This is a genomic window from Sphingomonas sp. PAMC26645 (assembly GCF_004795835.1).
In the GTDB taxonomy this organism is placed as follows: Bacteria; Pseudomonadota; Alphaproteobacteria; order Sphingomonadales; family Sphingomonadaceae; genus Sphingomonas.
In genome coordinates this window covers 3,985,542-4,100,884 of the sequence record NZ_CP039249.1, presented here as the reverse complement: position 1 = coordinate 4,100,884, position 115,343 = coordinate 3,985,542, and the positions used below count along the sequence as shown (strand labels likewise).

Below are 115,343 nucleotides of genomic sequence, written 5' to 3'. Positions count from 1 at the left end.
AATTCAAACTAGCGAGACATTCAACAAGTCTAACTTTTACACTCCAGTGTGTAGATATTCCATATAGTTGACACCGCTGGTAACGCTGGAATGCCACGTCGGGGCGACATGGTGTGTATTGGTCGGACTGGCTGCTTTTGATGTATGCGGAATGTCCGCATCTATGGCAAGACTGGTGGATAGCGGCCCGTCTGCTTTCGGGCCGGTACCTTCGATAAACTGCCGTTCGTTCACATGATCAGGGAGAGAGCGAGTCGGCTGATTTCTGGTAGGTTGCGGAGCGGGCGCTTCGAGTTGCGATGTCAGATAAGCAGAGGCTTATCTATGCTGCGGAGCGGTGAATTCAAACTCCTGTTGCTGGTGGAGGGCGGACTGGTCGGGTCGAGGCGGTTGGCCACCGAAGTGGAAACCCATTCACGCTACGTATTAGGATCGAACGCCTACAGTCTATAATTCTGGAATAAGGCTCGTCAGCAAGGCTGACAGGTGAACAGTCGTTCAGATCTCCTTGAATACCTATCTGAAGCAGTGCCGTACCGGATTCGCAAGATACTGACCGACAATAGATGCGCTTCGACATGATCTGCGAGGCGAATGACATCGAGCACAGGCTTGCTAGGCCGAACCCCTCGTGGACCACCAACGCTCAGGTGGAGCGGATGAACCGCACCAGTAAGTGGGTGACCGTCATGCTGCGTTACGAGACCCACCAGCAGTTGAGGGTGCACCTCAAAGGCTTCATGGCAGCATACTCTGCCCGTTGACCAAGACGTCCAGTGGCCTCACGTCTTACGAATACATCTCCAAAAACTAGACGCCAGAGACGGGTAGATTCAGCGTCGATCCGATTCACATGATGCCGGTACTACACACCTACCTTCAGATTGGGATTGTCACACGGAGTCCGTTCATTGTTTCGCGGAAGGGTATCTGGCAAGACAATCGGGAGGTTACTGTGCGGCCATCTAGCTCGTCCAGAAGAGCTTCTTCATCATCAGTTACCTGGGGCAATTGCCCTATTTGTGCCGGATCGACGATGATGTGACAGGTGCCACACGACAAACTGCCGCCGCAGAGCGCAAGCAGTTCGTCAACGCCGCCCTCGCGAATAACTTCCATTACGGATAGTCCGGCGGTGGCCGCCAACGTTCGGGTCTTTCCTTCGCGCGTCGTTACAATCAGATCGGCCATGTCTTATCCCAAGGGTAAGCGTACTGCACCGCGAGCCGAGAGCTGGCGGGATAGATACGGTTGTCAGAAAAACGTTCGTGGCTGACGTTCGTGGGCCAATCGACGGAGTTCAGCGACCACGCGCTTATCGGACGATGCGCAAGCGGTCGCTAGATCGAATCCTAGGACACACAAAACGGGGCGTGCCTGGGTGGTAATCAATAGTGGAACCTGAACTCCACGCCGACGCGCCTGGGCGTGAGTACACCGCGGGAATAATAGCGTTCGACTACGTCGCTGCGGACCTGATTGTAGGACGAAATGTCGTTGCTGATCGCCGTCACCGCATATTTGTCGAAGATGTTGTCCGCGAACAGTCCCACTTCGAATGGCTTGGTGACGTAGGTCAGCGAGGCGCTGTGCGTCACATAGCCCGGGATCGCCTCGCCATTGCCGCGCAGGCCTACGCGCGAATAGATTTCGCCGCGGTAGATGGTTGCCCAATTCGCCTCGATCTTCCTGCCGTCGCCGAGCGGATAGCTATAGAGGAGCTGTGCGCTCCCTGAGTTTCTGGCAGACCCCGGCAGCCTGTCCCCCGAAAGCGCGTCGTCGCGAACGCCTTGGCTGGCCACCAGCCCGACGACACCCTGAGTCAGATGCGCATCGACATAGGAATAAGTGCCCGTCAGCGCGAGGTTCGGGGTGATCTTGACCGTGCCTTGGAAATCGAACCCCTGCGACACCGCCTCGGCGCCGTTCACGGTGATTCCGATCGCGCCGTTGAGCGTCTGGCTGGGCACCTGCACGCCCGACCATTTGACGTGGTAGCCGTCGAGGGTCAGCAACAGTCGCTTGTCGAACAGGCTGGCGCGAACACCCAGTTCTGCGTTGCGCGTGCGATCGGGACCGTAGCCCACCTCGTTGGGTAGCGCGCACAGCACCTGCCCACCCGCGGCGGCCCTCGCCAGATCCTCGGGCGTGCAGGCGATGACCTGGTTGACGCCGCCGACGCGGTAGCCCGTCGAATAGGTGGCATAGGCGAGCAAATTGTCGCTGAACTTGTACGAGGTGTTGGCCTTCCAGACGATGCCGTCCTTGCCGGTAGAGCCGGGCTTGAACCGGTTCGCGTTGATCGTCGTGGACGGAAACGCGCCAATGCCCACGCCAATCAGCGGCAGCGCCGATCCGCCGACGATCGTCGCGTCATACTTGAAGTAGCGGATGCCGCCCGTGACCTGCCACGCGTCGGTCAGATGAAGCGACGCCTCGCCGTAGATCGCCTTTTCGACGTTCTTGCTGTTGAGCTTCGAGACATATTCGAGGTCGTCGGGCCGCCCGGCGCCGGCAAAGTCTGAGAAGCCCGGCGTGTATTCATGCCGGTCGCTCGCATATTTCAGACGGTTGTAGAAGCCGCCGATCACCCAGCTCAGCGGTCCGCCATGCGTGGAGACGAGGCGCACCTCCTGATTGAGCTGCTTATACTTCCGTTCGTTGTTGGCATAGGACGAGAATGCGGGGAACGCCTCGTAGCCGTAGTCGAGATCAAGCAGCAGATCGGTGTTGTCGTCGACACTGCTGATGTGCTGCTTGGTGTAGGCGGTGGTGCTGACGAGCTGGGCGATGCTGCCCAGGTTAATGTTGAACTCGGCGGAGAACAGGTCGGCACTGCGATCGACTGGCTCGAGGTACCGGAACGGTGCCTCATAGTTGCCGGTCCCCAACACGCCGGCGCCATTCGCTTGGCGCCCGCCGGTCTTGGTCGTCTGGTGCGCGTAGGTCAGGTACGCCTTGATGTTGGGGTTGTACTCGAGCAGCAGTTGGTTGCGCGTGGTGAAGGTGTGCTCGTAGTTCACATCCTCCTTGCGCTTGAAGTTTGCGGAATAGTCGGCGGTGGTGCCGAGCGAGCCGGTCGAGGTGGCCGTCGCGCGACCCGGCTGCGGATCCGAGACGCCCGGCTGCTGCAGCAGGTAATTGTAATCCATGAAGCCGGCATTGTCGTAATAGCCGGTCGACGTGCGGAACGCGATGTGATCCTTGACGATCGGCAGGTTGATCGCGACGTCGCCAACCCCGCCGAACTCATCCGAATGCGACTGCGCATAGCCGCGGCCATGGACGTCTATGGAGAAGCGGTCGGTTTCCGGGCGATTGGGAATGTAGCGCACCGCGCCGGCGAGGGTGCCGAGGCCGTAGAGCGTACCCTGCGGTCCTTGTAGGACCTCGACCCGGTTGACGTCGATCAGCTTGAAATCGAGATAGAGCGGGACTTCGCCGAGATACACGCCGACTGAATTCCCGGCGTTGGCGCCGAGCACGCTGGTATCACCCGACGCGATACCGCGGAGAATGATGCCGCCGGTCGATGCCGGCCCGGTATCCGCCACAGTGACGCCGGGGACGAAGGAGGCAAGCGAACGAACATCGTCGAGCCGCAGCGATTCGATCGCCTCGGCGGATACAGCGCTGATGTTGATCGGCGCGTCCTGCAGCGTCGTTCGCCGCCGGCTGCCGGTCACGATGATCTCGTTCGTGTCGGAGGCGACGGTTGTTTCCGAGGCAGGCGTTGCGGGGGCGTTTTGCTGTTCCTGTGCCATCGCGGGCGCTGCGGTCACGCTAACCAGCGCGGTCGCGCACAATAAACCTGCGCGCGAGAATCGTCCTGCCATTTAAGCCCCCTTGGTACGTAAAACGCTATCGCCTCTCCATGTTCTTCCTGTCGGCGTCGGCGTCGGCGCCTCGCTCGGGGCCAATCGCTTATGAGCAGAGTGTGGATATTATCGGCGGACCAACATGGGGCGTTTGACGTAAGCCGGTCGCGCATCCGGACCGGGGTGCTGCAACGACCTACGTCAAACGGCGCATGCCCGGCGGAAACGCGGCGCGGTATCCCGTCGCCATGGTTCGTCACGCCACCTCGCGCGCAATACGCATGGCGCTCAGCCTGGTTTGCGCGCTGACCATGATCGCGCCGGCGCACGCGGAGCGGCAGACGCGGGCTCGACTGGTATCCTGCGGCGAGAACAGCTGCCTGCGGCTGTCAGGATATCGGGCGCTAGCGACCATGGTGGTGAGGATCGGGGACCATGATCTTTCGGTCGAGGGCGACCGTGCATGGCAGGCGACGGTTCCGCTAAATATCGCGCGCGCGTGGCCAATCGCCCGCAATTATGCGCTGCGCGTGGCCTTTGTCGATCCCGACGCGGGGACGGAGAGGGTTGAAACGGTCATGCTGCCGCCGGGGTCGCTTGGCGCTCGCACCCAAATCGCCTCGCTCATCGTCAGCGCGCGCTGACGCCGGCAAACCTGTCCTTCGTCGCGCGCTTGTGATCACACCCGGTCGGCCCTACATTATCGTCACCTGATCGCCGGAGAGCGATGGGCCCGCGAACGCAGGAGATGATGATGAAGATTGGCTTGGCGGCATGTGCCGCACTCGTGATGGCGACGCCTTCCATTGCCGCACCTGGCGGAAATCCCTTCTCGGCCGACAGCGCCGTCTTGAACCTCAGCGGGATCGACCTCGCGAGCGTCGACGGACAGCAGCGTCTCGCGATCCGGATGGACAACGTTGCGAACGCGGTGTGTGGCGAAGGGCTGAGCTCGATCCATCTGGCGCTTGGCGCACAGGCGCGTGGCTGCCGTGCGGACGTGATCGCTGATATGCGGAGCCGCATTGCAACGGCAACAGCGTCGCGGGATGTCTCGCGTCGGACGCAGTTAGCGTCGCGCTGACCAGGTGAGCGGAGCGCGCCGGGGTATCTGTGCCCCGTTGTCGCTCCGTTAAATAGCGTATGGCCGCCGCGAGCCCGGCGCTTACGGTTCGGGCATGAAGCCAACTATCCTGATGTGTGGTACCCGCAACTCAGTTTTGCCGGTGACTGCGCTTGTCTTCGTTGTGGCGCTGTCGGTTGCGGCGGTGCCGAACAGCGTAGGGCCGGGTTTCGCACGCTGGATCGATGGTACGACTTCGACCGAGCCCGAGACTCAGACGCAGCGGATCGATGACGATAGTTTCGTCATTCGCCAGTCGGTAAAAACCAATTTCGAGGCACCTTTCCTCTATCTGCTGTTCGGCACCGATCGCGCGCTGCTGATCGACAGCGGTGCGGGTGGGCTGAAGATCCGCCCGACGGTCGACCGTGTGATCGCCGAATGGCGGAGGCGTCACCGCAATCGCCCGATCCGACTGGTCGTCGCGCATTCGCATGGGCATGGCGATCATCATGATGGCGACGACGAGTTTCGCGATCGGCCGGATACCGAAATGGTCGGGCTCCAGCCCCAGCAGGTTGCTGCCTTTTTCGGTATCCGCGATTGGCCGAACACGATCGGCCGCTACGACCTCGGGCATCGCGTGCTCGATATCGTGCCGACCCCGGGACACGAGCCTGCGCACATCATGATCTATGACGCACGTACCCGGCTGATCTTCTCGGGCGACATGCTGTATCCCGGCAGGCTCTATGTCCCACGCGATCGGTTCGACGTGTTTCGCGCAAGCGCGGTTCGGCTGGCGGGTTTTGCCCGGACTCATCCGGTCCGAGCGCTGTTGGGTGCGCATATCGAGATGACGACGACGCCGGCGAAGGATTACCCGATGGAAGCTCCTGCCCATCCGTCCGAGCACGGCCTCGCGCTGCCACCGTCGGCGATCAACGAACTGGAGAAGGCTACCGCCGAGGCGAAGTCACCGCCAGGGATTGATCGCCACCCCGATTTCATCGTCTATCCGGTCGCACCCAAGCCCGCCTGAGTACGGGACCCGCATCGTAGCACGCGACCGGGCGCGGGCTCAGTTCCCGATCGTTTTGGGTTTGCGCCACCACGACATCGTGTGTGCGTCGTGAGCGGTGGTCCAAACGCCAGCGCGCGTATAGCGGAGCGCGCCGCTACCGGCAGGTGCGCCCATCCGCGCGGTGATCGCGAGCGACGTGGGATCGATCACCACGAACGTCTGCCCCGCGGTGGTGCGCAGCCACACCTTGCCCCCGCCGGTGTCGATGTCGCCGTATTTCAGCGTCTCGTCCACCTTGACGCGGCCCGTCACCGCAGCGGTCACCGGATCGATCCGGGCGACGGTGCCGTCCCCCTGTTCCTGGACCCATATCGACCCTTCGCCTGCCGCCAGGAAGCCGGGCTCGCGCCCCAACGGTGTCGTTGCGACGACGCTATTGGTGGCGGGGTCGATCTTCTGCAGGCTTTGCTGCGTGCCGCTGACCGCCCAGAGCGATCCCATGCCGAAAGTCAGGTAATAGCTGTCGGGGTTGGTCGAGATCGATGCGATAACGGCGTTGGTGGCGGGATCGACGCGCGCGATCACACCCTTGGCGTCGCTCGCCACCCAGATCGAGCCCGCGCCGGCGACGACGTTGAGTTCGCCTTTTGGATTGGCGATCCCGGTTGCGATGACGGCGGTGATCTTCGCGGTCTTCAGGTCGATACGGGACAGCGTGAAGTCCTTGCAGTCCGCGACCCAGAGCGACTTGAACGCAATCGTCATCGCGCCGCACGGATGGGCCATCGGCACTTCGGCGCGCTTGCCCTTACGCGACCAGCGCTCGACGCGGCCGCTGTTGGTGGCCCATACCGTCTTGCCGTCGACCGCGAGAAAGTCCGCGAAGCCGGGCACGGCGATGACCTGCTCGCGCGGTTCGGCGGCTGATGCGGGCGTGAATGCCGTGCCGATGCCGAACATCGCGGCGGCCCATGTCGTTGCCACTGTCTTTTTCAATCCGTGTCGCCCCTTATTCGTTCGATAATGCCGATCACGCTGCCGCTTCTGTGTCGGGCTCAGGCTGCCGCGTCTTGATCCTGTCGATCAGCGGGCGTGCCGGAAACAGGAACTGTTCCGGGATCGTCAGCCGTCGGCGCTCGTCCTGGCCCACCAGTTCGGCTTCGCCGCTGCGGTACGTGCCGAAGATGCGATCGAGCAGGATCAGCGAATTGCCGTAATTGCAGCGCGTGTCCTCGTAGGTCACCGAATGGTGAAGGCTGTGATTCTGGATCGTGGTGAACGCGAACGCGTACCAGCGTGGTGGGTCGAACCGCGTGTTGGCGTGCGCGAAGGTCGAGACCACCGCGAGGATGTTGAACGCACAGAAGATCGCGGCCTGCGGAAGATCGAGCAACGCGATCACGCTGAGGCTGATCAGGAACAGCTCGATCGGATTGCCGACCGCGCCCTTCATCGCGTTGAGCTGCGTCAGGTGATGATGCGGCGCATGCGTCGACCAGAAGAACGACTGGTTGTGCATCAGGCGGTGCAGCCAATATTGGCCGAACTCGATCAGCACGACGACCAGTGCGACCTGCACCACGAACGGCAGGTGCATCGCCCATGGCGTCGCGATGCCGAACGCGCGTTTGGCAGCCATCATCGGCTCGTCGGCGAAGGTCTTCGTCGCCCAAGCGATCACCGTGTAGCTGAGCACGACGTAGAAGACGTCCGTGAAGAACTCGCGCCTCGTCAGGCGCCAGCTCGAATGCCGCTCGTTGACCCATTCGAGCGCCTGGATCAGCGCGGTCGTCGTCAGCGTCGCGACCACGATCGACCAGGGGTTGGCGATCCAGTCCGCCGGGCCGAACGCCCAGAACAGCAGGACGGCCGCGACCATCACCGGCTGCACGTAGCTCAGAAGCAGTTTCTGCATCATAGGCACCTGATTGGGTCGGCGGTGAATGCGACCGCGCTGCGACGTGACGTTAGGATGGGACGGCTTGCGTCGCAGGTGTGCGAATGACGTACGCCGGCGGCTAGTCGACGGTGATCCCGTGGCGTTCCAGGAAGTCGCGTGCAGGCGCCAGCGCATCGGCGTGGAGGCGCCAGCGATCGATCGAGTCCCGGTAGAGCGGCCGGCGGACCTGCGCGGCGCTAGGTGTCGAGACCGGCGCGGCGTTGGTATGGAAATCGAGGCAGGAATCCGACCAGTCGAGTCCGCAATGCGCGAGCAGGCGGGCGGTCTGCTCGCGCTGGTTGTCGACGAGCGTCTCGTACTGGAGTTCGAACACGCGGCCGGGCAGCGCCTCGCGCCACAGCGCCATCATGCAGTCGAAGCGTTGGTAATAGGCGGCGATGTCGAGCAGGTCGTAGCTATAGTCGTAATAGCGCGATCCGACCGCGAACAGGTTGCGGAAGTTGGCGATGATCGTGTCCATCGGGTTGCGGCGGAGGCAGACGATCGTCGCGTTGGGCAGGGCGCGGGCGATGATGCCGACATACAGGAAATTGCCCGGGAATTTGTCGATGACATGCGGTTTCGTACCGGAAGCGTGGGACGCGGCGCGAGCGATATAGTCTCGACCGATCGCGCCGAGGTCTGCGCTGGCGGCGGCGCGGATCGTCTCGGGATCGAGCACGGTTCGGCTGCGCGTTCCCGCCGCGGCTTTTACCGCGAGCGGCATCGCCTGGAGTTCGCCGGCGCTCTCGACGTCTGGGTGCGACGACAGGATGCGGTCGACCAGCGTTGTGCCCGTGCGCGGCATGCCGACGATGAAAAACGGCGATGCGGGTGATGGGTTCGCGACCCGGGCCTTCGCGATCGTCGGCCAGCACGCCTCGACCGCATCGAAATTGGCGGCATCGTCGGCGAAGCGATACGGCATGGTTGCGCGATGCTCGACATTGGTCTCGGCGAGGATGGTGAACGCGGCGTGCGGATCGGCGAGGTCGTCGATCTCCTTGGCGAGCGCGTAACCGAGCAGCAGGCGGTCCCGCGGTGTCCGCGTAGCCTCTCGTACGGTCGAGAGCCGGTCGATATGGTTGCGATCCGGTGTCTGGCGGCGCAACCCGGCCAGCAGATGGTGCGCGCGGGCGTCCTCCGGGGCCAAGGCGAGCAGGCCTTCCAGCGCCTGTTCCGCTTCGTCCTGCCGCCCGAGGAAGCTCAGCGCGGCGGCCTGGTTGTAGCGGAACGCGGTGTTGGCAGGCGCTCGTCGCACGGCTTCGGCGAAGTGGGGAAGCGAGGCGGCGTGATCGCCCAGCCGTGCGTACACGCAGCCCATCGTGTCGCGCCCGAGCGCGTCGGTCGGCGGTGACAGCTCGGCGGCGGCGAGCGACGATGCGGCGTCCGCATCCCGCCGCACGAGCGTGTAGAGACGTGCGAGTTGCGCCTGATATTCGCCGCACCCGTCGAGCGTGACGGCCGTTTCGATCAGGTCTATCGCGATGCGCACCTTGCCGAGCGCGGCCGTGCTGATCCCGGCGAGGAAATTCGCCTCGGCTGCATCCGGCGCTTCCGTGCGCCAGCGGGTCGCAGCGGCAAGCGCGCCCTCGTTGTCGCCACGTGCGAGCGCCGCCCGGATAGCGGAGGCGCGGGTGGCCGTGTCTGCGGTTCGATCCATGCGCCCTCGACTTAGCGCGTCAGCGTGGTGACGGCGATCGCGGTCGCCGACGCACGGTTTTCTACGCCCATCTTCTCGAAGATCTGCTCGAGATGCTTGTTCACGGTGCGCGGACTGATCTCCAAGATTTCGCTGACCTCGCGGTTCTGCTTGCCGCGGCTGATCCAGAGCAGGACTTCGGCCTCGCGCGAGGTGAGCCCGTGCTGGGCGGCGAGCATGGCCTGCTCCTCCCCTTCGTGGCGTTCGGTCAGGCGGAACACCCACTGGTCCGCGGCGGTGTTGCGCAGCAGGCCGGCTTCCAGCGTGCGATCGCCGGCTGCCACGGTGACGCGCGCTCCCGGCATCGGAGGGCTAGCCTGCAACACGCGCAGCGCCGCCAGGAAAGGCATGGGCAGCCCACCGGATGCGCAGGACCAGCCGGGAAACAGTCGTTCTAGCATCGCGCTCGCTGCCGGGGTGAGCCATTGCGGCTCGCCCGCGCCATCGACTGCCAGCGCCGGCCGGCCGCTCATGTCGAGTGCCAGCTGGCTGCCATGCGCGACGCGCGCCGTTGCCAAGTGCACCCGGATGCGCGCCAGCAGCTCCTCGATCACGATCGGCTTGCTGACGAAGTCGATGCCGCCAGCGTTGAGCCCGCGGACGACATGCTCCGTCTCGGTCAACCCGGTCATGAAAATGATCGGCAGATGCTGAAACGCCGGAATGGCCTTGATGCGCAGCGTCGTCTCGAACCCATCGAGATTGGGCATCACCGCGTCCATCAGGATCAGGTCGGGTGTGATATTCTTCAACAGCGCGAGCGCGGCGAGACCGTCGATCGCGATCAGGACGGTCATCCCGGCGCTCTCGATCGTCGTGGTCAGGAACCGCAACGCCTCGGGCGTGTCGTCGACGACGAGGATGACCGGCCGTGCCGCCTCTGCGGGTTCAACGCGCATCGTCGAGCGTCTTCTGGAACGAGGCGAGATCGAGGTCGATCAGCTGGCGCCTGAGCACGGCAACAAAGGGGGCGGCGGTCGGTATCGTCTGCTCGAACATATCGAGCGCGTTTTCCAACCCGCGGAGGTGACCGATCCTCGCGAGGTCGCGCAGGCGATCGAGGAAGGGCAGGGCCGCTGCGGGCAGGGGGGCCAATGCTGCAGGGGTCTCGGGTATGTCGGGTGCCGCAGCTTCGTCCCAGCGCAGATCGAGCTGCGTGCCGATAAGCGAGATCAGCGCGTCGAGTTCGACCGGCTTCGTCACGAACGCATCGTGGTTGCTGCGGTCCTCCCCACCGATATTGAGTTCATGGACGTCGGCGGACACCATCACGATCCGCAGCGCTGTGCCGTGCGTGGCGCGCAGCCGAGCAGCGACATCCCACCCGCTCATCCCGGGCATCTGGATGTCGAGCAAGACGATATCGGCAGGCGTGCGCTCGGCAAGCAGAAGCCCGTCCGTTCCATTCGCTGCGGTATGCACCGCGAAACCCAGCGCGGCGAGCAGCGACTGGAGGATGGCACGCTGCGCGGGATCGTCGTCTATCACCAAGACGGTCCTCGGCGGTCCCGCATAGCCGGTGATCCTCGCCCCCTGCACGGGCGCGCGCGATGCGACCATCGGGGCGGGCAGCATGATGCGGAAGCGGAAACTGCTTCCGACGCCCGGCGTGCTTTCCACCGCGATGTCGCCGCCGAGCACGCTGGCCAGCACGCGTGTGATGGCGAGCCCCAGCCCGATGCCCGGCTGACTTTGCGCTTCCGCCGAGTTGCCGCGCTCGAACGGTTCGAACACCCGGTCGAGATCGGTCACGGCAATCCCGATGCCGGTATCGCGAACCTCGATATCGGCGACTTGGCTGCGATAGCGGACCGTGACGGCGACGCTACCCGATTGCGTGTACTTGATCGCGTTGGAGACGAGGTTGATGAGAATCTGGCGCAGGCGCTTCTCGTCCGCCTTCACTTGCGCTGGCAGCCGATCGTCGACGTCGAGCGTCAGCGCCAGGCCCTTGGCGGCCGCTTGCATCCGAAACATGTCGACGATGTGGTCGAACAGCCCGCGGATGTCGATCAGGTCCGAGCGGATCGTCAGGACGCCGCTCTCGATCCGCGAGATTTCGAGCAGCCCTTCGACGAGGTTGGTGACATGCTCGGCGGAGCGACGGATGATCGTCCCGACTTCTGCGCCCGACAGCGTGTCGTCGCGTTCCAGCAGCTGCGCATAGCCGTAGATGACGTTGAGGGGCGAACGGATCTCATGGCTGACCGCGACGAGGTAGCGGGTCTTCGCCTCGTTGGCGGCCTCGGCCGAGAGCTTGGCGCGCTCAAGCTCGGCCAGAGTCGCCGCATGGGATGCGTTCGCCGCGGTCATGACCCGCCTGGACGCGGCAGCGTGGCGATATAGGCGCGCCAGCCGCCGAGCGCGGTGATGTCCTCCGCGCCGACGATCGCGCGCGGCTCGGCGACGAAGCCCTTGACGGTCGATCCGTCGGCGAGCGTCACCGAGCCGATCGCAAGAGGCGCCAGGACCTCCACGACGAAGCTGCCGAATGCGGCAACGTCGAGCTCGTAAACTTCCACCGCGATCGCGGCGCCGTCCTCTTCGCCGACGTGGATCAGCGCAGGCTTGGGCGGTGTGGAATTGGCCATCGCGTACAGTCGATAGGTTGGCGCGGTGGTGGTGGCACTGATCAGCCGCGCCTCGCGGGATGTCAGCTGCCAGTGGAGCGGCATGCCTTCGAGATGCGCGCCGACGACGGCGAGTTTCACGGTTTCCATACTATCCTCGATGTTCAGGGGCGGGGGTGGGGGAAGCGCGGCGGCGGCGAGATAGGCCTCGCCGGCGTCGAGCAGGCCCTGGTCGGTCCAGGCGGATGCGATCAGCGTGATGCCGAAGCCGGTGCCGTTGTCGCGCCAGCCAGCGGGAATGGCGAGCGCGGCCATGTCGAGCAGGTTGACGAAATTGGTGTAGAGACCGAGGTTGCTGTTAAGCGCGATCGGTGCCGCACGCATCTCGGCGATCCGGTAGATCGTCGGCGTGGTCGGCAGCGCGAGCAGGTCGATATCCTGCCACATCGCGTCCGCGATCCGCTGAAGCGCGGCGAGCCGATACTGACCCTCGAAGACGTCTACGCCGCTGACGGAACGTCCGGATTCCATGATCGTGCGCACGGTCGGGTCGATCGCTTCGGGGCGTGTATCCAACAGAGGCAGGGCTGCGGCGGTGCGTTCCGCCACCCAGGGGCCGCCGTAGAGCAGCATCGCCGCCTCGCGCAGGGGCGCCATGTCCACCTCGACCAGTTCGGCGCCCTCCGCGGCGAGTGTCGCCAGTGCCTGTTCGTACAGGCGGGCGGCGGTGGAGTCGCCGAGGAAGATACGCTGGTCGGGCGCTGGTACGCCGATACGGCGCGTGGCGACGGGACGGTCCTCGCGTGGGCGGGAATAGGTGTCGGTGCGGTCGAAGCCGGTGACTACCTCGTCGACCGCGCGCGCGTCGGTGATGGTGTGAGCCAGCACGGTGATGCAGTCGAGCGTGCGACACGCCGGCACCAGCCCGGTGGTGCTCCAGCGGCCTTTGGTAGGCTTCATGCCGATCAGGCCGTTGAACGCGGCGGGGACGCGACCCGATCCGGCGGTGTCGGTGCCGAGCGCGAACGCTACCAGTCCGGCCGCGACCGCCACTGCCGAGCCGGAACTCGATCCGCCACTGACATAGGCGCGGTTGAATACGCATGCGGGTGCGCCGTAGGGGCTGCGGGTGCCGTTAAGGCCGGTCGCGAACTGGTCGAGGTTGGTCTTGCCCATCGGAATCGCGCCGGCCGCGATCAGGCGTTCGACCACCTCGGCCGAGACCGTCGGCGTGTAGGCGAAGTCGGGGCAGGCGGCGGTGGTCGGTACGCCCGCCAAGTCGATATTGTCCTTGATCGCGAACGGCACCCCGGCAAGCGGCAGTACTTCCCCCGCGGCGATCCGTGCGTCGACGCGGCGTGCGTACTCCAGGACATCGTCATCGACGATGCGCGTGATCCACACCGCGGGCTGGATCGCCGCATAGGCGTCGATACGTGCCAGCGCGGCTCGGGCGACGCTGACCGCATCGGTACGCCCAGACGTAACCGCGGCGGCGATATCACCGACCTGGAAGGCGACGTCCATCACGCGACTTCCACCGCGAGCATCGCCCCGCCGGGCGATAGCGGTTGTCGCTCCTGGACGTAGATGCGGCGTATCGTACCCGTGACGGGGCTGATCACGGGGGATTCCATCTTCATCGCCTCGATGATGCCGATCGTGTCGCCTTCCGTCACTTCCGCCCCTACGGCGACCAGTAGCTTCCACAGGCTGCCGCCGAACGGTGCCTCCACCAGTTCGCAGCCTTCGGGTACGTCGATCTCGGCAGTCGCTGCGCCAGCGTCCGCTTCCTCGGTCAGCGCAGCGACGCGGTCGAACTCGCCGTTGCGTTCCCAGTCGGCACGTTCCTCGGCGAAGGCCGCCTGACGCTGCATCTGGAATGCGGCGATTGACGAGGCGTTGTCGGCAAGGAAGGCGCGATATTCGGAGAGGCGGAACACCTCCTCCTCGATCCGAATGGCGCGCCGGCCGAGCGGGAAGTCGCGGCGCCACTCGGTGAGTTCCTCGTGGCTGACCGGGAAGAAGCGGATGCGGTCGAAGAAGCGCAGCAGCCACGGCTTGCCGTCACGAAACGCGTCGGTCTGGCGCCAGGCGTTCCACACCTGGATGGTGCGGCCGAACAGTTGGTATCCGCCGGGACCTTCCATGCCGTAGATGCACATGTAGGCGCCGCCGATGCCGACCACGTTGGGCGGCGTCCAGGTGCGCGCGGGGTTGTATTTGGTGGTGACGAGGCGGTGGCGCGGGTCGATCGGCGTGGCCACCGGTGCGCCGAGATAGACGTCGCCGAGGCCCATCACGAGATACTCGGCATCGAACACGATCCGCTGCACGTCGTCGATGCTGTCGAGCCCGTTCACGCGGCGGATGAACTCGATGTTGTCCGGGCACCACGGCGCATCGTCGCGCACCGATTCCATGTATTTGTCGATCGTCTGGTAGATCGCCGGGTCTTTCCACGACAGCGGCAGGTAGATCACGCGCGACGGGATTTCGAAATCGTCGAGGCCACCGAGCCGCTCCTCGGCCGCGGCGAGCGCATCGAGCAGCGACGCCTGCGAAAGCTGCCGGCTGTCGTAGTGGATCTGCAGCGAACGGATGCCCGGGGTCACGTCAATGATGCCGAGAAGCGCGGCCTTTTCGACTTCGAGCATCAACGCGTGAACGCGGAGCCGTAGTTCGAGATCGAGCATGATCGGGCCGTATTCGACCAGCAGGTTGCGATCGCCCTGCTGACGATAGGTGACGGCGGGGCGTACGCCTTGTGCCTCGATCGCGCGCAGGATCGGCGAGCCGAGCGCGTTGTCGGACTCCGCTGGTTCAGCCGTCGGAGCCGATAGCGTAGCGACGAGTTGGTCCTGCGCCTGCTCGGCCGCGACCGCTGTCGCATTGTCGATCGGTGCGAAGCGGACACTGTCGCCCGGGGCGAGCTGCCCGACCTTCCACAGATCCGCCTGAGCCACGACGAACGGACAGACGAAGCCACCGAGCGAGGGACCGTCGGGACCGAGGATGATCGGCATGTCGCCGGTGAAGTCGACAGCGCCGATCGCATAGGCATTGTCGTGGATGTTCGACGGGTGAAGCCCGGCCTCGCCGCCGTCCTTGCGTGCCCAGTGCGGCTTGGGCCCGAGCAGGCGGACGCCGGTGCGGTTGGAATTGTAGTGCACCTTCCAAGCCGTGCTGCGCAGCATCGCGATGTCGTCGGGGGTGAAAAAATCGGGGGCGCCGTGCGGGCCGTAGAGGACGGCAAGCGTCCATTCGCGGGTGATCACCGGTCGGTCGGCAAACGCTAGCGTTGCGGCGGGTGCGCTGGGCAGTTCGGTTCGGGCAAGATGCAGAGTGTCGCCGGTCATCACCGCGCGCCCGGCATGGCCGCCGAACTCGCCTAGCGTGAAGGCGCTGCGGCTGCCGAGGAACAGCGGCACGTCGAGTCCACCGGCGATCGCGATATAGCCGCGCATGCCGCCACCCGCGACGCGCCCGATCTTGAGGATCTGGCCGGCCGCAATGTCGATCGGCTCGTAGGAGGACACTGGCGTGCCATCGACGACTGCACCGAAATCGGCGCCGGTCAGGCAGATCCGGGTGGCGACGTTGAAGAGCAGCGTCGGCCCGGCGGCGGTGATCTCGAGCCCTGCCGTGTCTTCCGCGTTGCCGAGCAGCCGGTTGCCAAGGCGAAACGCGAGTGCGTCCATCGGCCCAGAGGGCGGTACGCCCACATCCCACAGGCCTAGCCGGCCGGGGTAATCCTGGACCGTGGTGGACGCGCCGCCCGCCAGCACGCGGATCGACCGTGGTGTGTAGGCGATGTCAGCAAGCGCGCGGGTCGAGACCTCTCCGCTAGTGAACACCGGCGAGCGCACGACGGTACGCAGCCAGTCGAGATTGGTCTCGATCCCGGCGATTGACGTGGCGTCGAGCGCGTCCTGCATTGCCTGCACCGCGGCGTCGCGGGTGGGTGCGGTGACGATCAGCTTGGCGAGCATCGGATCGTACCAGCTCGAAACCTCGGTGCCGGCGGCGATCCAGCTGTCGACGCGCGGACCTTCGGGGAACGAGACACCGACCAGCCGGCCCGAGCTGGGTCGGTAATCCTGCGCGGGATCCTCGGCATAGAGGCGGACCTGAATCGACGCGCCGACGGGCTTCGCCTCGAAACCGTCAAGGAAGGCAAAGTCGCCGGCGGCGCCACGCACCATCCATTCGACCAGATCGACACCGGTGACCTGTTCTGTGATGCCGTGCTCCACCTGAAGCCGGGTGTTGACCTCGAGGAAGAAGAAGTCGTCGCGTTCGGCGTCGTAGAGGAACTCGACCGTTCCCGCGGACCGGTAATCGGCGGCGGTGGTGAGGCGGACGGCGGCGTCGATCAGCGCCTGACGCGTGGCGGCGGGGAGCAGGGGGGCGGGGGTTTCCTCGACGACCTTCTGGTTGCGCCGCTGGAGCGAGCAATCGCGCTCGCCGAAGGCGACGACATTACCGGCGCCGTCGCCGAAAACCTGGACCTCGATATGCCGTGCCCGCGCGACATAGCGCTCTAGGAATACGCCGCCGTCGCCGAAATTGCCTGCGCCGAGGCGGGCTACGGTGGCGAAGCCCTCGCGGATATCGGCCTCGTCGGTGCAGACCTTCATGCCGATGCCTCCACCGCCCGCGGTCGCCTTGAGGATGACTGGGTAGCCGATCCCCGCTGCCGCCTTGACCGCGGCGGCTTCGTCCTGGAGCAGGTCGGTGCCGGGTGCGAGCGGCACGCCCTGCGCGGCGGCGAGATCGCGCGCGGTGTGTTTCAGGCCGAAGGCACGGATGTTGTCGGGGGTCGGACCGATGAACGCGATGCCGCGCGCGGCGCATGCCTCGGCGAAGGCGGTGTTCTCGGACAGGAAGCCATAACCGGGATGGATCGCTTCGGCGCCGGTCGCCTCGGCCGCGGCGAGGATCGCTTCGACATTGAGGTAGCTCTCTGCCGCTGGCGGTGGACCGATGCGGACCGCCTCGTCGGCCTGAGCAACGTGCGCGGACCCGGCATCGGCGTCGCTGAACACCGCGACCGAACCGACGCCCATCGCCTTCAACGTGCGGATGATGCGGCAGGCGATCGCGCCGCGATTGGCGATCAGGACCTTTTTGAGCATCACGCCGAAACCTGCATGCGCACAGGCGTCGGGTTGAAGCCGTTGCAGGGATTGTTGACCTGGGGGCAGTTGGACACGACCACGATGACGTCCATGTCGGCGCGCAGGTCGACGGTCAGCCCGGGCGCGGAAATGCCGTCGACGATGCCGAGCGTGCCGTCAGCCTCGACCGGCACGTTCATGAAAAAGTTGATGTTCGACACCATGTCGCGCTTGCCGCGGCCGGCGCGGATATTGGCGTCGAGGAAATTGTCGACGCAGCTATGCTGGGCCTTGGTATGGTGGCCGTAGCGCAAGGTGTTGGACTCGCACGAGCAGGCGCCGCCGATCGTGTCGTGATAGGCGACGCTGGTCCCGGTGATGGTCATCATCGCGCGACCTTCGTTCGACAACAGTACCGCGCCCTCGCGCAGGAACAGGTTGCGCTGCGCCGCGATCGTGTCCTGCGCGCTGTATCGCTCGGAATCGTCGGCGGCGGCATACATCAGGAAATCGACCGCCTGATTGCCTTCGAGATCGACGATGCGCAGCGTTTCACCAGCGGCGACGCGGTGCATCCACGGTGCGCGGGCGGGGACGATTTGGTCGTGGCGGATGGTACCGGGGAGGGGGGCAATGGTCATATCGGTCCTTCAGCGCGCGTACAAATCTTCGGTGTTGAGAAAGGCGCGGAGCCCCTCGGGCGCCGCGGAGCGTACAGGGTCGTCCTCGGCGGCCGGTTCGCCACGCCACGCCGTCGCGCGCAGCGGGGTCACCGTGAAATCTGCGCGGGTGTCGAGCACGTGCGGGCAGTTGGCGAGCACGACGATCAGGTCCATTTCCGCGCGCAGGACGAGCGTCCGGCCGGGCGGGAAGGGACCTATCTCGGGCAGGGTGGCGCCGTCCTCGGCGATCCGGACGCCCTTGAACCAGTTGATGCAGGGGTGGACGTCCTTTCGACCGAGCCCGTGCCTGGCGACACCCAGCATGAAGCGGTCGCGCGCGTTCGGATGCGCGCCGTAATTCTTGCCGTCGCCGTAAGCGCGCGCGTTGGACGCCTCGTTCGATGCGCCGCAAAACGCGTCGTGCGTGCCGGCGTCATCCTCGAGGATGGTCATCATCACCCGGCCCATGTCCGACAGCAGCAGCCGACCCGCACCGAGATAGCCGTTCCACTGCACCTTGAGCGTGTCGGCGACGTTCAGCCGTTCGGTCGGCGTTTCGGCGTTGAAGACCAGCATCGAGGCGCAGGCGTCGCCGGCGACGTCGATCAGCCGCAGGCGTGTGCCGCGGGCGATCCGGCGCGACGTATAGCCTGCAGGCGCGATCGTCTCTTCCCAGACGGTTTCGCCGGGGGCGTCGGCGGCAACGGCGGGGAGGGTGGGCATGGCCTCCACCCGGGTCCCCGTCATCGCGCGAGCGTGATCGCGGGCGCCGTACGGATCGGCGGTGGTGGTCGTCATGCGAAGGGTCTCCGTAAAAGATCGGGCCGTGGAAGATCGCCGCCACCAATCGCGTCGACGAGCGCCTGTGGCGGCAGGGTCTTGCGATCGAGCGGCAGGTCGTAGGTGGTGGTGGCGCCGAAGCGGTGCGGCGCGTGCGGATCGTGGCGACGCTTGTCGAAGGCGAGCACGCGCGTACCAAGCTTGAACGCCTCGCCGATGTCGTGCGTCACCATCACGATAGTCAGCCCGCGCTCCTGCCAGAGCCGGGTAATGAGCGCGTGCATGTCGAGCCGGATGCCGGGGTCGAGCGCGCCGAACGGCTCGTCGAGCAGCAGAATGCGGGGATGCTTGATCAGCGCCTGCGCGATCGCCAGCCTCTGCTGCATGCCGCCCGACATCTGCGCGGGATAGACATCGAGGCTGTGTTCGAGACCGACCGCGGCGAGCATCTCGACCGCGGTGTCGCGCGCCGCGCGCCGCTGCGCACCGAACAGGCGCGCGGCGAAGGGCGCCTGCGCACATTCGAGCCCGAACATCACGTTGCGCAGCGCGGTGAGGTGCGGGAACACCGAATAGCGCTGGAACACGACGCCGCGATCGGGCCCGCATTCCGCGCGCATCGGCTTGCCATCGAGCACCACTTCGCCGCGGGTCGGCGCTTCCTGGCCGAGGATCAGGCGGAGGAAGGTGCTCTTGCCGGCACCCGACGGGCCGACCACCGCGACGAAGCTGCGCTCGGCGATCTCGAGCGAGACGCGTTCGAGCACGATCTTGTCGCCATATTCGACCCAAATGTTGCGCATCTCGAGCAGCGGACTCATCGTCCCGCTCCGTGCGCCCATGGAAAGCCGCGGCGGCTGACGAACAGCAGCAGCGCATCCGCCGCGATCGCGAGCAGAGAGATCCAGGCGACGTAGGGCAGGATGATGTCCATCGCGAAATAGCGCCGGACCAGGAAGATGCGGTAGCCGAGCCCGACATCGGAGGCGACGGCCTCGGACGCGATCAGGAACACCCAGGCTGGGCCCATTGACAACCGCAGCGCCTCGATCAGGCGCGGCATCAACTGCGGCAGCGCGACGCGTATCGCGAGCTGCCAGCTATTGGCGCCCAGCGTCTGCGCCTTGACCGATTGCTCGACTGGCAGGGTCGCGACGAAGTTCGTCAGGTCGCGCGTCATGAACGGTGCGATGCCGATCGCGATCAGCGCGATCTTCGAGGCTTCGTCGAGCCCGAGCACGATGAACAGGATCGGCAGCACCGCGACCGGCGGGATGACCGCGATCACCGCGACCGTCGGGCCGAGCACAGCACGCGCTAGCGGCATGACGCCGAGCAGCAGGCCGAGGACCAGCGCGCTCACGGTCGCGATGGCGAGGCCGATGGCGAGGCGATAGAGGCTGGCCAGCGTGTCGGCGACGAGAATGACGCGATCGGTCGAGGGATCGCGATCGGTGGTGAACCCGCGAATGGCCTGCGCCATCGCCTCGAAGGTCGGCAGCACCTTATCCGCGGGGTTCTCAAGGTGGCGCGCCTCGGAGGCGAGCAGGTAGACGAACAGCAGCGCCACGATCGGCAGCGCGCCCAGCACAAGCTGCGTCCCGCGGCCGAGGCGGATATCGACAAGCCGCGTCAACGGCGATGCCTTGCGTCGGTCCGGTTGCGCCGGTCGATCGTCTTGCTGGAATGTTGTGGCAATACGCTCATCTCATCCCCGGATTTCATGCATGCCGACGGCACGGCGCGAGATCCGTCGGAACGGCTGTCCCGACGTCGCTCTTCTGTTCAGTCGACGCGAGGCTACAGCTTGCCGTCCGCCGCCAGCTTCATGAAGCTCGGATCGAACCGCAGCTTCACGTTCTTGGTGTCGCCGAGCGTCTTGCCGCCGGCGAAAGTAATGCCGATCGTGTCGACGGACTTCGCGCTCGGACCGAACAGGCCGTGTGCGAAGCTGAACTGCCGGACCCGGTCGGTCACGGTGATCAGGTCCGGGTTTTCCGCATAGGCGACCGCGTCCTGCGCCTTCGCGTACAGGTGCGTCGTTTTGAGCTGTTCGTCGAAACTCGCCTCGGTCGTGCCCGCGGCCTTGGCCATGGTCGCCCGCGCGGCGCGGCCTGCGGCGTCGTCGCGGGTCATGATCGCCATCGTCTCGTACCAGATGCCGGCCAGCGCCTTGCCGAGGTTCGGATTGGCCTTCAGCGTCGCGGTGCTGACGTTGAGCGTGTCGAGGATTTCGTTGGGAATCTTCGAGCTGTCGAACACCTGCGTCGCGCCCGGCGTCGCGCGGATCGTCGACAGCTGCGGGTTCCAGGTCACGACCGCGTTCACGGTAGGCGAGGCGAACGCCCCGACGATGTCGGCGTCGCCGGTGTTCACCGTCTTCACGTCGGCGAGCTTCATGCCGCTCAGTTCCAGCCCGCGCGCGAGCAGGAAATGCGACACGGACAGTTCGACGAGCTTGACCGAGCGCCCCTTGATGTCGGCCATCGTCCGGCCGTTCTTGAGCACCACGCCGTCATTGCCGTCGGAATAATCGCCGATCAGCAACACCGTGGTGTCCTTGCCGCCCGCCGCCGGAATGGTCAGTGCATCCATCGTCGTGCAGACCACGCCGTCGAGCTTGCCGGCGGCGTATTGGTTGACCGATTCGACATAGTCGTTGACCTGCACCATCCGGATCTCGATGCCGTATTTTTCGGCCCATTTCTCCACGATGCCGGACTGTTGCGCGTAGGCCCAGGGCATCCACCCGGTGTAGATCGACCAGCCGATCGTAAAGTCCTTCTTCACGACGCCTGCGCCAGTCGCGGATCCCGACGGCTTGCTGCCGCAACCGCCTAGCGCGAGCAGTACAGCGACGGCTGCGACACCATTCAGCCACGGTCGAGACACCATCAAGCACACCCCTTTACCATCCGATGATGCCAGCGCGCCGTTGTCCTTCGGTATGACCGGGAACAAGCACGGCGTATGCCGGCATCACCTCTTTGGCGACGTTGGCCTGCCGGAGATCATCGATGAAGAGGCAAAATAATGATGAAAGGCATAGATGAAATCTATCCCCTGCGTTGCGCCCTATGCCTTCGGGTGACTTCGTCCAAAAACAACTGTGTGGCAGTATCGCGTGATGGCTCGGCCCGCGCGAGTAGGAAGATGTCGTAGGCGGGCTCCGCATCGGCGTACAGCAGCGGCCATAAGCGTCCCTTCGCGACCGCGTCCGCAGCGGCGAGCACGGGCAGGAATCCGATGCCGACGCCAAGGCTGATCAGTCGGGCCGCCTCGTTGATGTCCTCCGCATGACCGTTCGCCTTCGTGCCAAGACGGTAGCGACGGCGCAGGCGGGTGATGGTGTCGAGTTCGTCCTCTCCCGTCAGGACGAAGCCTTCGTCCTTCAGTTCGCCCAGCCGCTCGACGCGGTGTCCGAACAGGGGGTGGCTGCGCGCGCAGTAGAGTTGCTGGCGTTCGACGAACAGCGGTTCGTAGACCAGGCTGCTCCGCGCGTTGCTGTCGTAACCGACGCCGATCTCTGCCTCGCCATGCTCCAGCGCGTCGAGCACCGCGCGCCAGGGCGAGACGCGAATCTCGATATGGATGTTGGGATTGCGGCGGTGGAAGCTGGCGATCGCTTCGTCGAACTCGGTGGAGGTGACCGCGGAAATCAGCTGGATGCGGACGATGCCTTCGACCCGCTTGGTTGCCTGCGCGACCTGATGCGGCACCATCCTTGCCGCCTCGAGCATCTCTTCGCAGATGCCGAGCAGGGCGGTGCCGGCGGCCGTCATCTCGACCCCGGACGAGGAGCGGTTCAGCAGCTGTTCGCCGACCTGTTCTTCCAGCCGTTTGAGCGCGGCGCTGATGCTCGGCTGCTGCTTGTTCAGTTTTCGGGCGGCCGCACCGATCCCGCCGGCACGAACGATCTCGACGAAGGTCCGCAGCAGGTTCCAGTCGACCCGACTGGCGAACGTCTTGTCAGGCAGGAACGGGCTATCGACCAAACACATGGCTCCAGGATCTTGGAGCGCATCTTTAGCCGCGCGACGTTCATACGCAACGTGCGCCCGGAATTCATGAGGGAGCATGGGGAACCGGGTCGATCGTCGCTAGCTATGCGCCCAGCAGGCGTCGTCGGAACAGCGCCTTGATCCGCCGATCTTCCAGAACCCGCCCGACGGCATAGAGTGCTGCGAACATGCCCGCAAAAACATAGGCGGGCGTCGGCGACGGCTTCTTATCGTCCTCGTCCTTCTTGCTCTTCTTCTTGGGTGGGTCGGGCTCGGGAGCGCCCAGAGCCTTGTCGATCGGGTTCAGCACCACGGGCGGTTTCTTGACCTCGGGTTTCTTGCCCTTGGCCTCGGTCCTTGCCTGCTCGAACTTGCCGAGGACGATCGTCGCCTGCGCGAACGCAAGAAACAGCAGCGGCGCGAGGAAGCAGAACAGCAACGCCCGACTGGCCAGCCGGTATCGCAACACCAGCCCGGCGGCACCCGGTTCGATCCGCAGGACGCCGCCGTCGAATACCGCCATCTTGTCCTGTGCAGGCTGGCCTTGCTTGCGAAACGTCAGCGAGTTGCCTGTCCGGTCGCGCGTTGTACCGGTCTGCTGGAACAGCGGGTCGAGCCGGTCGAAGGCGTCGTCAGCAGAGTCTCCCGGCACGAGCGCGAGACTCCCCTCGACGTGCCAGATCCCGTCGATGAAGCGCCGATAGACGGAGTATCCCAGCGATGCGCGCGGGGACGTTAAGTCGAGCGCCGTGGCTCGGTCTGCGGTGGTTGCGGCTGCGGTCATTCTGCGGGGACCATCGGGGCCGGCGCCATCGCGCCCATCGACCGCCGACCGAACCGTTCCTTGGCCGACTTCCACCCTTCCGTGAACGTGTAGGTCATCGTCTCGCGGACCGACATCGGGCGACCGCCTTCCATCCCGAGCAGTTCTGCCTCGCCGTCGACGCACGTCCCGAACACGCGGTCGATGATCACCCATGTGTTGGAATAATTGCTGCGGCTCGCCTCATAGTCTTGCGAATGATGTACGCTGTGATGCTCGGTGGTGTTGAACAGGAAGCGCCACCAGCGCGGCGAGTTGAAGCGGACGTTGATGTGCTGGTAGGTGCCGACCGCTAGGCCGAAAGCCCCTGCGAGCAGGGCGGCGCGCGGCACGAAATCGAAGAACCCGCCGATGCCGAGCCCGATCAGGAACAGCTCGACCGGATTGCCGACCGCGCCCTTGTTGACGTTGAGCTGGGTGATGTAGTGATGCGGCGCGTGCGCCAGCCACAGCGGATGCCAGTTGTGCATCCCGCGGTGCATCCAATATTGCCCGAAATCGAACACCAGCGAGATCATCAGCGCCTGCATCAGCAAGGGCAGGCCGGTGAACCAGGCGAACTTTTCCCAGTCGAACGAGTGCTGGATCGCCTCGATCATCGCACCATCGCCGATATAGCTGTCGATCATGCGGACGACGGTAAAGCCGATCCCGACATAGAAGAGATCGGTAGTCAGTTCCTTCCAGGTCAGTCGCCAACTCTCATGCCGCGGCGCCAGCCATTCGAGGCCCAGCAACAGCACTTTGAAGCCGATGCCGATGCCGATCGCGGTAGATGCCTTGGCGATCGAATTGGGCGCGTAGAACCAGAAGGCTATCAGCGCGAACAGCATCGTCGGCTGGAACCAGGTGAAGAAGATCTGCTTTACCGGGCCGCCCTCGACCTTGGGAATGTTTTCCCACCCCACGATGACCGGCGCCTGTGCTCCGATCACTCTATTGCCGACACGAACTCCGCTCATACTTACCCCGCGATGCCACGCTTCTAAGAGAGAGATGCCTGAAAACGGGGGGCGGCGTCATACGTCATCGAACGTATGTAGCTCCATTTGGCGCAAGCAAAAAAGGGAGCGAGGGTTGCTCCCGGATCGCTCACTAGTGAATAGCGGAAAGCGGGTTGTCGATTAAGGCACGAGGGCTATGTACGCAGACGTCGTTCGTATGGCTAGGTTGAGGCCTGAACGTATGCCGTTTGGTGGAGAGCGGCCGGTCCGCTTTCGAGCGCTGAGGCGACGGAAGCGGACGTTTGTTCATCAGCTCGCGACGGCAGCTAGGCGCCCAATAGCGGTCGTTCTGAACGTCTCATGCAAGGCCCAAGAACCGCCACTAGCGCAAGCCGCCACAGGTCCAGCGCGTCGAGTATGGGGAAAGGCGCAAGCATCATATAGGACTTGGTATAGTGGCGGGTGTGATGTTGGTTTGTAGGGGAGGTATCTGGTGGCTCGATACGAGGATGCAGTCAGACTCGAAGAACTGGTCATGACCGTGTTGGGCAACGGCGAGGCCGATTCCGGCGACGAGGCTGAATACAACGAGCTCATCCAGCGGCTGGTGACGGAGAATGACGAGGAGGTCGCCTCAAAGGCTGGCGCATTGCGGCTGCCGAAGTCTCTGAAGCTACTCGCTGCCGAGACCAGGGCGAGGCGCGACAATCTGCTGACCACCACCGGATTTGCCGATGGGATGAGGCGGATCAAGGAGATTTTGCGAGCACGGCTTGATCGGCACGTCCCTCCGCATGATCACTCGATCGCCGAACCGCCTATCCCGGGGCGATCGGTGCGGTCCTCAACTTGGACTGGGGCATCGACGCCCGCCGAGCGCGTTAAAGCCGTGCGCACACTGATCCCCGTGGCACGGGAAGCGGTCGAGCAACTTATATTGTCATTGCAGCTTGGCCAGCACAATGGCGGGCCGCCGTTGCATGACCATCAAGATGCTCTGGCAGCGCTGAAGAGCCTCCATTCGGCGCTCGGGAAACTTCTTCAAGCCGCCGATGACGGCAGACTTGACCGTCAGTATCATGGCGGTTTGGTTGATGAAGCAGTGCGATACTCCAAACGGATGATGGATTCACTGCGACACGATCCGCTTCCCTACGCCACGGCAGCAACTGTTCTTGCGATCATGTGCGCTTGCGGCTTCCCCACAGCAGGGGCATTCCTCGCGGACGTGACATTCAATATCCGGCGTTCGCCGCACAGGTAGATGCTCGCTGGGGCCGGGAAGGCTTGTCTCTTCGAACCCAAAGGGTCGACCGGCGGTATGCTCGACGGAACGCGGTCAGTCGCTACAGTCGAAGACCGGCTAGGATTAGCATGAAAGGTCATGCCCGGCTTTGCCTGCACCTACAAGCGTGACCCTCCGCCATGGGGTCGAGAGCCGCACACCGCTATACGCCGCTGGCTGCCGGCCCGCTTCGAGCTGCAGATGCTGGAAAGCGGACTTCACCGGATATCGGCATACAAAAGTCCGGAGTAGGGCCGCTACGCCAGAGCGAAACGTTAGGCGCGTGCTGCCAAGATGTCGCGCGGGATGTTCATTCCGACCTCCGCAGCCGGCGCGGCACCCTGGCCACGATTTGCGGCATCCGATCTTGAGCATGCGGCACTCGCTCGGGATGGGCGGAAACACGCGTAGTGAAATTCGCCCTGGCCCGATCGACGCTCATAACAAGCTCTCCCAAAGCGGAGCAGGCGGCAGGCAGACTTCGGCCCTGTCCCCGGCCACGGGACTGTCCGCCGTCGTTGCTCCGTCTGTCGGCACGCCGACGGGCACGGCATGGTCGCGAACTCGTGCTAAACATCGCCATGTACGCACCGTCGGAGCGCGCCTTCGGCTCGAACCTGGACGCGGCGCATCGCATCGCGCCGACCCTCGCTTCCGTCGCGAAGAGCCGTTATGTTCAGCCTGTGTGGGATGGGTTGACTAAGAGAATTGGGAATCTGGCAGCGCTCGGCGTAGCCTTAGCAAGTGCGCCGGCGCGCGCGGCTTCATTCGGCCCTTTTAATCAAATGTCGCTTCTGGGGGGCGCAGTTGCATTGGCTCTTGTGGCCCTCGCGCTCATCGTTTTCCTGTCCTGGCGGTCAAATAATGAGCGCCGGCAGCTACTCGATCAGGTGCGTCATCTCGAGGCACAAGCAGAAGGCGCGCGCGACGTAGCTTTAGCGGCTTGGGGCCGCGCGAACTTGGAAGACATCGACGAGGAACTCGAGAGCGGTGGCGACGAAGGCGATGTTGATTTCAAGGCCGCGCCGCCTCGCAGTCCGCTCTGGGTCCCCGACCCCCTTGTCGAGGCGTGCGCCCGAGGGGGGACGATTCTGTTTATGGGTGGCTCCTCTCTTGCGCGTGATGGGGCGCCGAGTCGCGAGCAGTTCCTCATTCGCGCCTCCTATACCGTTCCCGATGCGCTACTATCGGATGCTGGGGCGCCTGAGCTCCGCGCAAGCCTCAAGCGCCTTCTGCAAAGGTCCGACTTGGACGCGGCGACTGAGCTGCTCGAGCAACGCGTGGGGCGCGAGGTTCTTCTTTCGATAGCGCACGATTTGTATGCCGACACCCGTCCGACCGCAGACTTACGGCGACTTTGTCGCGACGTCGAAATCCAGGGATTCGTGTCTCTAGCCTTCGACTCGGCGGCGGTGGAGGCGGTAGGCGGCGTCAACACGCGTGTGCTCACTGCGCGTTCCAGTGCCGACTTCGAGCAATTGATGACCGAGCCGGGCCGATTCCTGCTCCAGTTGGCGGGAGCTCTCGAGCAGCCCGGCACGGTACGGCTCACGTTCACAGAACTCAAAACCAGCCTAGCGGAAGCGCCCGATCTGCGTTCTACCCTTTTGTCGATGTTTGCGGCGCGGACGCTGCTGTTCGTCGGGCTATCGACAAACGAGATTGAGGCGCTTTGGGACGCGGTCGGAATGTTCGGACCGGCCGCGCAGACCCACTTCGCTTTGATACACGACGATCCTGACTTCGACCTGATGGCCGAGCGATTCCGCTCGCGGTACAATACCGAACTGATCGAGATCGCGGACCGGGAAGCGTTTGCGAAATTTACTAGCAGACTGTCGGATGCTGTTGGCGCTCGCCAACGTGCGTTGACGTATGCGCCTGCCAGCGAGCCGGCGCGCGTCAGCCTCCTTCGGCGCGTCTCACTCCAGAATATCGGCCCCTTTGACGAGGCCGTTGTTGAGCTATCGCCATCGTGGACAGTCATCCTCGGAAACAATGGCGCCGGAAAGTCGACGATCTTGCGCGCAATCGCGCTCGTCCTCGCGGGCACCGACCGCGAGGCACAGACCTATGCCCGCACGCTGCTGAGACGCGGCCAGAAGTTCGGCATTGTCGAGCTGGAAATCGACGCGATACCGCAGCCGGTTACCTACCGCGTTGAGATCAGCGTCGAGCGAGAGCGAGTGAACCTCAAGTCAGGAGTGTCGCCGCTCCAGGCAGGCGCACTCGCGGCTTTCGGCTTCACCGCGATCCGCGGCGTGGATATGCCGATGATGATGGAGCCGAAGGCGCCCACGGGAGATGTTCTGCCGCGGGTTAGCGACGTCCTCCCGCTCCTACACGGCGCGTTTGACGCTCGCGTCCAGGACCTCAAGGCATGGATTCGGCAGACCTATGCCGTGCAACAGGACGCCTCAGCGACCGCTCGCGACAAGCAGCGCGCGAGTCGGAAGCTCAGCAGCTTCTTCAAAGTTATCGACGAAATGGCGCCCGGATTCGATCTGCGCTTTTCACGTTGTGATGAAAACGGCGAGATCCTGCTGATGACGTCTGATGGCGAGCTTCCGATGTCGTACGTCAGTCAGGGGATGACCTCGATGATCGGCTGGCTCGGCACCTTGATCCAGCGACTCTACGAGATCGGTGAAGCCGATCCCGACCCCTTGCAGCGAAGTGCGCTGGTCCTGGTCGATGAGATCGACAGCCATCTGCACCCGGAGTGGCAGCAGCTTCTCGCACCCACGTTGCGGACGAACTTTCCCAATCTGCAGGTCGTTGCCACCACCCATTCGGCATTGATGGTCGGGAGCTTGGAAAAGGGCGAGGCCGTCAAGGTATCACGGGTCGGCCGAGAGCTCACGATCGAGCAGCTAGAGCGCTCGTACAAGGGCTACCGCGTCGACCAGATCTTGACCGATCCACCGTTCGACATGGCCTCGACGCGCGACCGGAACTGGGAAGCGTTGCGCGAGGAGTATGCCGAGCTGCTCGGCATGTCTGAGCGCACGCCCGACCAGGACGCGCGATATCTGGAGCTGAACGCTTCTGGACGATGTACCGCCGCCTTACGAAAATCGCCAGGAGCGCATCGCGTTCGAAGGCGCCAGGCGGCGTGTGTATGCCGAATTCGACGAGGCCGCCAGGTCCGAGGAGCAAGTGGGAAACCTCCGATGATCAAGGTCCCCTTCGATCCCGCGAAGCTCACTGGCGAACAGCGCATATGGTGGGAGGCTTGGTCTGCTCGCGCGGCAAAAAAGATGGCCGACTATATGTCGAAACGGGCTGCGGGCGAAGCGTGCGAGCTCGACGACAGGATTTGGTCCGACCTGAAGGCCTGGCTACTCAAGAACGTTTTCCACGAGAAATGCGCGTACTGCGAAGTGCATGTCACGGCGAGCGGCTTCGGCGACGCCGAACATTACCGCCCCAAAGGCAATGTGACCGTGAGCGCTGGCGCGACGAAGCAACCCGTTGCGCTTGCAGATGGGAAGCCGCACGACGGCTATTACTGGTTGGCCTATGACTGGCGCAACTTGCTGCCTGCCTGCACGCGCTGCAACAACGCCAAATCAGATTTGTTCGAAGTAGAGGGTGCCCATGTCGCGGATCCCTCACATGACACTCCGGGACTGAACGCGGCCGAGCGGCCTTTCCTGCTCTACCCGTACGAAGATGATCCCTCCAAACACCTGCGGTTCGGGAAGAACGGAGTAGTCGCAGCGATTGACGGCAGCCCGCGCGGCAAAGCCACCATCCGAATTCTCGGTCTCGACCGGCGCGAACTCACCGAGGAGCGCTGGCGTGAGCAAGCCCGGGCACTTGAGGCGCTGGAAGGCCGGGTCGGCCAATTGATGAGCGACGAAAACGCGCTCGCCACGCGCGCACCGGACTATATGGGCCCCAAGGCGCCCTTTTCGCGCGCCATCCATGACTGGTTCGTGGAGCGAGCGCGCCTCGTGTCTGCGCGCGCGATCGCCGCTGCCAAAGCCGCCACCGAGCGAGGCGACTCGCGATAGGGCACTTGAGCGACGGCTCCCCTTTGCCCGCGTCGAATGTCCCCGATTCTGTCACGCATGGTCATCTGATCCTCTCCAAGCCCGGCCAGACGAGCACGTCTAGACATCCGATCGCCACGAGGGTGAGGACCAGCCCCGCGATCACGACAATCAGGCCGACCCCAACGAGACGCACGCCCGCACGGATCGGTCGCCAGACGGGGCGCCAAGGTGCTGGGCGCCGGCGTTGCGGCTCCTCGGCGAAGGTTTCAGGAGGACGACGCAGGAAGCGATCCCACAAGCCCCCGTCTGCAAGGTTCGCCTCGAGCTCGGCCATGTCGAAGCAGCTCGAGTGCCGGTAATTGGAGTCCAGCACGTTGATTGCAGCGACGTCGCTGAAGCCATGGCGCGCACCCGGGCCGGTCCCTGGGATGAAGAATTGCGCAAAGGGAACCGCGCAATCCCTGCCTCCGCAATGGTTGAAGATCGCCTCGATACGGCCCTGCGCAATTCGCTGTGACCAGTTATAGTCGGGTCGCACGACGCTGCCTGCTGCAATGACCCGACCGAACCGAAGGTCGTCGAATTCAGTGAGCGCAAGAAGCTGAACGAACAGCTGGCTCCCGAAGCTATGAATGACGATGTCGGGCGGCTCGGGAATCCTGCTAGCCTTGGCGTGGACCATCGCCGCGCGGATGGTGGTGCCAAGCCGCCGCGCCAGCGCGCGGTGGCGCCAGCGGACGAGGACGCTGAAGCGGATCAGCCCATATTTATAGACTAGAACGGGAGCGCTGTACTTGAGCTTGGTGGCGATGCGCCAGCTGAATTCCTGCTGCCACGGACCATGGGTATTGAACCCGTGAACCGCGATTAGCCAGGCGATGTCGCGCGTTCTGCGAACCTCCAGCCGATAAACGGTGCGGTGAACGACGCCCCCGTTATCGGCGAAGGCTTCGTCGCAGACGGGGCATTGCTCGCCAGCCGCAGCTTCCGCATCGAGCGGCTCCCCGCAATTGGGACAGGAGGCGATCTTCCGCGCCTCGGCGAGGCCGGCGGCCGCTGCAGCTTCGAGGAACTGTCGTGTCTTGGCTTCGTCAAACCCGAGCGCAGTGGCGAATAACGGCGGGTCGAGCTCGCTAGTCGTCCCGCTTGCGATACGCGCGAGCAGGGTATCGACCGCGACGTTGCCGAAGGCCGCCCTAAGCTCAGCCTCGCTCATGCATTAGACCAGATCACGCCGAGCACCTGGTAGACGTCCTCGCGCTTGCACTGCACCCAGATCCGTACGCGGCTTTCAAGGCCATAGCCCTGCACCTTCACGTTGCGGCTGAGACCCGGATGCTGATCAGGCATGAAATTGAACATTCCATCGGTGCCCGCGAAGCTCTTGTCATCGACGCCGCGCCGAGCCTCCCGTAGGGCCTGGACATCCGCAATGCCCCCCTCGCTCAACGTCGCGACGACATCGACATGCCCTCCGTCGGTCATCATGCGCGTCGATTGGACGACTGTGTCCTGCTTGAGGGTCATGGCCTTGAATGCCTCGCTCAGCGGAATCCGCACAGGATCGTTCTCGTAAATTCCGATGTGCTTGAGATCGTTCCGCACCAAGGTATGCACCTCCCCGTGCGTTTCGCCTTCGATGGGTAATTGAATCATCACCGAGCAATAGGGGTCCGCGAACCGCCAGGCGAAGCGCACCACGGCACGATCGAAGCGCTGCCGATAGGCATTATATTTGTAGAGCTCTCCATCGTCGTCGACCTGTTGGAAGTCCTTTGATGGCGCACGCTCCCAGCCGTCTGTTCCTTTGTGCCAGGCAAGGGATAGATGATCCGCAGCGAGTAAAACGCCGCTGAGCTCGAGCTCCGCCGGGAAGGCATAGCTGATCGCGGTTCCAACCAATTCGGCGTAGTCCGATCCTGCCAGCTTGCCCCCAATTTCTCCGACCGGGATCTTCGGCGGTTCGAAAAGGTAGATATGCTGGTTCCCCCAACCCTCGACTTCCGAGAGCCACTCCTCGATCATCGGTCGAGTCAGAGTGCCGGCGTCAATGGCGGCAAGAAGATTCTTTGAAAAATCCGCCTTGTTGGTGCCGATCTGAACCTTGTGCTTCCGCAGCAGCTCTTTGATAAACTCGTTGCCCTGAGTTAGAACGACGGAGCGAACCGCCTTCTTCAGTTGAGTCTTCTCACGCTTATCTTTTCCCGCTTCTGGCATCCTGCGTATCCCTCCCCAGAGATATTGAAGGCATCGTGGCGCGCAGACGAGTTTTTGTCACGGTTCGGAAAAGTTGTTTTTCGAGGTTCATCCTAGAAATCTGCCTATCTGCTTGCGGCCCACTTCCAGCCGTTCGGCGCGCCAACGCTAGGAAGGCAGCTATTGGCGGTCAACGGACTAGCAGCTTCTGGCATGACAACCTGATTAAGCGGTCACTAGTTGAACTGCCATCGGACCGCTCGGTCTTGGCGCGCTCGCAGCCGCGTGACAGAAGTCGGCATGACCAGCCGACCCAGGTATTCGTTCGAGAAGTTCACCCTCGATACGCTTCCCTGCCAGCGCACGGGTCGGCACTGACTCCGGCAGGACGATCCGCTACGATGGCGCGATGGAATTCCTCGCGCAGCAGATCAATCCGCCAGCATTCTGGGAGACGTTCGAGGAACTGTGCCGGGCGCTATTCGCGGCAATCTGGAACGATCCGCTGGCGCAGCGCCATGGCCGAGGCGGTCAGGTGCAGCATGGCGTCGACATCCACGGTGCGCGGCCCGACTGCCCCGGTGAGACGCTCGGCGTCCAGTGCAAGGGCAAGGATCGGAATTTCGGCAAGAAGGCGACAACGCGCGAATTCGATGCTGAGCTCGCCAAGGCGGAGGGCTTCGTGCCGACCCTGTCGGGCTGGACCTTTGCAACGACCTTTGCCGACGACGCCAAGCTCCAGGCGCATGCGCTGGCGGTGTCACGGCAGCGCATCGCCGCCGGGAAATTCCCGGTGAATGCGCTCGGCTGGAACAGTCTGGTGTCGCAGCTGGCCCAGCACCCGGCAATTATCGAGCAATTCTATCCCGGGCTTGGCGTCCAGCTGCCTCAATTGATGGCGGCGCTCGCGGCGTTGCCCGACCGGGTGATCGGCGCGCTCGGAACAGCGCCCCCGGACCAAGCCCAGGAAGCGTGGATCGATGAGCGCTTCGATCAGGCGCGCGATCTTGGCCCGGCGCTGCTCGGGCGGCCGCTCGGGGCTGCCGATGTCAGCGCCTGTCCCGAATTGCCCCAGGTCGACCGGCTGTGGCGCGAACTCGAAGCAGGGTTCAGCGCGCGGCTGGTAGCGACGGCGGGTGCCGGCAAGTCGGTGTGCGCATTGCAGTTGGCAAAGCGCGCCCATGACAAGGGCTGGCGGGTGCTGCGGCTCAAGGATTCCGCGGTTGGTGCCCTCGCGCTTGCACCCGGCGACCAGCCGACCCTGCACATCATCGACGATGCCCATCTGACGGACCCACAATTGCTGCGCCGTGCCGAGGAAGCTGCCGGCGCGACGCAGTGGCTATTGAGCGCCCACACGATCGCGGACGACAAGGCACCGCTCCCCGGCGCGATCCGCATCGATCCCGCACAGGCCGTGGCAGTCATCGCCGCCGGGCTGCGTGCCGATCTCCCGGCGACGGCGCGCATCGTCAAGCGTATCGACGACCGGATCGGAGATGCCATCGGCGACGAGGCGATCGAGGACCGGCTGGCTGCCGCCGCGACGGCGCAGCGGCCGTGGCAATTCTGCTTCATCCTCGGCGGCGGTTGGCGTCGGGCACAGCAATCGGCGGAGGACGCGCGCGCCGCCGATGCGGACCTGGTTCTCGCCGCGGCCGCGATCCGCCAGCTGGCGACACGCGATGCCCGCGCCCAGCCAGACGATCTGACGGGATTGTTCGATGCTGGCAGCATTGCCCCCCAGCAGCGGCTCCAGGCGACGACCTGGCTGATCGAGCGGCGCCTGTTGCTGGCGGAGGACGATCTCCGCTGCCCGCATCAGCGGCTGGCCACCGTCCTGATCGCGCGGGTGCTGGAGGGACAAACCAAGGAAGGGCGTGCCGCGATCGGCGCGATGGTCGATCACGTCATTGCGGCAGGCACCTATCCGCTCTCGGGCATCTCGGCGCTTCTCACCGAGCTGCGCATGATGGGCAATTTCCCGACGCGCTGGACGCACCTCGTCGATCGATCGCGGCTGCCCGCGCTGATCGCGCGCTGTTGGGGTGCCGAGAGCCCGGAGGCGCGGCGCAGCGCCGCTTGGCTCTTGTCCGAGCTGCAAAGCTATGTCGACGATTGGGCGGCGACGATCTCGCAAGGCTATGCGCAGGTCGCAGCAGACTGGTTCAGCGCGCCGCTGCCCGGCACCGGCTATGGTATCGGCCATCTGATCGGACAGATTGGCATGAAGGACGCGGCACTGGCACAGGGCGTCATCGCGCTGGCCGATCCGGTGCGAGTCGCGGCGGCGGTCAGCCAGGGCGATGCGGTGTTGGCCTGCGAGTCGGCAGGCATGGTCTCGTCCTGCATGCGCCATCGTCCCGATAGCTGGCGGACACGCTATCTCGCGGCGATCGACCGCGACGCGTGCCTCGCGACGATGCGGAGCTGGCCGCGCGACCATTATCTCTCCGCCGCCGGGAGCTTTTGCGAGCTGTTCACCTGGGACGACGAAGCATTCGGGCTCGACCTCATCGAAGCGTTGCTCCCCGCGATCGGCGAGGAGGTGCGCGTCCGGCCCTTCCACAGCTTTCACGAGCTCCATGACATGGTTTGGCACGCGCTGCGAATGTCGGACACGCTCGGCATCTATGCCGGCAAGAAGGGGCCGACCGCGCGGATGCGGGCCGTGGCGGCACAGCTGGCGGCGTGTTGGACGCCGGAGGAGCTGGCCGCGCAGGTCTCCGCGATCAACCGCCGCGACTTCCAGACCGCGGCGTGGCTGCTCGGCTTCATCGGCGAGGTCTCCAAACGCCAGTTCGAGGCAACCGTCGCCCATATCGACTGGGCGCGGATCGACCGGACGATCGGCGATGCTTGGGGCGCGATGTACCATGAAGTCGCAATATTCCTGCAGGTTGCCTTCCATGCCGCGTCGGCCAAGGCATCGATCCGGGCGATGATCGCCGCACATCTTGATGAGATGGAGCCGTTGTCGGTGCGCCTGGCGATGCTGGCGCCTAAGACCGCCGCGCGTCAGGTCATCGCCGGAAAGACAGTCGGTCTCGCTAGCCATGGCCATTTCCACTGGCGGATGAGCGCGGCGGTTGTCGCCCAGCTCGTCAACCCCCACCCCGACCTGCTCGAGCCGATGATCGCACCGCATGTCGCGGCCGCGAGCGCACAGCTTGGGCGCAAGACCCAGCCCTTTTTCGACAAGCCGCTGCTGTTCCTGCGGCTCGCCCGGCAAATGGCCCCTGTCGGCTTCGAGCGGATCATGGCGGGGATCAATCCCGACGGGGCCGAGGCCGGCTGGACGGCGGCGCTTCAGGGTGCGGATGCCAGGCAGCATGCATTGACCGGCGACCGCCGTCAGAGGCGCGCTGACCGCGAGAGCGCCGCCTGGCTGGTCGAGGGGGCGCTCGAACGCGACGATGCGCTTGGCGAGGTCGCGCGGCGGGTTCGCGCGCGCTTTCCGCAGCGGTCGCTGCCGCCCGCGAAGCTGCTCCAGCCGTTCACCTAGACATCAGATACTCTGGCGCGCGACGCCCTCGAGCTCGGCGATCTCAGCCAGCAGATAACCGATATAGCTGCGGGTCAGGTTTCGGGAGGGCGCCGTGCGAAAGTGAACAGCCAAATTTGGGCGCGAAGCAGCCCATGCGAGGTCGAGATGAACGAGCGTCCGCTTTTGGGAAGCTCGGAGGTCGACCTAAATGGCCGAGTGTGGGTCGTCGCTTGACCTGCCTCGTTTAAGCATGATCTTACGCCGGGGCAAAGCGAACGGAGTTTCCATGTCGGATGCACAGGCGTACCTCATTGGCGGTGAAAGCGATGGAGACGGCATAGACGAACGTGTTTTCAAGCTCCGACGTCAGTATGGACGCGGCAGATGGGAGGACTACGAGCACATCGACCTAGGTGCCGGCTTCCCATTCGTACTTCGTGCAGCAACCAACCCGCTCAACCGAGATGAAGTCATCGCGCGGCTTCAAGCTCTCGGCCTTGCTCCACCTATAACCGGGTAACGTTACATACTTTGTGCGATCGGCTCTCGTATCTGTAAGATGAATGATCGTCCGGGGTCGGGGAGTGCCTAAGGCGGGCTCAACGTCCACAACTAGGTCGGTCGTCGAATACAAGCAGCTATCTTGCACTTGCCCTTGCAATAGCGGCGCGATAGCGGGTGACGAGGCGATTACACTGCGCGACATCAAAGTTGAGTTCAATGTCGTTTAACGCATCGTCGAACGACTTCAGATAATAATCCCGAGTGCGCGGGCTATCGGATTTACCAAACTCCGCGACCAACGCGTCCGAGCGCGCCTTGCCGATCCGCTTCCGGCACGCGCCCGCCACCATCATCATGTCACCCCGGGCCTGGATCGCCGGAGTCTGCCAACTTGCCAGCCCCCCAGCTTCCAACATGCCGTCGGCTGTATCTGTGGCAGCGCGATCAAGATCGAAACCGGACGGCGCGGTGATGACCTGCAAGAAGATGGGGTCCCGAGTAGCAACAAGACAGGTTTGCCCATAGCTGCGCAGGATCGATCCGATTTGGCGAAGCTGGGCGTCGGTCTTCGCGTTAGCCGACGCCGTCTCGAGGTCCACCTTGAGGACGTTTGATTGTCGCTGGATCGAAGCTAGCTTCAGCCGCTCGATCGCCGCCGGAGCGAGTAACTACGCCGACGTCTCAGTTGCGAACGCACCCTCGACTTTATCGGGCAAAGCGGGATCGACCATCATTCCGAGTTTGCGGCAAATCGGCGCCGTGACCACGAACCGTGAGACCTCGTCGATCCGGTCTTGCTGCGCTTGGCTCTGCGCGAATGCAGGCGTAGCCGCGGTAACAATAGCGAGTGCTGCGAGGCTGATCCTCAGTTTCATTCGACTGTCCCGCCTCCTACGACACCAGCGTTGGCCGCTGGACTTTGTTCAGACCTACGCGCCTCGCGGCGATGGCGAAAGCCGCGTCGAGACATGAAGGAATATTTGACGTCGGGGGGCAGAAGTCCTCACGAAAGGCCGAATATGGGTCTCTCATCGGTAGTTCGGCCGCGGCAGTTCACGCCCAAAATGCGTCGTTCGCGGGTCGCCCTTTCAACGACAGATTCTGCTAAAACATGCCGCTTGAACGGCGTGTAATCGTCTGGAAGCATGCGCCCCAAATACGGTCGTTCCGGTGGTCGGTGAATCATTCTGAATGCTGTTATCGATAAAGTTTAGCGGCTGGCGAGATCGATCCAATTTGAAGCTATTATTGCTCTGGATAGACAACCTCTTACGGCGCTATCCTACCTCCACGGGGGGGACATGGCGCTTTCATTCTACGAGGCAAAACAACGGCTTCTATCTGGCCTGCCGGTCACTTGGCCGAAGTTCGGCAACCATAAGGCAGGATCAGTGCACCTCGCCTCCGCTGGCGGGAGGCGCCTATTTCACTTCCTGCTCACCTGCGAGCAATCCAAAGTGGCCGACGCGCACGAAAGCCTCTTCGACGATCTGATTGCGGCTTGGGAGCTTGAGACCTTCGATCCTGCGACCGAGACGGAACAGAGCGGGACGGCAACGAATGCCGGCCCTTGGCGCCTGGCCCGAATTGAAACTAGCGGCTTCGGCGGATTGAATCAGGTCGGGGGTCCCTCCTTTTCCGTACCGTTCGACGGGGCAAACTGGTGTCTCGAGGGTCAGAACGGATCGGGCAAGACGTCGCTGGCCAGCGCGATCATCTGGGCGATGACCGGTTATCGTTGCCGCGACCAAGATGGGCTGCATCTCGAGACCGGAGTCCGAACTCCGGTGGAGAATGATGCTGGCTCCGCGATCGGGAACTGGCCCTCCATTGTGTCCTATCCGACCAGCGCGATCGCGTTGGCCGGCGCTGCCGAGACCTGGGTCCGACTGACCTTCCACGATCCGGCCGGCAACACCGCCCATGCATACCGCAGACTGCTGGCCGCGCCGGGCATCCAGCCCGTGATCGAGGTGGACATTTCGGCCGACCTCTTGATGGCGCCTCAGCTGCTGGAGGTCGGACTCCTAATGCCGGCTCGCCTTTCCCGTATCGGCTTTGGCGAGCGCAGCCAGTCGATCTACGATGCGGTCAAACTCCTAACCGGGCTCGATCAGCTCGCCGCCATCGCCGATGGCGCGGCCAACTTCACCCATCGGTCCAAGCGCTTTCTCAAATATACTCTGGACAAGGGGGGCGACACCATCGCGGCGCGCCTCGAAGCCGCTCTTGAACGCGCGTCTCAAACAGCGGTCGCGATCGACCTCAACCTGAAGGTCGCGGGCAAGCGCGAGGACACGGGCTACGCCCAGGAGCTCCGCGACGTCGCGAAGACAGCATCGGACCAAGCGGCTGCACACCTCGCCGTGCTGACCTCGGAGATTGCATCGACACTCGAAACGGCAAACGCGGACGATCGCGGCAAGATCAGAGCTGCGGTCAACTCAGCGCGCGCGATCTTGGGCGACAGTTCCAAAGGCATCGATGTTTTCTCGGCCTGGAAGGCGCTCGCAAATGCTCCGGCAGACACGCAGTTTCAGGCGCTGCCAAGTCTGCTTACCGAGGCAAAGGCCCGGGTCGCCGAAGCGATGCTTTGGGACAAGCGACAGGCTAAAGATCAAAAGCTACGGTTGAAGGCGCTGGCGTCCCGCTTCTACGAACCGGCGTCGCATACTCACGAGATCGCCGATTGCCCTTTGTGCGAGGGAAAGCTGACCGGCGAGAAGCGCGTTGCGCTCGCCGACGAGCTTGCCGCCTTGAAGCAGGCGGCGTCGGTCGCAGAGCGAAGACTGGCCGACGTTTGTACCGAGCTCGAGAAGTCGATCCGCGATTCCGTGCCGCCGGCCGTCGACGCCCATTTCGACACCTTGTCGGCGATGCAGCCGCGTGATGCCTTTTCGGAGGCTGCCAAGCAGGTGTTCGTCCAAGGGGCGCCATTCTCGACTGTCCTTACCGGCGTAGCGGCATTCGCGTCAGATGCGGTCGACGGCATAACGCAGAAGCTGCCCGCCTTCGTGCACACAATGACGTTGCCTGATTCGACCTCGCCGTCAGTGGCATCCGGGCTGCTGGACTATATCGCCAAGGTAGAGCGTGTGATGGCGCTGGCTGAATGGTGGCAGACACATCGGCCCCAGTTCGTCTCCGGCTGGCGCGAGATGGCGGGCAGCGCGGCCGAGGAAGGAACCTACCCGGCCGATTCTATCGAGGGCAGGATTCAGGGACTGGAAGCGGCCTTGGAGCGCGCTGCCCCGCTCGATCAACTCGCCAAGGACCTGGGAACGGCCGCGAAGGAAGCTGATCTGTGGCTTCCGATCCACGAGCAGCAACGCATTCGGGAAGGGATAGCCACGGCGCTGATGCCTCTGAAGGATCTACGTCTGCTCGTCGCCGCGCAGACTGCAGGATCGATCTCGGCGCTTTCCGAGCGGATGAAAGCAATCCTGGGGCGGATCCATTTCAAGGAGCGACTGTCGTTCGAGGATGCAGTCCTGGCGAAAAAAGGGGTCCTCATCGCCGGCAGCTTTGATCCCGGTGTGCGTGTCGACGCGTCCGTGGTCGCCAACAGCTCTTGGTTGCGCGCGATCCTTTGGGCCTTCGTGCTCGCTGTGCGCGAGCAAGCCATCATCGACGCTGGCGCCAATCCATTTCCTTTGATGCTGCTGGACGATCCTCAGGTCACGTTCGATCCGCGCAACAAACGCAAATGGGCCGAGGAGATCGCCAGGCTGGGCAAGGCAGATCCGATCGACATCGCGGGCGCGCAGCTCCTCATGATCACCCATGAGCGCCAGTTTTTTCAGATGCTGGTCAACTCGGAAAAACTGCCCGGCCAGCAGGGCCTGGTGGTGCGCCTCTGCAACGCTTCCAAGGTGGCGACGATCATATTCGGGGACTCTCTCGCCAGCGCTTTCGCCGACGCACAGGCCTCGAACGACGACCAGAAGGGACATGCCTATGTCCAGAAGGTCCGCATCTATCTGGAAGATCTGCTAAAGATCATGCTTCGTGCCGAGGATCCGGACATCGTCAACAAGACCTTGGACGATCTCGCCACGCTGATGAAGGCGCGGCGTACTGCGAGCGTGCCGCCATTCACCAACCCGTCCTTTGGCAAGCTGCTCGAATATATCGCAGGCGGCGGTGGCGGTAAGGCGATGCAGCATATCAACGAGGCACATCATCATTTCGACGGCACGATCGGTGTCGCGCAGGCGATCGACGTCAGGAAGTTCTGGGAAGAGAGGGTCGAATCAAGGCTTCACACCTGCTTCAAGATCTTTGCTGAATTCGAGGCCCATGTGGGCGAGCCACGCTTGTTCGCCTGGATGGACAATGTGGTGGAGTTCCCGACCACTGATCCCGCTGACCTCAAAGCCGTGCCGCTTTTCTATACCGGCATCGCCGCGGCGGCGAGGACCGATGGGCGCGCGGGTGACGGCCTGATCACGATGGCGGACTTGCCGGAAGCTCAGCAGGTTACGCTGTACAACCACGCCGCCTTTCAGCTGGCCGCGGGAACGCTCGACCCGGTGGCTGATATCGGCGACGTGATCATAGTGAGCAACTATGCAAAAGTGCATGAGCGCAATCTGGTCGTCACCTCGTTTCAGGACCAGCTGCTCGCGCGTCGGTACAACGAAGCCGAAGTGCATCCGCACATCGCCGTTCTGACGGGCCAAGCCACCGATCCGACATCGCTCGCTCAACCCGTGATCGCTCCAAAAGAGCAGATACATATGCGGAAGATAGTCGGTACGCTCTTCGCGAAACACCGGCTCCCGGTGCCGCCCAAGGCGAACAATGTCGAGTTCCTTCCGCTCGCCGATTTCACGGCGATCCACGCACTGCTCCAGAACGCCAAACTGTTTCAGGTCGAGGGGCGCAGTGCGGAACCCGTGGCTCTGGATGGCCAGTACATCATCACCCATCCGATCCTGATGACGAGCGCGGCGATTGGACAATTGGCGGGGCGGCTGGTGATCGCCATCGACGATGCCGGCGCCCGGTACCTCAAGCGGTTTCGACCGCACGGCCAGATGATTGTTCTCGAGAGCCTCAACCCGGATGGGACGACGCAGGCCGAGTTGCTAAGTTTCGGCGGGGAACAGGGGTTACCTAAATTGACGATGCTGATGGAGGTCGTCGGAATTCTTTTCGAGCTGCCTTCATGAGGTGCCGGCCTTGCCGCTTGGGCAAGATCGCAAACGTCCGCTTCCATCGGAAGCTGCCCTTCGGCGCCCGCCGCTGGAATGGCCGCAAAGTCCCAAATCTTGCCGGTCAGACTGCCTCCCGCGAGATGAACGAGCGGTCGAAGTTGGGGAAACCGAAAGAGCCTGTGAGTGACCGGGTCTGGGTCACGGCAGCTGATGCGACGAGAGAGGCGAATAATCATACGTCCTTCGGTAGGAAGAGACGGCATTCCACCTTAACGGCATCGACCGAGCTCCGATGCCGTTTCCATCAAAAGCGCCGGCGGATCGTGCCGAACACCTGTCGCGGCGATCCCGCCTGCATGGTGTTGTTGAGCGAGGCTGCAGTGTTGAAGAACTGGCCCGAGCCGAGCGCCGCGATGTATTTCTCGTCGGTCAGGTTCACCGCGTTGACCTGAATCTCAACGCCGGCCAGTGCGCTGCTCGCTGGGAAGCGATAGCCGACAGCAGCGTCGAACAGCGTGTAGCCCTTGACCGTCACGTCGCCGGTATAGGTGACGTTGCGCCGCGAGGTGTAGGCGCCCGCGACATTGCCGAAAAACATGCCATCATCGTAATTGATCTCGCCTTTGGCGAGGTGCGCGGGGGTATCGACGGTGCGGACGCCCCTAGTGGGCACGAATGCGGCGCCGTTGACGGTGTCGTCGTCATAGGTGCTGTCGTTGTACGAATACGAAGCAATGAGAGCGAGCGGGCGGGCGACCTGATACGTCGCGCCGATCTCGACGCCGCGGCTGGTCACGCTACCGACGTTTTGCAGAATGCTCGGGTTGCCGAGGATGTTTGCGCCGCTGAACGCCGCGAGCAGCCGGTTCTTGAACTTAACGTCGTAGCCCGCGATCACACCGCGCAGCTTGCCGAGATCAAACCGCCAGCCTGCTTCGATCGTACGGGAGGTTTCGGGTTTCAGCGTATCGCGGATCGCCTCGAAGCCGACCTGCGTCGTGCCAAAGGGTCCGCGGAACGAGCTGATATAGGCGCGCATGTTCTCGGCATAGTTGGCGAAGAACTCCTGCCGCCCGAGCTTGAAGGTCGCGCCGACCTGAGGCTGGAACCAGTCCTTGGCCGCGATCTTGCCGTTGATGAAGGGGGTGCCGAACGTGGTCGTGATGCCGTTGGAAACGCGCGTGCCCTTGAAACCGCCGGCAATCGTAAGCGCCTCGAGGATTTTCCAGCTGTCGCTGACGAAATACTGATTGGTGACGGTGGTGAGGTCGGTCAGGAAGTCGCTGCGGAACGGATTGGCCAGGAAGTCGGTCACGTCGGGACGGTTCGTCAGGCTGGCTGCGTAGTAGTTGCGGTTGGTGCTGGCGCGATTGTCCTCATGCCAATAGCCGATCTGCAGCGTGTGATCACCCAGCCGAGCCGTCGCGTTGGCAATGCCACCGTCGCGCTTGATGCCGTATTCGGTGGTGCGAACCGACAACGCGAAGCCGTCGGGCGAGAACACGGCTGGGGTATAGATGCCGCCACTGCCCTTATCGTAATGGTGGTAGTAGGTTGCAGTCGTATCGAGCCAGTCTGCGATCGGCATGTCGAGCGTCATGGCGCCGAGCCAATCACGACGTACGCCGCCGCTGTCGTAATAGGTATCGTTGACGTTGGTGTACGGCGTCGGGAACACAACGCCAGCGGTCGGGAAGGGCAGTGCCCGATTGGCGGCGCGCGCGGTCTGGTTCGCACTCACCTGGGACAGCTGAATGGCGGTCGCATAGTCCGGCCGCAGGAAATCGAGGCCATAGCCGATCCGGCCCAGCGTCGCCGGCGACAGATCGGCATAGTTCCGCTCCTTGTGGAGCGAGTAGTTGAGCCAGCCCGTCAGTGTTGCGTCGCCAAGCTTCTGGACGATCTTGCCGTTCACCTTGGTATCCGACTGGTTGCCGTAGCCCTTCCACTTGCTGGCGTCGTGGACCACGCCCGAGACCGACAGCAGCGTGCCCGTCGACAATTCACCACTGTCGATACGGCCGTACAGATGAACGGTATCGTACATACCGTAGGTCAGTGCGACCTCACCACCTGCCACCTGTGACGGCGCGCGCGAGACGAATTCCAGGTTGCCGCCAAGATTGCTGGTCGAGGCAATGCCTAGTGAGCCGGCGCCCTGCGACACGTCAACGCGCGCTATATTCTCAGCGGCGATCGCACGGCTGACGTGGAGGCCATTATGCCCGTTGTAGAACATGTCGCCGAGGGGGACGCCGTCAAGCGTGTAGCCCATCTGGCTCTGATTGAAGCCGCGCACCGACAGGCGCGTGCCGAGCTCGTAGCTGCCGAACGGATCTGAACTCTGAAGCGCGACGCCGGGCAGGCGGGCGACGGCCTTGAGCGGCGAACTGCCCGGTGGGAGGATTTCGATCGCCTTGCGCGAGACGGTCTGTTCCTGACGAACTTTTCCGGTGCCGTAGACGACGATCTCGCCGTTGGTGTCGGGCGCGTCCTGCGCGGGAGCGGCGTCGGACGACGTCTGGGCAACGGCGGGGCTGGCGACGGCCAGCGTCGCACTGACCGAGGCGAGCAAAAGCGTCTTCGAAATCACTGGGGTTCCCGCCTGATGAGACTGTGTAGCGTCACCGCTCGAGCAGTGATCGTTGCCGTCCGACTAGATAGGTTTCAGGACCCTTTCATTACGATGACGCTACGGATTTATGACGAATTCGCCAATTGTCACGATCCGGTCACGTGCCATGGATAGCGCTACGATCATGGCGCGTCCGGACATCCTTTGGCATCGTCGAGCGCTGATCGGCGCGATGGCATCGCTTGCGGTGCTGCCGACGATCGCCGTCGATGCCGGAGCGCGGGCTTACGCCGATCCATTCGCGCTCGGTGTCGCCAGCGGGGATCCCAGTGCCGATGGCTTCGTGCTGTGGACCCGGCTTGTCGGCACGCAGTTGGAGCCGTTGCAGGCGGCGGCCATCGTAGTGCGGTACGAGATTGCAACGGATGCCGCGTTCCGCGGGATCGTGCGGACCGGGAGGGGGCTAGCGCACCCCGAGCGCGCGCATGCGGTGCATGTCGAGGTTATCGGGCTGCCCGCCGGACGCCCCTACTGGTACCGTTTTCATGCGCTTGGCGCGACGAGCCCGGTCGGTCGCGCGGTGACAGTGCCGCGGGTCGCGGACCGGTTGCGGCTTGCCGTGACGTCATGCCAGCACTGGGAGCAGGCGCGGTTCGGTGTCTACCGCGATATCGTCACTGCCGAGCCCGACCTGATCCTGCAACTCGGCGATTATATCTACGAACAAAGCTATCCCGACGTACCGCGCGTCCGCGATTTCGGCGCGCCTGAGCCGCGCGACGTTGAGGGCTATCGACGACGCCATGCGCTCTACAAGACAGATCCGGACCTGCAGTTGGCCCATCGAGCCTGCCCGTGGGTGGTGACGTGGGACGATCACGAGGTGCTGAACGATTATGCCGGGCTCGCCAATCGCGAGGGCCTACCGCCGGCGGTGTTCGCTGCCCGGCGTGCTGCGGCGTACCAGGCATATTTTGAACATATGCCGATCCGCCCAAGCCTGTGGCGCGGACGGCGTGAGGCCCACCTGTATCGCGCGGTCGACTGGGCGGACCTCGCGTCACTGTCGGTGCTGGATACGCGCCAATATCGTAGCTCGCCGCCCTGTGCTGCGCCAAACGTTGCGCGAAACGTGCGGCTAATTGACTGTGCAGAAGCCGCAGCGCCGTCTCGCACGATCATGGGCGACGCGCAGGAACGTTGGCTATCCGACCGTCTGGCGGGCGAGATGCGTCCCTGGACGATTGTCGCGCAACAGGTGTTTTTTGCTCCGCTTTGGCTCGACGGCGCGCATCGGTCGACGTTCAGCGATCAGTGGGATGGCTATGTGGCGAACCGCAACCGGGTGCTGCACGCGATGACGCGCCCGGCCGTACGGAATCCGATTGTGTTGAGCGGCGACGTGCACTCCTTCTGGGTGAATGATCTTGATGGTCCGAGCGGTTCGGCAATCGGAAGCGAGATTGTCACGTCGGCCCTAGCGGCCGCGTCGCCGCCAGTCGGCCGGTTCGGCGACGTCGATCGCAACAATCCGCATGTTCGTTTTCACGACGTCGAGCAGGCAGGTTGGGCGAAGCTAGATTTCGACCACTACAAGCTACGCGTCGATATGCGGATCATTGTCGACCGAGCGGATGCTGGCAGCGCAATACGATCATTGGGCACGTTCACGACGCAATCAGGCTCGCGAAGGATGGAAAGGGATTAGTTTCTGCCGCGTGGCGGTAGCAAGATGAACAAGCGTCCGGTTGGGAGAAGCGGCAATGACGCCGCGAGTGTCCGCTTGTGGGTCATGGAACATTGCAAATTCTTGGTGAGCTCGGCCCGGGCTCGTCGACATATCCCCCCTAAAACCGCAACGAACTTTCGACACCGAACTCCTGTGGCCGACCGGGTGTGTAACGGTCGATGCCAAAGCCGCCGAAATACCCCGTACGGGCCTGCTGCGTCACCTTGTCCAAGACGTTGGTACCGTAAACGCCGATCCGCCAGCGCCCGTCAGCGTTAGGCGAATAGTCGAGCCGGAATCCAACCAGGGCATAAGCCGGCAAGCGGCAAACATAGTCGGCCCCTGACTGGCACGCGGGCTTCTTGCCGACACCGCGGACGTCGACACTGGGTGTCACAAGCCCACCTCCAACATGCAGATCATAGGCTACGGCCGCGCTGTATGTGTATTTCGGTGCGGAATTGACCGGCGTATCGAGCGTTAGCGTTACGGCGTTCGGGCGAATGCTGTCATAGCCCTGCGTCAGATACGAGACGTTGCCCCGTACCGTCAGATCCCGCACCGGCCGCAGCACGAATTCGCCTTCGAACCCTGCCTCGTGAGCAGACGCCGCGCTCTGAACCTGGCGCGTAGAGACGTTGCCGACCAGGACGTTCACGCTCGCCTGGATGTCGGTGTACTTCTGATAGAAGCCAGAGAGGTTGATCACCGCCCGCCGGTCGAGAAGGTCGAGCTTCACGCCGGCTTCGTACGACCACAGCTTTTCGGGGTCGTAGGAAGACGGGAAGCGTCCGTCGGCTGAAGGGCCGCCCAATTGCTGGTTGAAGCCGCCGGAATTGTAGCCCTGTGCGGCAGTCAGATAGGTGAACACCGTGTCGGACCAGCGATAGGAAAGCTGAAGCTTCGGATCGAAGCCGTCCCAGTGATCGGTATCGCGCGCAGTGAATGGGGCACCACCGCAGTCGGCGATGCCTCCGAGAAAGTCGCCGTTGAAATAGCCGCACTGCGTCGGCACGCCGTTGTAGAAAAACGTGTTCTCCCGGCCGGCGAAGAAGACGTAGCTGGAGCCCGTTTTGCGATCATAGGTGTAACGCCCGCCGAGAGTGGCCTCAAGTTTCGGCGTGATCTTGTACGACGCCTGCGCGAAGGCTGCGTAGCTGCGATACTTGAGCGAGGCGTCGTAGACGTAGCCAAGCGGATCGATCCAGTCGGGTCCGGTATCCTGGAGGAAGTCCGTCTTCTGCTGGAAATAGAAGGCGCCCGCGAGAAACGTCAGGCGGTCGTCCAGGATGGTGCCCCCGATCGTAAGCTCCTGCGTGAACTGCGTGCTGCGAGTGTCATCATACTCCGCGTAGATGTCATTCGGGGCGTCGTTCACTGGCGTGTAGAACTGGGCGTGCGAGCGGCGATACGCGGTGATCGAATGCAGGGCGATGCCGCCGCCCAGATCATATCCGAGACGGCCGTTTAGTGTCGTTGCGTCGGTGTCGTTGAAGGGGCCACGGCCCGCATAACGAGAGATACCGCCTGCATCGCCACCGCGCGCGATGTCTGTCACGGCCGCGCTCGTTGGCGCAAGGAGAGTGGCGCCGCCATAGACGGTGTAGTCCTTCCCCAACACGGGATAGGCCGTGCAATAGGGGACGGCGTGCAGGGCATCGTAGTTTTGAATGTATCCCGCCGTGGAAAGGCAGCCAACGGGTATGGTCGCGCCGCCATCGGTCTTCGACCGGTTATACTCGCCGAGCAGATCGATCGTGAGGGGCCCGCCCTTGTCGACACGCAGCTGAAGGCGGCCCGACTGATTGTTGACGTTCCCGCTGCGGTCGTCGTCCAGAACGTGCTTGATATAGCCGCGTACGCTCTGCGTGCGAAAGCTTGCCCGGGCATAGATACCATCGGTCAGCGGCACGTTGAGCGCACCCTCGGTATCGATCCGCCTGAAGCTGCCAGCGCGGACCTGCGCATAGCCTTCAAACCGATCGGTCGGACGCTGCGTCGTGAGCAACACCGCGCCTGCCGTCGTGTTCTTACCAAACAGCGTTCCCTGCGGGCCTTTTAGGACCTGCAGCGACGCGACGTCGTAGAAGTAAAGGTCGTTGCCTTCTTGCCGGCTGACGTACATCTCGTCGACGTAGAAGCCGGCCTTTGTGTCCGAATTGACCTGATTGAAGGTCTGTCCGATCCCGCGAATGGTAAAGCTCGTGCCGCCGGACAACAGGGGTACCAGTTCGAGATTGGACACGGCGCCGCGCAGATCCTGGAAGTTGCGGATGTTCTGCTGGACGAGGTTCCTGCCCGACAGGACCGTCGCGGAAACCGGCGTGGTCAGCAGACTCTCTTCCCGGCGGCGAGCGGTGACCGTGATCTCGCCGACGTCGTCCGTAGGGGCGGCTTCAGCCGCGTTGGGCGACTGCGCGATCGACTGCGCGGTAACTGGCGAAGCTGCCATGCCTGCAATCAATGCAAGCGCCGAGAGCGCGCGCGTCGTCGACGACGGATGTGCTGCCATGATACCCCTTTATGTCAGCGTTTGCCGCGCTTGCCCTGTATGGCGATATCCCTATGCTGACAGTGGGGATTGTGGACAGAGCTTTTGTTTTGCGCTGCATCGCTCGGCTTTCGGTGCCTGGCATGGCATGATTTTCATCCTGCAAATCAGGTTGTAGGCAATCGAGTGGGTGAGGGCTGAGAGATGGTCACCAAGCTGGTGGTGTTGCTGTGATCAGGCCGATCTTGAAGATGGGGGATCCGCTCCTTCTCCGCATTGCGCGGCCGGTGGTCGACCTCGCCGACCCGAAGTTGAGAAAGCTTATTGCTGACATGCACGATACGATGGCTGCGGCAAACGGCGTCGGCCTGGCAGCGCCGCAGATCGGGGTTGAGCTGCGCGTCATGGTCTTTGGCTTCGACGACAACCCGCGCTATCCAAACGAACCACCGGTGCCGAAGACCACGTTGATCAACCCGCAGGTCGACATCCTGACCGATGAGACCGAAGAGGGGTGGGAGGGATGCCTTTCGATCCCGGGCCTGCGAGGATCGGTGCCCCGCTCGACGCACATTCGTTACCATGGCATCGGCGAGGACGGTCGCGAGCTCGTACGAGAGGCCCGGAGTTTTCACGCACGGGTCGTCCAGCACGAGCTCGATCACCTGAACGGCGTGCTGTATCCGCAGCGGATTGCCGACATGACGAAATTCGGGTTCATCGACGCTTTGTTCCCCGACAGCGACCTGGCCGCGCTCGAGACGGATCGGTGATAAGACCGGGTTCGAAAGACGCGAATGAGGTCGTCAGTCCAGACCGGGTCGGTCTCGTTCGCTCGCTCGGGCGGTGGGGGCTGACGGCGCTTACGATTAATTGCGTCGTCGGCGCAGGAATCCTCGGACTGCCAGGCAAGGTCTACGCGCTTGCCGGCGCCTCCACCGGTTTGGTCGTAGCCGGTGCAGCCATCCTCGCGTTAGCGGCCGCGCTATGCCTTGCGGAGCTTGGCAGCCGCATGGACGGAAGCGGGGGCCCTGTCGAATATTGCACGGCGGCCTTCGGTCCGGTCGCGGGGTTCGCGGCAGGCTGGCTCTTGTGGGCGGCGACCGTCTTGGCTGCAGCGTCTTTGCTCAACCTCTTCGCGACCATGGTGGCACCTGACGCACACACCATGATAGTGGTCGGTACGGGACTGGGACTGACCGTCCTGACCTGTGCAGGCATGGGGCGCTCGGCAATCGCGAGCGGTGCGTTGACCGTCCTCAAGCTCGGTTTGCTGGCGGGGGTGGCCATCGCTGGCCTTACCACATCAGCGGCTCCCGCTACCTTACCCTCTACAGCTGCACAGCCCGTAACGGCGCTGATCCTGATGTTCTTCGCATTCGTCGGGTTCGAACGACCAACCGCGGTCGCAGGTGAGGTGGTAGACGCGCGCCGCGCAGTTCCGTTCGCCCTGCTTGCCGGTATGGCGGTGGTCACCGCGCTGTATGCAGGCGTGATCGCCGCATGCTGGCGCGGCGTGCCGAACCTCGCGCTGAGCGAGCGTCCTGTCGGAGATCTGCTCGGTCGTCTGTTTGGGAGCGAGGTCGCGCGTGGCGCCGAGCTTGCAGCGGCGGTGATCGTGCTCGGTACGCTCGTCAGCCAATGGATCACGGCGCCGCGCCTTATGCTCGCTCTGTCGGAAAGCCGCCAATTGTCGGCGATATTCGGCCGCATCGCGTCAGGCAGGGGGACGCCGGACGTGGCCATCGTGACGACGGGCATCGTCGCCGTTTTTCTGGCGCTCGGAGGCGATTTCGTCACGGGCATCGCTGCGTCAAGCGCATCGCGGTTGCTGATCTTCATGGGGTGCGCCGCGGCGCTGCTGCGCCTTCGTCGCCAGCCCGGCATTCCGGAAGCGCGCTTTCACTTGCCCCTTGGAGCGGCAGTCGCCACCTGCGTGATCCTGGTGTGTGGGGCGCTGCTCGCTGTGGCATCGGCCGAGCTTGCGCGGCTGGGTGTTCTGATCATCGTTGGAGGATTGCTTTGGCTGATATCGAACGGGAAACGCTGGTTCCAGCGGGTGTGACCGACACTACGGGTCTATCGATTGCGCCATCCGGTCCGGTCCTGGGTGCGGAGATCTCCGGCTTCCGCATCGACGGATCGATCAATGCCCAAGTGGCGGCGACTCTTCGTAATCTGCTGCTGCACTACAAAGTCCTGTTCTTTCGGGATCTCGATCTTACCCACGAGCAGCATCTGACGTTGGCCAGGGTGTGGGGTGACCTCGAAGGGCATCCGGTCATCAAGCATGTACCGGGATATCCCGAGATCCTCGACATTCGCGGTTCGGAGGAACGCGTCGAGGACAACGCCGGCAACCAGCGCTTCCAGACGCTCGACAAGTGGCATGCGGACGTAACCTTCCGCGCCGCACCCTCGATGGGGGCGGTGTTGCGCGCCCGTGAGATCCCGGAGATTGGTGGGGATACGTTGTGGGCCGATGCCGCCGCTGTCTACGCTGGGCTTCCCGATGACGTGAAATCCCGGATCGCAGGGCTGACCGCTACGCATGACCTGCTCTTCGATTTCGGAGACCGGATCGCGCCCGAGCAACGGGCGGCGTTCGCTCAGGACTATCCGCCTCAGCACCATCCAATCGTCCGCGTGCATCCCGAAACGGGTGAGAAGGTCCTGTTCGTCAACGCGAGCTTCACCAGTCAGATCGACGGGATGGATGAGGCGGAGAGTGCAGAATTGCTCGGGTATCTGCTCGATCGGTTCAAGGTGCCCGAATATCAGGTTCGCTTCAGATGGTCGGCGAACGCGGTCGTCATCTGGGACAATCGGGCGACGCAGCACTATCCCGTCGCAGACTATTGGCCTGCGCGGCGCAGGATGGAACGCGTGACGATACGCGGTGACATTCCAGTGTAAACGCTTCTTGGCCAATACGAGCATCGCTGCGTCAACGTTTGCAAGTAATTGAACTGCAAAGATAAATAGGCGTCTGATGTGGGCATCGAAGAGTGGTGAAATTCGCGGTTATGGGTTAACTAGTCCAACAAGTAGAGAGAAAGGGGTAGTAGGTTCGCTAGACTAGACGACTAGTTCCAGAATGCCATCGTGCGGCAGGAAGGGAGCCCGATGAGATACAATTCGCGGGGGAGGCTGAGACCTTTCGACCGTGTGAACATCAAAGCGGATGAGTTGCGCCCAGCCAAAGGCGGTGGTGAGGGCGGTATCGGCCGCGTCGCGGCCTACTGCCATTAAGATTCGGCCGGTGCGCGGGATGCGATGCCGTGCATCGTATGCGTGCCACGAATTACCGAGATACACCTCGAACCAGGCATGGAAATCCATTGCGACGTCAACGGGCGGTACGCCGATGTCGCCGAGGTAGCCGCTGCAATAGCGCGCCGGGATATTCATGCAGCGGCACAGGGTGACTGCGAGATGTGCGAAGTCGCGACAGACACCGACCCGTTCCTCATAAGCCTCATAAGCAGTCCTCGTAGCGCGAGCGTAGCAGTACCCGTAGGTGATATGCTGGTGAACGAAGTCGACGATCGCGTGGACGCGCGGCGCCCCAGGTGCGGTTCCGCCAAACAGACGCCAAGCCTCTGTCGTCAGACGGTCCGTGTCGCAATAGCGACTGCCCAATAGATAAGTCAGTACCTCGGCCGGGAGTGCCTCAATCGGTTTTTGGTCAGCGGGATATTGCGGATCGGGTTTGCCACTATCCTCAATGACGAAGTCGCAGGACAGTGTCGTCGTGCCAGTTGGCAGCATCAGGCGGGTGCAGATATTACCGAACGCATCACGGTAATCTTCCCGATCGGTCGCCGCGCCGATGAACGTTTCGTAGGGTGATCGCAAATCTGCCAGTCGCGAAGGGTGGAGATTGAGCATAGCAATAACCGGCGTCGGGGCATTGCAGTCAAAGGTCAGGGTATAGCCAGCGTGGATGAGCATAGTGCCTCGTCGAGAAAGTACCCGCGATGAACCGGACCGGCCGCCGTTGATGTTTACCATAAACCAGCGGCGGGCTCAGTGGTTGCCTGTTCCTGGGTAATGAGCTCATGTTCGTCTGAGCGGGTCTTGCGCGAGACGTGGATGATCTGGGCCCTGACGAGTGAGTCCAGTCAACATGCTACGTCACGGAGTACAATCGTGGGGACGCAGTCGCGCCCCCACGACATCTCAGATTTTCACGCGTAGACGAGTGTAGTAGAAACCTCCGTTGAAGCCGAATGGACCGCCGTTACGTGGATAAACCTGACCATCCGACGTGCCACCGGTGAGCGGATAGATCTGTACCGTTGAGTTGGGCGACAGCCGATCAGGATGCTCGTCGGTGAAGTTCTGAGCGCCGACGGACAGGGTGAAGTATTTGAAGGTGTAGCTCAGTTCCAGATCCGTGGTGAACTTGCCGCCAAAAGTCTGGTTCGCGACGCCGTTGGTCTGGCCGTAATCCTGTGCACTTGTGAACGAGCTGTAATAATTCTCGCGAACGTTGAAGCTAAGGTTGTCGAGGGACCAGTTCGCATTGAACACGACGCGGTGCTTCGGCGCGAGATTTTCAGCGTCGATGAGCTGGGCGACGCTGATGATCCGGGCGTCGTAATCGGTAACCTTGGTGTCGTTGTAATTGTAGGCCAGCGAGAAATTGAGCAGCGCGTCGCTCAGCTTCGTCCGGTACGTCCCGACGACATCAATACCCTGCGTACGGGTCTTAAAGCCGTTGGTGAAGTACTGAACCTGACCGCCGATGCCGACCGGCAGCAGCGCAGGTTGCGCCGCGAGGTCCGCTGCCGTGACGATGAACGGCGACGTCAGGCCGATGCGGTTGCGCAGATTGATGCGGTACCCGTCGACCGTGATGGTCATGCCGCGAACCGGTTCGAGGATGACGCCCAGACCGTAGTTGGTCGACTTCTCCGGCGACAGGTTGGTTGCCCCGTAATATTGTGCGACCGCGGTATTCGTCGGGTACGTTCCGGCTTGGAAAGCGACACCATTGTTGAACGACGTGGTGACGATCGAGACGTTCGACTGACCCGGCGAGGGTGCGTGGAACCCGGTGCCGAAGCTGCCGCGAACCGAGAAGCCCTCCACGAACTTGTAGAGTGCGTTGACCTTGCCGACCCAGGCATCGCCGAACGTGTTGTAATGCTCGTATCGGCCCGCTGCGCCGACGGTCAGCGCCTCGGTGAGATCGGTCTCCAGGCCAATATAGGCGGCATAGGCCTTCTGGCTGAACTTGCCTGCGGTTGCCGGGCTCGTGCCGGCATAGCCGCTGGCGCCCACGCCTTGCGCGGCGGTCGCACCCGATGGCGTGTAAACGCCTGGTGCAGTCAGGGTATAGAGCTGCTGGGCGACGGCATATGGGCCGGCACTATAGGATTGCAGGTCGCCGGCAGTCTGCTCGTAGGTTTCCTTACGGAATTCGCCGCCAGCCGAGACGGTAAGCGGGGCAGCGAGACCGAGGTCTGCGGCATAGGTGAAGTCGGCGTTGAAATTGACTTCTTTCTGGATCAGATCGCCGAAGTCGAAGCTCGTCTCCGTCGCTGGACCGTAGGAAAAGTTCGCCGAATTATACATCGACAGCGACAGCTTGTTCCGAGCGAGCGTGCCGGAAAGATCGTATGTGAAGTCGCCAGCCGTGCCTTTGTAGCCGAGCACGCCGTAGAGTTCCTGCGTCTTGCCGACGAAGCGGGGGGTGAAACCCGCGGGGTAGAGCTGGCTATACCGGAACGTGTTGCCATCCCGGACGAAGCCTCCGGTCGGACAGGTCGCGTTGCCAGCCGGGCAGGGGGTCAGGAAGAATGTGTTGTTGAACGCGCCGTTGGCGCCCTGATTGCGCACCACGCCGTTCGTGTCGACCGCGGTGCTGGAGACGGACGGACGGTAGTTGAAGCTCTGGTTGCCCTTGCTTTGCGCATAGTTGCCGAAGAAGTAGAGCTTGCTGTCCGCGGTCACGTTGAGCGCGGCGTTCAGCACCGACTTGAAGCCGTGCGAGGGCGAGTTGCCCCAGATCTGCACGGGGAGCGGGTAGTTTGGCAGCTGCGAGGCGAGCGCCGGAAAGTTCTGCGCGAAATTCGCTGCCGATGGACGCTGTCGACCACGACTGGTCTGCCCTTCGTCGACATACTCCCCGGTGGCGTTGATGAAGCCCCAATCACCCTTCAGTCCGGCATTCCCGGCGATCTGATAGCTTTCGCCGTCGCCAGCATAATATTGGCCTGCGCGACCGACCAGTTCGATTCCCTGATCCTCGCGAAGCCCATAGTTGAGCACGCCGGCGATGGCGTCGGAGCCGTATTGAGCAGTCGCGCCTTCGCGTAGCACCTGGAGGTTGCCGATCGCAAGTGACGGGATCGCGGAGATGTCGGGTCCCTGCGCACCGCGGCCGAGACCGGTGTCGCTGCCGCCGTAAACCTGCACCAGCGCAGACCGGTTGTACCGCTTGCCGTTCAGCATCACGAGAACCTGATCGCCTGATAGGCCGCGAAGGGACGGCGAGCGAACGAAGGTCGACGCATCCGAGATTGAGTTCTGACCCGCGTAGAAGGACGGAACGATGTTCTTGAGCGCATCGATCATGTTGGCGGCAGGTTGCGTCGTAAGATCTGCCGAACTGATGATGTCGACCGGCGACGGCGAGTTGGCGAGCGTACGGTCAGTACGGCGAGTACCGAGCACGAGGATTTCACTCGTTGGTTCGGCCTCAGCGGGCGCTACCGCCTGCAGTGTTGGATCTTGGGCAGAGGCTGTCGCGGCATCCTGACCAGTACCAGATCGGGCCGCAAAGGCCGTGGAGCCTGATAGCAATGCAACCGCCAAAGCGACGGTCGAAGTCGTGTATCTGATCATCTGAAACCCCATAAGAAACCCGGCCCTTCAAGAGCCTTCTCCAGATGTTCCCGCCCCCGATCGTCGATTAATTTCGGCGTATCGAAAACGCTTTTTGATCAGCCCTGCGAAGTCGTGACGGTGTCGTTTCGCTGCATCGTCATCGTGCAACAAACGGCCACAACGGGCATGTTCTAGCAATCATAAAATTGTTCATCGGTCACGCTTCTGCAACAATGTTGCATTTTTACCGCACTTTGGGGGGCTTATTGGCCTGCCGTGTGGACAGTCAAATGAGCTTAATCCGATGAACGAATGGCACAAGTTGGGCGCTGGCTAAGTAGGTGCGAAGGTCCGGGTATGGGTCACGGCCGGCGCAGAGGGTAAGCGGGCTGAACGCCGCTTGCGCGAGGATCGTCCAATCTCTGATGAAGCAGCGCCAGGCTGGAGGCACGATTGATGACAATCAGAACTGACTACGCTGATTTTCTACGGGCACGGCTTAACTCACGAATTGTGGGGCTTCAGGCGGCTTTCGCTGCTCTCGTTGCCGACCCACCAGCAATCAAAAATAATGTTGAAATCATAATCTTTCCTGATGACGGATTGACACATCACCTACCCATCCGTGTTTTTGCGTTCACGCCGAAGGGTACGGAGCAGCCGGAAGAGAGCGGGATCGATCAATGCAATAGTATGCTAGACGCAATGGTTCCGTTAATTACAGAAGAAGAAGCCGGGCAATTCCAGACCTGGGAGGGAGAAGGCGACAGCCGGATGCTAACGCTGGAGCAGCCGACCGATGGCATCGACGAGCAGGCGCTTAAATCTTGGGTGGCTAATACCTGGCTCGAACTGGACCTTGGTGACTACGGGTGTCGCACTTCGGTTACTATTCATGATGGTGATACTGAGGTCATCTCCGTACCCTGACAGTGATCGCCACAGGTAGCAGATCATCTGCAGGTCGGTTTCTTGAGCAATGACGAGCGTTGTCTTGGAAAGGATAGCGTTTCCTTTGGTGCTAGCTCGTATGGCTCGGTCCGCTAACGCCCTGCGCTATCCATTCAGTCTCGATGAACCAGTGTCCGTTTATGGGGAACGGTGATCCGGCTCTAAATGTCGCCTTATGGGTCGTTGCACAATTTTGGCTGATTCAGCTAGGCCATTAACAGCTGAGGCAGATGATTCTTAACCGGTACACCGAACACTCCGGACTTCGTGGGATGCAATAGGTTCCCCGTCCTCGCCAATAGGATAGCGGTACAGAACGTTCTTATTGGCATCATCTACCTCCATGCGTATGTTGTGTTCGCCAAGGATGTTCGTTTCCATGCGACTCGTAAAGCGCCCATTAAACAGGCTACCGCTGCCGCCACGCTTCGTCATTGCCCCACCAAACTCAATGCCTAGCAGTAGGTAATCGTTACCTTCATAGTAGTTCACGCTTTCGTCGTCTATGGAGAGCTTTTCAACGCCGTCGGCGTCGCGGCAAGCGGCGAGGCTCGGTGCCCACGTTCCATGAAAGACACTCGAAATATTATCGTGGAAGCCCTTGGCTTGCACAACTCCTCCGGTGGGTAGGATGAAAAGCGAGGCAATCACTACGGCCTTCATCAAACAACTTCCTTTAAACATGTCACAGCCACGTTGTGGCTGGAGGTTCACCGGCTAGCATCAGTGTCGAGCGAGAGCGAGAATGTCACAGGCGCTTGCCTCACGACATTCTCATCAGCGCCAAGGCTAGACGCGCGTGACGTAGCGAGCCAGACTGATCACGAAAACAGGGAGGATCCAGATGCTGCTCTTGTCCATGCTGCTGGCGGCCGCGCCCATGGTGGCGACGTCTCCACAGGCGACTGATAATCCGTTTGCTCAAGGGGCCCAGGCCAAGCGCACGCCGCGTCGGCGCACGTCTGCGACGCGCTCCGCAGGCAAGTCCTCCAGTTCGGGCGGAAGCGTCTACTATGCGAATTGTGCCGCTGCTCGTGCGGCGGGCGCAGCACCCGTGATGCGGGGAGCGCCCGGTTACAGCCGCAAGCTCGACCGCGATAATGATGGGGTCGGTTGCGAGTAGCAGCAGGTGATGTCGCGACTGCGCCTCCGCTGGCCGACCTTTATCGAACTCGAAGTTGTGGGGATCGGCAGTCTGATGCTGCTGGGCCTCGCTTCGGGTCTGCGGTCAGTCGTCAGCGCGGTCGCGAGCTGGTTCTAGCCGGCAGCATCGCTCAGGCGAACGGATTGGCGACCTGATCGACGGATGCCGTCTGTGTGGCTGCGACCTGCTGGGGCGCATGGCCAGCCTCCAGCTCCGCCACAAGATCGTCGGCGAGCTGCTTCAGCGCACGGGCACGCTCAAGCCCGGCTTGGTCCCGGGTGATCTCTACCGAACCGGAGATAGCGACCCTGCTTGTGCCGTTCTCGATCGCAAGATCCCCGATCGAGGTTGCGGCTTCGTCATCGGCAAACGGCTTGATCATCGGCCAGATCCTTTGTGGTTGGTCATTCGAAGGTGGGGAACGCGGGAACCTTGGCCTTGGCTGCGGGATCGAGCGTGGGGAAGGGGTTAATGCCGGTGCGAGCGGTCAGTGTTGCGATGGATACTACCTCCCACTTCGCGTTCGGGCCGTTGCTGGCGATCCAGGCACCCGCTCCCTGACCCGGCACATAAATCGCTTTCCAGACATGGCTCGGCACCAGCACGCGCCCGTTCAGGCGCTTGATGTTGCTGCTGGCGAAGGCGGGGCCGGTCACGACGTAGGTTTCGCCCAGCTTGGTGGTCAAATCACGAACATAGCCCTCGAGGTCCGCCCAGCCGTTCCGGTTCAGAGGACCATCCTGCGGCACGATGTTGGCGAGGCTGAAGCTCTCATAATCGTCTTGGGCGTCGCCCATGTCGCCCGATGGCGCCATGTGTCCGCGGTCGAACCCGGACCCGCGATAGTCGGCAAGTTCGCCGCGTTCGGCCTGCGGCAGACGCTCTTCAGGGTGGAAGCGGTTGTCACGGGTCGCGAGTGCCTGTGCCGCCTCGACCGAGGTACGTGTGAGGTGCTCGGCGACGTAGAGCGGCGTCCGGGTGACGCCCGAGTGGAGAAGGGCAAAGGCGCGGAAGCAGAGGGGGCGGGTGCTCACAGCAAGCTTGGGATTGATGAGCGCCGGCGTCGTGTTGGCGGCGTAAAAGCTGGTGCAGGTGCGGACCGCCGGTGCTCTCGTCTCAACCGAGCAGGCCGAGGTAGCAGTCAGCAGGGCGGCCGTCATGCCGAGTACGACACGAGCGCCCTTCAATCCGACCTTCGGTTTGATTGCGTACATGTAGCGCTGGTCGTGTTGTATCGGTGCGCGTGTCAAGCGGCGGTCAGCGATCATCCGGCCGGCATCGCCGGTGTCCATTGCGGCACCTGCTGGTCCTGCCATAGCCGCAGGCGTCGCCAGTCCAGCGCATCGTAGACGGCCGCACCGCTCGCGGCATCGCTCAGGGGCAGTGCCGCTGCAGCCTCACGCAGAAAGCGAGGTCGGAGCGCGCCATCCTCTAGATAGGCCGCCTCCCACCAGCAGATGATGCGATTCCGGGCGTTCGCCATCGCCACGGCCGACGGCAACTGGTCGCGCTTTTCGTGCTGGTTCACCCGGGTATGCGCCGGCATCAGGTTCCACAGATCACCGCATGGCCAGACCGACCATGGCAGGCAGTGGTCAATGTCGAAGCTGTCCGGCTTGAGCGGTCGTCCCGTCCAGACGCATTCCATCGGCTGCCCGCGAGCGAGGAGCCGCTGGGCGACCTCGCGGCTAAGAGCGGTAGTGCGGACCGGTTCCACCCAGGCCAGTGCCGCTTCTGCAGTACCGGGAGCGACCGCCAGACCCATGCGGTCGGCATAGGCGCGGGTCAGGCGCGACCATTCGGTCACCAGCATGGGTTCGATCCAAGACCCAAAGCGCGACATGGCTCGCCACAAGTGGCCCGGCACCTCGATCAGCCCCCAGCCGCGTAGCGTCTCGAGGTCGAGCACGGTTGCGGATGCACCGCCCCGCCGCGCGCGCGTGACGCCGAACACATGCGTGTCACTGTTTGGATAGCGGGTAAAGGTCGCTGGCATCTTGGCGATCGTGTGGGCGGCTCGGGAGAGAGCGGACGCGACGGCATGGGCCTGCTCACCGGTGAACGAAGCCCCGACACGTAGCTCGATCGGTGCGGTGCCAAGCGCCAGCAGCGCTTCGAAGCCATCCTTGGCAAAGCCTAGCCGGTCGGTGCCGATGTTGCCCGGCATTTGCGGAAGTCCGGCTCGCACCAGCGGCAGGTACATTCTCAGCCAGTTCAGTGCGACCAGACCCAGTGGCACCTCGACTGCATCGCGACCTTCCGGCGCCGGAGCCGCCGCAGCAGGCGCATACTCGGCGATGCGTGCCACGGCGCGGAGCAGCGCCAGCTTGTAGGTGGACGACTTCTCGTCGGACAGGACGATCCCGCGCACCAGTGGGAGCGCGCCGGTGCCGTCATCGGGCATGCGGAGCGCTATAACGTCCCATGTCACACCGGCGCGTCCGCCCTGATCGCTGGAGGTCGCAACCCGTAACACCTCCAGCCCGTGCGCCCGGGCCAGTCCCTCGATCTCGGCGGTTGAGGTCGGATGCATCTGCATAACGGACGGGGCGGGACCATGGCGCAGCGTCATCACCAGAATGCCGCCCGGCTTCAACAGCGTGGCGAGTTTGCGGAAGGTACGGGGCCGATCGGCGGGCGCGACGTGCTGCCAGACGGCTGACAGCAGCACGAGATCGTAGGCAAGCCCAAGCCCATGGACATGGTCGAGCGAGGGCAGGGTATCGTTCACCCACCTTACGCCGTGGTTTCTATGCTTCTCGGCTGCGATCCTGCGCATACCTGCAGCAGGCTCGGCCGCCACAACCTCGTAGCCGCGTGAGGTCAGCCAGGCCGCGTCGCGTCCTGTGCCGGCGCCGACGTCGAGCGCCAGCTTGCTGTCGCTGCCGTCCGGGATGATCGGCAAAACCACCGCCAGCATACGCTCTGATGATACCGCCTCGTACCGCTCGGCTAGCATGTCGGCTTGACCGTCATAGGCAGCAACGACGTCTAGGTAGTTGTTCAAGCGTCGAGGCCCGCGAAACGGGCACGGTGCCGGACGACATAGTCGGGGCGCGGGTGGAGCCGTGGATCGACCGGCAGGCGAACGCGCTCGCCAGGTTGTGGGAACAGCCGAATGAGCTCAGACGGCACCTTGTTGTGCGACACCAGCAGCCGACACTCATCGTCGAGGCTGATGAGGTGACGGTCGAACAACCAGTGCGCGGTCGCGGACAGAGCGATACCGTTCTGCACGACGTCCGGCCCGCCATCGGCGACGCTCCAGATATGTGCGGCCTGAGCTTCGGCCTTTCCGCCACCATTGACCATACGCAGCCCCGTCACCGCGCAACGGTTGTCATATGCGTCGAGCACATGGCCACGGAAGGCGGCGCTGCGCACCTTGCGGTTGACCAGTAGCTGCGCCACGCGCCGCTCGTCGGGCGGTGAGGCCAGCAATGCGGCCGTGGAGGCGTCGATGTGGAGGGGATCGAGTTCAAGCCGGATCGCGTGTTCGGGCGATAGCGTGTCGACCAACCCAGCGTTTACGATGGCAGCAAAGTCAGCATCATCAATGGCGCGAACCGACCGACCACGTAGCGTCCGACCAGCGATGGCAGGGTTGTCCAGCTCGCGCAGCATACGCTCAAGAAAGCGGCCGTCCGGATCGCGATACGGCACGGGACGATCGAACTCGATGAAGTCACTGATGCGGGCATAGAAGAGCGTGCGGTCGGCGGGATCGGGGTCGATGCTGTGCATCAGGCCGGCCGCCACATAGGCCTTGCGCCCACCCACCGAGCCAGTTTCGCGGTAAATAATCCAATCGCCGACGCATGCCTCGGCTGCGCGGAGGTAAATGCGTGGGAAATGGTACCGCTCCGCGATCAGGTCGTCATAGCGCGATGCACCGCTGATTTCGAACACACCCTTCATGCCAGGATCGTGACGCGGTTCTCGGGTTGGAGCAACCTTGCTGACAACGTTCAACGTTCAACGTTCAACGGTCAGCGATCATGGAACATGTTGCTGCTGAACGAATGGCCGCTTTCGGGGAGTGCAGATGCTGCCTCGAACGTCCGGGTCTGGGTCTCCCCAGATTCAAGCAGCCGGGCAACTCACGCCGCTTACGACCTTAAAATGCCGCTGTTGGGAGAAGGATGGGCGGCTGAACGTCCACTTAGCGGCGATTGTTGACTTTAGAGACCCTAGACCCGGTCGCCCAAAGATCGCAGCATCATGCAGCCTTATTTGTCGGTAGAAACGCCAGGGCTTCGATCGATCCGTGCGCGGAAACCTCTCCCTTTTGATGTTCGCCAACCTCAGACATTTTTGGCTGCAGCCGCGCGATACTTTCCTCGTCGCCATTCCGTATCGCGTCATCCAACGGTGTATTGCCCCAGCGATCGGTCGAATCTGCCGCTGCGCCGAGCGGAAGCAAGTAGCGCAGCACGTCCGCGTGGCCTTCGCTTGCGGCAAGATGGAGTGCGGTCCGACCATCATAATCGGCAAGGTTTACGTCGATCGACCGCGCGACCAACCTCCGCAATTCGGTCAGATCGCCTTTGGCGGCAGCCGCGCAGAAGTAGGTCGCCTGGTCGATCGCCGCTTCGATGGATCGGTGACGCGGGTCGATCTGGTCGCCCGTTTCGGGAAGGCCATCGAAGGAGAAGGTCTTGGCCAGCCTGCCCGCGAACTCTACGCCGCGCACGGAGTTGCCGAGCACGTCAAGCCGTGGACTCCATATGGCAACGCCGCAAACGCCGGGTATAGTGATGAACAGCGCGCCCGATACGCCCGACTTGGCGGGTAGGCCGACGGTAAACGCGAACTCGCCCGAGAAATCATACAGGCCGCATGAGGCCATCAGCGACAGGCAATTCTTTGTCGTGTCCGCAGTGAAAACGCGCTCGTTGCTTAGCGGGCAGACGCCGCCGTTCGCGAACGTCGCTGCTATCGTCGCCATGCCCGGTGCGTCTACGGTAATCGAGCAGCACTGGAAATACAGGTCGAGTGTTGCCTTCAGATCGGTGCCTACTGGAAATGCCCCGTTCTCGCGCATGAAGTAGGCGAGTGCGAAATTACGATCCGCTGTGTCGCGCTCGGACAGAAAGACGGCGTTGTCGAAGCCGACGGAGCCTTGCCCGGCCAGCCTTTCCCAAGTCTGAAGGACGGTGTCGAACCGATCCGCGGCCGACAGGTCGGGGGCAATCAGCGATGCGCACATGATGGCACCCGCGTTGATCATCGGGTTGTGCGGCAGGCCTTTAGCGTTGAGCGTGATCTCGTTGAACGAATGACCCGACGGCTCGCGACCGACATGGCGGTGAACCGTATCGATGCCGAGTTGGTCGAGCGCTATCGCGTAGTTGATTGGCTTGCAGGTCGATTGCACACAGTAGCGCGTGGTTGTGTCGCCGATCGAGAAACGCTGGCCATCGATCGTGCAGACAGCGACCGCAAAACCGTCGGCGTCGGCCCGTGCCAATTGGGGAATGTAGGAGGCGACTTCGCCGCCACGGTGCTGGCGGACATCCTCGAACAATCGAGTCAGTTCGCCGCAGAACGCGGTGAAGTCCGGGATCACCAGATTACCCGTCAACGCTCGGCTGAGCAGTGTCTGGTTTGCGCCGCCAAGAGCTGGCGCGATCGCCGCGAACGGAATGTCGACCGACTGCGCATACCGATGCATGAGTGCGCCGAGATCGCGCAATCGCGGGTCATCGATCGCGAGGCCGTTTTCGCAAAGCCTGCGCTCGATCGCGTCCCTCGACCGGTCCCCGCCGTCGGTCAGGCCTTCGTATAATTTCAGGGCGGCGGCATCTCTGTTGGCGCGGTCGGTTGCGGGAGCGGTCATCATCACGACACGGCCGTCTCAGGCGCAACCGGCCAATGCCCGGCACCCGCGCCGAATGCCGCCAGCGATTGGTTGCGTCGCGGCGCCTGCGTCGGGGTATGAGAAGCGCGGTCGAAGCCGGGGTAAAGTGGCAGCGCGATGGCCGTCTCTTCAGGCGAGAGGATCTGCATTCCGTGCTCAGCCGCGACCGCGACGACATGCGCGGGATCCTCCGTCTGGTAGGTCACGGGGTCGGTCGGCAACGCCATCGTTGTGGCGGGGCTACTCATCCGCAGGAAGAAGCTGTCGAGACCAACGGGCTGTTCTCCCACGGATTGCACGGCAGCCAGCGCCCGGAAGTCCGGCGTGCGGATGTAGAAAGCGTGCGGCTGGCCGCGCGGGATGAACCCCATCTCGCCGGCGTGGAGGTGCATGATCCGCTCGCCGCAATACAGCTCCATGACGCCGTCGAGCACATAAATGATCTCGTTCTCCCAAAGATGGATGTGCGGCGGTGGTTCGTTGCCCGGCTTGCCGCGGTATTCCATCAGGGCAAAGCATCCGCCGGTGTCTGCGCCGGTCGTCAGGAAGCTCATCAGGCCGCCCATGTAGAATTTCGTGGTGTCGAGGGTCGCTGCACGGGTGAAAGGGGCAGGGATCGTCTGCATCGTAATGGTCATGATGGGTCCTTCGCCGGCACCGATGCGCCGGTATCAACGGTGGGAAAGGTCGCGGTGGTTTCAGGCGCGCAAGGGCAACAGCGCGCGTAACCGGGGGACGCGCAGGTACAATCCGCCCCAGATCATGATGCCGAGCATCAAGCAGATGATCTGTGGCGGTGAACCGATCTCGCCGAGCCGCAGATGAAGGCAGATGGCACCGCCAAGGAACCCGCTGAGCAGGATCGCGCCTAGCATCGCCGTATGTGGGATCGCATACAACACGACGCACGTCATCGTGATCGCTCCAACCACAGGTGACAGCGCGGACGGGAAATCGCTGGCTTTCATTTCCGCGCGTAACATCGGCAGCGAGACAAGTTGTGCCGCGCCGTCAGTCATCAGCAGCACGACGACGATCGCGCTCAGCGTGCGACCCATCCATTGGGCGAACGTCAGCACCCCGGTCGCTGCTGCGGTCGTCTGCCCGATGGGGCGATCGGTTCGCGCCGCGACGCCACCGAGATCCAGCCAAAACGTCATGGTGATACCCACCGGGGGAAAGAGCGATCGTCCAAAGCCATGTTCCAATTCGTTGCGCACTTGCGTCGCGGAAGTTCGAGGATCAGGCTTTCGATCGTCATCGTGGAGGTGAGCGGTTGAGCATGCGTGGACATTGCGTGCATCGCCGTGGTAAATCTATTTTCACGTCGAGAGGCTGAATCCATCGATCATTCGACAGACTTGACCATCAACATACTGGGTTCGTTGACGATAACGTCTGAATCCAGCAACGTTGACCTTCCTGCGTCGAGAAAGACGCGGGCGCTTCTTGCATATCTTTTGATTGCGGATCGTCCGCAGCGTCGCGAACACTTGTGTGATCTCCTGTGGGACGAAGGGCCGGACGACCCGCGTGGAGCGTTGCGCTGGTCGCTCAGCAAATTGAGGCCGATCATCGATCGTGACCGACGTCGCCTCGTTGCGGACCGTGAGGTGGTCACGATCAATCGGGACGACATTTCGGTCGATCTCCACCGGGCACACCAGGCGCTCGGCGCGGAGCCGGCGAACGTCGATGCCGCGATCGCTGCGCTGGTGGCCTTGCGGGAGCCGCTGTTGCCAGGGCTCGACCTGCCTCGGCATGAGCGGTTTGCGGTCTGGCTTGCCGCCGAGCGGGCAGCGGCCGAGCGGTTGCGCTGCTCGCTCCTCCACCGCCACGTCATTTCGACCGCAATGTCGCCGCAGGATCGGCTTCCGTGGGTACGCGAATGGCTGGATGCCGACCCGTTCAACACCGACGCGGCCGCGCAGCTTGAGTCGACGTTGCGGCAACTGGGGCGTCAAGACGATGCCGAGGTGGCGAAACGAAGCTTCGCCAATGTGATCAGCGACGCAGGGCTACCGCCAGTGCAAGCCCATCCCGTCGCGCTGTTCCCCGTCGCAGGGGTAGCTCCCCATGACATGCTGCAACGCCAGAAGATCCGGTTTTGCCAGGCGAGCGATGGTGTGCGACTGGCCTATGCGTGTGTCGGCGACGGACCGCCGCTCGTGAAGGCGGCGAACTGGCTCAACCATCTTGAACTGGATTGGGACGCGCCGATTTGGGCGCCGCTGTTTCAGGAACTGGCCCGCGATCATATGTTCGTGCGCTATGACGAGCGCGGCAACGGCATGTCGCAGTGCAAGGTTGCCGACATCAGCTTTGATGCCTTCGTCCGTGATCTTGAAACGGTCGTCGACGCTGCCGGTATCGAGCGCTTTCCGCTTCTCGGCATTTCGCAAGGCTGTGCCGTAGCGATCGAATACGCTGTTCGGCACCCGGAGCGTGTGAGCCACCTGATATTGTGGGGCGGCTATGCGGCGGGATGGCGGATCAATGCTACGCCCGACGTGATCGAGGAGCGTGAGGCGATCATCACGCTCGTGAGGCAGGGCTGGGGCCGGACCGACGCTGCTTACCGACAGGTGGTGACGGCTACTTTCATGCCCAGCGCCACCGCAGAAGAGCTCGACTGGTTTAATATCTTCCAACGACAGACTGTCGGGGCTTTGAATGCCGCACGATATCTTGAAGTGTTCGCCGATATCGACGTCCGCGGGGTCCTCAAAGACGTGCAGGCGCCGACCCTTGTCTCGCACGCCCGCGGCGACCAGCGGATCCCGTTGAGCGTTGGTGGGAAACTGGCGGCAGAGATACCAGGGGCGGAGTTCGTCACGCTGGACAGCGATAACCACCTGCTGCTGGGGCGCGAGCCGGCGTCGCTCGCGTTCGTCGCCCATGTCCGACAGTTTCTGTCGACGCCAGTTTCGCGTGGTTAGGCGAGTCCGCTCGGTTGTCTCCAAGGTACAAGCGACGCCGCTTGAGCAGATCGTTCGTAGACGGGGCCGCAGACTGCCAGCAGGCAAAGCGTCGTGCAAAACGCAGTAGCGGCGGTAACAATCATCGCGCGAGCGACACCCGTTCTTGAGGGGAGATGCATATCTGATTTTCCAAGTCGTAACCGGAACGTTCGGGGGATCCGGCTCACAGGAGTTAATGCCCACGCAATTCCGCGTGGCACCGAGCGGCAATATCGTGAAGCCGTCGTCACGCCCGTCGATTTAGCCGTGGTAACGGAAGTTTATCCCGTGGAAACACCTCACAGCGGTACCCTTCGTGCGACCAAATTTCAGCGAGGAGCTCGGATTGGCTACCGATCAAGGGTCTTCATCCAGGTAGCGGTACGCTACGTGCGGAAACGGGTCTGAGTTTACTGGCCTGCTCAAGATAAGCCATGTCGAGCTGCCTGAGGTTACGCAATGAGGTGTGCAAAAACTGTTGCCTTCCCGAGCGTTTGGCGTGGTAGCATGAGATAAATGAATGTCGGGTTCTGGTCAGCGGCTAGCAGGTCGTGAATGTCCACAACTGGGTCTCGTCTCGCCGCTGGGTAGCAATGCCGCTAAGGTTGGGTACCTGCGGGTTTAGGCAGGCTATTGGCTGTCTCTGGCCTCGTCAAACGCTGACCGATTGCTTTCGATTTCCGCGATGTGTGCGCCGGCCCAGTATCCGAGTTCGCGGATCGGATCGGCCAACGATCGGCCAAGAGCGGTGAGGGCGTACTCCACCTGAGGCGGCACGGTTGGGTGGACGGTGCGGTCCACCATGCCATCGCGTTCAAGCGCACGCAGCGTTCGGGCGAGCATCTGTTGGCTTATGCCCCCGATGGTGCGCTTGATGTCATTGAAGCGTCGCGGCCGCTCCGTGAGCGTCATCACAATCATGACGGTCCACTTGTCGCCGATGAGGCTGAGAACACCGCTGAACCGTTTGCATTCGACGTGAATCGGCTCGGGGATGGTCAGCTCCATGTGACTAGGTCCTGCGAAAATGCCTTCTTGGCGGGGGGCTTGAGGTTACATAGCTGGTCTAGGTCACTTTTCCAGACCGGAGCTGAGCCTATGAACATTCTGCACATCGATGCCAGTGCGAGCGAAAGCGCTGTCTCGCATACACGTCGCCTCTCGAGTGAACTCGTCGAGCGGCTCAAGACCGCCAATCCCGGCGCAACAATCGTGTACCGCGACCTCGTCGCCAACCAGCTTCCCCACGTGGACATGACGATCCGGCATGCCTGGACGGCCGAGAACACCGGCGACACCAAGCTGGCCGAAACGATAAGCCGATCAAAGGCGCTGGTTGACGAGCTCAAGGCGGCGGACGTGGTGGTGGTCGGCTCGCCCATGTACAACTTTACGGTGCCCTCGACGTTAAAGGCGTGGGTCGACCATGTAGCGATCGCCGGGCAAACCTTCAGCTACACGGCCGAGGGGCCACGCGGCTTGCTGAGCGGCAAGGTCTATCTCGTCCTCTCATCGGGCGGAGTTTATTCCGAAGGACCGTTCGCCGCGTACGATCATCTGTCGACTTACCTCGAGGCGATCTTTAACTTTCTTGGCATCATGGACGTCGAGGTGATCAGAGCGGAAGGCATCGCTTACGGATTGGAGCAGGATCAAGCCGCGATGGCGAGCGCCGCTCAAAAAATAGAGGCGATTGCTGCCTGACCAGGTCGACAGCGAAGCCAGCCACGGAGATCGGGCCGTGGCTGGCCACCCGATTGGAACATTGGAATAGACCTGAACAAATGGCCGGTTCTGGAGCGCAGCGAGTCCACTCCGAATGACGGGTTCTGGGTCATTGAATCACGCCTAAACCTCGGTGCGTTCCGCAAGCTCCAAGGCGTCTTCGACGTCGACACCGAGATATCGAACGGTGCTCTCGATCTTCGCATGACCAAGCAGGATTTGGACGGCTCGCAGATTGCCCGTTGCCTTGTAAATGATCGAGGCTTTGGTGCGCCGGAGCGCATGCGTTCCGTATTCCTGAGGTTGAAGGCCGATGCCAGCGACCCATTCGTGGACCAACCGAGCATACTGCCGCGTGCTCATATGGCCGGTATAATCGTTACGGCGTGGAAAGACGTAGTCGTTGATTGATCCACCGCGGCGTTCCAGCCATGCACGCATCGTCTTCCTGGCAGCTTCCATCAGTTCAAACTGAACAGGTCGCTTAGTTTTTTGCTGAACGATGATCGCTCGATCCCGGATGCGCCCGCCAGATACGATGTCACCAATTCGAACCTTGACCACGTCGCAGCCACGCAACTTGCTATCGATCGCGAAGTCGAAGAGCGCGCGGTCACGCAACCGCTTATGTTGATCTAACCAGAAGCGAATGGCCCACACCTGTTGCTGCTTGAGCGCGCGTTTGGCGCCTAACAGGCGGCCCTCGTTCCAAGGCCGGCGTTCTTGGAAGGCAGGGTCAATTGAAGAGTGGCCCATGCTCACCTCCATTGAGTTGGCCGATTTACCGTGGGAATTACCAGAACAAAGTTGATCATTCGTTAGCGGCAAAGCACTTGTCGTGATTCGAAAGTGGTTGCCCTAAAGGCTTTCGTGCAAATCTTGCCATGTCAGATCGAACCTCTGAAGGTATTTCCTTAGCCTGTCGGCATCGTTGGAGGAGGTCCGCTTTGCCAGCGACGCGGCGAATAGCATCCGTCCTGCTTCCGACAGCGAGCGGCTGCGGCGGCAGGTATTGACGACATGGGCCAACTGCACACGATCGAAGGGATCAAGTTCGGCCATTCGCCCCGTCGGCACGATGCTCCCAAGCCCGTCGTCAACAGCGATATGGATCGACCATAGCCGTTTCAACCGGACGACTTCCGCCTCCACGCACGAGGCGTCTATCCGCCCGCTGGGGCTGAACGTCGCCATCCGGGTCACGCTGGACGCGAGATCGCGGAAGTTGCCGGTCCAGCGCGCGTCTGGGTGGATTGCGAACGCGAGGTAACGATCGCGCGCCTCCTTGTTGAAAGTAACCCGCGTTCCTTCGCGTTCGGCGAAACGGTCCAGTTCGTAGTCGAGGTTGGGCGCGATGTCTTCGCGCCGGTCGGCGAGGCCGGGTAGCGCGAACGTCCACAGGTTCAGCCGCGCGTACAGGTCGTCGCGAAAGCGTCCTTCGGCGACGGCTTGGCCCAGATCGCGGTTGGTGCCGGCGAGCAGTTGGAAATCGGATGCGGCCTCGCTGTCTGCTCCGACTGGCAGGAAGCGCTTGTCCTCGATCGCGCGCAGGATCATCGCCTGCTCGTCGAGACCTAATTCACCGATCTCGTCGAGGAACAGCATGCCCTTGTCGGCGGTACGCAGCAGCCCGGCGCGATCGGCTGCTGCCCCGGTAAAGGACCCTTTCTTGTGGCCGAACAATGCCGACATCGCGCTGTCGCCTTTCAGCGTGGCGCAGTTCACTTCGACGAACGCGCCCTTGACCTGATGCTTCAGTCGTTTGAGGTCGTAAATACGCCGTCCCAGTTGGCTTTTGCCCGCGCCGGTCGGACCCATTAGCAGCACTGGCGCGCGCGAGCGGGTCGCCACCTGCTCGATCTCGTCGATCATCGCGTTGAAGGTGGGGTTTCGCGTCTCGATCCCCGACTTCAGGAACGATGTGCTTTCCGCGCTCGCGACGCTGAAGCGGGTGGCGATGCTGTCGTAGCGCGACAGGTCGAGGTCGATCGCGTTCCAGATACCGACGGGTTCGGCCGTGCCTCGCCGCGGCTGCGTCTGGAGCAGGCGACCCGGAAGGTAACGCGCCTCTGTCAGCAGAAACAGGCAGATCTGCGCCACGTGCGTGCCGGTGGTGATATGAACGAGATAGTCCTCCGCCTCCGGATCGAACGACGACGCACGGACGAAATCGAGGAGCTTGCCGTAAACCTCCTCAAAGTCCCAGGCATCCGCGAAGTCGATCAAATAGGGCTCAACCCGTGTTTCGGGCGACACGGACCGGATGTCCTCCGCGACGAACTCCGCCAGGCGGCGGTGCGGCGTACCATGCAGGAGCACGAAGCGATCGACCCGCAGGTCCTCGTGCATCACGAGGCTCACGGAAGGGCGCCACTTGTTCCAGCGGGACGCATCCAGCTTGCTGCCGTCCAGCGTCGACCCAAGAAATCCGATTACGACCAAAGGTTTCATGATTATCTCATAAGATAAGAACCGATCCTAGTCGATCAGATATCGGCGGTGGTTTGCAGAAGGGCAAAAAGAAGGCAAAAGAGAATACTGAAATATATTAGTGGGATAGGTGGATATCTCGGAGCGGGAGAGCAGTTGGCACGGTGTCTGCTGCGTGATTGGTGTCGGGTCGACTGGTATCGAACAGCCCGACGAAGCGGCCGGGGTGGCGGGAATAGGCCAGCCACCCCAATCCGCGACGTAATAGAGTACCGGAGGCGACCATGACCACCAACTATGACTTACAAACCGTTGAGGGCGGCGTACCGATCAAGATGTGGACGCGCGGCGTGCCGGTCGACGACAAGGCGCGAGCTCAGCTGGCCAGCGCCGCGCGGATGCCGTTCGTCTTCAAGCACGTTGCAGTAATGCCGGACGTGCATGTCGGTATCGGCGCCACCATCGGCTCGGTCATTGCGACCAAGGGCGCGGTGATCCCCGCAGCGGTTGGCGTCGATATCGGCTGCGGCATGATGGCGGCGCGGACATCGCTGACCGCCAGCGACCTGCCCGACAATCTGGAGGGGGTCCGCGCCGCGATCGAACGCGCGGTGCCGGTCGGCCGCGACGTCAAGATGGGCAAGCGTGATCCGGGATCGTGGGGGGATCCGCCTGCCGCGATCGTCGATGCGTGGGCGACGCTTGCCGAGCGTTTCGGGCAGATCGTCGCCAAGTATCCGAAGCTAGGCAAGGCCAACAATTTGGTCCACCTTGGTACGCTCGGCACCGGCAACCACTTCATCGAAGTCTGCCTGGATACCGAACAGCGGGTTTGGGTGATGCTTCACTCGGGCTCGCGCGGCGTTGGCAATGCGATCGGCACGTTCTTCATCGAGCTGGCGAAGCAGGACATGCGCAAGTGGTTCCTGAACCTGCCTGACGAGGATCTGGCCTACTTTCCCGAGGGCACCGACCATTTCGACGATTATGTCGAGGCGGTCGGCTGGGCGCAGGACTATGCAGCGCTCAATCGGCGGATGATGATGACGAATGTGATCCGGGCGATGCGCGGCGTCATCGCCAAACCGTTCGATGCGGAGCTGGAAGCGATCAACTGCCATCACAACTATGTCGGGCGGGAGAACCATTTCGGCCAGAACGTGCTCGTGACCCGCAAGGGTGCGGTGCGCGCTGCGACCGGCGTCATGGGGATCATCCCCGGCTCGATGGGCGCCAAGTCGTTCATCGTTCGCGGGCTTGGCAACAAGGAGTCGTTCGACAGCTGCTCGCATGGCGCCGGGCGAGTGATGAGCCGAACCCAGGCCAAACGCGAGGTGACGGTGGCGGAGCACGTCGCCGCGACCGAGGGCGTCGCATGCCGCAAGGACGAGGGCGTGATCGACGAAAGCCCGCGCGCGTACAAGCCGATCGAGGCGGTGATGGCGGCGCAGGCCGATCTCGTCGAGATCGTGCATACGCTCAAGCAGGTGGTGTGCGTCAAAGGCTGACGCGCACCACCGTCCGAACTGGAAAGAACGACCATGATCGAGATCGACGGCTCCGAAGGCGAGGGCGGAGGGCAGGTGGTGCGCAACGCCTGCGCACTGTCGCTCGTCACCGGCACGCCTTTCCGAATTACTAACGTGCGCGGCGGACGAGAGAAGCCCGGGTTGATGCGCCAGCACGTCACCGCGATCGAGGCTGCCTGCACCGTCGGCAGTGCGACGTGCGACGGACTGACCGTAGGATCGTCCGAGATCATTTTTCGTCCCGGGCAAGTCGTTGCGGGGGAATATAACATCTCCGTTGGCACTGCGGGATCGACCGGTCTGGTGTTGCAGACGGTATTGATGCCGCTCGTTTTCGCGGACCGGCCATCGCGGCTCGTGCTGGAGGGCGGTACGCACAACATGCTCGCGCCACCGTTCGACTTCATTGCAAAGAGCTTCCTGCCCATCATCGATCGGATGGGGCCGACCGTCACCGCGCGGCTTGTAAGGCCTGGCTTCTATCCGCGTGGCGGCGGCCGGATCGAGGTAATCATCACGCCCGCGCCGCTCCGTGCGATCGACTGCCTGGAGCGGGGCGCTTTGGTCGATCGTTCGGCGTTGGCCATGTTTGCGGGGATCCCGCCGGCGGTCGCCGACCGCGAAATCGCCACCGCTCGCAAGCTGCTCGACTGGCCGGACGAAGCGTTTGCCGTCAGGGAACTCCCCGAGAGTCAGGGACCGGGCAATATCCTACTCCTGGAAGCGGCGTTCGAGCATGTGACCGAGGTGGTCAGCGGCTTCGGCAAGCTGGGCGTGTCGGCGGAAAGGGTGGCGCAGACCGCCGTGAGCCGCATGACTGGCTACCTCGCGTCGGACGCGTTCGCTGGCCCATATCTAGCTGACCAGCTGCTCCTGCCATTTGCGTTGGCGGGCGGTGGCACGTTCACGACCGTGAAGCCGAGCCAGCACAGCTATACGGCTGCAGCAGTGATCGAACGCTTCCTTGATCGCCGATGCGGTTTCACTCAGCTGCCCTCTGGAGCCCACCGTCTGGACGTGAGGTAAGCGCGAACTGCTGCGCAAGCGACCCTGGTCAGCAGCTGTCGTGGTGTCGACTGCGGCAGCGGTCTCGGTTACCTGCATCGGCATGCTTGCGAGATCCGATCGACCCGCCGATTTTAACCTCGACCGGGACGGGGCGGAACTCTTCGCGCAGGCGCTGGACGAACCTGCGCTTGTTCGCCTCGAGGCTGCTTTGGCCGCGCTTCCGATCGACACGCCCGGCGTGCGGATCGGGGAGGAGCCGTTGCTCAAGCCGTTGCTTGAGATTTCCGGACCAATCGGTGCCATAGCTGCGACCGCGATCGGGTCCGATGCTCGCCCGGTGCGTGCGATCCTGTTCGACAAGACGGCGGGGCGGAACTGGGCGCTCGGCTGGCATCAGGACCGCACGATCGTCGTCAGGGAGCGGATCGATGCCCCGGGTTTCGGGCCGTGGACGGTTAAGTCCGGGCTCATCCAGGTCGAGCCGCCGTTCGAGATTCTCAAGCGCATGGTGACAGTGCGCGTGCACCTCGACCAAGTCGACGCGAGTAACGCACCGTTGCGTATCGTGCCCGGCTCACACCGGCTCGGACGCTTGCCCGAGGGCGAAGTTCAACGCGTGGCGGCGATCTCTGGTGAGCGGCTCTGCCTCGCCGAGCGCGGCGACGTGTGGCTCTATGCTACGTCGATCGTCCACGCATCGCTCCCTGCCCACCCGCCGCGGCGACGGCGGGTCCTCCAGGTCGACTATTCCGCTGACGTCGCGCCATACCCACTTGCCTGGCGCGGTTTATAGGTGCCGGATTGAGTCGCCCACGCGTCCGAACGGTCCTGTTCGTGTGTAGCCAAAACAAGCTGCGAAGCCCAACGGCCGAGCAGGTGTTTTCGTGGCGAGAAGACCTAGAGGTAGACTCTGCCGGGACGAACCATGATGCAGAAAACCCACTCACGGCTGAACTGGTCAGATGGGCCGACCTGATTTTCGTCATGGAGAAGGCGCATCGAAGCAAGCTGCAGCGACGCTTCCGAGAGGCTCTGGCAGGCACGCGCGTTATCTGCCTCGACATACCCGATGATTACGCTTTCCTGCAGCCAGAACTGGTCAGCCTTCTCGAGATCAAGGTGAGCAGGCACCTGCCCGCGACCCTTACCGCAGCGCCAAAGAGACGAGCTTGAGCGCGAGATCGGAACATGAATGAACGTCTGCTTCCGGGAAGGCCCTAAGCGGGTGTAAGCGTCCGACTATGGGTCTCCGCGCGGATAAGTAGCGCTGGCGGATGAATAGGTGCAGCAAGTAACTTCGAATACTGAGCTGCCCATTTGTCGCCCGCCGTAGTTATCTGGCGGAAGGCAATGTTACCATATTCGTACGCGGTCGGCCGGCACCAGATACTGCTTCTGGCTAGGATCAATCTTCCATGCGGCGTACCAAGCATCCACGTTGCGTAGCGGGTTCACCGCACGGATCTGGCCCGGCGAGTGCGGGTCGCTGACCAACTGCTGTCGGAGTGCCTCGTTGCGGAGCAGCGTCCGCCAAACCTGTCCCCAACCCAGGAAGAAGCGCTGGTCGCCGGTGAAGCCGCCGATCACGGGGGCAGTCTTGCCGCCAAGCGAGGTATGATACGCGTCGAGCGAGATCAGCACCCCGCCCAGGTCGCCGATGTTCTCGCCCATCGAAGCGCGGCCATTGATGTGAATGCCGGGAAGCCCGTCGAAGCTGTACGCCTCGTATTGTTCGCCAAGCCGTGCCGCTTGCGCCTCGAACTTGGTCGCGTCCTCCGCCGTCCACCAGTCGCGCAGGATACCGCGGCCATCCGACTTTCGGCCCTGGTCGTCGAAGCCGTGGCTGATCTCATGGCCGATCACGCCGCCGATGCCGCCATAGTTCACGGCATCGTCCGCCTTCGGGTCGAAGAAGGGCGGCTGCAGGATGGCTGCGGGGAACACGATCTCGTTCTTGACCGAGTTGTAGTAGGCGTTGACCGTCTGTGGGGTCATTCCCCACTCGGCCTTGTCGACCGGTATACCGATCCGCGCCCGCCGGTAATTCCATTCGAAGCGTTGCGCGGCCTCTGCGTTGCCGACGAGGTCGCCTGGCTTGATCTGGAGCGCGGCATAGTCGCGCCACTTGTCCGGGTAGCCGATCTTGACGTTGAAGCCCTTGAGCTTGTCGAGCGCCTGCTCCTTCGTGGCGGCGCCCATCCAACTCAGATTGCGGATGCGTCCGGCCAGCGCCACGCGCAAATTGCCGACGAGCTGGTCCATCTTCGCCTTGGACGCGGGCGGGAAGTAGAGCGCGACATAGTCTCGGCCGATCCCCTCACCGACGCCGTTCTCGGCGAACGCCACCGCACGCTTCCAGCGCTCGCGCTGCTGTGGTTGGCCGTTCAGGAACTTCGAGCGAAACTCGAACTGCGCGTCGACGAAGCGCTTCGACAGGAGTGGCGCGATGTCGTCCGTGATGCGGAATGCCTCCCACGCCTTCAACGTTGCGAGGTCGCTATCGGCGAACACCTTGGCGATGCCGGGGAAGGCGGTGTTCTGCGCCACGATCGCGCGGTTGGCGGCGTCGACACCAGCGGCCTTGAAGAAGGTCGCCCAGGGAAAACCGGGTGCCTGGCTTGCCAACTGCGCGGGCGTCGTCGGGTTGTAGGTCTTGTCGCGGTCGCGGCTCTCTGCGCGCGTCCAGTGCGCCTGGGCGAGCTTGGTCTCCATCGCCACGACGTTCCCCGCCGCGGTCTCGGCGTCCGGCCATCCCGCGAGCGTCAGCATCTGCGTCACATATTGGCGATACCGCGCGACCTGTGGGGCGAATTTGGGGTCGAGATAAAGTTCGCGATCTCCGAGGCCCAGACCGGACTGGCGCAAATAGAGCGCGTATACGTCTGGCTGCTTGGCGTCGTCGTTGACGCCCGGCGCGAAGAAGCTCGCGCCGAAGCCGCCGAGCGAGCGTCCCATGAATTGTGCGATGTCGTCCTTAGACGTTGCAGCCTTCAGCAGCGCCAGTCGCTGGACCAGCGGTGCGGCGTCGAGCTTCTCCGCCGTCGCGGTGTCCATAAACCCGGCGTAGAGGATCGCTGCCTTCATCCGGTCGGTATGCTCGATATCGGAGGGACTGTAGCGGCCGATGAGGCTGCGCAGCCGCTGCTCGGAGATGTCGCGTAAAACCGCAAATGCACCGTAGGACGAGCGATCCGGTGGGATCTGGGTTCGATCCGCCCATGCGCCGTTGACGAAGCGGAACCAGTCGTCGCCGGGCTTCACGCTACGATCCATCCCGGTGACGTCGAAGCCCCAACTGCCATAGCTGGTCGCCGCGGTGCTATCCGCCGGCGCTAGTGCTCTTGACTGCGGAGTCTGTCCTGTAACTGCGCTCCCGATCGCGACGACGCCGAGGAGGGCAACAAGCGGCATATGCTTCAAAACCAACCATCTTCTCCGATCAAGGACATTGCACCTTACCTTTATGAGGGCTTCGCGCCAGCGGAAAACATTCAACAAGTGGCCCACATCAAGATGCTGCCGAGCTCGTTTGGATATTCAATGGATGCGTAGGTCTCGAAAGCGGAGAGGGGCGCGCGAATGCCAGCTATGGCCTTCCATGCCGCGGGCCATTCATATTCGCTAGTTCGCCGAAAGCCTGGGAACCTGTCTCAAGTCGTACACCTCCCGCTTGGATCGTTCATGGTGCATCGGATGGCTACAGCTGCCAACAGCCTTGGCGCTTATTGCAAGATGTAAGAAGGGCATCCGAGTCGCCTCGAATGCCCTAATTTTGCAAGCCGCTTGGGAGCAACCTGCCTGCAACTCTAAGCGCTTAGTCTGTTAGATGCCATTCGAAAGATTGGTATCCGGATCGTTGGTGCGCATGTCTTCAGCCTGATTCTGGCCTGTCGCGCGTACTGCGTCGGCCTTGTTCTCCAGGCTTGCTTCAGCTGCTTCGTTGCCCGTGGCATCGGCCGCGTCTTCGAGGTTATCGGCGACGGCTTCAGTGTTCGACTCGATCTTATCGGCCGCCTGCTCGCGCGGGCTGGTGTTGCAGGCGGCGAGCGAGAGCAAGCCGGTAACGACGGCGACAGCGAAAACTTTCTTCATGATCAACCCTTTTTGTGGTGCGGTACGGATACACGACGGCGGTTAGAACTCAACGCCGATCCACTTGGTGGGGTATAACGGGCCAGCGGCCAGCGGCCAGCGGCCAGCAATGCCTTGCCTAAGCGATCCCCTCAACTGGCTGGAACCAGTGGCTAAGCCCATGCGCTCCGAGCGGCACCACTAAGGAAACAGCGATGGATGAGTTTGCGCGCATGATGAGTATGGAGGGTGTCCGTCCGCTTGATACCCCAAAAGAAACATCCCGGCGGGTCTTCAAACAGCCATCTCCAGTTTCGAGCCAACCGTTAGTAACTACGCCGGAATTGGGGGCGGGCGGTTATGCATGGGTTACAGGAAAACGTGCGCGCACTGCGCTCGAGACGGCGTTGGAACGCTTGGCCAGCGAGATCCGCAGCGGACGGCGCGGCTGGGCAACCGGCATTCTTCAGGATGGCAGGACAGTCACATTGCCTGCTTTGTCAGGAGCGGCGTCACTGCTTGGCACCGCAGATCGACAATCGTTACGCCTAATGATTGTCGGCGGCGACGGCTGGACCTTCGTAATGCATCCGATGATGGGAGTCGCTACGCTAGATAACGATCCTGCCTAGCCCGATGAACAAGCGTCAGGAAAGGGAACGCAGGTGGAGCGGCTTGAACGTCGAGAACTAGGTTGTCCTAACTAAGGGGCGGCGGTCCGCGTTACTATTGCTGATCCGCCCCTCGTTGAGCCCTTTCGTTGGATTGTTGTTTCTGCCACGGCCAGCGCCCGTCAATCTCGACCTCGAGCGAGAAGCTCAGGAACGTCCTGATAAGAACAATGCCAGCAAGAACGAGCAGACTTTCGATTGTCGGCTCGACCGCTACCGTGTTGATGATGTCGGCCGCGACCAGGAACTCGAGGCCAAGAAGGATTGATCGGCCAAGACCCGACCGAAAGTCGGCGACTAGCACTGCTCGGCTGGTTTTGCCCCGAGCGAGACCGAGCAAGAACGCGGCCAGCGTTCCGAATGCCCCTACAACGATAATGGCTGTACCGACGATCTCGACGGCACTCGTTGCTAAGTGGATCCACTGGGCTTCGTTCCTGATCATGGTGCTTCATGCCTGAGCGGCTACAAAGGCACAAACTACCAGAGGGCAGGTTGGCAGTCCGACTGGTTGGAAGCGCCGCGCCTGCTTTAACGAATACGGCGTGGATAGATCGGGCCCATCGACGCGTTGCTGCGCCGCACAATTTGGACACCGTGATATGCCTGCTGCCAACATTACCTGCTCAGCAAGCGGGCCACGTCGGTCCGAAGCTAGGCGTGCTGTTACTCGAGGTTCGCAAAATCCTGACAGCCGCGTTGGTTGCGGAGCTTGGTCATGAACGCATCGTTAGCACCACAGACGGTCCGTCGGCCGCTCATTCTCGCGGCGGTAATGCTGGCTTCGTTCATGATTGCGATCGAGGCAACGATTGTATCGACGGCAATGCCCCAAATCGCAGGTCAGCTTGGTCAGCTTCAATACTATGCCTGGGTCTTCTCTTCATTCCTGCTTGCGCAGACCGCTACTACGGTGGTGTTCGGCAAGCTGGCGGATCTATATGGGCGGCGGTCGGTGCTGCTGGTTGGCATCAGCATTTTCCTCCTTGGATCAATTTTGTGTGGGTTCGCCTGGTCGATGCCGGCACTCATCGCGTTCCGTTTAATCCAGGGGCTGGGTGCTGGTGCGATCCAGCCTGTCTCCATCACTGTCATCGGTGATCTTTATGCGGCGCACGAACGTGGCAAGGTGCAAGGCTGGCTGGCAAGCGTCTGGGGCGTGTCATCAGTGATCGGTCCGCTTGCGGGCGGGTTGATCATCCAGCATGTCAGTTGGGCGTGGATCTTCTGGATCAATGTGCCGATCGGATTGGCCGCAGCCGCCGGCTTCTTCCTGTTTCTGCGCGAGACGGTCACGACGCACGAGCGTAGCGTCGACGTAGCAGGGGCGGGCCTGTTCACGGTCGCGATCGCGTCGCTGATGGTCGCGCTGACAGAGGCCGGGGCTTCGGACGGGCGCTTCGCGGTGCTAGCTGCGGCAGTATGCCTTGTCGCGGCCGCGTTGTTCGTAGTCCAGGAGCGGCGTGCTCGTGATCCAATGGTTGCTTTCGCGTTGTGGACGCGTCGCGCGATTGCCACCACCAATGCCGCAACGCTGTTCAGCGGCATGGCGGTGATCGGGCTGACTACCTTTTTGCCGATGTACGTGCAGGCCGTCATGGGCCGGTCGCCGCTCGAAGCAGGCTTTATGTTGACCGCGATGGTACTGGGCTGGCCGATTGCGGCGACGCTTGGTGCCCGTAACTTTGGCCGGTTTGGCCTACGGCGAATCCTTGTTTTCGGTGCCGCGCTACTACCAGTAGGCGCTGTACCGTTCGTATTGCTGTCACCCACCACTTCGCCTCTGGTGGCAGGTCTCGGTTCGCTGATCATGGGTTTCGGTATGGGCTTCCTGAGCACTGCGGCAATCGTACTCATCCAGGACAGTGTCGGGTGGACGGAACGTGGTGCTGCTACAGCATCAAACCTCTTCGCTCGTAATCTCGGCAGCACTCTTGGAGCCGCAGTGCTGGGCACGGTGCTTAACGCCAGCCTCGCACGAGACCATTCGGGGTCGTTGCAACAGGTACAGGAGCTGCTGCACGGCCAAGGGGCCATCGTCGGTGCAGCGGCAAGCCGCGCCGGCCTAGCTCATGGGCTTCACCTGACCTTCTGGGGCGTGTTGATCATAGCGCTGCTTGCTGTGTTACTTTCAGTTTTCGTTCCCCGCGTAACATTCGGGACCCGACCGCCGGAGTAGTTGGCATCCTAACTGCACCTGAACGAGCGTCTGAAGTTGGAAAGCCCAGGAGGACTGTGGAATGTCCACCAGTGGGTCTGGCCGGAAGTTGTAGGGGAGGGGCGCGTTCGCCCACCTGTGCCTAGCGCCTAAGTCCGGTTTGTGGAGGCTCGATGACGACCGTTAGCGTGCGGCAGGCAGCCAATCTTGATCGGGAAAAGGTTGCCGCTCAGGCCGGGCCGCTGTGGCCGATAGCAAATCGGCGTTAGGCAGTCGATAACGCCTTCCATTGCGCTCAATAAGCCCCCGAGACGTTAACGATGAAAGAACCCGACTTACATGTACAGAGGTAAGCCCAAGCACATCGCCTATCTGCTCTTGAGTTACCATCAGGTCAAAACTTTTATCTTGCACAAGGCCGAGCGGCTCTAAACGTTCTTTAACATCAAGTAGAAAGGAAGCCACGCTTGCTTCGGCCCCTACTCTACCGATCGCGGCAAGGCGATCCATAAGTACGATGCGTTCCTGCTGAACGCTCAACAAAAATCGGGCGGCAACCCGCGGGTGTGTTTCAAACAGTGCGCCAAAGCGAGCGAGGGGCACATTAGCGATCACGACATCGGTAATTGCTAACACATTCTCGGTCGAGCGCCTCATTGCCATGCTTGGTGTTCCAAGCGGTTCGCCCGGCAAATGGATCTTTGCTATCTGTCGCCCGCCGTTTGGCATAACTTTCCATACCGCGGCCCAGCCCGACAGAAGCAGGTAGAAGCCTCTTGCTTCATCGTTTTCCCGGAGAATGGTTTGGCCGCGGTCGATTGTGTATGGCCGACCCGGCAGAGCCAAGACTGCCTCGCGCTCAGCTTCGCTAAGCAAGCCAAATTGTTCAAATCGGTGCAGGGGCAGTAGTTTTGTCATGGCCATTCGATAAATCGGATGTGCCCGGTTTTGCAATTGTGAACCGCAGCCTCGATCTCGTGATCTCGGTAGGAGCAAGAGCCCTTCCCACGCGGTTCTTGCCCCGGTTACCGTGACTTAGCCTCAAGTTGAGCTGTTCAAGGCGAAAACACAGCCCGCAGGCAGCCATCTTCCTTATGCTTGAACATGTGATAGCCCGTTGGACTCTCTTCCAACGAGAAGTGGTGCGTAGCCAGCGCTGCCGGCGTCAGCTCGCCTCGTTGGGCGTGCTCGAGCAATCGCGGTACATAGGCCTGGCCATGCTGCTGCGCTGTCCGAACAGTGACGCCTTTGTTCATCAAAACCCCCAGCGGAAATTTGTCCATCACGCCGTAGACGCCAAGGATCGATAGCGTGCCGCCCTTGCGCACGGCGAGTATGGCCTGACGCAAAGCGGTGCCGCGATCGGTTTCCAAATACAGCGCCTGTTTGACCCTGTCGTAAGCGTTCTGGAGGCCCGTGCCACCCGCTTCCATGCCGACTGCGTCGATACACGCATCGGGGCCACGTCCCCCTGTGAGTTCCTTCAGTGCTTCCACGACATCGACTTGTGTGTAGTCGAGCGTGATTGCGCCAAACGCCTGGGCCTGAGCGAGGCGTTCAGGATACCGGTCGATCGCGATCACGCGCTCGGCTCCGAGAATCATGGCGCCTTGTTGCGCCATCAGGCCCACCCCGCCGCAACCCCAGACGGCGACGACGTCTCCCCTCTGGATGTTGCAAAAATCCGCGCCCATGAAGCCGGTGGGGGCGGCGTCGGAAATGAACAGGGCCGCCTCGTCGGAAACGCCGTCCGGCACGACAAAACAATCGGTGTTGGCGAAGGGCACACGGACATATTCGGCATGCGCTCCGGCGTACCCGCCAAACGCATGCGAATAGGCGTAGATGCCGGCGGTCGGATAGCCCAACAACGGCTCCTGTAGCTCAGGCTTGGGATGGGTGGTGTCGCACAGCGAGTAGAGGTCGTGCTGGCAGTACCAGCATTGTCCACAGGAAATGAAAGACGGTACGACAACACGATCGCCGCGCTTCACCTTCGTCACCGCGCGTCCGACATCTACGATCTCACCCATGAACTCGTGACCAAGAACGTCGCCTGCTTTCATCGTTGGAATGAGGCCGTCGATGAGGTGCAGGTCCGAACCGCAGGTCGTCGAAAGCCGGACCTTTAGAATGACGTCATTCGGGTTGAGGATTTCAGGATCGTCGACGGTTTCGACACGAAGGTCGTTGACGCCGTTCCAGCAGAGAGCACGCATCTGGTTTCTCCTAGCGATCGGTGCCGCCTTTGCGGGCGGCAGGTTGGGGGTCGGTGGTTGGGATCTCACCGGTCATCGCCAAGGCGCGGAACCTGTAGAGCGCCTTGGACACGATCTCGCGGGGAACGATGTGAAACAGCTTGCCGATAGCCTCGCCGACGATGCCGCCCGGGGGATCGAACCGCACGCCGAGGTGGAGCTCTGTGCCGCGATCACCAGGCGCCGTCTGGAACGCCAGCGTGCCAGTGTTGGCGATGTCAGCGCCTTTGCCGGAGGACCATCGGATCAAACTTTGGCCTATGTCCTGAACTGAGGTACGCCATCGATATTCGCCACCTGCAGGGCCTCGGGCGATCCAGTCGGCGCTACCGTCGGCATTGACAGTAACATCTGCGAAGTCCGCCCAGATGCGGGACTGGGTGTCCGGCCGCAGCCATAGTGCGCGTAACTCTTCTGCTGGGCGGCCGATGGTGAGGGACGCTTCGGCCGCGGCGTCCAGCGATGTCTCGGATGCCAGGTCACTCATTGAAAGCTCCTTTCCTGCTTACACGATGTGTCTCGTCGCCCTGCGTTGGGTGGTGGTCCTCGCCACCCTTTGGCGGCAGTCACTTTCCTCCACAGTGTAACCCAGCGCCTGTCCGACCCGGGCGAGACTTGGTTGCCACTCGCCCCGGCGATCAGCGTAACTACGGTGGTTCAGGAGCGGTTCGATGCCCGCAGCCCTGAGTGTCGCCGCAGCGGTTTCGTAGCGTTCCTCGTACGGGCGGGTTTCCGTTACTGCCGTTGCCCTGTTTTCTGCAGCGAGATGCTGATCCAATGTCTCGAGCAGGAGCGCAGCACAGCGATGCAAGGCGTCCACCGGGGATGAGCATACGAAGGCGCGGTGCCGTTTCGGATCGAGCCCGGTCTCGATCAGTGTTGCGAGGTCGAGGAGTATAAAAACGAACCGGGTGACCGCGTAGCGTGGATCGTTGAAGCGGAAGTAAAACAGCAGCGGATAGAAGTGGTGCGCTTCCTTGATCATGGCGAGCGGTCGCACAAGGTTGTCGAGCGTGCTGGTAGCGTCGCTGAAATCCCCGCCCTGACTAAGCCGCGTCAGCATCTTGGCCGCGTCACCTGTCTCACCCGTCATCAGGTCTATGGTCAGCGCAAGCGCATTGCGCTCGTGCAGCGCGGAATAGACCTGCACGAGATAGCTCAGCACCAACGACAAGACCGATGCGCCGATAAATGAATTGATCAGAAACAGTAAACGAGTGCCGGAGCTATGCGGCGCGTAGTCGCCGCCACCAACGATCGACAGGCTGTTCCCGGCGACGAGCAACGCGGTGACGAGATCGGTAGGAGTCTCGCCACTGCTTGGGCGGATCGTAGTGCCGAGTTCCGGGCGGACGATGAAGGCTGCTGCCAGGGTCAGGCCAAGTGCCCAGAATGCGATCAGTGCGATGACGATCAGGGGGCCGGCGAACGACAGCACCGCGGATCGGTACCTGCCAGCCATTTTGGCGACCCCGCTGACCATCAGCCAGACACACCGGTTCCAGTGCGGTGCGAGCAGTCCAGTGCCAGCGCGCGCGTAGAGGACCGTGAGGAAGATGTCGGCCAGGAACAGCGCCATCAACGCCGCACCGCCCATCTGTTCGAACGTCATGGCCAAGCCCTCGGTTCGTCCAGATCTAGGCGACCAGCATCGGCAGAGCCTCGGCGACCGTTCCGTCTGCTCGGTAATCGTCAGGCGTCTGGAAGTCGTGCCGCGCCAGACCGCGAGAGGCCTGCGGGCCGCGGGGCAGGCCGCTGCGATCCGAATAATCGCGCTCTGTCCCGGGTTCGCGTCGGTGTGACGACCTCACTTTTGAAAAGGCCACGATATCCAACGCCGTAATACCAACAACGAGTGCGGTCGCGATCGCGGCATTGCGACGCTGCGGGTTGTCACGCTTCAACGCTTTCGCAAGCGTCCCGAGATCAAGCACGTCACCGGCGATCCGCGCTGCAAGGCCGATTGATTTGTCGATCGATAGCGTGGGCACCGCGCTTGCCAATTCGCGAGCGCCGTACGCGCGGATCAGTCCTTGCTTGTCGTCGATCCCGAGCGAGCGGGCGATCCGACCTGGGGCAACGAGTTCGGCAAGGCCGAGCCCGATCGAGAACCAGCCGAGTGCCCGCGCCAGCCGGTCGGCTCCGCTCATGGAGCTGGGGCCTTTGCGCTTGATCCTGGGATCACCCTCGGAACGGGCAATATGCGTGAGATTGGTGAGTGACATGGTGACACCTCTTCAGGAGCTTGGCCGTTTACGGGCGGAGCATGACCTTGATGCAGTCGTCCGCCTTGTCGCGGAACGTGCGATACATCTCAGGGCCTTGCGATAGATCGACCTTGTGGGTGATTACGAAGGAAGGATCGATCTGCCCGTCCTCGATCCGGCGCAGGAGGTCTCCCGTCCAGCGGGGGACGTGCGCCTGCGCCATGCGGAAGGTCAGCCCCTTGTTCATCGCCTGACCCATCGGGATCTTGTCCACCAGACCAAGATAGACGCCAATGATCGAGATGACGCCAGCGGGCCGGCAGACATAGATCATCTCGCGCAGCACGTGCGGACGATCACTCTCGGCCATCACCATCTGTTTGGCCCGGTCGAGGATGGTGTCGGGCTGGCCGAAGCTCACGTGACTTTCGGTGCCGACCGCATCGATGCATTTGTGCGGTCCTTTGCCGCCGGTCAGTTCGTTCAGCCGCTCGACGACATTTTCCTCGTCGAAATTGATGGTAATGGCACCCGCAGCAGCAGCCATGGACAGCCGCTCCGGCAGATGATCGATTGCGATTACCTGCTCGGCGCCCAGCAGAATTGCCGACCGGATCGTCATCTGCCCGACCGGTCCGCAGCCCCAAATGGCAACTGTATCGGTCGGCTGGATGTCCGCCTGCACCGCGGCCTGCCAGCCGGTCGGCAGGATGTCTGAAAGGAACAGAAGCTTCTCGTCGTCGATACCCTCTGGCACCTTGACGTGGGTGGTGTCGGCGAACGGCACACGCAGATACTCTGCCTGTCCGCCAGGATATCCGCCCGTCAGGTGCGTGTAGCTATCGCGTCTGCCAGCATGCGCGCTGTTGACTTCTATTGCTGGATAGCGGCTGTTTTGCGCGTCGGACTTGAGAGCCGACCTTCAGCTATCGGCCAGCCTGCTCGCTCCATGCTCGAGGTAGCCGAACGCACGAATGTCGAATCTTGTCAGAAGCCGACATTCGGCGAGCCCGATGGGAACGACCGCTTCGTCCCACTTCTTGTCATTCTACGCCGGCTCGTCCAGGCGTCGCGCGGACATGAACGGATGTCTGAAGTTGGGAGCGCGCAACGACCGCTGAATGTCGTCTTGTGGGTCGATCTACAACAGGGCGCTCGCATACCCGACGCACGGCGGGTCTCACGTAACGGCCGGCATGCAGCTAGGCGTCTCCGATCGCCTGGATGATGCGATACGCGGCAACGACGTCGCGCTCGACGACAGCCGAAGTGAAGCGTTCGATGATGGCGCGCAGGCGGTTGGTCGGCGCCGTCGCTGTGTTCAGGAGTGGGCCATCGATGAGGCGACTGCCCCATTCCACGCCCAGGCGCTGCGCTTCGTCATCGGCGCCGACGACGATCGATGGGAAGGGCAGGCCGATTTTTGGCGCCGCGAAGTTACGTTGGTCCAAGCTCGTGCCTTCGGGGGCGACCAACAAGGCACCGGCAACGTTCGCGGTATAGGCTTTCGGCGACAGTCGGGCCCACCATGCGGCTGCCGCGCAGGCACTGCCCTGCGCCAGGAGCATGACGGCGCGATCGGATGCCGATACGGCGGCATCGATCCGCGCCGCCAGCGCCGTTCGCTCAGCAGCGGTACGGCTGCGCACTGCGATATGCTGCGCGTCGCCAAACTTCGGAAACTCCCGGAACCGCTCGAATATGGAGACGGCCTTGTCGGGGACGAGCGCGATGAGCGTCAGCCGATGGCTTTCCAAGACAGCAACAGACACAATCCGGTCTCCTTTTCTGCAATCACGTAAGCTGCCTTCTTCGGGTCAGCGGCGCAATGCGGCTTCTGAAATACGCGGCAAGCGTCCGGCGCTTGTGCGGCGCTACGTCCGGCACGACGATCCAGCTGCTGGCGGACATAGGTTCATACGAAGGATGCTACGAGAATTCTGCTTCACTCGTGTGGCGGGATGCCGGAGCGTTGTGCGCTATCGTGTCCCTGGTCGGCACTGCGCTTTCCCTCTGTTCGGTAGTGCTTGGCCGACAGGGCCAGGGCATCATAAGGGCGGCCGGGTTGCCCGAAGTCTGGCAGGGGGCGGGGGCCATCCACGTTTCCGAGCTGCCACGCTGATCCCGGCATCGTTCGATCCCGGCCAGACACTCGAACCCATCCGGAGCGAGATATGACGATGATGAAGCTGTGGTACGCACGCCGGGAGGGCTGGGCGCCTCAAGCTGAAGACGCTCGTCTCGAGGCGGACGTCGACTACGCGCGGATCATTCATTCCGCCTCGTTTCGAAGACTGCAGGGCAAGACGCAGATCCTGAATCTTGGCGACAGCGACTTCTACCGGACCCGGCTGACACACAGTCTCGAAGTCGCGCAGATCGCCGGCGGAATAGCCCGGCAGTTCGCGATGTTGCCGCCGGAGCATCCGGTTCTGCCGTATCTGCCCGATCTCAGCATGATCCAGGCAGCGGGCGCGACGCATGACCTCGGCCATCCTCCGTTTGGGCATGGCGGAGAGGTCGCCCTCAACTACTGCATGCGCGATCACGGAGGGTTCGAAGGCAACGGGCAGACGCTTCGGATCGTTTCCCGGCTGGAAAAGTTTTCCAATTCCGCGGGCGCGAACCTAACGCGACGCACGATGCTGAGCCTTCTCAAATACCCTGCGCCGTATTCGGCGGTTGTAAACGGGGACATTGTATCGCGCCTCGACCCTGCACCGAAGACGCTGCGGATCATCGAGCGCGCGACGTCGAAGCCTCCGAAATGTTACCTCGACAGCGAACAGGAGGTCGTCGATTGGGTGCTCGCCCCGCTCAGCGATGCGGATCGATCGACCTTCACGTCCGTATCTTCAATCGCGGGGAAGCACGGGAAGACGCGCCACAAGTCGTTCGACTGCAGCATCATGGACGTCGCCGACGACATCGCGTTCGGCGTACACGACCTCGAAGACGCCCTTGCACTCGGGTTGATCAACGAGAGCGACTTTCGCCGATACGTTCCCGAGCATCGTAGCGGAAGCTTTCTGGATCACTTAAAGGAGCGTTATCCGTCGGAATTCGCCAACGACGTCTATGGTGGCTTTGTATCGGCGTTGTTCGGCGAGGGCGGTCGTCGGAAGCGGTTCATCGGCCGGATGGTTCATCACCTGATCACGAACTGCAGGATCGTCGAGGTGAACGAACTCGATGAACCGTTGATCCGCTATCGGGCGGTGATGGCTGATGGTCCTGCGGAGCTTCTCGATGCACTGAAGGAGGCTGTGCGTGAGATCGTGATCCTTAGTCCCTCCGTCCAGCAGCTGGAGTTCAAAGGGCAGACGATGATCGTCTCCGTGTTTGAAGCTTTCTCTTCCGAGCCGCGATCGTTCCTCCCTCGCGACACATTCCTACGTTGGGAACAGAGTGATACGCCGGAACGGGTGATCTGCGACCACATCGCGGGGATGACCGACGTCTACTTGCTCCGGACCTACGAGCGGCTTTTTGCACCGCGGATGGGTTCGGTATTTGATCGGGTGTGATCCGGTTTAACTCCGAACCCAACCGCATTCGAGTCATTCAAGTAGGGTAGAAACTGTACTGCATCTAATAGTGATCTTCTGCGAAAAATGTCAGCCAGACCGGACGCAACTTGTATTACGACCGCTCGCGAAGTGGTAGTAACATCTGTCACCGCTTTTATAGTTTGGCTCGGCTTCCGGCTTAAAATTACGTGGTCAGTTGATAGGCCCTGAAGTGGTTCGTCCGCAAAGCAGTATGTCAACAGTCGCGTCTTGATCAATGCCTGCAATAGTCAAGCGGAACGCAGTAACCTGCTGCTGCTCCATCTGGATGCAAGCCGCGGTTGCCACAGCGATCTGATTCATTGGGTGCCAGTCGAGACCTACCATGCCGATGTCATGGACACTCACGCAATCGTCGACTGCTGACAGGCAAATGGTGGACACTCGTTTGCGCTGGCCTTCGTGCGCGAACAGCCAATTTCTGGCAGTTTGGGGGCATGGTTCAGTCTTGCGTCGGCCATGACGGAAATAGACTGGATTCGTTTGAGAACGTCAAAAGGCGCGGCAAGGTTGTTAGCCGGTTCTGTAGATTGGGCTGTTACATTCAGGGCTAAAGGAACGGTATCAAGTCGGGTGCGCGCCGGAAGCCAAACGGCCTGTCCTCCCCGATAGCAGGGGCCAAAGGATGAGAACGGAAAAGGGGTTGGACAAATTAGCACAATCCCTAGCACATTGCTGGTCAAAAAAATATATTTAGCATCTTTCTCAGTTGTCTAAACATTAGCAACACGTACTCATAACCTGAAGGTCGCAGGTTCAAATCCTGTCCCCGCAACCAACTTGATTTGCAACACCTCCTCGGTCACCGCCGCGGAGGCTTTTTGCGTTTTTGCTCCAGCGCATAGCGTCAGCATCGATGCCAACTCGCCGCGCAGGTCGATGGCTAGATTGCCGTCTTCCGGCGTCAGCACCACCGCCTCGATGAGCGCGCGCAACCGTTCGAACGCCTGCGTTTTACCGCGTTGCTCTCGAACGCCGCGATAACCCATCCCGCCTTCTTAGAATGCAAACGGCTCAGGTTCGGATGCAGCTTAGAGCCAGCGGATTGACCCACCCCGGGTTTGTCGGAACCCCAACTCCTGAAACTGAGCGTCATGACGCGCGGTTTTCGATCACGAGAGGGATTACCCGTTTAAAAGGTTTCTGCGACCTATTCGGGAACCGTTCATCCCACTGACCAAGACAAAGGCGCCATGCAGTCCTCACCTGTCCAATCCTACGGGCTGAGTCATTTTCCGTAACACAAGCCTCATGTTTGATCGTTACGGCAGAAAAATGAAACTACCTTCGTCGCCTCAAGCGATGTCGCCCGCTCAGCGCTGGGTAGACCTTGGGCTGGCGCGAGGCTGCGCTGTTCCGCAAACTAAGCGTGAATAGGTCAAGAAGGCAGAGGTGAACAACGGTAGGCACGCCGATGTTTCAACCGAGGTCGCTGACGAGGCGAAGATGCTAGAGCGCGAGGTCCGCGAACGGCGGCAGGCCAACGATATACTGCGTAAGCCTGTCCTGCCTGCCTGAGGGGCATTCGCGTATTTGCTAAGGTGTAACTCGACTACCCGTTCTGGCGATGATCACGATCATTGACGATAACTAGTGTCCACGGGGTCGCGCCGATCTGCCGCATCTTGCTGATCGCCCCATTCACATATCATGAGCGCGTCGCGCAGCGACAGAATTTGACGCGCCTACCGGCGCCGGCGCGGCAGGATGTGGCCGTTAAGCCTGAGATAGCCCGTATGTTCGCAGAGAACTAGCCGGCCTAAGGTGCACATAAGGTCGGCCGGCAGATGATGGGGGAGGGCTGCGCAATCTCTCGTTGTACTATGGAAACGCTGATGCGCGAGATCGGCTTGGCACAGGTAATTCGCGTCAAGCCGGTGCGCACGACCATCAGCGATAAAGCGGCGCCGTGCCCGCGCGATCCCGTCAACCGGCAGTTCTACGCCCCAGCGCCGAACATGCAGTGGGTGTCGGACTCCACCTACGTTGTGACTGGGGCAGGTTCGTCTACGTCGACTCTTCGACAGGTTCAGGACAGGCTTCGTCATCGACAACCACGCCCGCCGGGGCGTCGGGTGGCGTGCCAACGGAACAACATTTCGCATTCGTCCCAAACGCGATCGGGCAAGCCCTTCACGGCCGCGGGCCGGTCCCACGCGGCGGCATCTTTCACCACAGCGACTGCGGCTCGCGATACGCGTCGATCACGTACGTCGAGTGGACCGCCACAGCCGAGATTAAGCCGTCAGTCGGCGCGGTCGGCAACACCCTGCCTGCCGAAGCCAAACGCCAATATTATAGTGTAGCAGACAACATTAATATGGCAGCGTGACCCACAAAGCCAATGCCTTTGCCAGACCCGGCGGCTGTTCAAGCCGCGATTTCGCGTCTAATGACTTTAGGTTGTTCATGTCAGACTACGCGTCTACAAGCGGCCGCGGCTTTCGAGGACAGTAAAAACTACTTTAGTTACTGCTCATAGCGTCTTCGCCAATCGATATTTTTCTAGAGAAAGCAGACCTACCAGCACTCTTAGGAAACGCGAAGCGCAGGCCGCGATAGCCAGCCAACATCGAGCGGATCTCGCGAGATATCAATTTGAAGTCTGCGGTGTGGTGATACCCCCTTTGAAAGAATGGGGTGGCGACGGGTTACCCTTAATCGCGCAACCACTCGGTTGTGATCTCGCCCCCGTGCCCCTCCGGCGCCAATACAGTGCGCAGGATTTCCAGCAAAGGCGGCAGCGCCTGCACGAAAGCGTAGGGCGGGTTGACGATATAAAGGCCTGCGCCGTTATAGATGCCGGGCTGATCGCCATCGTACAACCAATGCTCCACCCCCAGCAATTTCGGGATACCGAGCTTTCGTAACTCTTCCTTCCACTGCCAATGCGTGGCGCGGTCTTTCAGCGGATACCAGATCACCGTCACGCCATGCGCCCATTTGCGAGAGGCAGCCGCAAGGGTGGCTGTGATACGGGCGCGTTCATCGGTCTGCTCGTACGGCGGGTCGACCACCACCACGCCGCGCGCGGTTCGGGGCGGCAGCATTGCCAGCCAAAGCTCGTAGGCGTCGCGCTCATGCACGGCAGCGGGTGTGTCGCGCATCACGCCGCGCAGGGTATAGGCGTCCTCGGGATGCTTTTCGTTCAGGATCAGGAAGTCCTGCGGCCGCAGAAGCTGCGCCAGTATCCGCGGGGATCCGGGGTACAGATGCGGCTCGGCCCCGACATTCACCGCCTGCACGGCGGCGCGGTAGTCGTTCAGCAAGGGGTTCGGGTCGGCAAAGGCCCGCAGCACGCCCTGCATGGCCTCGCCGGTGCGCCGGGCATCCTCGCCGCCAAGGTCATACAGACCGCAGCCGGCATGAGTGTCGATCAGGGTCAGCGCGCCCTCTTTTTGTTGCAAGGCCCGGACGAGCGCGATCAGTAGGCTGTGCTTCACCACATCGGCGCTGTTGCCGGCATGGAAGGAATGACGATAATTCATTGCGGCCCAAAATCCTGACGATTTACCTTTACGCGTGTTGCTAGGTGCGGTTGCCGAGCGCGAGGCGACCAAAGTAGCTGATCCGGTGCTAGTATAAAGCCGCGCGAAAACCTTCAACGCACTTTTGCGCAAGGCTTCACGCCCGCGTTAACGAAAGGGCAGGGGGCTTAGGGATCACTGTCCGCTAATCCACTGAGCCGCATCGGGCTCCGCGGGTGGTGAGCGCGATCACCAAGGGGCCCGTCTTCCGCCGTGGCGGGGGCGCTAGAGGTCGGCTGCGCGAATCATTTCCTCCGATGCCTTATGACGCGATTGCAGGGTACGCGCGCTATTGGCAAGAGACGTTCAAGGGGAAGATGCCCGACCCCGCGCACACCGCCTACACCATTGGGACGGCTTCGCTTGGCCGACAGGACGTCAACGGGGTCCATTTTCGGGTGGTGCTAAAGTTTTGGTCAGGGGCTGGCAAAGATACTGATCACCAAGCCAAAGGCGGTAAGGGCACTTTTGAATCACTCGTTGCGCGTAGGGCTTATGCCGGACTTGTTGCGCCGGTGAGGATGACGTGGGATTGTCCAACCACTCCGTTGATCGTCGTCGTCGATGGCATTGCTCTACGGGCGGAAGCTTGACAGGCGCGGCAATGTCACGGTGCGCGTGTTGTCGAAGATCAGGGTCTGACGACCGCTTTGCCAGTCAACCTTATGGCACAGACAGCGGTCCGGGCAGCTGCCGGGGAAACCATCTCAGGAGGGCATCGGACAGAACTGCGGCAACAGCCGAGGGTTCGCCTGTTCGCGTCCCGCTTGCGCGTACTGTGGTCGCCTGTCCCGTCCAGACAACGTGATTGTCACGGCGCAGCGACACGGTCACCTCGAGACGGGTGACGATCAGGCCATGCAACTGATCCTTGCCCGAGGGCAAAGTCAGCGACAGGCCTCCGAGCCCGGCCGCCATGCCCGGTCGATCCGACCGGTCGGTGCCGGACCGGACGACGCCGCGCTGGGTCTGCGATACCTCGACCTTGGCGACGTAAAGGCTGTGGTCTGCGTCGGGCAGGGGCAGGAAAGCCGTTCGAAGGAGGGTTCGCTGCACGGCGTCCGTGAACGTTTTCGTGATAGCGGGAGACGTGGTCGGACGATCAGCAGCCACGATCGATATCGTGCCTGGCTTCACCACGGATGCAGCAACCGGCGATTGCACTAGCGCTGCGGCCGCGGCAAAAATAAGAACGTACATCTGACAGGCGCCGATCGATTTCAGGGGACGGGGAGCGCTAACGGCATGCTGCCGGCCCTCCGCGGTAAAAGTGGTGGTCGATCTTTATTGATAACGATCGTGATCGCGATCTTCCGCTCCGACAGCCTTCTAGTCGAGCTTCTCGACGTGTCGATCTGCCCATTCCTTGCCCTCATCGCCTCCCCAGAGAAGCCAAGCGATGTAGCCCGCGGACGGATCAGTGTCCGATCCCCACTCATGCGTTTTGCCGTCTTTATCGACCTCGTGACGAGCGAAGTAGCTGTGCATCGACTTCACATCCTCGGTGGTCACGTCGTCCTGCGCTGCCAATTGCTCGGCACGACGAACCCCGACGTCCGTACCGCCTCGTCCGAAATCGTCGCGTAACTTTAGCCCCTTCTTCGCATTGGCGGCGATCTTCGCAGTTGGTTTGAACGTATCGGGCATCATGCTCTCCCTGTGTCGATGTTCAAACGCGTAGATTTTGGAACATATCCTTGAGGGCGGAGCGGCGGAATTTGCCTCTTGTCCTCCCGGGTGATGCTGGACGAATTGGCCATCGGGGGGCGGGCCGAGACGGTATTCTCGGGGCTCCCGTGTTCTAGCAACGAGCATTTGATTCGTTGAATTGATGGGAAACTAGCTCCGCTTGAAAGGTTTTAGAGCGAGCAAAGGAGATCGACATGGCGACCGAACAGCCGAACATTGTGGCTGACGACGTGAAGCCGGAGCCGAACGACACGGAGAGCGCTGCGACCGTTTTAGACGATGCGCAGATGACCAAAACGCCGGGCGGCGAGGGGCTAGGCGGTGCCGATGCCGCGGGTGGCTTGAACGGATCGGGGAAACTTAGCGGTGGTGCGACGCCGAACAGCCCTATCGATATCCCGGTTCCGTACCGCGGGAGTGGAAACCCAACTCGCGAAGCCCAGCTCAGGTCTTTGAACGATGGCCCCAAGGAACCGCATACCAATCCGAACTGATCAACCTGGGATTACTTTCAAGGAACATCGCGCGGGGTTGGGTGGACACCCCAGCGCCTTCGGGACGTTTAGTGTTTATGCATGATGATAAGACAGTTCGTCTAACGCGGCCGCGTTGTCTTCCCGAAGGTGTAAAGGCCGCCGCCTTGAGGATCATCCGATGAGCGCTGATCGTAACCTGGCCGGGCGGCGTGTCGTGATAACCGGTGCATCAAGCGGTATCGGCGCGGCAACGGCGGTGGCTTTCGCCAAAGCGGGAGCGCGGCTTGTCCTGGGGTCTCGTGGCAAGGACGGGCTGGACGACGTCGCGCAGCGCTGCGTCGAAGCTGGCGGCAGCGCGATCGTCCGTCCAGTCGACTGCACCGATGCAGGCGCAGTGGCCGTGTTCGCTGCCGAGGCGCGCAATCTGCTCGGCGGCATTGACCTGTGGTTCAGCTGCGAAGGCATTGGCGTGCTTGGCCGGTACGAAGACGTCCCGATCGCGGATCATGCCCGTGTCGTCGATGTGAACCTCGTCGCCCACATGAACGACGTCCATGCCGTACTGCCGATCTTCCTCGCGCAGGATCACGGCACTTGGGTACACATGATCTCAGCCGGCGGTTTTGTCGCTACGCCTTATGCCGGGCCTATTCGGCGAGCAAGTTCGGGTTGCGCGGATTCAGTTCCGCGTTGCGCGGTGAGGTATCGAAGCGCCCGTACATTCACATATGCGACGTCTGCCCAACCTTCGTCGATACGCCCGGCGTGGACCATGCTGGCAACTATACCGGTGCCCGGCTTTCGCTTCCCCCCGGTTCGCTCGCACCGGAGACGGTGGCGAAGGCAGTCGTGCGGCTTGCCACGCACCCTCGTAACCTTACCGCGGTCGGCGCGCCGGCAATTGCATTCAAACTCGGCGAGTTCGCGGCGCCGAACCTGCTGGCGGCGATCATGAGTGGCTTCCTCGACACCTGGTCGGCCCGCGCGCCCAACGGCGACGACAGCGATGGGGTGTTGTTCGAACCTGGCGTCCCTGCCGGCCCAGATGGTGGCCGGCGCGATCCACACCGGGGGCGCAAGGTGGCAGCCGCGGCTGGCGGCATGGCGGTTCTGGGCCTTGCGGGGGTCGGTGTCTGGCTCGGCCGCCGCCGGTGATTGAGGACAACCGCTATCTTGTGGTGACGCTGTGGTCGCGGATACTGGCGGCTTTGCATTGGAGGGGTTCACCGCGTGACCGAAGCGATCGAGTTGGGACTGCCGGCGCAGGCCTTCGACCGACAGGATGATGGCGACGACCTGGGCTTCTACGCGCCCCCGCGTTTAGTCACGCACATCGACGAGGCAGCAGTAGGTGCACTGACCAGCCTGTACCGCGATGCGATCCCCGCTAGCGGGCGGGTGCTCGACCTCATGTCGAGTTGGGTGAGCCACCTGCCGGACGGCGTCGCCTATGGCGAGGTCGTCGGCCACGGCATGAACGCAGAGGAACTCGCGGCCAACCCGCGCCTCGATCGCTGGTTCGTCCAAGACCTTAACGATGTGCCTGAGTTGTCCGAAGAGGACGCGCGCTACGATGCCGTACTGATCTGTGTCGGGGTTCAATATCTGCAACACCCCCTGGCGGTACTGCGCGAGGTTCGTCGTGTGCTTAAGCCGGAAGGCCGCGTCATCATAAGCTTCTCGAACCGCTGCTTCCCGACCAAGGCCGTGGCGGTCTGGCGTGCTCTTGATACGCAGGGCCACGCATCGCTTGTCCGCCTCTATCTGGAGACAGCAGGGTTCCGCGATGCCACGGCTTCCCTACTTGCAGACGGTCGCCTGGGCGATCCATTGGTCGCGATAACCGGTCGCAGTTGAGGCTGTTGGGATCACACCAGCAATGGGGGCGCTGACTTCCCGGTTTAGTACCGTTGCGCCTGTTACAGGGATGTATCGGGCGCAACGGCAACCCAGCGGTCAGGCCTCGACGCTGGCGGTCAAGGGTGGCGTCTGCTGATGTTGGACGACCAGCCAATCGTCGTTTCCCCGCATCCGCAAAGTCGAGGTGCAAAGTGCCTCGTACTTTTCGTCGCCGCTCGCGCATCGCGCGGTGTACGCAACGACGATCAGGCCCTCTTGAGGTCGTGACACTCGTCGATCCGATAGCTCAACTGTATCCCAATCGGGCGTAGCCTTGACCGCATCCTTCGCTTCCTGCCCCTGGAAGACATAAGGTGGCCGGGGCAAGACCATGACGATCTCCTCGTCGATCCGGTCCTGGTAATGCTCGTCGCTGGCATCCCATAGGCTGCCTTCGAATTCCCACACGCGCTGGTCGTCCATGCCGTCTCTCCTTCATGGCTCAAGCGCGGGAGGATGGGGGAGGGTTCCGACGTCTCGGCGCCATCGCGTCGATATCCGTCGGCGTGTCAGGCTAAAAACGCCCGTGATGTATGGGCTGCCTTGCGTTGGAGCATGACACTGTCAAATACGGTCGAGGCACAGGGGCGAACGGCTCGTCAGGTGGATAGCGACCGGCGCCGTGCGATCACACCTACTGTTCCAGCATCCCCTTCAGCAAGAAGCTGCTCGTCCCAGCCCCAGCCAGCGTCGCGTCATGGGAATGCGGCGCAGGACAACCCATTCTACTACGAGGACGATCACGAGTGTCGTGCCGAACAGCGGCATGTAGACCCCAAGCCCGACGATCGCTGCTACCAACCCGATCCGAAAGCGCGGACGGTTCTGCGGCAATGGTGCGCCCAGCAAACCCGTCGGTCGCCTCCGCCACCACATGACTCCGCCCGAAACGGCGAGGACGGTCAGCAGCAGCGCGGTTAGCGTTCCGAGAATCTGATTGGTGATGCCGAACAATGCGCCCTCGTGCGCCGCGATGCCGTAGCCGATGACCCGGTCGATCCAATGGCGGTCGGCGAACGCGACACGGCCGACAAGGCGGCCTGTCGCACCATCGACCTGCGCGTCCGATCGCAGTGGGCGATCGGCTGCGTCCGATGACACCGTCCACGGCCCGCCTTCATGCGCGGGGGAGACAGCAGCACAGGCGGTGCAATCCGCAACGGCCGGACCGTAGCAATCACGCGCCCAAGCTCAGCGGGCCGGATCGGCGGGGCAGCCATGATCATGCCGTCATGCCCGGCGTGAGCCCCAAGCATCGCGTCCGCTTTCGCCGTCGGCGCCTTGCCGCCGATCGTCCAGTCGACGGGACCCTGCGTCGTGCCGGTGAGCGTGCGGACCTCCCCCAGATAGCTGCCCCAGGCATTTGCCCAAGGAAGGCCAGTGAGGATCAGCCCGAGCGCGAACACCGAAACCCAGATGCCGGCAGTCGCGTGGATATCACGCCAGAACAAGCGTCGTCCGCCCCCCAGGCGAGGGTAGAGGACACCCGCGAGGCCCTTCCTGTTGCGCGGCCACCATAGATAAAGCCCGGTCAGGAGCATGACGATCGCCCAGCACGCGGCGATCTCGACGAGGTAGCTGCCCCACACCCCCGCGAGCAATTCGCCGTGAAGGCGCGATACCACGTTGAGCGGCCGGTCTTCCTCGCCGATGACCTTCAGCACCGCAAGCGAGTGCGGATCGACATAGACGCGGTGATCAACGCCATCAGCGGAGACGATCACACGCACGGCGTTTCCCGGATGTTCCGGGAGTACGTATTTATGCAGCGACGATCCTGGGACCGCAGCCAGTGCCGCCCGCACGTGCGCGTCGGGTGAGACGGTCCGCCCGGCAACGGGGAGATGGTCGTAGGGCCGGTCCAACAATGCTTCCAGCTGTGGTCGCCAAAGATAGATCGTGCCCGTCAGTGACAACCAGATAATGAATGGGATGCAGAACAGCCCTGCATAGAAGTGCCAGCGCCATACCGCGTTGTACCACCGCGCGCCGGGTGCCCGATGGCCGGCGGGTGGGTTCGTGTTCATCGCTGAAGCGTCCATGCCCGCCATCATAATGCCTTGGTCAGACGTATCCCAACAGTCCGCGGCGGGCCGACGAGATAGGCGAAGTAGCTGGTTGCGGTGGTGTTGCCGGGCGACGTCGTGAACTCCTGACCGAAGACCGGCACGGCGTCGAACAGGTTGGTGACGAACAGGTCGACCCCCAAGCCGCCACGCATCGTCACCCCGGCGGAGGCGTCGACCAGCGTGTAGGCCGGACGCGGCAGCACCTCGCCTTCGCCGAACCCGCTGTTGGATCCGCCGACGTGACGCGCCGCGGCGAACAACGTGCCGGTCAGCTCATGCGTGAGCGCGGTCTCGTACTCGCCGCGCACATTCCACAGCCAGCGGGGCACATCGAGCACACGCGAGCCTGCCGGCAGCAGCAGATTGGGCACGTCGTTGCGGTAGGTCGCGTCGGTGAACGATCCGCCCGCGTGAAGATCGAGCCCCCGGACCGGCGACACGGAAACTTCAAGCTCGCCGCCACGGCTACGAACGCGGCCGGCGTTGACGGTGAAGGAGATGGTCGTTGCGTTATTGATCCCGCACGCTGTCTGGAACGCCTGCTGATAGTCCTTCCAGTCGATTGCATAGCCAGCGCCGTTGATCCGCACACGACCACCCCAAAGGCTGGTCTTGGCGCCTATCTCGTAATTGTCGGTACGATCGCTGTCGTAGGGCGGCGGTACATCGGGAATGCCTGCCGCGCGACGTTCCGCAGCCGAGCAGATATCATCCGTCACAGGCGCATTGACGCCCCCGGTGCGAAATCCCTGCGAGTAGCTGGCGTAGAGCGTCGCGGCACGGCTCGGCTCATAGCTTAGCGTGAAGCGCGGTGTGACGCCGTTCTCGCGATTGCGCTCGTCATAATCGTAGGCGAGATCGCCGCCTGCGACGCCACCGATCCCGTAACGTCGGCTCGCTTCGCGCTGGCGATAGGCAAACACGCGTGCGCCCGCGGCGACCTTCACCTTCGGCACTACGGCATAGGTCAGCTCGCCGAACGCCGCGATCTCGCTCTCACGAAAGCGCGCCGTCGTGTCCTGGATGACGGCCGGACTGCTGGCACCAAGGGGGAGCGGTGCGGTGACGCCGAACAGGTCGGCGACGGTGATGCTGCGACCGGAGTCCTGATGAAGGTCGCGGTAGAGCGCGCCGAAGACATATTGCAGCCGCCCCGGTCCATCGGACACCGCGCGCACCTCCTGCGTGAACTGTTTCGTGCGGCCGAAATCCTTGAGCGGCGTTGGGAATAGCCTGCCGCCTGGACCCGGTCCGACGATGTCCTCGACGATCGGAGAGTCGAACGCGGTGACGTCGAACGACAGCCGGTTTCGCCGGTCGAGCCAGGACGAATTGGACGACAGGGTGAAGCCACCGAGCGTATCGAACCGGTTCTCGATCAGCAGCGAGCGGATGACGAACCGATCCTTGGCATACGTGTCCGCATACCGCGCCTTTAGCCGCGCGCGCTTGCCGAAGGTCACGTCGCTATGGGGACGGTCCGCATTGCTATAGACGTCCTGCCAGACCAACGACGGGGTGATCGTCAGGGTCGGCGTCGCGTTCCAGCGCAGCGCCGCGCGTACCGTGCCGGTGCGCGTCCAGTTGACGTCCTTGCGGACCGCCGACGTTCCCGCATTCTCGGTCAGGTCGCCGGTGGTGGGCCGCAGATCGTCGATCCAGCCGCCCTGCCGGACAAACCCGCCCGAGACGCGCATCGCCAGGATGTCGGCGACGATCGGCAGGTTGAGCATCGCCTTGGCGTCCCAGCTCGTGCCGCCATCGGTGATGGTCGAAACGCTCGCCTGACCCATTGCGGCGATCCTGGTGGCGTCGGGCTGGTTGGTCACGATGCGGACCAGGCCGCCCATCGATGACGACCCGAACAACACGCCTTGCGGTCCGCGCAGCACTTCGACCCGAGCGACGTCGAACAGCTGCGGGTCGGGCTGTGAAAAGCCGCGGAGTGCGCGGGTCTGAAGCGGGGTCTCGTCGAAGTAGACGCCTGTGGTCGGCGACTGGACGAACCCGACCCCGCCGATCCCGCGTATGATGTACTGCGAGTTGCCGGGTCCCGTGGTCGCGAAGGCCAAGCCCGGCACGGAGTCCGCGACGCGAGAAAAGTCCTGCACGTTGAGGCGGCGAAGCAGGTCGGCGGAAAGGATGGTGACGCTTGCCGGCACGTCCTGGAGCGCCTGTGGGCGTTTCAGCGCCGTGACGATGATGTCGCCGGTTTGCGCTGCGTGGAGGCCCTGCGCATTGGTGACTGTTAGGTCGGACTTCGTGATGCGTGCCGCGTCATCCTGAGCGGACGCTGGTACGGCGAGCAGCAGGCAGGGCAGGCACGCCCCTGCCAGCAAGTGAGTTCGGATCATGGATAGGCCTTTGACCGGCCCTCGCGATAGCGCGCGGTCCGTGGACGTGGTTGCTCTCGAAGGAGCAGACGATCAGTCGGTCAAAGGGCGGCCGGGGGACCGCGAAGCGGAGGCCGTAGGTAGCCGCGGCGGACCGTCGCCGGTTGGACGGCTGGTGACAGCCCGATCGCCATGACGAAGGCGATCAGGGCGACGAGCTGAACGGGATCGATCGCACCGAGCGTTGCGGCTGACAGGCCCGCAAACGCGCACGGCATTTCAGCCTTGCCGTGATCCTGCGACTTGCCGTGATCGGGCATGTCGCCGTGCGTCCCCGACATGGCCATCGTCGTGGCGTTGGGGGCAACGCCGGAACATAGCTCGATCGTAATCCGGCCATGCTCGCTGCCGATCATGTACCCGGTCGGTACAAGCAGCTTCAGTAACAACGCTGCCGCGCACAAAAGCACGGCAAAATAGCGTTGCGCTAAGAGGCGACGAGTCGCGAGCATCGAAGGCAGGTAGCGCAGCTAGCCGGTGGTGTCTTGGTTGACCTTCCAGAGCGGGCGTACGCCTGTACGGGGTCATTCCCGTTGAACATTTCTGCTACCCTGGTTGGCAATGCGCGCATGGCGAAAGGTTCGGTCAACAGCTCCAATGCCGCCGCGCAGTAACAGCTGCCACTTCCGATGCGCCTGATTGGGCGATCATCTCGTGGTCATCGCTGCTCTCTGACGCGCTACTCGACAGCAGGCCCATCCCAAGGGCGAGTGACATAAAGCTCTAGTACCGATTAGAGTGAGCTGTAGCGATGCTGGGAAAATGTGTCGCGTCGCTAGCCGACGTCGCGCAATTAGCAGGCTTTGTCAATCAGTCCCACCTGACCCGAACCTTCCAGTCTCGTCTCGACATAACTCCTGCCTATTGGGGTAAATCACGATATGTTGAGCTGATACAAGACGCGAACGCTGCCATGTGGCAGGTACTGGCTGTATCCCTTCAGGAAACCGGCCTGTGAAATCAATTAAAACTGCTGTCATCGCGCCCAGCGCCGTCGCGTTGTCCGCTGCTGGCTCTGCGCCGCGTATCGGCCTCGCTCTCGAAACGGTCCTCGCGGCGTTCGATCACGACGAACACTTCGATCTGCGGGCGTAGTTTTGCTTCACAATGGAGAGTAGTTGCGGAGCGCTATTATGGTGAATTGGCAAACACCGTTCATGACATCCGGTCGGCGAGAAGGAACGGAACTCCACCGCTCGTGGGCATAGCGATCGACTGGAGCAACTGCATCGCCCAGACGACACGGCTTCCGTCTACTGGCCCGAATCCGACGGCAGCGCGCCGGCAATATTGCCATTCGGGACCTTACGATGCGATCGGGGGCTGGCCGCGTTCGTTGAGGATCCACCATCACTGGGTAACGGTATTGAGAGATCTAGCAGATCAGTAGAGTATCGATCCCGGCTTCATTCCTGCCACCGTTCGGGCGGTCGTAAACTCGATTGGATTTGGAGACCGGAAACGCCGTCATAGCGAACCGGCCTTGAGCGATTTCGCAACGGTGAACCCGTATTTCTCCAGCCCCGCGACGACCTTCGCCAACCCCTCCGACTGCGCCCAGAACATCGGTCCGCCGCGGTACACCGGCCAGCCATATCCATAGATCCACACCACATCGACGTCCGACGCGCGCTGTGCCTTGCCCTCTTCGAGGATCAGCGCGCCTTCGTTCACCATCGTGTAGAGCGTCCGCACGACGATCTCCTCGTCGCTGATCTCGCGCGGCGTCACGCCGGATTTCTTGCGGAAATCGTCGATGATCTCCGTGACCCGCGCCGAGTTCGACGGCGTCCGCTTCTCGTCGTAATCGTAAAAGCCGGCCTTGGTCTTCTGGCCCCAGCGATTCTCCGCCGCCAGCGCATCGCGGATGTTCTCGATCCGGCTCGGATCGCGATGCCAGCCGATGTCGACGCCCGCGAGATCGCTCATCTGGAACGGCCCCATCGGCATCCCGAACGCGACATGGACCTTGTCGATCTGCTCCGGGCTCGCGCCTTCCAGCAGCAGCTTGGTCGCCTCGACCTGCCGGGGCATCAGCATGCGGTTGCCGATGAACCCGTACGTAACGCCGGCAACGACAGCGACCTTCTTGATCTTCTTCGCGAGCGCCATGACGGTCGCCAGCACATCGTCCGCGGTCTTGTCGCCGCGCACGACCTCGAGCAACTTCATCACGTTGGCGGGCGAGAAGAAGTGCATGCCGACCACGTCCTGCGGCCGCTTGGTGCACGCCGCGATCGCATCGATGTCGAGATACGACGTGTTCGAGGCCAGGATCGCGCCCGGCTTGGCGATCGCGTCGAGCTTGGTGAAAATCTCCTTCTTCACCTCCATCGTCTCGTACACCGCCTCGATGATCAGGTCGCATTCCGCCAGATCGGCGAAGTCGAGCGTTGGCTTCAGCGCACCCATTGCCTGCTCGACCTGCTCGGGCTTCATCCGGCCTTTGGCGGCGGTCGCTTCGTAATTCTTGCGTACGACGCCGGTGCCGCGGTCGAGCGCCTCCTGCTGCATCTCGACGATCGTGACCGGGATGCCCGCGGACAGGAAGTTCATCGAGATGCCGCCGCCCATCGTGCCCGCGCCGATCACGCCGACGCGCTTGATCTCGCGAAGCTTGGTGTCGGCCGGAACGTCGTCGATCTTGGCGGCCTGGCGTTCGGCGAAGAAGATGTGGCGCTGGGCTGCAGACTGCACGCCCATCATGAGCTTCATGAACTCCTGGCGTTCGAACGCGATGCCGTCCTCGAAGCTGGAGCCATCCGCGGCTTTCTCGACGCAGGCGATGTTGGCGGCCGGCGCGTCGAAGTTACGGAAACGCCGCGCATTCTCCTTCTTGAACGCGGCGACCGCATCGGGATCGGCCTGCGCGGTCTTCTCGGACGCGCGGGGCAGGGGGCGCTTGGTCGCGATCTCGCGCGCGAACGCGACGGCATCGGCTTCGAGCGAGTCCTCGCCGACGATCTTGTCGATCAGCCCGGCGTCGAGCGCCCTCTTCGCCGAGATCGGATCGCCCTTCGCGGTCATCTCCACCGCGAGCTTCACGCCGGCGATGCGCGGAATGCGTTGCGTGCCGCTAGCGCCGGGCAGCAGGCCAAGCTTCACTTCAGGCGTACCGATCTTCGCCGAGGGAACGGCGACGCGGTAATGGCAGCCGAGCGTGACTTCGCACCCACCGCCGAGCGCGGTGCCGTGGATCGCCGCGACGACGGGCTTCGACGACGCCTCGATCATGTCGACGACGGTCGGCAGGCCGGGCTCGACCATTTCCTTGCCGAACTCGGTGATGTCGGCGCCCGCAAAGAACGTGCGGCCGTCGCAGCGGATCACCATCGCGGTGATGCTGTCGTCGTTAACGCCTTCCTTGATCGCCGCTTCGAGGCCCTGGCGGACCGCAGCGCCGAGCGCGTTGACGGGAGGATTGTTCGAGATGATGACGAGCACGTCGTCATGGCGTTCGGTGCGGATCGGGCCAGTGTTCGTCGACGAGGTCATACTATCTCCGGAATTACTGTCGTCCAATGTGGCGCTGGCAGGATAAAAGGGGCGTCCAACGCGCTCGAACGACAGGCCTGTCATGGATGAACCGGACCTTGGGCGTCGCGCCAGTCGCGCTTGATCTTCTTGGCGAGGCTCCACTTGTGGACTTCGGTGGGACCGTCGTAGATTCGAAAGGCGCGTACCTCGCGAAACACTTGCGCGACGATCGTGTCGTCGGTCACGCCGGTGCCGCCCATGACCTGCACGCAGCGATCGGCGATCCGCATCAACGCCTCGCTGACCGCAACCTTTGCCATCGAGCTTTCCACGGTACCAAGCGCGCCGGTATCGAGCACGTCGGCGCACCAATCGATCATCAGTTCGGCCTGTTTCAGATCGATCATATTCTCGGCCAGCATGAAGCCGACCCCTTCGTGATCGACCAGCGGCTTGCCGAACGCGTGGCGGCGGCAGGCATAGTCGGTCGCGATCTCGTTCGCGCGGTCGCAGGCACCCAGCCACCGCATGCAATGGGTAAGCCGCGCAGGCGCCAGCCGAACTTGCGCGAGCTTGAAGCCGTCGCCCGGATTGCCGAGCATCTGGTCGGCCGGGATGCGCAGGTTGGTGATAGCGACGACCGAATGACCGCCCGGCATGGAACTGTCGATCGTATCGAGCACGCGTTCGATCGTGATCGCAGGATCGGGCAGGTCGACCAGGAACATCGTCGCGCCTTCGTCGGCTTTCGCCATCACGATGCCGACCTTGGCACCGTCGGCGCCTGTAATGAACGCCTTGCGACCATTGACGACCCAGTGGTTTCCGTCGCGAGCGGCGGTCGTGAGCATCATCGACGGATCCGAGCCAGCGCCACCATCGGCCGCTGGCTCCGTCATGAAGAAGGCGGATCGCGCCGTGCCGTCCAACAGCGGCGAGAGGAAGCGCGCCTTCTGCTCGGTGCTGGCAACCTTGCCGAGCAGATACATGTTGCCCTCGTCGGGCGCCATGACGTTGACCGCCAATGGCCCGAGTGGCGACAACCCGGCAGCGCGCAGCACCTTCGCGGTATCTCTGTGCGACAGGTGGCTGCCGTCGGAAAGGATATGCGGGGTCAGAACACAGGCCACGCGCGCCAGATCGCGCAACTCCCGGACGAGTTCGTCCGAAGGACCGTGCGCGCTACGCCGGGGATCGTGTTCGTACGGCACCACTTGGTCGCGAACGAAGCCTGCGACGGCTGCAGCAATCGTGGCGCCGCTCATCGGGGTGCCATCCGGATTGCACCGTCGAGGCGGATCACGTCGCCGTTGAGCATGGGATTGGTCAGGATCGCTTCGACCAACGCGGCGTATTCGTCTGGTTTCCCCAGCCTGCTAGGGTGCGGCACCTGCGTTCCCAGCGAATCCTGCGCCGCTTGTGGCAGGCCCATGAGCATCGGCGTCAGGAAGATCCCGGGGGCGATCGTCATCACCCGGATGCGATGCTGCGCAAGATCGCGAGCGATCGGGAGCGTCATGCCGACGACGCCACCCTTCGAGGCGGCATAGGCTGCCTGGCCTACCTGTCCGTCATAGGCGGCCACCGAGGCAGTGTTGATGATCACGCCGCGTTCCTCACCGATCGGCTCGGCCGCGACCAGTCTCGCCGAGAAGCGGGCAATCATAGCGAAGGTGCCTATCAGGTTGATCTCGACGGCGCGGCGGAAGGCGTCGAGCGGATGCGGAACGTTTTCTTTGCCGACGGTCTTGATCGCGGGCGCTACGCCGGCACAATTGACCAATATCCGGGCGACGCCGTGGGCCTGCTCCGCCTCGGCGAGTGCAGCTTCGATGGCGGCGTCGTCCGTTACGTCGACGATCGCGGCGCGCCCGCCGATTTCGGTGGCGTGAGCTTCTGCGGCGTCACGATCCCGATCTACGATCGTTACCCTGGCCCCTCTGGCCCCTCTGGCCGCGAGCATCGCAGCGGTGGCCCCGCCCAGTCCGGATGCGCCACCGGTGACGATGGCGGCTATGTCGTTGATCTTCAAGACTGTCTCCTATTGTGCGGTGGATCCGCCATCGACGACCAGTTCGGAGCCCGTCATGTAGCGCGATCCGTCTCCGGCCAAAAAGACAATGGCGTCGGCTATCTCGTCCGGCGAGGCCTTGCGCCCGAGCGGCGTGTCCGCCAGCAGCGCGCGCTGTCCTTCCTCCGACGCGTGCGCTCCCGCTGTCAGGGGCGTGGCGACGTGTCCGGGGTGAATGGAGTTGGCGCGTACCCCGTTGCCCAAGGCCGCGCATTCGAGTGCAGTGGCCTTGGTGAACATGCGAACGCCGCCCTTTGCCGCACAGTAAGCGCCGGTGTTGGCGGCGCCCGCGATGCCGCGGATCGACGACATATTGACGATCGCACCGCCCGTCGGCGACTTCGCGAGCTCCGACGATGCTGCGGGGCGGGACCCGTCTATGGACCGGCTCGTCGAATGGCTGCCGGCGAACATTCCCGTCGACGACGATGCATCGTCCATCGTGCATGGCGACTTTCGCTGCGACAATCTGATCTTTCATCCTAGCGAACCCAGGATATTGGCTGTGCTCGATTGGGAATTGTCGACACTCGGGCATCCGGGAGCGAATTTCGCCTATCATGCCATGATGTACCGGATGCCGGCACATATCGTCGCCGGGCTTGGTGGTGTGGATCCAGCTTCGCTGCGGATCCCGTCCGAAGAGACGTATCTGCAGGCCTATTGTGCTCGGCGTGGCTTGGCTTCGATGCCCGGATACGACTTCTACATCGCGTTCAACTTCTTCCGCCTCGCCGCGATCTTCCACGGAATAAAGGGCCGCGTGCTGAACGGTACGGCGGCGTCTGCCGAGGCACGCCAGCGCGTCGCGGTGCTGCCCGAATTGATGGCGCTGGCCTGGGCGCAGGCGGAGCGCGCGACGCGTCGCTGATATTTGGAGAGTTGCGTATGTCCGATCCTACCGCATTCCGCTGCGTTGCCGCGCTATTGGCGTTGTCAACGCCCGCCGCGGCTCTTGCTCAGGTGCCCGCGCGACCGGTTCCCCCCGAACAGGCGACTCAGCCTGCCACGACGAGCGCGCTGCCAGACGACAGCGCGTTGCCCGCGCCCGATCGCTTCAAGCGGTTCGACGATCTCAGTCTGAAGGGCTGGGCGATCTCGTATCCGAAGGTCGCCGATACGATCCTCGCCGATCATCTGGGCGTTCGTGATGCTCTCGCCGATATCGGCATAGGCATTTCGCCGATCAATACGGCTAATTTTCAGTATGACTTCTTGCAGAACGATCGCGGCTATCGTGGACCACAGCTTTATAACGGCCAGCGGATAACACGAACCAATACCACGGCCAGCCTTACCGCAACCTATGATCTCGGCCGTATTGGCCTCAGGGGCGGACAGGTCGCGACGACATTGAGCATCGTTGACAACAGCTTTCCAGCAGTGAACGGTCCGAAGAAAATCCGGATCGGTCGTCTGCACTATTATCAGGATGTGATCGCCGGGGTGTTGGACTTCAAAGCGGGCTACATCGACAACACGCAGGAGTTCCTCGGGATCAACGTCGGTGGCAATCTGGCAACCGGAAACCTTGGACCGCAGGCGACGATCCCGTTCCAACTCGGTCTGAGTTATGGCGGGTTCGCAGCGCCCGGCATCAACGTCCGGGTACGATCGAAGACCGGCTTCTATAACAAATTCGGTATTCGGCGCAGCTTGCCACCCGGGGGTGCGACCGCGGAGAACGCCGTAAACCCAGGAGGTTTTCGTTTCTCTCCGCCAGGTACTGGCGTCTTATTGATCGACGAAATCGGTTTCAATCGGGTATCGGCGCCCGGAACGAAATCTGCCTGGGTACGGTTCGGCGGCATTCACAATTCGACGCGCTACACTCGTTTCTCGGATGGTGCGCAAAAAGATAATTGGGCGGTTTTCGCCGCGGCCGATCGACAGCTGACGCAGACCGATCCGGCAAAACCCTTTCGCGGAATCTATGCCGGAGCGACATTCAACTACGCACCACCCGAACAGAACTTTTACACGCAATATTACGAGGGCCGTGTCTATGGCGTCGGTCTCATCAAAAGTCGTCCGTTCGATCTGGCGTCGTTGGTAACAACGTATAACGTGTATAGTCCGAAGGGACTGCGCGCTCGTGTCCCCACAAACCAATCATTCTACAAAGGTACCTGGGCTGCCACGGCCAGCTACGCCTATCGCGCTGCGGCGGGGATCTATATCCAGCCGGGCCTAGGAGTAACGGTGCATCCGATCTTCAGCCCAAGGTTCGGGCCAGCACTGAACGGCTACCTGAGCCTGATCACGTTGTTCTGAGGCTTCCACCAGCGCTGCAAGGCTGATTGCATATCGCCAAGATCCCGATCAATCTCCTGGAGTAATCCGGACCGTCCAAGCGTGTTCGCCAACGTCTACTTGCCATTCGCAAGGGGCCGCCGTCATGGCGGGTTAGTCGCTCATCGCGCTATTTCCGCACAGATCTTCCTCGAGTTCGAAAGTGTCGAAACAGCGTACCTGGCACCGAGACGCAGGATGCGCCAAGCCCGGGTGATGCGATCAGCTTGAGATACTCCAGGACAGCCGTGCTCCCTTCGATCGCACCCTCGCCCAAGCGCGATCAGCCCCTCCAACTTGGCGGAGGGGCTGACCGGTAGCGTTAGGCAGCCGCGCCTCCGTCGATGTTGAGCGTGGTACCCGTAATATAGCTCGCATCGGGACCGGCGAGGAACGAGACCGCACCCGCGATTTCCTCGACCTTGCCGTAGCGGCCAAGCGGAATGAATCCGATCATCTGCTGCGCAAACTCACCGTTGGCGGGGTTCATGTCTGTGTCGATCGGGCCTGGCTGCACCGTGTTCACCAGAATATTGCGTGATGCGAGATCTTTCGCCCAGCCTCGCGCCAACGCCGCAACGGCCGCCTTGGTCGCGCTGTAGACCGCGGTCGCCGGGAAGGCGAGCTCGCCCGAGACGCTGCCTATCAGGATGATCCGCCCACCGTCGTTCAGGTGCGACAGCGCCGCGCGCGTGCCAACGTGGAGGCCCTTCACGTTGACGTCGAACTGGCGATCGAAGGTCTCGTCCGTATCGTCGGCGACGGCAGAGAATTCCGCCACGCCGGCATTGTGGACCAGGATGTCGATCGCGCCGAGCGCGGCGGCCGCCTGTTCGACGCCCGCGCGCTGTGATGTAGGGTCGGCAGCGTCTGCCTGGAATGCGAAAGCAGTGCCGCCGGCACTCTCGATTGCCGCCACAGTAGCGTCGGCGGCAGCCTTGTTGCCGGCGTAGGTGATCGCGACGGCCGCACCGTCGGCAGCTAGTCGCTTGGCGATTGCTGCGCCGATGCCGCGTGATCCACCGGTGACGAGCGCTTTTTTGCCCTGAAGTGACATGTCAATTCTCCGAAATGTGGCCCGCGATCACGCCGTCGTGTGCTGTCGGCAAGACGGAACATAAGCTGACGCTTCCACAGTTCAACATATCCGAACTATTAAAGTGAGACGGCTCCATTATATGAGCCCGATGCCCCGTTTCACGCATCCCCGTCTTGAAGACGTTCCGCTCGATCTCGCTCTCCACGCGCTGGCCGATCCCAATCGGCTGGCAATGGTGGCACGGTTGGCCGCGACCGAGCGCCTGAGCTGTACCGACGCGGCACCGTGCGAGTCGATCCCCAAGAGCACGCTGTCCAATCACCTGAAGCTGCTTCGCGCCGCCGGGCTGATCGAGACGATGCAGGCTGGGCGCGAAATGATCAACACGCTGCGTCGCTCCGATTTCGACCGGCGTTTCCCGGGCCTGCTCGACGTGGTGCTCGCCAACAGGTTTGCCTGACGCATACCGCGACGCCGACAGAGCAGGCGCCGTATCGGGACCGAAGCTGGCGGTGGCGCTAGGCAGTCTCAGCGTCCGGGATTGGGCCGGCTTGCCTCATTCCGCGAGAACCTAGTTGGATTGGTCTGTCGCCTTTGCGCTCTAGCTATCGCGAGAGGGTGGTGAGCCAAAGAGACAGGCATACTCGCGACTGAATTGCGATACGCTTTCGTACCCGACGGCATCGCCGGCCGCGGCAACGTTGCGGCCGCTGACGATTAGTCGACGAGCCTCCTGCAAGTGCTAGCTCTTCTGATACTGTAGCGGGCTCATCGCCGTCGCCGTTCGAAAATGTCGATGTAGCGAAGCCGAACTCATGCCTGCCTCATCGGCCAACGCTTCGACGCGTAAAGGCTGGTCGAACTGTTCGCGGATTAGCGCAACGCGCGGCGTACCTGCGAAAGGCGGCTATCCGCGAGCGCGAACTGGCGGACGATCGCTCCCTGCGGGCCCTGAAGTAGGCAGCAAAGGATTTCACGCTCGCAAAGCGGCGCCAATACCGTGATGTCCTGCGGCGCGTCGAGTAGCCGACGCAAGCGTAGCCAGGCGTCGAGCAGTTCAGTAATAGAAGGGCCGGGCGGCGTTTTAGTTTCGTAATGCGTCGTAGGGATCCGACTGCGTGCTGTTCCAGTATATTGAACGGAGCTGCTAACACGGCCGGAGACCATATAGGCAAGACGATGGGGGCAGCGCCGGTGTAGTACGTGGGCTACACCGGCGCTGCATTTCGAATTCACAGCACCTCGAACAACCCGGCTGCGCCCATGCCGCCGCCGACGCACATCGTGACGACGACATACTTGGCACCGCGACGCTTGCCTTCGATCAGCGCGTGGCCGGTCGCGCGGGCGCCGGTCATGCCGTAGGGGTGGCCGATCGAGATCGCGCCGCCGCTGACGTTGAGCAGCTCGTCGGGGATGCCGAGGTTGTCGCGGCAGTACAGGACCTGCACTGCGAACGCCTCGTTCAGTTCCCACAGGCCGATATCGTCCATCTTCAGCCCGAAGCGCTTGAGCAGCTTGGGGATCGCCACCACGGGGCCGATGCCCATCTCGTCGGGCTCGGTGCCGCCGACCGCCATGCCGACATAGCGACCGAGCGGCTGGAGACCGCGCTGCGAGGCGATCTTCTCTTCCATCAGTACCGACGACGACGAGCCATCCGAGAGCTGCGAGGCGTTGCCCGCGGTGATCGTGAAGTCGGGGCCCATCACTGGCTTCAGCGACTGGAGCCCCTCTAGCGTGGTGTCGGCGCGGTTGCCCTCGTCCTTGGTGATCGTCACGTCCTTGTACGTGACCTCCTTCGTCTCCTTGTTGACGATCGCCATGTTGGCATCGACGGGGACGATCTCGGCATCGAAATAGCCCGCGGCCTGTGCGGCGGCGGTGCGCTGCTGCGACTGGAGCGCATAGGCGTCCATCGCATCGCGGCTGATGCCGTAGCGTTTGGCAACGACTTCGGCGGTCTGCAGCATCGGCATGTAGACGTCCTTGTGCATCGCGATCAGCTGGGGATCGGGCGCGACGCGCATCTGTGGGGTCTGGACGAGGCTGATGCTCTCGACGCCGCCGCCGATCGTGATGTCCATGTTGTCGGTGATGATCTGCTTGGCCGCGGTGGCGATCGCCATGAGCCCGGATGCGCACTGGCGGTCGAGCGACATTCCCGAGACGGTGACGGGGAGGCCGGCGCGCAGCAACGAGGTGCGGGCGATGTTGCCGGCCTGGTGACCCTGCTGGAGCGCGCAGCCGAAGACGACGTCGTCGACTTCCGCGCCGTCGATGCCGGCACGCTCGAACGCGGCCTTGATCGAATGCGAGGCCAGCGTGGGGGCGGGGGTGTTGTTGAAACCGCCGCGATAGGCGCGGCCGATGGGGGTGCGGGCGGTGGAGACGATGACGGCTGAACGCATGATTTTATCCTTATCTGCTCCCTTCCCGCTTGCGGGAGGGGTTGGGGGAGGGGGTGGCCAAAGCAGCCGAAGCAATCGCGGCTATCTCGGACCCTCCCCTGACCCCTCCCGCAAGCGGGAGGGGAATTAGTTTCAAACGAAAATCTGGCTGATCCATTCAGCGATCAGGGCGGGCTTTTCCTGGCCTTCGATCTCGACGGAAAACGCGTTGGTCTGCTGCCACTGGCCGGGGCGCTTTTCGTCGAACGAGAGCAGCTTGAAGCGACCACGCACCTTCGAGCCTGAGCGGACGGGCGTCAGGAAGCGGACCGAATTGCCGCCGTAATTGACGCCCATCTTCGCGCCCTCGATCGTGGGCGCGTCGGGCACTTTCGACGACAGCAGCGGCATCAGCGACAGCGTCAGGAAGCCGTGCGCGATCGTGCCGCCGAACGGGGTCTGTGCCGCGCGGACCGGATCGATGTGGATGAACTGGTGGTCGCCGGTCGCATCGGCGAACTTGTCGATCATCTCTTGCGTGACTTCCACCCAGTCGGAAACCGTCTCGGTGCCGATGCGCTGTTGCATCTGTGCGGTGGTGATCGTCGCCACGGCATTCCCCTCAAAGCTCATTTGGCGCTAAGCGCTGAAATGTCTCTAGGCGTACAGGCGAGCGGATCGCAAGCCTCACCCAACCGGAAGCTGGAAAATGTCGACTGCCGTAACGTCCCATGCCCGCGATATCATGGCGAAGCTGTACCGCGCGAGCGAACCCGATGTTCTAAAACCGCTGCTGGACCGCGCCGCGCTCGATTCGGATTCGCGCGAGCGGGTGATGGGGCATGCACTGGGCCTGCTCGCGGACCTGCGGGCGGCGCAGAGCAAGGGGTGGGTGAACCAGTTCCTGCAGGAATATCGGCTGAATTCGTCGGAAGGCGTCGCGTTGCTGTCGCTGGCCGAGGCGTTCCTACGCGTGCCCGATCCCGAGACCGCGGATCTGCTGATCGCGGATAAGCTGGGCGATGCCGATTGGCGTGCGCATGCGGGCAAGTCGAATTCGAAGCTCGTCAATTCGGTGACCTGGGGTCTGGTGGTCGGCCGCGTGCTGGTCGGCGAGGGATCGACCGGGCCGCTGCGGCGCCTGATCAGCCGCGCGGGCGAGCCGTTCGTGCGGCAGGCGGTCGGCGCGGCGATGAAGATGATGGGCGAGATCTTCGTGATGGGTCGCACCATCGACGAGGCGATGAAGCGGATGCGGCGCCCCGAGAACAAGGGCTTTACGGCGAGCTTCGACATGCTCGGCGAGGCGGCGCGGACGCATGCCGATGCGCAGCGTTATTTCCAGGCGTATGTCGGTGCGGTCGATGCGGTCGGGCGCGATCCGGCGGCGGGGCACTCGATCTCGGTCAAGCTGTCGGCGCTGCACCCGCGGTACGAGGTGGCGCGGTGGAGCGAGTGCGTGCCCGCGCTGACCGAGATGCTGGAGGCACTGGCGGTGCAGGCGGCGTCGAAGGGCATCGCGCTAACTGTCGACGCTGAGGAATCCGAGCGGCTCGAAATGAGCCTCGACATCATCGGCGCGGTCGCGGGCTTGCCGTCGCTGAAGGGCTGGGACGGGTTCGGCATGGCGGTGCAGGCGTATGGCAAGCGCGCGCGGCCGGTGATCGAATGGGCGAACGGGCTGGACCGCGTGATGAACGTGCGGCTGGTGAAGGGCGCGTATTGGGATAGCGAGATCAAGCGGACGCAGGTCGAGGGGCTGGCGGACTACCCGTTGTTCACGCGCAAGGCGGCGACCGACGTGTCGTACCTGGCCGTGGCGAAGGACATGCTGGCCGCGGAGAATATCCGGCCGGCGTTCGCGAGCCACAATGCGCTGACGGTCGCGACGATCATGGAGTGGGCTGGCAACTCGCGCGATTTCGAGTTTCAGCGGCTGCACGGTATGGGCGACGGGCTGTACGAGCGGCTGGTGCAGGAGAACGGCTATCATTGCCGGGTGTACGCGCCGGTTGGCGGACACCGCGACCTGCTGGCGTATCTGGTTCGGCGGTTGCTGGAGAATGGGGCGAATTCCAGTTTCGTGCATCAGTTGGCGGACGAGCGGCTGACCGAGGCGGAGATTCTGGCGGATCCTGTGGCGAAGATCGCTGCGGTGGGGGGGAAGCGGCATCCCAGCATTCCGTTGCCGGTGGATTTGTTCGGGGCTGGGGGGCACCGGAATTCGGCCGGGTTGGATTTGAGTGATGTGGGGACGCTTGAGGCAACGGTTGCTGCGGTTTCTGCTCCCCTCCCGCTTGCGGGAGGGGTCAGGGGAGGGGCCGACCTTTCCTCCACAGGTTCCGATCGCGGGTTGGTCATCCCCTCCCCCGACCCCTCCCGCGAGCGGGAGGGGAGTTTTGTTGCGGCTGCCATTACGCGGGCGCATGCGGCGTTCCCCGGTTGGTCGACCACGCCGGTCGACGATCGCGCTGCTTGCCTCGAACGCCTCGCCGACCTGATCGAGAAGCATCGCGACGAACTGATGGCGATCTGCGTGCAGGAGGCGTTCAAGACGATTGGCGACGCGATCGGCGAGGTGCGCGAGGCGGCGGACTTCTGTCGGTATTACGCGCAGCAGGCGTGGTTGAACCTGCATCCGATCGAGCTGCCGGGGCCGACGGGCGAGCGGAACACGCTGCATATCGAGGGACGCGGTGTCTGGGCGACGATCGCGCCATGGAATTTCCCACTGGCGATCTTCCTGGGACAGACGGTGGCGGCGCTCGTCACCGGCAACACCGTAGTCGCCAAGCCTGCGCCGCAGACGCCGCGGATCGCAGCACGTGCGGTTGAGCTTGCGCATGAGGCTGGCGTGCCGGTCGATGCGCTGGTGCTCGTGATCGGCGGGCCGGAGGTTGGTGCAGCGCTGACGGCGGACGTTCGCATCCAGGGTGTTGCGTTCACCGGATCGACCGCGACGTCGCGGAAGATCGCGCGGTCGTTGCTCGACGACGAGACGCGGCCGATTGTGCCGCTGATCGCGGAGACCGGCGGGATCAACGCGATGATCGTCGATTCCACCGCATTGCCCGAGCAGGTGGTGGCGGACGTGATCGCCTCGTCGTTTCGGTCGGCGGGGCAGCGTTGCTCGGCGTTGCGCTTGCTGCTGGTGCAGGAGGACATCGCGGACGGCGTGATCGAGATGCTGTCGGGGGCGATGGAGACGCTGCGGATCGGGCGGTCGGGCGATCCCGCGACCGATGTCGGGCCGGTGATCGACCAGGCCGCGTATGACCGGCTGATGGCGTATCGCGAGAGCGTGAAGGCAAAGATCGTCAAGACGCTGGAGGCGCCTGCCGAAGGGTTGTTCGTGCCGCCCACGCTGGTGCGGATCGGGGCGATCGAGGATCTGAACCAGGAGTGGTTTGGGCCGATCCTGCATGTCGCGACCTGGGAGGCAGGGAAGCTTAGCGAGACGATCGCTCGGGTCAACGCCAAGGGTTACGGCCTGACGATGGGGCTGCACAGCCGCATCGCGCGCGCGGCCGAGGTGATCGAGGCCGAGGCTGCGGTGGGGAATTTGTATATCAACCGGTCGATGATCGGGGCGGTCGTGGGGTCTCAGCCTTTTGGGGGCGAGGGGCTTTCGGGGACCGGGCCTAAGGCTGGCGGGCCGCGGTATCTGTACCGGTTCTGTGCGGAGCGGGCGGTTTCGGTGGATACGACGAGTGCTGGGGGGAATGCGACGTTGTTGTCGCTGGATGAGGGGGGGATTTAGTTGCCGGCCCACCGAACTCGGCCTCCGTTCGTCTTATAAGGCAAGTCCCCGACGTCATAGAGCACCACCCCGGCGGAGGCCGGGGTCCAATTGGGAAACGGTGCTGACGACCGTTGCGCTTCGTTACTGCGACCTTGCCAATTGGGCCCCGGCCTTCGCCGGAGTGGTGTTGGGCGTGGCGGCGAGTTCTTCACGTCCAGCCTATCTCGGCGGCTGTGGTTTCGCGTTATCCTAGAAAGCATTGTTTCCCCGCGAAGGCGGGGACCCAGACTGGGCTCCCGCCTTCGCGGGAGAACAAGGTAGGGTAGGGCTGCCCTAACCGGCGCTTACATTCCGAAGCCGAAGGCGAAGGTGTCGAGCGGCCGGGTAGATCATCAGGCGGGCGTTGCTTCCGCCTCCGCCCGTCGCCCCTCAGGATACGGCATCACGACCGACCCATCAGGCGCCGCCATCATGTTCACCTGGGTCGGGAAGGCGATCTCGATCTTCTCACCGTTAAAGCGCTTCAGGATCGCAATCCCCACCGCCGTGCGGCCATCGTAGAAGCTCGCATAATCCGGCCCCTTGCTGTCGAACTGGACCTCGAAATCAAGGCTCGACGCGCCGAAGCCGGTGAAGCCGGCGCGGGTGAAGATCTTGTCGTTGGCCTCGACAATCTCTTTCAGCATCGCGGGAATGCGCGAGCAGACTTCGGGGGGCGTCGAATAGGTGACGCCGATGACGAACTTCGCGCGGCGGTGGTTGCGCTGCGTGTTGTTGAGGATCTCCTTGTTGAGGAGGTTCTTGTTCGAGATTACGCGTTCCTCGCCGTCGATGCCGCGGATGCGCGTCGATTTGAGGCCGATCGCCTCGACGCTGCCCGAGGCCGTGTCGTAGCTGATCGAATCGCCGCGGCGGAACGGGCGGTCGAAGATGATCGCGAGCGCGGCGAACAGGTCGGCGAATATGCCCTGTGCCGCCAGGCCGACCGCGATGCCGCCGACGCCGAGCCCGGCGACCAAGCCGGTGAC

General features: G+C 62.7%; 95 protein-coding genes, 5 pseudogenes and 1 other annotated feature (1 of these 101 only partly in view). Of the genes and pseudogenes, 34 read left to right on the top strand and 66 right to left on the bottom strand.

The genetic code is table 11. The features are described 5' to 3' along the window. Positions 1 to 572: 572 nt before the first annotated feature. Positions 573 to 808: pseudogene (locus E5673_RS18680) on the top strand (IS481 family transposase); the annotation flags it as partial. 71 nt (positions 809 to 879) lie between these two features. Here the strand turns inward: E5673_RS18680 and E5673_RS18675 are convergent. Further along, positions 880 to 1,191, bottom strand: a complete 312-nt coding sequence (locus E5673_RS18675) for a 2Fe-2S iron-sulfur cluster-binding protein (protein ID WP_136191161.1) — start codon at positions 1,189 to 1,191, stop codon at positions 880 to 882. Positions 1,192 to 1,388: 197 nt separating this feature from the next. Beyond that, positions 1,389 to 3,782 (bottom strand): TonB-dependent receptor, encoded by a 2,394-nt coding sequence (locus tag E5673_RS18670; protein ID WP_348769875.1) that lies wholly within the window; start codon positions 3,780 to 3,782, stop codon positions 1,389 to 1,391. A 284-nt stretch (positions 3,783 to 4,066) separates the two neighbouring features. Between E5673_RS18670 and E5673_RS18665 the strand changes: the two genes are divergently transcribed. From E5673_RS18665 to E5673_RS18655, 3 genes are all read left to right on the top strand, one after another. After that, positions 4,067 to 4,462 carry a hypothetical protein gene (locus E5673_RS18665; protein WP_136191159.1) on the top strand — a complete coding sequence of 132 codons (396 nt, stop codon included), beginning with the start codon at positions 4,067 to 4,069 and terminating at the stop codon, positions 4,460 to 4,462. 104 nt (positions 4,463 to 4,566) lie between these two features. Beyond that, positions 4,567 to 4,902, top strand: coding sequence for a UrcA family protein (locus tag E5673_RS18660; protein ID WP_136191158.1), 336 nt, complete (start codon positions 4,567 to 4,569; stop codon positions 4,900 to 4,902). Between the two features lie 94 nt (positions 4,903 to 4,996). Then, positions 4,997 to 5,923, top strand: coding sequence for an MBL fold metallo-hydrolase (locus E5673_RS18655; protein ID WP_247599479.1), 927 nt, complete (start codon positions 4,997 to 4,999; stop codon positions 5,921 to 5,923). 39 nt (positions 5,924 to 5,962) lie between these two features. Here E5673_RS18655 and E5673_RS18650 read toward each other — a convergent pair whose 3' ends face one another. The 15 genes from E5673_RS18650 to E5673_RS18580 form a co-directional block, all read right to left on the bottom strand. After that, positions 5,963 to 6,865, bottom strand: coding sequence for a YncE family protein (locus E5673_RS18650; RefSeq protein ID WP_136191627.1), 903 nt, complete (start codon positions 6,863 to 6,865; stop codon positions 5,963 to 5,965). Positions 6,866 to 6,935: 70 nt separating this feature from the next. Then, positions 6,936 to 7,820 carry a sterol desaturase family protein gene (locus E5673_RS18645; RefSeq protein ID WP_136191157.1) on the bottom strand — a complete coding sequence of 295 codons (885 nt, stop codon included), beginning with the start codon at positions 7,818 to 7,820 and terminating at the stop codon, positions 6,936 to 6,938. Positions 7,821 to 7,923: 103 nt separating this feature from the next. Continuing rightward, the gene (locus tag E5673_RS18640) at positions 7,924 to 9,507 is read right to left on the bottom strand and encodes a sulfotransferase (protein ID WP_136191156.1); all 1,584 of its coding nucleotides are present in this window, start codon (positions 9,505 to 9,507) and stop codon (positions 7,924 to 7,926) included. Positions 9,508 to 9,518: 11 nt separating this feature from the next. Next, positions 9,519 to 10,445, bottom strand: a complete 927-nt coding sequence (locus tag E5673_RS18635) for a DNA-binding response regulator (protein ID WP_136191155.1) — start codon at positions 10,443 to 10,445, stop codon at positions 9,519 to 9,521. Then, a complete protein-coding gene (locus E5673_RS18630; protein ID WP_136191154.1) occupies positions 10,435 to 11,859 on the bottom strand; it encodes an ATP-binding protein in 1,425 nt (474 codons plus the stop codon). Before E5673_RS18630 ends, E5673_RS18635 begins: the two co-directional genes overlap by 11 nt. Next, positions 11,856 to 13,643 carry an allophanate hydrolase gene (gene atzF, locus E5673_RS18625; RefSeq protein ID WP_136191626.1) on the bottom strand — a complete coding sequence of 596 codons (1,788 nt, stop codon included), beginning with the start codon at positions 13,641 to 13,643 and terminating at the stop codon, positions 11,856 to 11,858. Before atzF ends, E5673_RS18630 begins: the two co-directional genes overlap by 4 nt. Continuing rightward, on the bottom strand, positions 13,643 to 17,254 hold the full coding sequence (gene uca, locus E5673_RS18620) for an urea carboxylase (RefSeq protein WP_136191625.1): 3,612 nt from the start codon (positions 17,252 to 17,254) through the stop codon (positions 13,643 to 13,645). The genes atzF and uca overlap by 1 nt, the downstream gene beginning before the upstream one ends. Next, positions 17,254 to 17,877 carry an urea amidolyase associated protein UAAP2 gene (locus tag E5673_RS18615; protein ID WP_136191153.1) on the bottom strand — a complete coding sequence of 208 codons (624 nt, stop codon included), beginning with the start codon at positions 17,875 to 17,877 and terminating at the stop codon, positions 17,254 to 17,256. The genes uca and E5673_RS18615 overlap by 1 nt, the downstream gene beginning before the upstream one ends. 9 nt (positions 17,878 to 17,886) lie before the next feature. Continuing rightward, complete coding sequence (locus E5673_RS18610; protein ID WP_136191152.1) at positions 17,887 to 18,696, bottom strand: urea amidolyase associated protein UAAP1; 810 nt, start codon at positions 18,694 to 18,696, stop codon at positions 17,887 to 17,889. Continuing rightward, on the bottom strand, positions 18,693 to 19,499 hold the full coding sequence (locus E5673_RS18605) for an ABC transporter ATP-binding protein (protein WP_136191151.1): 807 nt from the start codon (positions 19,497 to 19,499) through the stop codon (positions 18,693 to 18,695). The genes E5673_RS18610 and E5673_RS18605 overlap by 4 nt, the downstream gene beginning before the upstream one ends. Then, the gene (locus E5673_RS18600) at positions 19,496 to 20,314 is read right to left on the bottom strand and encodes an ABC transporter permease subunit (protein ID WP_136191150.1); all 819 of its coding nucleotides are present in this window, start codon (positions 20,312 to 20,314) and stop codon (positions 19,496 to 19,498) included. Before E5673_RS18600 ends, E5673_RS18605 begins: the two co-directional genes overlap by 4 nt. Before the next feature lie 164 nt (positions 20,315 to 20,478). Next, complete coding sequence (locus E5673_RS18595) at positions 20,479 to 21,573, bottom strand: putative urea ABC transporter substrate-binding protein (protein WP_136191149.1); 1,095 nt, start codon at positions 21,571 to 21,573, stop codon at positions 20,479 to 20,481. Positions 21,574 to 21,734: 161 nt separating this feature from the next. Further along, positions 21,735 to 22,679, bottom strand: coding sequence for a LysR family transcriptional regulator (locus tag E5673_RS18590; RefSeq protein ID WP_208622517.1), 945 nt, complete (start codon positions 22,677 to 22,679; stop codon positions 21,735 to 21,737). A 103-nt stretch (positions 22,680 to 22,782) separates the two neighbouring features. After that, complete coding sequence (locus E5673_RS18585) at positions 22,783 to 23,463, bottom strand: hypothetical protein (protein WP_247599478.1); 681 nt, start codon at positions 23,461 to 23,463, stop codon at positions 22,783 to 22,785. Beyond that, a complete protein-coding gene (locus tag E5673_RS18580; protein ID WP_136191148.1) occupies positions 23,460 to 24,464 on the bottom strand; it encodes a sterol desaturase family protein in 1,005 nt (334 codons plus the stop codon). Before E5673_RS18580 ends, E5673_RS18585 begins: the two co-directional genes overlap by 4 nt. Before the next feature lie 517 nt (positions 24,465 to 24,981). On the opposite strand from E5673_RS18580, the gene E5673_RS18575 reads away from it, so the two are divergent. Both E5673_RS18575 and E5673_RS18570 read left to right on the top strand, forming a co-directional pair. Further along, positions 24,982 to 25,710: a hypothetical protein gene (locus tag E5673_RS18575; protein ID WP_136191147.1), complete on the top strand. Its 729-nt coding sequence runs from the start codon at positions 24,982 to 24,984 to the stop codon at positions 25,708 to 25,710. 587 nt (positions 25,711 to 26,297) lie between these two features. Next, positions 26,298 to 29,750 carry an AAA family ATPase gene (locus E5673_RS18570; RefSeq protein ID WP_136191146.1) on the top strand — a complete coding sequence of 1,151 codons (3,453 nt, stop codon included), beginning with the start codon at positions 26,298 to 26,300 and terminating at the stop codon, positions 29,748 to 29,750. A gap of 61 nt (positions 29,751 to 29,811) precedes the next feature. On the opposite strand, the gene E5673_RS18565 is transcribed toward E5673_RS18570, so the two are convergent. Both E5673_RS18565 and E5673_RS18560 read right to left on the bottom strand, forming a co-directional pair. After that, positions 29,812 to 30,948 carry a hypothetical protein gene (locus tag E5673_RS18565; protein ID WP_136191145.1) on the bottom strand — a complete coding sequence of 379 codons (1,137 nt, stop codon included), beginning with the start codon at positions 30,946 to 30,948 and terminating at the stop codon, positions 29,812 to 29,814. Continuing rightward, entirely contained in the window at positions 30,945 to 31,949 is a 1,005-nt protein-coding gene (locus tag E5673_RS18560; protein WP_136191144.1) for a hypothetical protein, read from the bottom strand. The genes E5673_RS18565 and E5673_RS18560 overlap by 4 nt, the downstream gene beginning before the upstream one ends. Positions 31,950 to 32,337: 388 nt before the next feature. On the opposite strand from E5673_RS18560, the gene E5673_RS18555 reads away from it, so the two are divergent. Then, positions 32,338 to 35,433 carry a hypothetical protein gene (locus E5673_RS18555; RefSeq protein ID WP_136191143.1) on the top strand — a complete coding sequence of 1,032 codons (3,096 nt, stop codon included), beginning with the start codon at positions 32,338 to 32,340 and terminating at the stop codon, positions 35,431 to 35,433. Positions 35,434 to 36,053: 620 nt separating this feature from the next. On the opposite strand, the gene E5673_RS18550 is transcribed toward E5673_RS18555, so the two are convergent. Together E5673_RS18550 and E5673_RS18545 are read right to left on the bottom strand one after the other, a co-directional pair. Continuing rightward, on the bottom strand, positions 36,054 to 36,518 hold the full coding sequence (locus E5673_RS18550; RefSeq protein ID WP_136191142.1) for a hypothetical protein: 465 nt from the start codon (positions 36,516 to 36,518) through the stop codon (positions 36,054 to 36,056). 69 nt (positions 36,519 to 36,587) lie between these two features. Continuing rightward, a complete protein-coding gene (locus E5673_RS18545) occupies positions 36,588 to 36,794 on the bottom strand; it encodes a hypothetical protein (RefSeq protein ID WP_136191141.1) in 207 nt (68 codons plus the stop codon). A 426-nt stretch (positions 36,795 to 37,220) separates the two neighbouring features. On the opposite strand from E5673_RS18545, the gene E5673_RS18540 reads away from it, so the two are divergent. After that, positions 37,221 to 41,093: a hypothetical protein gene (locus tag E5673_RS18540; protein WP_136191140.1), complete on the top strand. Its 3,873-nt coding sequence runs from the start codon at positions 37,221 to 37,223 to the stop codon at positions 41,091 to 41,093. Positions 41,094 to 41,382: 289 nt separating this feature from the next. Here the strand turns inward: E5673_RS18540 and E5673_RS18535 are convergent, their stop codons facing one another. Continuing rightward, on the bottom strand, positions 41,383 to 43,671 hold the full coding sequence (locus tag E5673_RS18535; protein WP_136191139.1) for a TonB-dependent receptor: 2,289 nt from the start codon (positions 43,669 to 43,671) through the stop codon (positions 41,383 to 41,385). A 148-nt stretch (positions 43,672 to 43,819) separates the two neighbouring features. Between E5673_RS18535 and E5673_RS18530 the strand changes: the two genes are divergently transcribed. Continuing rightward, positions 43,820 to 45,361 carry an alkaline phosphatase D family protein gene (locus tag E5673_RS18530; RefSeq protein WP_168711675.1) on the top strand — a complete coding sequence of 514 codons (1,542 nt, stop codon included), beginning with the start codon at positions 43,820 to 43,822 and terminating at the stop codon, positions 45,359 to 45,361. A gap of 139 nt (positions 45,362 to 45,500) precedes the next feature. Here the strand turns inward: E5673_RS18530 and E5673_RS18525 are convergent, their stop codons facing one another. Further along, entirely contained in the window at positions 45,501 to 47,894 is a 2,394-nt protein-coding gene (locus tag E5673_RS18525; protein ID WP_247599477.1) for a TonB-dependent receptor, read from the bottom strand. Between the two features lie 224 nt (positions 47,895 to 48,118). On the opposite strand from E5673_RS18525, the gene def reads away from it, so the two are divergent. The 3 genes from def to E5673_RS18510 are packed head-to-tail and all read left to right on the top strand — an operon-like array spanning position 48,119 to position 50,789. Further along, a complete protein-coding gene (gene def / locus E5673_RS18520) occupies positions 48,119 to 48,646 on the top strand; it encodes a peptide deformylase (protein WP_281727875.1) in 528 nt (175 codons plus the stop codon). Then, on the top strand, positions 48,643 to 49,938 hold the full coding sequence (locus tag E5673_RS18515; protein ID WP_168711674.1) for an APC family permease: 1,296 nt from the start codon (positions 48,643 to 48,645) through the stop codon (positions 49,936 to 49,938). The genes def and E5673_RS18515 overlap by 4 nt, the downstream gene beginning before the upstream one ends. Then, complete coding sequence (locus E5673_RS18510; RefSeq protein ID WP_247599476.1) at positions 49,935 to 50,789, top strand: TauD/TfdA family dioxygenase; 855 nt, start codon at positions 49,935 to 49,937, stop codon at positions 50,787 to 50,789. The genes E5673_RS18515 and E5673_RS18510 overlap by 4 nt, the downstream gene beginning before the upstream one ends. 162 nt (positions 50,790 to 50,951) lie before the next feature. Here the strand turns inward: E5673_RS18510 and E5673_RS18505 are convergent, their stop codons facing one another. Then, the gene (locus tag E5673_RS18505; RefSeq protein WP_136191134.1) at positions 50,952 to 51,827 is read right to left on the bottom strand and encodes a transglutaminase family protein; all 876 of its coding nucleotides are present in this window, start codon (positions 51,825 to 51,827) and stop codon (positions 50,952 to 50,954) included. A gap of 228 nt (positions 51,828 to 52,055) precedes the next feature. Continuing rightward, entirely contained in the window at positions 52,056 to 54,557 is a 2,502-nt protein-coding gene (locus tag E5673_RS18500) for a TonB-dependent receptor (RefSeq protein WP_247599475.1), read from the bottom strand. A 609-nt stretch (positions 54,558 to 55,166) separates the two neighbouring features. Between E5673_RS18500 and E5673_RS18495 the strand changes: the two genes are divergently transcribed. Continuing rightward, entirely contained in the window at positions 55,167 to 55,640 is a 474-nt protein-coding gene (locus E5673_RS18495; protein WP_136191132.1) for a hypothetical protein, read from the top strand. A gap of 258 nt (positions 55,641 to 55,898) precedes the next feature. Here E5673_RS18495 and E5673_RS18490 read toward each other — a convergent pair whose 3' ends face one another. Next, a complete protein-coding gene (locus E5673_RS18490) occupies positions 55,899 to 56,324 on the bottom strand; it encodes a hypothetical protein (RefSeq protein WP_136191131.1) in 426 nt (141 codons plus the stop codon). 181 nt (positions 56,325 to 56,505) lie between these two features. Here E5673_RS18490 and E5673_RS20195 point away from each other — a divergent pair, with 181 nt between their 5' ends. Beyond that, positions 56,506 to 56,784, top strand: coding sequence for an excalibur calcium-binding domain-containing protein (locus E5673_RS20195; protein WP_210731775.1), 279 nt, complete (start codon positions 56,506 to 56,508; stop codon positions 56,782 to 56,784). A 9-nt stretch (positions 56,785 to 56,793) separates the two neighbouring features. Beyond that, complete coding sequence (locus E5673_RS20190) at positions 56,794 to 56,922, top strand: hypothetical protein (protein WP_281727874.1); 129 nt, start codon at positions 56,794 to 56,796, stop codon at positions 56,920 to 56,922. Positions 56,923 to 56,935: 13 nt separating this feature from the next. On the opposite strand, the gene E5673_RS18480 is transcribed toward E5673_RS20190, so the two are convergent. From E5673_RS18480 to glsA, 5 genes are all read right to left on the bottom strand, one after another. After that, positions 56,936 to 57,187: a hypothetical protein gene (locus tag E5673_RS18480; RefSeq protein WP_136191130.1), complete on the bottom strand. Its 252-nt coding sequence runs from the start codon at positions 57,185 to 57,187 to the stop codon at positions 56,936 to 56,938. Positions 57,188 to 57,209: 22 nt separating this feature from the next. Next, positions 57,210 to 58,097 carry a DNA/RNA non-specific endonuclease gene (locus E5673_RS18475; RefSeq protein ID WP_168711673.1) on the bottom strand — a complete coding sequence of 296 codons (888 nt, stop codon included), beginning with the start codon at positions 58,095 to 58,097 and terminating at the stop codon, positions 57,210 to 57,212. Further along, positions 58,070 to 59,812 (bottom strand): class I SAM-dependent methyltransferase, encoded by a 1,743-nt coding sequence (locus E5673_RS18470; RefSeq protein WP_136191128.1) that lies wholly within the window; start codon positions 59,810 to 59,812, stop codon positions 58,070 to 58,072. The genes E5673_RS18475 and E5673_RS18470 overlap by 28 nt, the downstream gene beginning before the upstream one ends. Beyond that, positions 59,809 to 60,723 carry an HNH endonuclease gene (locus tag E5673_RS18465; protein WP_136191127.1) on the bottom strand — a complete coding sequence of 305 codons (915 nt, stop codon included), beginning with the start codon at positions 60,721 to 60,723 and terminating at the stop codon, positions 59,809 to 59,811. Before E5673_RS18465 ends, E5673_RS18470 begins: the two co-directional genes overlap by 4 nt. Positions 60,724 to 61,024: 301 nt before the next feature. After that, positions 61,025 to 62,332 carry a glutaminase A gene (gene glsA / locus E5673_RS18460; protein WP_168711672.1) on the bottom strand — a complete coding sequence of 436 codons (1,308 nt, stop codon included), beginning with the start codon at positions 62,330 to 62,332 and terminating at the stop codon, positions 61,025 to 61,027. Between glsA and E5673_RS19815 the strand changes: the two genes are divergently transcribed. After that, positions 62,309 to 62,593: a hypothetical protein gene (locus E5673_RS19815; RefSeq protein ID WP_168711671.1), complete on the top strand. Its 285-nt coding sequence runs from the start codon at positions 62,309 to 62,311 to the stop codon at positions 62,591 to 62,593. The genes glsA and E5673_RS19815 overlap by 24 nt on opposite strands. 53 nt (positions 62,594 to 62,646) lie before the next feature. Here E5673_RS19815 and E5673_RS18455 read toward each other — a convergent pair whose 3' ends face one another. Together E5673_RS18455 and E5673_RS18450 are read right to left on the bottom strand one after the other, a co-directional pair. Next, entirely contained in the window at positions 62,647 to 63,303 is a 657-nt protein-coding gene (locus tag E5673_RS18455) for a cupin domain-containing protein (protein WP_136191125.1), read from the bottom strand. 60 nt (positions 63,304 to 63,363) lie between these two features. Then, on the bottom strand, positions 63,364 to 63,825 hold the full coding sequence (locus E5673_RS18450) for a DoxX family protein (protein ID WP_136191124.1): 462 nt from the start codon (positions 63,823 to 63,825) through the stop codon (positions 63,364 to 63,366). 201 nt (positions 63,826 to 64,026) lie between these two features. Between E5673_RS18450 and E5673_RS18445 the strand changes: the two genes are divergently transcribed. Then, positions 64,027 to 65,604, top strand: a complete 1,578-nt coding sequence (locus E5673_RS18445) for an alpha/beta fold hydrolase (RefSeq protein WP_210731774.1) — start codon at positions 64,027 to 64,029, stop codon at positions 65,602 to 65,604. A 651-nt stretch (positions 65,605 to 66,255) separates the two neighbouring features. Here the strand turns inward: E5673_RS18445 and E5673_RS18440 are convergent. Beyond that, positions 66,256 to 66,633: a helix-turn-helix domain-containing protein gene (locus E5673_RS18440; protein WP_136191123.1), complete on the bottom strand. Its 378-nt coding sequence runs from the start codon at positions 66,631 to 66,633 to the stop codon at positions 66,256 to 66,258. A gap of 90 nt (positions 66,634 to 66,723) precedes the next feature. On the opposite strand from E5673_RS18440, the gene E5673_RS18435 reads away from it, so the two are divergent. Further along, a complete protein-coding gene (locus tag E5673_RS18435; RefSeq protein WP_136191122.1) occupies positions 66,724 to 67,329 on the top strand; it encodes an FMN-dependent NADH-azoreductase in 606 nt (201 codons plus the stop codon). 144 nt (positions 67,330 to 67,473) lie between these two features. On the opposite strand, the gene E5673_RS18430 is transcribed toward E5673_RS18435, so the two are convergent. Both E5673_RS18430 and rtcR read right to left on the bottom strand, forming a co-directional pair. Next, on the bottom strand, positions 67,474 to 68,106 hold the full coding sequence (locus tag E5673_RS18430) for a tyrosine-type recombinase/integrase (protein WP_136191121.1): 633 nt from the start codon (positions 68,104 to 68,106) through the stop codon (positions 67,474 to 67,476). A 102-nt stretch (positions 68,107 to 68,208) separates the two neighbouring features. Continuing rightward, complete coding sequence (gene rtcR, locus E5673_RS18425) at positions 68,209 to 69,801, bottom strand: RNA repair transcriptional activator RtcR (RefSeq protein ID WP_093400935.1); 1,593 nt, start codon at positions 69,799 to 69,801, stop codon at positions 68,209 to 68,211. Between the two features lie 263 nt (positions 69,802 to 70,064). Here rtcR and E5673_RS18420 point away from each other — a divergent pair, with 263 nt between their 5' ends. The 3 genes from E5673_RS18420 (at position 70,065) to E5673_RS18410 (ending at position 73,110) form a co-directional block, all read left to right on the top strand. Continuing rightward, positions 70,065 to 71,288 (top strand): RtcB family protein, encoded by a 1,224-nt coding sequence (locus E5673_RS18420; RefSeq protein ID WP_136191120.1) that lies wholly within the window; start codon positions 70,065 to 70,067, stop codon positions 71,286 to 71,288. 33 nt (positions 71,289 to 71,321) lie between these two features. Next, positions 71,322 to 72,335: an RNA 3'-terminal phosphate cyclase gene (rtcA, locus tag E5673_RS18415; protein WP_136191119.1), complete on the top strand. Its 1,014-nt coding sequence runs from the start codon at positions 71,322 to 71,324 to the stop codon at positions 72,333 to 72,335. 82 nt (positions 72,336 to 72,417) lie between these two features. Next, positions 72,418 to 73,110, top strand: coding sequence for a phytanoyl-CoA dioxygenase family protein (locus tag E5673_RS18410; protein WP_136191118.1), 693 nt, complete (start codon positions 72,418 to 72,420; stop codon positions 73,108 to 73,110). A gap of 104 nt (positions 73,111 to 73,214) precedes the next feature. Here the strand turns inward: E5673_RS18410 and E5673_RS20270 are convergent, their stop codons facing one another. From E5673_RS20270 to E5673_RS18395, 3 genes are all read right to left on the bottom strand, one after another. Then, positions 73,215 to 73,448, bottom strand: a complete 234-nt coding sequence (locus E5673_RS20270; protein WP_348769874.1) for a hypothetical protein — start codon at positions 73,446 to 73,448, stop codon at positions 73,215 to 73,217. Positions 73,449 to 73,670: 222 nt separating this feature from the next. Next, positions 73,671 to 75,728, bottom strand: coding sequence for a M13-type metalloendopeptidase (locus E5673_RS18400; protein ID WP_136191621.1), 2,058 nt, complete (start codon positions 75,726 to 75,728; stop codon positions 73,671 to 73,673). 411 nt (positions 75,729 to 76,139) lie between these two features. After that, on the bottom strand, positions 76,140 to 76,409 hold the full coding sequence (locus E5673_RS18395; RefSeq protein ID WP_136191116.1) for a hypothetical protein: 270 nt from the start codon (positions 76,407 to 76,409) through the stop codon (positions 76,140 to 76,142). Positions 76,410 to 76,603: 194 nt separating this feature from the next. Between E5673_RS18395 and E5673_RS18390 the strand changes: the two genes are divergently transcribed. Then, complete coding sequence (locus tag E5673_RS18390; protein WP_136191115.1) at positions 76,604 to 77,020, top strand: hypothetical protein; 417 nt, start codon at positions 76,604 to 76,606, stop codon at positions 77,018 to 77,020. Between the two features lie 94 nt (positions 77,021 to 77,114). Here E5673_RS18390 and E5673_RS18385 read toward each other — a convergent pair whose 3' ends face one another. Then, complete coding sequence (locus E5673_RS18385) at positions 77,115 to 77,504, bottom strand: DUF1622 domain-containing protein (protein WP_136191114.1); 390 nt, start codon at positions 77,502 to 77,504, stop codon at positions 77,115 to 77,117. A 273-nt stretch (positions 77,505 to 77,777) separates the two neighbouring features. On the opposite strand from E5673_RS18385, the gene E5673_RS18380 reads away from it, so the two are divergent. Next, entirely contained in the window at positions 77,778 to 79,238 is a 1,461-nt protein-coding gene (locus E5673_RS18380; protein ID WP_136191113.1) for an MDR family MFS transporter, read from the top strand. 162 nt (positions 79,239 to 79,400) lie between these two features. On the opposite strand, the gene E5673_RS18375 is transcribed toward E5673_RS18380, so the two are convergent. From E5673_RS18375 to E5673_RS18345, 7 genes are all read right to left on the bottom strand, one after another. Then, entirely contained in the window at positions 79,401 to 80,135 is a 735-nt protein-coding gene (locus tag E5673_RS18375; RefSeq protein WP_168711670.1) for a Crp/Fnr family transcriptional regulator, read from the bottom strand. 137 nt (positions 80,136 to 80,272) lie between these two features. Further along, entirely contained in the window at positions 80,273 to 81,436 is a 1,164-nt protein-coding gene (locus E5673_RS18370; RefSeq protein WP_136191111.1) for a zinc-dependent alcohol dehydrogenase, read from the bottom strand. A gap of 10 nt (positions 81,437 to 81,446) precedes the next feature. Continuing rightward, positions 81,447 to 81,962 (bottom strand): cyclase, encoded by a 516-nt coding sequence (locus E5673_RS18365; RefSeq protein WP_136191110.1) that lies wholly within the window; start codon positions 81,960 to 81,962, stop codon positions 81,447 to 81,449. A gap of 18 nt (positions 81,963 to 81,980) precedes the next feature. Continuing rightward, positions 81,981 to 83,087 carry a hypothetical protein gene (locus E5673_RS18360; protein WP_136191109.1) on the bottom strand — a complete coding sequence of 369 codons (1,107 nt, stop codon included), beginning with the start codon at positions 83,085 to 83,087 and terminating at the stop codon, positions 81,981 to 81,983. A gap of 25 nt (positions 83,088 to 83,112) precedes the next feature. Next, entirely contained in the window at positions 83,113 to 83,625 is a 513-nt protein-coding gene (locus E5673_RS18355; protein WP_247599474.1) for a hypothetical protein, read from the bottom strand. Positions 83,626 to 83,728: 103 nt separating this feature from the next. Further along, a complete protein-coding gene (locus E5673_RS18350) occupies positions 83,729 to 84,469 on the bottom strand; it encodes a zinc-binding dehydrogenase (protein ID WP_247599473.1) in 741 nt (246 codons plus the stop codon). Positions 84,470 to 84,884: 415 nt separating this feature from the next. Continuing rightward, complete coding sequence (locus E5673_RS18345) at positions 84,885 to 85,439, bottom strand: alpha/beta hydrolase (RefSeq protein WP_168711669.1); 555 nt, start codon at positions 85,437 to 85,439, stop codon at positions 84,885 to 84,887. A gap of 417 nt (positions 85,440 to 85,856) precedes the next feature. On the opposite strand from E5673_RS18345, the gene E5673_RS18340 reads away from it, so the two are divergent. Next, complete coding sequence (locus E5673_RS18340; RefSeq protein WP_247599472.1) at positions 85,857 to 87,209, top strand: anti-phage deoxyguanosine triphosphatase; 1,353 nt, start codon at positions 85,857 to 85,859, stop codon at positions 87,207 to 87,209. Between the two features lie 776 nt (positions 87,210 to 87,985). On the opposite strand, the gene E5673_RS18335 is transcribed toward E5673_RS18340, so the two are convergent. From E5673_RS18335 to E5673_RS18320, 4 genes are all read right to left on the bottom strand, one after another. After that, positions 87,986 to 88,240, bottom strand: a complete 255-nt coding sequence (locus E5673_RS18335) for a hypothetical protein (RefSeq protein ID WP_136191106.1) — start codon at positions 88,238 to 88,240, stop codon at positions 87,986 to 87,988. 537 nt (positions 88,241 to 88,777) lie between these two features. After that, positions 88,778 to 88,891: a sequence feature (AL1L pseudoknot), on the top strand. 1,017 nt (positions 88,892 to 89,908) lie between these two features. Then, the gene (gene rlmJ / locus E5673_RS18330) at positions 89,909 to 90,739 is read right to left on the bottom strand and encodes a 23S rRNA (adenine(2030)-N(6))-methyltransferase RlmJ (protein ID WP_136191105.1); all 831 of its coding nucleotides are present in this window, start codon (positions 90,737 to 90,739) and stop codon (positions 89,909 to 89,911) included. A 702-nt stretch (positions 90,740 to 91,441) separates the two neighbouring features. After that, entirely contained in the window at positions 91,442 to 91,978 is a 537-nt protein-coding gene (locus E5673_RS18325) for a hypothetical protein (protein ID WP_136191104.1), read from the bottom strand. A 129-nt stretch (positions 91,979 to 92,107) separates the two neighbouring features. Further along, on the bottom strand, positions 92,108 to 92,428 hold the full coding sequence (locus E5673_RS18320; RefSeq protein ID WP_210731773.1) for a hypothetical protein: 321 nt from the start codon (positions 92,426 to 92,428) through the stop codon (positions 92,108 to 92,110). Between the two features lie 233 nt (positions 92,429 to 92,661). On the opposite strand from E5673_RS18320, the gene E5673_RS18315 reads away from it, so the two are divergent. The 5 genes and pseudogenes from E5673_RS18315 to E5673_RS18305 all read left to right on the top strand — a co-directional run bounded on the left by E5673_RS18315 (position 92,662) and on the right by E5673_RS18305 (position 94,800). Then, positions 92,662 to 92,961 (top strand): hypothetical protein, encoded by a 300-nt coding sequence (locus E5673_RS18315; RefSeq protein ID WP_136191102.1) that lies wholly within the window; start codon positions 92,662 to 92,664, stop codon positions 92,959 to 92,961. Positions 92,962 to 93,121: 160 nt separating this feature from the next. After that, a pseudogene (locus E5673_RS20120) lies at positions 93,122 to 93,586 on the top strand (SDR family NAD(P)-dependent oxidoreductase); the annotation flags it as partial. After that, positions 93,538 to 93,651, top strand: a pseudogene (locus E5673_RS20115) (hypothetical protein); the annotation flags it as partial. The pseudogenes E5673_RS20120 and E5673_RS20115, both read left to right, overlap by 49 nt. Positions 93,652 to 93,708: 57 nt before the next feature. Then, positions 93,709 to 94,098 (top strand): hypothetical protein, encoded by a 390-nt coding sequence (locus E5673_RS20110; protein WP_247599715.1) that lies wholly within the window; start codon positions 93,709 to 93,711, stop codon positions 94,096 to 94,098. 75 nt (positions 94,099 to 94,173) lie between these two features. Continuing rightward, entirely contained in the window at positions 94,174 to 94,800 is a 627-nt protein-coding gene (locus E5673_RS18305; RefSeq protein WP_136191101.1) for a class I SAM-dependent methyltransferase, read from the top strand. Between the two features lie 99 nt (positions 94,801 to 94,899). Here the strand turns inward: E5673_RS18305 and E5673_RS18300 are convergent, their stop codons facing one another. From E5673_RS18300 to E5673_RS18285, 5 genes and pseudogenes are all read right to left on the bottom strand, one after another. Continuing rightward, positions 94,900 to 95,265 carry a DUF4440 domain-containing protein gene (locus tag E5673_RS18300; protein ID WP_136191100.1) on the bottom strand — a complete coding sequence of 122 codons (366 nt, stop codon included), beginning with the start codon at positions 95,263 to 95,265 and terminating at the stop codon, positions 94,900 to 94,902. 231 nt (positions 95,266 to 95,496) lie between these two features. Next, the gene (locus tag E5673_RS20265; RefSeq protein WP_348769873.1) at positions 95,497 to 95,943 is read right to left on the bottom strand and encodes a PepSY domain-containing protein; all 447 of its coding nucleotides are present in this window, start codon (positions 95,941 to 95,943) and stop codon (positions 95,497 to 95,499) included. A 197-nt stretch (positions 95,944 to 96,140) separates the two neighbouring features. Continuing rightward, positions 96,141 to 96,869, bottom strand: a pseudogene (locus E5673_RS20260) (PepSY domain-containing protein); the annotation flags it as partial. Positions 96,870 to 96,892: 23 nt separating this feature from the next. Further along, complete coding sequence (locus tag E5673_RS18290; RefSeq protein ID WP_136191099.1) at positions 96,893 to 99,265, bottom strand: TonB-dependent receptor; 2,373 nt, start codon at positions 99,263 to 99,265, stop codon at positions 96,893 to 96,895. A gap of 80 nt (positions 99,266 to 99,345) precedes the next feature. Then, the gene (locus E5673_RS18285; protein ID WP_136191098.1) at positions 99,346 to 99,756 is read right to left on the bottom strand and encodes a DUF2946 family protein; all 411 of its coding nucleotides are present in this window, start codon (positions 99,754 to 99,756) and stop codon (positions 99,346 to 99,348) included. Between the two features lie 502 nt (positions 99,757 to 100,258). Between E5673_RS18285 and E5673_RS19810 the strand changes: the two genes are divergently transcribed. Then, positions 100,259 to 100,399, top strand: a complete 141-nt coding sequence (locus E5673_RS19810) for a hypothetical protein (RefSeq protein WP_168711668.1) — start codon at positions 100,259 to 100,261, stop codon at positions 100,397 to 100,399. A gap of 372 nt (positions 100,400 to 100,771) precedes the next feature. On the opposite strand, the gene E5673_RS18275 is transcribed toward E5673_RS19810, so the two are convergent. The 4 genes from E5673_RS18275 to E5673_RS18260 form a co-directional block, all read right to left on the bottom strand. Continuing rightward, positions 100,772 to 102,799, bottom strand: coding sequence for a 3-hydroxyacyl-CoA dehydrogenase NAD-binding domain-containing protein (locus tag E5673_RS18275; RefSeq protein ID WP_136191096.1), 2,028 nt, complete (start codon positions 102,797 to 102,799; stop codon positions 100,772 to 100,774). An 80-nt stretch (positions 102,800 to 102,879) separates the two neighbouring features. Beyond that, entirely contained in the window at positions 102,880 to 104,046 is a 1,167-nt protein-coding gene (locus E5673_RS18270) for an acyl-CoA dehydrogenase family protein (protein ID WP_136191095.1), read from the bottom strand. Next, positions 104,043 to 104,813 carry an SDR family NAD(P)-dependent oxidoreductase gene (locus E5673_RS18265; protein ID WP_136191094.1) on the bottom strand — a complete coding sequence of 257 codons (771 nt, stop codon included), beginning with the start codon at positions 104,811 to 104,813 and terminating at the stop codon, positions 104,043 to 104,045. Before E5673_RS18265 ends, E5673_RS18270 begins: the two co-directional genes overlap by 4 nt. A 9-nt stretch (positions 104,814 to 104,822) precedes the next feature. Continuing rightward, positions 104,823 to 105,164, bottom strand: a complete 342-nt coding sequence (locus E5673_RS18260; protein ID WP_247599471.1) for an SDR family oxidoreductase — start codon at positions 105,162 to 105,164, stop codon at positions 104,823 to 104,825. Positions 105,165 to 105,210: 46 nt separating this feature from the next. On the opposite strand from E5673_RS18260, the pseudogene E5673_RS18255 reads away from it, so the two are divergent. Further along, positions 105,211 to 105,723 (top strand): annotated as a pseudogene (locus E5673_RS18255) (phosphotransferase); the annotation flags it as partial. A 17-nt stretch (positions 105,724 to 105,740) separates the two neighbouring features. Continuing rightward, positions 105,741 to 107,126 (top strand): carbohydrate porin, encoded by a 1,386-nt coding sequence (locus tag E5673_RS18250; RefSeq protein ID WP_136191093.1) that lies wholly within the window; start codon positions 105,741 to 105,743, stop codon positions 107,124 to 107,126. A 340-nt stretch (positions 107,127 to 107,466) separates the two neighbouring features. Here E5673_RS18250 and E5673_RS18245 read toward each other — a convergent pair whose 3' ends face one another. Next, positions 107,467 to 108,201 (bottom strand): SDR family oxidoreductase, encoded by a 735-nt coding sequence (locus E5673_RS18245; RefSeq protein ID WP_136191092.1) that lies wholly within the window; start codon positions 108,199 to 108,201, stop codon positions 107,467 to 107,469. 130 nt (positions 108,202 to 108,331) lie between these two features. On the opposite strand from E5673_RS18245, the gene E5673_RS18240 reads away from it, so the two are divergent. Then, entirely contained in the window at positions 108,332 to 108,643 is a 312-nt protein-coding gene (locus E5673_RS18240; RefSeq protein ID WP_136191091.1) for a helix-turn-helix domain-containing protein, read from the top strand. Between the two features lie 282 nt (positions 108,644 to 108,925). Here E5673_RS18240 and E5673_RS20105 read toward each other — a convergent pair whose 3' ends face one another. The 4 genes from E5673_RS20105 to E5673_RS18225 form a co-directional block, all read right to left on the bottom strand. Next, the gene (locus tag E5673_RS20105) at positions 108,926 to 109,000 is read right to left on the bottom strand and encodes a hypothetical protein (protein WP_348769901.1); all 75 of its coding nucleotides are present in this window, start codon (positions 108,998 to 109,000) and stop codon (positions 108,926 to 108,928) included. A 56-nt stretch (positions 109,001 to 109,056) separates the two neighbouring features. After that, on the bottom strand, positions 109,057 to 109,350 hold the full coding sequence (locus E5673_RS20100; protein WP_247599469.1) for an AraC family transcriptional regulator N-terminal domain-containing protein: 294 nt from the start codon (positions 109,348 to 109,350) through the stop codon (positions 109,057 to 109,059). A 65-nt stretch (positions 109,351 to 109,415) separates the two neighbouring features. Beyond that, positions 109,416 to 110,594: an acetyl-CoA C-acyltransferase gene (locus tag E5673_RS18230; protein WP_136191090.1), complete on the bottom strand. Its 1,179-nt coding sequence runs from the start codon at positions 110,592 to 110,594 to the stop codon at positions 109,416 to 109,418. 132 nt (positions 110,595 to 110,726) lie between these two features. Further along, complete coding sequence (locus tag E5673_RS18225) at positions 110,727 to 111,185, bottom strand: MaoC family dehydratase (RefSeq protein ID WP_136191089.1); 459 nt, start codon at positions 111,183 to 111,185, stop codon at positions 110,727 to 110,729. Between the two features lie 133 nt (positions 111,186 to 111,318). Here E5673_RS18225 and putA point away from each other — a divergent pair, with 133 nt between their 5' ends. Further along, a complete protein-coding gene (gene putA / locus E5673_RS18220) occupies positions 111,319 to 114,333 on the top strand; it encodes a bifunctional proline dehydrogenase/L-glutamate gamma-semialdehyde dehydrogenase PutA (RefSeq protein ID WP_247599700.1) in 3,015 nt (1,004 codons plus the stop codon). A gap of 374 nt (positions 114,334 to 114,707) precedes the next feature. Here putA and E5673_RS18215 read toward each other — a convergent pair whose 3' ends face one another. After that, positions 114,708 to 115,343, bottom strand: partial view of a mechanosensitive ion channel domain-containing protein gene (locus E5673_RS18215; RefSeq protein WP_136191087.1) — the 3' portion only. It continues 540 nt past the right edge of the window; only the last 636 of its 1,176 coding nucleotides appear in the window; the start codon falls outside the window, past its right edge; it ends in the stop codon at positions 114,708 to 114,710.

Coding starts and splice junctions, on each gene's coding strand:
- E5673_RS18675 (WP_136191161.1), bottom strand. CDS start 1,191: ATGGCCGATCTGATTGTAACGACGCGCGAAGGAAAGACCCGAACGTTG.
- E5673_RS18665 (WP_136191159.1), top strand. CDS start 4,067: ATGGTTCGTCACGCCACCTCGCGCGCAATACGCATGGCGCTCAGCCTG.
- E5673_RS18660 (WP_136191158.1), top strand. CDS start 4,567: ATGATGATGAAGATTGGCTTGGCGGCATGTGCCGCACTCGTGATGGCG.
- E5673_RS18655 (WP_247599479.1), top strand. CDS start 4,997: ATGAAGCCAACTATCCTGATGTGTGGTACCCGCAACTCAGTTTTGCCG.
- E5673_RS18650 (WP_136191627.1), bottom strand. CDS start 6,865: ATGTTCGGCATCGGCACGGCATTCACGCCCGCATCAGCCGCCGAACCG.
- E5673_RS18645 (WP_136191157.1), bottom strand. CDS start 7,820: ATGCAGAAACTGCTTCTGAGCTACGTGCAGCCGGTGATGGTCGCGGCC.
- E5673_RS18640 (WP_136191156.1), bottom strand. CDS start 9,507: ATGGATCGAACCGCAGACACGGCCACCCGCGCCTCCGCTATCCGGGCG.
- E5673_RS18635 (WP_136191155.1), bottom strand. CDS start 10,445: ATGCGCGTTGAACCCGCAGAGGCGGCACGGCCGGTCATCCTCGTCGTC.
- E5673_RS18630 (WP_136191154.1), bottom strand. CDS start 11,859: ATGACCGCGGCGAACGCATCCCATGCGGCGACTCTGGCCGAGCTTGAG.
- atzF (WP_136191626.1), bottom strand. CDS start 13,643: ATGGACGTCGCCTTCCAGGTCGGTGATATCGCCGCCGCGGTTACGTCT.
- uca (WP_136191625.1), bottom strand. CDS start 17,254: ATGCTCAAAAAGGTCCTGATCGCCAATCGCGGCGCGATCGCCTGCCGC.
- E5673_RS18615 (WP_136191153.1), bottom strand. CDS start 17,877: ATGACCATTGCCCCCCTCCCCGGTACCATCCGCCACGACCAAATCGTC.
- E5673_RS18610 (WP_136191152.1), bottom strand. CDS start 18,696: ATGACGACCACCACCGCCGATCCGTACGGCGCCCGCGATCACGCTCGC.
- E5673_RS18605 (WP_136191151.1), bottom strand. CDS start 19,499: ATGAGTCCGCTGCTCGAGATGCGCAACATTTGGGTCGAATATGGCGAC.
- E5673_RS18595 (WP_136191149.1), bottom strand. CDS start 21,573: ATGGTGTCTCGACCGTGGCTGAATGGTGTCGCAGCCGTCGCTGTACTG.
- E5673_RS18590 (WP_208622517.1), bottom strand. CDS start 22,679: ATGTGTTTGGTCGATAGCCCGTTCCTGCCTGACAAGACGTTCGCCAGT.
- E5673_RS18585 (WP_247599478.1), bottom strand. CDS start 23,463: ATGACCGCAGCCGCAACCACCGCAGACCGAGCCACGGCGCTCGACTTA.
- E5673_RS18580 (WP_136191148.1), bottom strand. CDS start 24,464: ATGAGCGGAGTTCGTGTCGGCAATAGAGTGATCGGAGCACAGGCGCCG.
- E5673_RS18575 (WP_136191147.1), top strand. CDS start 24,982: ATGACCGTGTTGGGCAACGGCGAGGCCGATTCCGGCGACGAGGCTGAA.
- E5673_RS18565 (WP_136191145.1), bottom strand. CDS start 30,948: ATGAGCGAGGCTGAGCTTAGGGCGGCCTTCGGCAACGTCGCGGTCGAT.
- E5673_RS18560 (WP_136191144.1), bottom strand. CDS start 31,949: ATGCCAGAAGCGGGAAAAGATAAGCGTGAGAAGACTCAACTGAAGAAG.
- E5673_RS18555 (WP_136191143.1), top strand. CDS start 32,338: ATGGAATTCCTCGCGCAGCAGATCAATCCGCCAGCATTCTGGGAGACG.
- E5673_RS18545 (WP_136191141.1), bottom strand. CDS start 36,794: ATGAAACTGAGGATCAGCCTCGCAGCACTCGCTATTGTTACCGCGGCT.
- E5673_RS18540 (WP_136191140.1), top strand. CDS start 37,221: ATGGCGCTTTCATTCTACGAGGCAAAACAACGGCTTCTATCTGGCCTG.
- E5673_RS18530 (WP_168711675.1), top strand. CDS start 43,820: ATGGATAGCGCTACGATCATGGCGCGTCCGGACATCCTTTGGCATCGT.
- E5673_RS18525 (WP_247599477.1), bottom strand. CDS start 47,894: ATGGCAGCACATCCGTCGTCGACGACGCGCGCGCTCTCGGCGCTTGCA.
- E5673_RS18505 (WP_136191134.1), bottom strand. CDS start 51,827: ATGCTCATCCACGCTGGCTATACCCTGACCTTTGACTGCAATGCCCCG.
- E5673_RS18495 (WP_136191132.1), top strand. CDS start 55,167: ATGACAATCAGAACTGACTACGCTGATTTTCTACGGGCACGGCTTAAC.
- E5673_RS18490 (WP_136191131.1), bottom strand. CDS start 56,324: ATGAAGGCCGTAGTGATTGCCTCGCTTTTCATCCTACCCACCGGAGGA.
- E5673_RS20195 (WP_210731775.1), top strand. CDS start 56,506: ATGCTGCTCTTGTCCATGCTGCTGGCGGCCGCGCCCATGGTGGCGACG.
- E5673_RS20190 (WP_281727874.1), top strand. CDS start 56,794: ATGTCGCGACTGCGCCTCCGCTGGCCGACCTTTATCGAACTCGAAGTT.
- E5673_RS18480 (WP_136191130.1), bottom strand. CDS start 57,187: ATGATCAAGCCGTTTGCCGATGACGAAGCCGCAACCTCGATCGGGGAT.
- E5673_RS18475 (WP_168711673.1), bottom strand. CDS start 58,097: ATGGACACCGGCGATGCCGGCCGGATGATCGCTGACCGCCGCTTGACA.
- E5673_RS18465 (WP_136191127.1), bottom strand. CDS start 60,723: ATGAAGGGTGTGTTCGAAATCAGCGGTGCATCGCGCTATGACGACCTG.
- E5673_RS18455 (WP_136191125.1), bottom strand. CDS start 63,303: ATGACCATTACGATGCAGACGATCCCTGCCCCTTTCACCCGTGCAGCG.
- E5673_RS18450 (WP_136191124.1), bottom strand. CDS start 63,825: ATGACGTTTTGGCTGGATCTCGGTGGCGTCGCGGCGCGAACCGATCGC.
- E5673_RS18440 (WP_136191123.1), bottom strand. CDS start 66,633: ATGGAGCTGACCATCCCCGAGCCGATTCACGTCGAATGCAAACGGTTC.
- E5673_RS18435 (WP_136191122.1), top strand. CDS start 66,724: ATGAACATTCTGCACATCGATGCCAGTGCGAGCGAAAGCGCTGTCTCG.
- E5673_RS18430 (WP_136191121.1), bottom strand. CDS start 68,106: ATGGGCCACTCTTCAATTGACCCTGCCTTCCAAGAACGCCGGCCTTGG.
- rtcR (WP_093400935.1), bottom strand. CDS start 69,801: ATGAAACCTTTGGTCGTAATCGGATTTCTTGGGTCGACGCTGGACGGC.
- E5673_RS18420 (WP_136191120.1), top strand. CDS start 70,065: ATGACCACCAACTATGACTTACAAACCGTTGAGGGCGGCGTACCGATC.
- rtcA (WP_136191119.1), top strand. CDS start 71,322: ATGATCGAGATCGACGGCTCCGAAGGCGAGGGCGGAGGGCAGGTGGTG.
- E5673_RS18410 (WP_136191118.1), top strand. CDS start 72,418: ATGCTTGCGAGATCCGATCGACCCGCCGATTTTAACCTCGACCGGGAC.
- E5673_RS18400 (WP_136191621.1), bottom strand. CDS start 75,728: ATGCCGCTTGTTGCCCTCCTCGGCGTCGTCGCGATCGGGAGCGCAGTT.
- E5673_RS18395 (WP_136191116.1), bottom strand. CDS start 76,409: ATGAAGAAAGTTTTCGCTGTCGCCGTCGTTACCGGCTTGCTCTCGCTC.
- E5673_RS18390 (WP_136191115.1), top strand. CDS start 76,604: ATGGATGAGTTTGCGCGCATGATGAGTATGGAGGGTGTCCGTCCGCTT.
- E5673_RS18385 (WP_136191114.1), bottom strand. CDS start 77,504: ATGATCAGGAACGAAGCCCAGTGGATCCACTTAGCAACGAGTGCCGTC.
- E5673_RS18380 (WP_136191113.1), top strand. CDS start 77,778: ATGAACGCATCGTTAGCACCACAGACGGTCCGTCGGCCGCTCATTCTC.
- E5673_RS18375 (WP_168711670.1), bottom strand. CDS start 80,135: ATGACAAAACTACTGCCCCTGCACCGATTTGAACAATTTGGCTTGCTT.
- E5673_RS18370 (WP_136191111.1), bottom strand. CDS start 81,436: ATGCGTGCTCTCTGCTGGAACGGCGTCAACGACCTTCGTGTCGAAACC.
- E5673_RS18365 (WP_136191110.1), bottom strand. CDS start 81,962: ATGAGTGACCTGGCATCCGAGACATCGCTGGACGCCGCGGCCGAAGCG.
- E5673_RS18360 (WP_136191109.1), bottom strand. CDS start 83,087: ATGACGTTCGAACAGATGGGCGGTGCGGCGTTGATGGCGCTGTTCCTG.
- E5673_RS18355 (WP_247599474.1), bottom strand. CDS start 83,625: ATGAGCGGAGCCGACCGGCTGGCGCGGGCACTCGGCTGGTTCTCGATC.
- E5673_RS18340 (WP_247599472.1), top strand. CDS start 85,857: ATGACGATGATGAAGCTGTGGTACGCACGCCGGGAGGGCTGGGCGCCT.
- E5673_RS18335 (WP_136191106.1), bottom strand. CDS start 88,240: ATGGGTTATCGCGGCGTTCGAGAGCAACGCGGTAAAACGCAGGCGTTC.
- rlmJ (WP_136191105.1), bottom strand. CDS start 90,739: ATGAATTATCGTCATTCCTTCCATGCCGGCAACAGCGCCGATGTGGTG.
- E5673_RS18325 (WP_136191104.1), bottom strand. CDS start 91,978: ATGTACGTTCTTATTTTTGCCGCGGCCGCAGCGCTAGTGCAATCGCCG.
- E5673_RS18320 (WP_210731773.1), bottom strand. CDS start 92,428: ATGATGCCCGATACGTTCAAACCAACTGCGAAGATCGCCGCCAATGCG.
- E5673_RS18315 (WP_136191102.1), top strand. CDS start 92,662: ATGGCGACCGAACAGCCGAACATTGTGGCTGACGACGTGAAGCCGGAG.
- E5673_RS18300 (WP_136191100.1), bottom strand. CDS start 95,265: ATGGACGACCAGCGCGTGTGGGAATTCGAAGGCAGCCTATGGGATGCC.
- E5673_RS18290 (WP_136191099.1), bottom strand. CDS start 99,265: ATGATCCGAACTCACTTGCTGGCAGGGGCGTGCCTGCCCTGCCTGCTG.
- E5673_RS18285 (WP_136191098.1), bottom strand. CDS start 99,756: ATGCTCGCGACTCGTCGCCTCTTAGCGCAACGCTATTTTGCCGTGCTT.
- E5673_RS18275 (WP_136191096.1), bottom strand. CDS start 102,799: ATGACCTCGTCGACGAACACTGGCCCGATCCGCACCGAACGCCATGAC.
- E5673_RS18270 (WP_136191095.1), bottom strand. CDS start 104,046: ATGAGCGGCGCCACGATTGCTGCAGCCGTCGCAGGCTTCGTTCGCGAC.
- E5673_RS18260 (WP_247599471.1), bottom strand. CDS start 105,164: ATGTCGTCGATCCGCGGCATCGCGGGCGCCGCCAACACCGGCGCTTAC.
- E5673_RS18250 (WP_136191093.1), top strand. CDS start 105,741: ATGTCCGATCCTACCGCATTCCGCTGCGTTGCCGCGCTATTGGCGTTG.
- E5673_RS18245 (WP_136191092.1), bottom strand. CDS start 108,201: ATGTCACTTCAGGGCAAAAAAGCGCTCGTCACCGGTGGATCACGCGGC.
- E5673_RS18240 (WP_136191091.1), top strand. CDS start 108,332: ATGCCCCGTTTCACGCATCCCCGTCTTGAAGACGTTCCGCTCGATCTC.
- E5673_RS20100 (WP_247599469.1), bottom strand. CDS start 109,350: ATGGTCTCCGGCCGTGTTAGCAGCTCCGTTCAATATACTGGAACAGCA.
- E5673_RS18230 (WP_136191090.1), bottom strand. CDS start 110,594: ATGCGTTCAGCCGTCATCGTCTCCACCGCCCGCACCCCCATCGGCCGC.
- putA (WP_247599700.1), top strand. CDS start 111,319: ATGGCGAAGCTGTACCGCGCGAGCGAACCCGATGTTCTAAAACCGCTG.